At 54.3% G+C, this 96,892-nt stretch carries 74 protein-coding genes (1 of these 74 running past the window's edge); 34 read left to right on the forward strand and 40 right to left on the reverse strand.

All coding sequences use genetic code 11. The features are described 5' to 3' along the window. The 5 genes from JT718_RS17305 to JT718_RS17325 all read left to right on the forward strand — a co-directional run. Window positions 1-2,040: the 3' portion of a PAS domain-containing sensor histidine kinase gene (locus JT718_RS17305; RefSeq protein WP_205504047.1), read on the forward strand. Its footprint begins 603 nt before the window's first position; 2,040 of the gene's 2,643 nt are visible here — the last part of the coding sequence; its start codon lies beyond the left edge, outside the window; it ends in the stop codon at window positions 2,038-2,040. Between the two features lie 294 nt (window positions 2,041-2,334). Beyond that, window positions 2,335-3,756: a sensor histidine kinase gene (locus tag JT718_RS17310; protein WP_205504048.1), complete on the forward strand. Its 1,422-nt coding sequence runs from the start codon at window positions 2,335-2,337 to the stop codon at window positions 3,754-3,756. Between the two features lie 284 nt (window positions 3,757-4,040). Further along, window positions 4,041-8,021: an AAA domain-containing protein gene (locus JT718_RS17315; protein ID WP_205504049.1), complete on the forward strand. Its 3,981-nt coding sequence runs from the start codon at window positions 4,041-4,043 to the stop codon at window positions 8,019-8,021. A 4-nt stretch (window positions 8,022-8,025) separates the two neighbouring features. Next, a complete protein-coding gene (locus JT718_RS17320) occupies window positions 8,026-8,952 on the forward strand; it encodes a YjiK family protein (protein WP_205504050.1) in 927 nt (308 codons plus the stop codon). 488 nt (window positions 8,953-9,440) lie between these two features. After that, window positions 9,441-10,310, forward strand: a complete 870-nt coding sequence (locus JT718_RS17325; protein ID WP_205504051.1) for an SDR family oxidoreductase — start codon at window positions 9,441-9,443, stop codon at window positions 10,308-10,310. Between the two features lie 363 nt (window positions 10,311-10,673). On the opposite strand, the gene JT718_RS17330 is transcribed toward JT718_RS17325, so the two are convergent. The 4 genes from JT718_RS17330 to JT718_RS17345 form a co-directional block, all read right to left on the reverse strand. Then, window positions 10,674-12,944 (reverse strand): hypothetical protein, encoded by a 2,271-nt coding sequence (locus tag JT718_RS17330; protein ID WP_205504052.1) that lies wholly within the window; start codon window positions 12,942-12,944, stop codon window positions 10,674-10,676. 445 nt (window positions 12,945-13,389) lie between these two features. Then, a complete protein-coding gene (locus JT718_RS17335) occupies window positions 13,390-14,499 on the reverse strand; it encodes an endonuclease/exonuclease/phosphatase family protein (RefSeq protein WP_205504053.1) in 1,110 nt (369 codons plus the stop codon). Window positions 14,500-14,666: 167 nt separating this feature from the next. Further along, a complete protein-coding gene (locus JT718_RS17340; RefSeq protein ID WP_240337149.1) occupies window positions 14,667-15,149 on the reverse strand; it encodes a gliding motility lipoprotein GldH in 483 nt (160 codons plus the stop codon). Beyond that, the gene (locus JT718_RS17345; RefSeq protein ID WP_317195521.1) at window positions 15,149-16,741 is read right to left on the reverse strand and encodes a PSP1 domain-containing protein; all 1,593 of its coding nucleotides are present in this window, start codon (window positions 16,739-16,741) and stop codon (window positions 15,149-15,151) included. Before JT718_RS17345 ends, JT718_RS17340 begins: the two co-directional genes overlap by 1 nt. A gap of 535 nt (window positions 16,742-17,276) precedes the next feature. On the opposite strand from JT718_RS17345, the gene JT718_RS17350 reads away from it, so the two are divergent. Beyond that, window positions 17,277-18,131 carry a GNAT family N-acetyltransferase gene (locus JT718_RS17350; RefSeq protein ID WP_205504054.1) on the forward strand — a complete coding sequence of 285 codons (855 nt, stop codon included), beginning with the start codon at window positions 17,277-17,279 and terminating at the stop codon, window positions 18,129-18,131. A 102-nt stretch (window positions 18,132-18,233) separates the two neighbouring features. On the opposite strand, the gene JT718_RS17355 is transcribed toward JT718_RS17350, so the two are convergent. The 3 genes from JT718_RS17355 to JT718_RS17365 all read right to left on the reverse strand — a co-directional run bounded on the left by JT718_RS17355 (window position 18,234) and on the right by JT718_RS17365 (window position 20,849). Next, on the reverse strand, window positions 18,234-19,028 hold the full coding sequence (locus JT718_RS17355; protein ID WP_205504055.1) for a polysaccharide deacetylase family protein: 795 nt from the start codon (window positions 19,026-19,028) through the stop codon (window positions 18,234-18,236). 156 nt (window positions 19,029-19,184) lie between these two features. Beyond that, a complete protein-coding gene (locus tag JT718_RS17360) occupies window positions 19,185-19,682 on the reverse strand; it encodes a hypothetical protein (protein WP_205504056.1) in 498 nt (165 codons plus the stop codon). A gap of 12 nt (window positions 19,683-19,694) precedes the next feature. Next, the gene (locus JT718_RS17365) at window positions 19,695-20,849 is read right to left on the reverse strand and encodes a zinc-dependent alcohol dehydrogenase (RefSeq protein ID WP_205504057.1); all 1,155 of its coding nucleotides are present in this window, start codon (window positions 20,847-20,849) and stop codon (window positions 19,695-19,697) included. Between the two features lie 320 nt (window positions 20,850-21,169). Here JT718_RS17365 and JT718_RS17370 point away from each other — a divergent pair, with 320 nt between their 5' ends. Together JT718_RS17370 and JT718_RS17375 are read left to right on the forward strand one after the other, a co-directional pair. Further along, window positions 21,170-21,865 (forward strand): DsbA family oxidoreductase, encoded by a 696-nt coding sequence (locus JT718_RS17370; protein ID WP_205504058.1) that lies wholly within the window; start codon window positions 21,170-21,172, stop codon window positions 21,863-21,865. A 24-nt stretch (window positions 21,866-21,889) separates the two neighbouring features. Beyond that, on the forward strand, window positions 21,890-22,579 hold the full coding sequence (locus JT718_RS17375; RefSeq protein ID WP_205504059.1) for a type 1 glutamine amidotransferase domain-containing protein: 690 nt from the start codon (window positions 21,890-21,892) through the stop codon (window positions 22,577-22,579). Between the two features lie 73 nt (window positions 22,580-22,652). Here the strand turns inward: JT718_RS17375 and JT718_RS17380 are convergent, their stop codons facing one another. After that, the gene (locus tag JT718_RS17380; RefSeq protein WP_205504060.1) at window positions 22,653-23,435 is read right to left on the reverse strand and encodes a LytR/AlgR family response regulator transcription factor; all 783 of its coding nucleotides are present in this window, start codon (window positions 23,433-23,435) and stop codon (window positions 22,653-22,655) included. After that, on the reverse strand, window positions 23,435-24,547 hold the full coding sequence (locus tag JT718_RS17385) for a sensor histidine kinase (RefSeq protein ID WP_205504061.1): 1,113 nt from the start codon (window positions 24,545-24,547) through the stop codon (window positions 23,435-23,437). The genes JT718_RS17380 and JT718_RS17385 overlap by 1 nt, the downstream gene beginning before the upstream one ends. 452 nt (window positions 24,548-24,999) lie before the next feature. Here JT718_RS17385 and sugE point away from each other — a divergent pair, with 452 nt between their 5' ends. Further along, window positions 25,000-25,326: a quaternary ammonium compound efflux SMR transporter SugE gene (sugE, locus tag JT718_RS17390; protein WP_205504062.1), complete on the forward strand. Its 327-nt coding sequence runs from the start codon at window positions 25,000-25,002 to the stop codon at window positions 25,324-25,326. Between the two features lie 575 nt (window positions 25,327-25,901). Here the strand turns inward: sugE and JT718_RS17395 are convergent. Genes JT718_RS17395 through rsfS form a run of 5 tightly spaced genes read right to left on the reverse strand, consistent with a single transcriptional unit; the run spans window position 25,902 to window position 30,720 of the window. Then, window positions 25,902-26,666, reverse strand: a complete 765-nt coding sequence (locus JT718_RS17395; RefSeq protein ID WP_205504063.1) for a hypothetical protein — start codon at window positions 26,664-26,666, stop codon at window positions 25,902-25,904. 43 nt (window positions 26,667-26,709) lie between these two features. Then, on the reverse strand, window positions 26,710-27,489 hold the full coding sequence (locus JT718_RS17400; protein ID WP_205504064.1) for a UDP-2,3-diacylglucosamine diphosphatase: 780 nt from the start codon (window positions 27,487-27,489) through the stop codon (window positions 26,710-26,712). Beyond that, entirely contained in the window at window positions 27,473-28,123 is a 651-nt protein-coding gene (locus JT718_RS17405; protein ID WP_205504065.1) for a LutC/YkgG family protein, read from the reverse strand. The genes JT718_RS17400 and JT718_RS17405 overlap by 17 nt, the downstream gene beginning before the upstream one ends. A gap of 39 nt (window positions 28,124-28,162) precedes the next feature. Then, window positions 28,163-30,274 (reverse strand): ATP-dependent zinc metalloprotease FtsH, encoded by a 2,112-nt coding sequence (ftsH, locus tag JT718_RS17410; protein ID WP_205504066.1) that lies wholly within the window; start codon window positions 30,272-30,274, stop codon window positions 28,163-28,165. Between the two features lie 47 nt (window positions 30,275-30,321). After that, window positions 30,322-30,720 carry a ribosome silencing factor gene (gene rsfS / locus JT718_RS17415; protein ID WP_205504067.1) on the reverse strand — a complete coding sequence of 133 codons (399 nt, stop codon included), beginning with the start codon at window positions 30,718-30,720 and terminating at the stop codon, window positions 30,322-30,324. A gap of 91 nt (window positions 30,721-30,811) precedes the next feature. Between rsfS and JT718_RS17420 the strand changes: the two genes are divergently transcribed. The 4 genes from JT718_RS17420 to rlmB all read left to right on the forward strand — a co-directional run bounded on the left by JT718_RS17420 (window position 30,812) and on the right by rlmB (window position 36,802). After that, window positions 30,812-31,525 carry a biotin--[acetyl-CoA-carboxylase] ligase gene (locus JT718_RS17420; protein WP_205504068.1) on the forward strand — a complete coding sequence of 238 codons (714 nt, stop codon included), beginning with the start codon at window positions 30,812-30,814 and terminating at the stop codon, window positions 31,523-31,525. Window positions 31,526-31,708: 183 nt separating this feature from the next. Next, a complete protein-coding gene (locus tag JT718_RS17425; RefSeq protein WP_205504069.1) occupies window positions 31,709-32,356 on the forward strand; it encodes a T9SS type A sorting domain-containing protein in 648 nt (215 codons plus the stop codon). Window positions 32,357-32,478: 122 nt separating this feature from the next. Further along, window positions 32,479-35,490 carry a glycosyltransferase family 117 protein gene (locus JT718_RS17430; RefSeq protein ID WP_205504070.1) on the forward strand — a complete coding sequence of 1,004 codons (3,012 nt, stop codon included), beginning with the start codon at window positions 32,479-32,481 and terminating at the stop codon, window positions 35,488-35,490. A 499-nt stretch (window positions 35,491-35,989) separates the two neighbouring features. Further along, entirely contained in the window at window positions 35,990-36,802 is an 813-nt protein-coding gene (rlmB, locus tag JT718_RS17435) for a 23S rRNA (guanosine(2251)-2'-O)-methyltransferase RlmB (RefSeq protein WP_205504071.1), read from the forward strand. 799 nt (window positions 36,803-37,601) lie between these two features. On the opposite strand, the gene JT718_RS17440 is transcribed toward rlmB, so the two are convergent. Both JT718_RS17440 and JT718_RS17445 read right to left on the reverse strand, forming a co-directional pair. Further along, on the reverse strand, window positions 37,602-38,678 hold the full coding sequence (locus JT718_RS17440) for a mannose-1-phosphate guanylyltransferase (RefSeq protein ID WP_205504072.1): 1,077 nt from the start codon (window positions 38,676-38,678) through the stop codon (window positions 37,602-37,604). Between the two features lies 1 nt (window position 38,679). Continuing rightward, window positions 38,680-39,648 (reverse strand): KpsF/GutQ family sugar-phosphate isomerase, encoded by a 969-nt coding sequence (locus tag JT718_RS17445; RefSeq protein WP_205504073.1) that lies wholly within the window; start codon window positions 39,646-39,648, stop codon window positions 38,680-38,682. Window positions 39,649-39,717: 69 nt separating this feature from the next. Between JT718_RS17445 and recQ the strand changes: the two genes are divergently transcribed. The 3 genes from recQ (at window position 39,718) to JT718_RS17460 (ending at window position 44,834) form a co-directional block, all read left to right on the forward strand. Continuing rightward, window positions 39,718-41,895, forward strand: coding sequence for a DNA helicase RecQ (gene recQ, locus JT718_RS17450; protein WP_205504074.1), 2,178 nt, complete (start codon window positions 39,718-39,720; stop codon window positions 41,893-41,895). Window positions 41,896-42,065: 170 nt separating this feature from the next. Then, window positions 42,066-43,370 carry a phosphoribosylamine--glycine ligase gene (purD, locus tag JT718_RS17455; RefSeq protein ID WP_205504075.1) on the forward strand — a complete coding sequence of 435 codons (1,305 nt, stop codon included), beginning with the start codon at window positions 42,066-42,068 and terminating at the stop codon, window positions 43,368-43,370. Between the two features lie 180 nt (window positions 43,371-43,550). Continuing rightward, window positions 43,551-44,834, forward strand: coding sequence for an acetyl-CoA hydrolase/transferase family protein (locus tag JT718_RS17460; RefSeq protein ID WP_205504076.1), 1,284 nt, complete (start codon window positions 43,551-43,553; stop codon window positions 44,832-44,834). A gap of 191 nt (window positions 44,835-45,025) precedes the next feature. On the opposite strand, the gene JT718_RS17465 is transcribed toward JT718_RS17460, so the two are convergent. From JT718_RS17465 to JT718_RS17480, 4 genes are all read right to left on the reverse strand, one after another. Continuing rightward, complete coding sequence (locus JT718_RS17465; protein ID WP_278251857.1) at window positions 45,026-45,442, reverse strand: BrxA/BrxB family bacilliredoxin; 417 nt, start codon at window positions 45,440-45,442, stop codon at window positions 45,026-45,028. Between the two features lie 219 nt (window positions 45,443-45,661). Further along, window positions 45,662-46,627, reverse strand: coding sequence for a cytochrome-c peroxidase (locus tag JT718_RS17470; RefSeq protein ID WP_205504078.1), 966 nt, complete (start codon window positions 46,625-46,627; stop codon window positions 45,662-45,664). Window positions 46,628-46,772: 145 nt separating this feature from the next. Beyond that, complete coding sequence (locus JT718_RS17475; protein WP_205504079.1) at window positions 46,773-47,531, reverse strand: MbnP family protein; 759 nt, start codon at window positions 47,529-47,531, stop codon at window positions 46,773-46,775. A gap of 103 nt (window positions 47,532-47,634) precedes the next feature. Continuing rightward, on the reverse strand, window positions 47,635-48,747 hold the full coding sequence (locus tag JT718_RS17480; RefSeq protein ID WP_205504080.1) for a cytochrome-c peroxidase: 1,113 nt from the start codon (window positions 48,745-48,747) through the stop codon (window positions 47,635-47,637). Between JT718_RS17480 and JT718_RS17485 the strand changes: the two genes are divergently transcribed. Together JT718_RS17485 and rpsT are read left to right on the forward strand one after the other, a co-directional pair. Continuing rightward, window positions 48,733-49,140, forward strand: a complete 408-nt coding sequence (locus JT718_RS17485; RefSeq protein WP_205504081.1) for a hypothetical protein — start codon at window positions 48,733-48,735, stop codon at window positions 49,138-49,140. The genes JT718_RS17480 and JT718_RS17485 overlap by 15 nt on opposite strands. Beyond that, the gene (gene rpsT / locus JT718_RS17490; protein WP_205504082.1) at window positions 49,133-49,390 is read left to right on the forward strand and encodes a 30S ribosomal protein S20; all 258 of its coding nucleotides are present in this window, start codon (window positions 49,133-49,135) and stop codon (window positions 49,388-49,390) included. Before JT718_RS17485 ends, rpsT begins: the two co-directional genes overlap by 8 nt. A 356-nt stretch (window positions 49,391-49,746) precedes the next feature. Here rpsT and pyk read toward each other — a convergent pair whose 3' ends face one another. Together pyk and JT718_RS17500 are read right to left on the reverse strand one after the other, a co-directional pair. Then, the gene (gene pyk, locus JT718_RS17495) at window positions 49,747-51,177 is read right to left on the reverse strand and encodes a pyruvate kinase (protein ID WP_205504083.1); all 1,431 of its coding nucleotides are present in this window, start codon (window positions 51,175-51,177) and stop codon (window positions 49,747-49,749) included. Window positions 51,178-51,180: 3 nt separating this feature from the next. Further along, window positions 51,181-51,606 (reverse strand): IPExxxVDY family protein, encoded by a 426-nt coding sequence (locus JT718_RS17500; RefSeq protein WP_205504084.1) that lies wholly within the window; start codon window positions 51,604-51,606, stop codon window positions 51,181-51,183. Between the two features lie 177 nt (window positions 51,607-51,783). Between JT718_RS17500 and JT718_RS17505 the strand changes: the two genes are divergently transcribed. The 5 genes from JT718_RS17505 to JT718_RS17525 all read left to right on the forward strand — a co-directional run bounded on the left by JT718_RS17505 (window position 51,784) and on the right by JT718_RS17525 (window position 57,197). After that, window positions 51,784-52,020, forward strand: a complete 237-nt coding sequence (locus JT718_RS17505) for an acyl carrier protein (RefSeq protein WP_048919546.1) — start codon at window positions 51,784-51,786, stop codon at window positions 52,018-52,020. 77 nt (window positions 52,021-52,097) lie between these two features. Further along, a complete protein-coding gene (gene fabF, locus JT718_RS17510) occupies window positions 52,098-53,351 on the forward strand; it encodes a beta-ketoacyl-ACP synthase II (protein WP_205504085.1) in 1,254 nt (417 codons plus the stop codon). Between the two features lie 92 nt (window positions 53,352-53,443). Further along, entirely contained in the window at window positions 53,444-54,106 is a 663-nt protein-coding gene (rnc, locus tag JT718_RS17515; RefSeq protein WP_205504086.1) for a ribonuclease III, read from the forward strand. A 208-nt stretch (window positions 54,107-54,314) separates the two neighbouring features. Next, window positions 54,315-56,174: an NAD(+) synthase gene (gene nadE / locus JT718_RS17520; protein WP_205504087.1), complete on the forward strand. Its 1,860-nt coding sequence runs from the start codon at window positions 54,315-54,317 to the stop codon at window positions 56,172-56,174. A gap of 357 nt (window positions 56,175-56,531) precedes the next feature. Continuing rightward, window positions 56,532-57,197: an HD domain-containing protein gene (locus JT718_RS17525; protein WP_205504088.1), complete on the forward strand. Its 666-nt coding sequence runs from the start codon at window positions 56,532-56,534 to the stop codon at window positions 57,195-57,197. Between the two features lie 98 nt (window positions 57,198-57,295). On the opposite strand, the gene JT718_RS17530 is transcribed toward JT718_RS17525, so the two are convergent. The 6 genes from JT718_RS17530 to JT718_RS17555 all read right to left on the reverse strand — a co-directional run bounded on the left by JT718_RS17530 (window position 57,296) and on the right by JT718_RS17555 (window position 68,627). After that, complete coding sequence (locus JT718_RS17530) at window positions 57,296-59,713, reverse strand: TonB-dependent receptor domain-containing protein (protein WP_205504089.1); 2,418 nt, start codon at window positions 59,711-59,713, stop codon at window positions 57,296-57,298. Window positions 59,714-60,270: 557 nt separating this feature from the next. After that, entirely contained in the window at window positions 60,271-62,718 is a 2,448-nt protein-coding gene (locus JT718_RS17535) for a TonB-dependent receptor domain-containing protein (RefSeq protein WP_205504090.1), read from the reverse strand. A 406-nt stretch (window positions 62,719-63,124) separates the two neighbouring features. Then, window positions 63,125-64,042, reverse strand: coding sequence for a carboxypeptidase-like regulatory domain-containing protein (locus tag JT718_RS17540; protein ID WP_205504091.1), 918 nt, complete (start codon window positions 64,040-64,042; stop codon window positions 63,125-63,127). A 305-nt stretch (window positions 64,043-64,347) separates the two neighbouring features. Continuing rightward, window positions 64,348-66,879, reverse strand: a complete 2,532-nt coding sequence (locus JT718_RS17545; RefSeq protein ID WP_205504092.1) for a TonB-dependent receptor — start codon at window positions 66,877-66,879, stop codon at window positions 64,348-64,350. A gap of 404 nt (window positions 66,880-67,283) precedes the next feature. Continuing rightward, entirely contained in the window at window positions 67,284-67,610 is a 327-nt protein-coding gene (locus JT718_RS17550) for a 2Fe-2S iron-sulfur cluster-binding protein (protein ID WP_205504093.1), read from the reverse strand. Window positions 67,611-67,613: 3 nt separating this feature from the next. Next, window positions 67,614-68,627, reverse strand: coding sequence for an NAD(P)/FAD-dependent oxidoreductase (locus tag JT718_RS17555; protein ID WP_205504094.1), 1,014 nt, complete (start codon window positions 68,625-68,627; stop codon window positions 67,614-67,616). A 196-nt stretch (window positions 68,628-68,823) separates the two neighbouring features. On the opposite strand from JT718_RS17555, the gene lgt reads away from it, so the two are divergent. Next, a complete protein-coding gene (gene lgt, locus JT718_RS17560; RefSeq protein WP_205504095.1) occupies window positions 68,824-69,654 on the forward strand; it encodes a prolipoprotein diacylglyceryl transferase in 831 nt (276 codons plus the stop codon). A gap of 108 nt (window positions 69,655-69,762) precedes the next feature. Here lgt and JT718_RS17565 read toward each other — a convergent pair whose 3' ends face one another. Together JT718_RS17565 and msrB are read right to left on the reverse strand one after the other, a co-directional pair. Beyond that, on the reverse strand, window positions 69,763-70,599 hold the full coding sequence (locus JT718_RS17565) for a hypothetical protein (protein ID WP_205504096.1): 837 nt from the start codon (window positions 70,597-70,599) through the stop codon (window positions 69,763-69,765). A gap of 211 nt (window positions 70,600-70,810) precedes the next feature. Beyond that, window positions 70,811-71,398, reverse strand: coding sequence for a peptide-methionine (R)-S-oxide reductase MsrB (gene msrB, locus JT718_RS17570; protein WP_205504097.1), 588 nt, complete (start codon window positions 71,396-71,398; stop codon window positions 70,811-70,813). A gap of 430 nt (window positions 71,399-71,828) precedes the next feature. Between msrB and JT718_RS17575 the strand changes: the two genes are divergently transcribed. After that, window positions 71,829-73,895 (forward strand): tetratricopeptide repeat protein, encoded by a 2,067-nt coding sequence (locus JT718_RS17575; protein WP_205504098.1) that lies wholly within the window; start codon window positions 71,829-71,831, stop codon window positions 73,893-73,895. Between the two features lie 370 nt (window positions 73,896-74,265). Here JT718_RS17575 and JT718_RS17580 read toward each other — a convergent pair whose 3' ends face one another. From JT718_RS17580 to yidD, 3 genes are all read right to left on the reverse strand, one after another. Next, window positions 74,266-74,703 (reverse strand): nucleoside deaminase, encoded by a 438-nt coding sequence (locus JT718_RS17580; RefSeq protein ID WP_205504099.1) that lies wholly within the window; start codon window positions 74,701-74,703, stop codon window positions 74,266-74,268. Beyond that, the gene (locus JT718_RS17585; RefSeq protein WP_205504100.1) at window positions 74,700-75,443 is read right to left on the reverse strand and encodes a DUF4184 family protein; all 744 of its coding nucleotides are present in this window, start codon (window positions 75,441-75,443) and stop codon (window positions 74,700-74,702) included. Before JT718_RS17585 ends, JT718_RS17580 begins: the two co-directional genes overlap by 4 nt. A 198-nt stretch (window positions 75,444-75,641) precedes the next feature. After that, window positions 75,642-75,872 carry a membrane protein insertion efficiency factor YidD gene (gene yidD, locus JT718_RS17590; RefSeq protein WP_205504101.1) on the reverse strand — a complete coding sequence of 77 codons (231 nt, stop codon included), beginning with the start codon at window positions 75,870-75,872 and terminating at the stop codon, window positions 75,642-75,644. Between the two features lie 66 nt (window positions 75,873-75,938). Here yidD and JT718_RS17595 point away from each other — a divergent pair, with 66 nt between their 5' ends. From JT718_RS17595 to JT718_RS17605, 3 genes are all read left to right on the forward strand, one after another. Next, entirely contained in the window at window positions 75,939-78,245 is a 2,307-nt protein-coding gene (locus tag JT718_RS17595; protein ID WP_205504102.1) for a S46 family peptidase, read from the forward strand. A 784-nt stretch (window positions 78,246-79,029) separates the two neighbouring features. Continuing rightward, window positions 79,030-79,866 (forward strand): PorV/PorQ family protein, encoded by an 837-nt coding sequence (locus JT718_RS17600; RefSeq protein ID WP_205504103.1) that lies wholly within the window; start codon window positions 79,030-79,032, stop codon window positions 79,864-79,866. Next, window positions 79,863-81,944 (forward strand): ComEA family DNA-binding protein, encoded by a 2,082-nt coding sequence (locus JT718_RS17605; protein WP_205504104.1) that lies wholly within the window; start codon window positions 79,863-79,865, stop codon window positions 81,942-81,944. Before JT718_RS17600 ends, JT718_RS17605 begins: the two co-directional genes overlap by 4 nt. Window positions 81,945-81,988: 44 nt before the next feature. Here the strand turns inward: JT718_RS17605 and JT718_RS17610 are convergent, their stop codons facing one another. The 6 genes from JT718_RS17610 to JT718_RS17635 all read right to left on the reverse strand — a co-directional run bounded on the left by JT718_RS17610 (window position 81,989) and on the right by JT718_RS17635 (window position 89,373). Next, window positions 81,989-83,548 (reverse strand): hypothetical protein, encoded by a 1,560-nt coding sequence (locus tag JT718_RS17610; protein ID WP_205504105.1) that lies wholly within the window; start codon window positions 83,546-83,548, stop codon window positions 81,989-81,991. A gap of 29 nt (window positions 83,549-83,577) precedes the next feature. Continuing rightward, complete coding sequence (locus JT718_RS17615) at window positions 83,578-85,107, reverse strand: hypothetical protein (protein ID WP_205504106.1); 1,530 nt, start codon at window positions 85,105-85,107, stop codon at window positions 83,578-83,580. Window positions 85,108-85,111: 4 nt separating this feature from the next. After that, window positions 85,112-86,695 (reverse strand): NAD(P)/FAD-dependent oxidoreductase, encoded by a 1,584-nt coding sequence (locus JT718_RS17620; protein ID WP_205504107.1) that lies wholly within the window; start codon window positions 86,693-86,695, stop codon window positions 85,112-85,114. An 86-nt stretch (window positions 86,696-86,781) separates the two neighbouring features. Then, window positions 86,782-87,432: a flavin reductase family protein gene (locus JT718_RS17625; RefSeq protein ID WP_205504108.1), complete on the reverse strand. Its 651-nt coding sequence runs from the start codon at window positions 87,430-87,432 to the stop codon at window positions 86,782-86,784. Window positions 87,433-87,690: 258 nt separating this feature from the next. Then, window positions 87,691-88,233 (reverse strand): RNA polymerase sigma factor SigZ, encoded by a 543-nt coding sequence (gene sigZ, locus JT718_RS17630; protein ID WP_317195522.1) that lies wholly within the window; start codon window positions 88,231-88,233, stop codon window positions 87,691-87,693. 651 nt (window positions 88,234-88,884) lie between these two features. Continuing rightward, window positions 88,885-89,373, reverse strand: a complete 489-nt coding sequence (locus JT718_RS17635; protein ID WP_205504110.1) for an ArsI/CadI family heavy metal resistance metalloenzyme — start codon at window positions 89,371-89,373, stop codon at window positions 88,885-88,887. 245 nt (window positions 89,374-89,618) lie between these two features. Here JT718_RS17635 and JT718_RS17640 point away from each other — a divergent pair, with 245 nt between their 5' ends. The 5 genes from JT718_RS17640 (at window position 89,619) to JT718_RS17660 (ending at window position 95,149) form a co-directional block, all read left to right on the forward strand. Beyond that, entirely contained in the window at window positions 89,619-90,026 is a 408-nt protein-coding gene (locus JT718_RS17640; RefSeq protein ID WP_205504111.1) for a sugar 3,4-ketoisomerase, read from the forward strand. After that, complete coding sequence (locus tag JT718_RS17645; protein ID WP_205504112.1) at window positions 90,011-90,952, forward strand: hypothetical protein; 942 nt, start codon at window positions 90,011-90,013, stop codon at window positions 90,950-90,952. The genes JT718_RS17640 and JT718_RS17645 overlap by 16 nt, the downstream gene beginning before the upstream one ends. A gap of 83 nt (window positions 90,953-91,035) precedes the next feature. Beyond that, window positions 91,036-91,962 carry a glycosyltransferase family 2 protein gene (locus tag JT718_RS17650; RefSeq protein ID WP_205504113.1) on the forward strand — a complete coding sequence of 309 codons (927 nt, stop codon included), beginning with the start codon at window positions 91,036-91,038 and terminating at the stop codon, window positions 91,960-91,962. A gap of 247 nt (window positions 91,963-92,209) precedes the next feature. Beyond that, window positions 92,210-93,019 (forward strand): hypothetical protein, encoded by an 810-nt coding sequence (locus JT718_RS17655; RefSeq protein ID WP_205504114.1) that lies wholly within the window; start codon window positions 92,210-92,212, stop codon window positions 93,017-93,019. A 432-nt stretch (window positions 93,020-93,451) separates the two neighbouring features. Further along, window positions 93,452-95,149: a hypothetical protein gene (locus JT718_RS17660; RefSeq protein WP_205504115.1), complete on the forward strand. Its 1,698-nt coding sequence runs from the start codon at window positions 93,452-93,454 to the stop codon at window positions 95,147-95,149. A 43-nt stretch (window positions 95,150-95,192) separates the two neighbouring features. Here JT718_RS17660 and JT718_RS17665 read toward each other — a convergent pair whose 3' ends face one another. Then, window positions 95,193-96,278, reverse strand: coding sequence for a mannose-1-phosphate guanylyltransferase (locus JT718_RS17665; RefSeq protein WP_240337152.1), 1,086 nt, complete (start codon window positions 96,276-96,278; stop codon window positions 95,193-95,195). Between the two features lie 337 nt (window positions 96,279-96,615). Here JT718_RS17665 and JT718_RS17670 point away from each other — a divergent pair. Further along, window positions 96,616-96,892, forward strand: a 277-nt coding sequence (locus JT718_RS17670) for a 3-hydroxyacyl-CoA dehydrogenase NAD-binding domain-containing protein (protein ID WP_205504116.1), incomplete at its 3' end; no start/stop codon positions are given.

Raw genomic sequence — 96,892 nt, forward strand, 5'->3', positions numbered from 1 at the left:
TTCTCAGATGAGATGTTCCGCATTCTGGGCTACGAGCCTCACTCCTTTACGCCTACCCTGGAGTTTGTAGACTCCATCTCGCACCCCGACGACGGACCCAAGATCAGGCAGCAACTGGCGCAGGCTCTCGCCGAAAGGCAGCCGTACCACTACCTACGACGCATTTACTGGCCCACCGGCGAGATGCGCTACCTGGAGGGCAAGGGCCGCATTGTGGTAGATGAGGAAGGCCAGCCCGTGAAGTTCCTGGGCACCGTGCAGGACATCACCCAACAGGTGCGCACCGACCTGATCCTGGACACCATCAATGAGGTGTGCTTTGAGCTGGATGACCAGCTCAGGCTCAAATACGCCAACCGTAAGGCCTATGACACCTGGAAGAAGGCCGCCGAGGAAGTGTTGGGCAAGCCTTACTTTGAGATATTCCCAGACCACCAGGACTCGGGCTTCGCCCAGGCCATCCGGCAGGCGGCCCAAACCCGCCAGCAGGTCCTGCAGAAGGTGTACCACAAGGCCCAGGACCAATGGTTTCTCTGCAATGCCATGCCTGGCCCCACGGGGCTCATTGTCCTGTACTTTGACGTCACTGATAGGGTAAAGTCGCGCGAGCAGCTGCGCAGGCAACAGCTGCAGTTCCAGGCCCTGGTAGAAAACATGCCAGATTTAATCTCCCGCTGGAAAGCCGGGGCCCGGCTGGTCTACTGCAACTCCAGGTTTGAAGCCAAGTTGGGCCTGGAGCCGGGGGCGGGGCTGGGGAAAACCAACCTGGAGATGGGCATTCCGCCCGAGGTGGCCCTGCCGTTCACCGCCAGCCTGGAGGAAGTCTTCGCCACCGGACAGCCCAAAGACCACACCTGTGACCTGCAAACCCCTGGGGGCAGTCTGCACCTGCTGGCCCGGCTGGTGCCGGAGCTGTCGCAGGAAGGTACCGTGGAAACCGTGCTCGCCATTGCCCAGGACGTTACCAAGATCAAGCAGACGGAGGAGGAGAATCGCAAGCACCACAACATCCTGCGGGAGGCGGAGACCCTGGCGGGCATGGGCAGTTGGGAGTACGACATCGCCTCAGACACCCTCACGTGGTCTGAGGGGCTGTACCGCCTGTTCCAGAAGGAGCCGGGCCTCCCCGTTGCCCTGGGCATGCACCTGGAGTACGTGCTGGAAGAAGACCTGCCCGTGGTCCAGCGCATAGTAGACCGCCTCAGGGTAAACCCGCAGCCGTTTGAGGAAACGTTCAGGATCAAGCTGGGCGAAAACGTGCGGGTGCTGAAGGTGAAAAGTACCGTGGTGCCCAACGCAGCGGGAAGCCCCGCCAAGGTCCTGGGCGTGGACTGGGACATCACCGAAATTCACCGGCTGGAGAAAGAGAACCTCGCCATCAGGCTGAACCAGCAGAAGGAACTGGTGCTTACCATCCTCAACACGCAGGAAGAAGAGAGGCGGCGCATTGCCGAAGCCCTGCACAACGGTATTGCGCAGCTGCTGTACGCCGCCAAACTGAACCTGAGCCAGGTAGCCCTGGAGGAGCAGATTGACGAGAACCCGCAGCTGAGGGAAAGCATCACCCGCGTTGACCTGATCCTGGCCGAGGCCATTCAGCAGACCCGCTCGGTTTCGCACGAGCTCATTCCCACGCCCTTGTCAGACCTGGGGCTGGAGGCGGCCCTCAAAGACATCTGCGCCACCCTCACCAACCCGCACCTGAAGCTTGACTGCTGGGTGTTCAACCTGCATACGCCTCTGGAGAAACACCTGGAGCTGGCCGTGTACCGCATTGCCCAGGAGCTGGCCAACAACATTGTGAAGCACGCCAAGGCCACCAAAGCCGGGCTGCTGCTGCGCGAGCAAAGGGGCGCCCTGGTGCTGGAGGCGGAAGACAACGGCCAGGGCTTTGTGCCAGAGCAGAACTTCGGGAAGGGCATGGGCCTGAAATCTATCCATGACCGGGTGAAGCTGCTCAACGGCACCATAGAAATTGACTCGGCCCCGGGGCAGGGCACTACCGTCAGTATCCATTTGCCTTTGCCCAAGGACAAGTAGGCGAGGGGCCTGTTTTAGGCCTGTTTTCTTAGAAAGAGCCTAAAAGCAGCTTCTCTGGCGGGCCAATCCGCGCAAAAGGCCTTCGTACGCTCCAGGTGCTATCCCTGTTCAGGTACTTCAGGCGTAAGGGCGCTGGCTGCTAGCGGCAACGCCGATTGAAGCCTTTGCCGGCCAGGAAAGTTGCGGGTGCTACCTACTTCTAGGTATATTGGACAGTTTTGCGGGGTTGAGTATGAAATAATGCAATTATGTACGTAGATTTAAGGGTGAATGGAGTAGAATAGGATGAAACCCTTGGCATACGTACGTGGAAGCTGGAAGTCTTCTAAGGCAGACTGGCCCATGATGCAGGAAGAAATAAGGGCCCGCAACCAGGCGGCTATTTTTTTGCTGGCGGTGGTGGCCCTTCCTATTATGCTGGTGGTCATAGGATTTTTCTACCAGGATCTGCTCACCTCCACCGGCGTGGAGTACGCCTGGCGAAAAGCAGTCCTGTCTATGCTGTACTGCCTGCTGGCGATCTTTGCCACCAGCGGCATGGTTGCTTTTTATTGCCGGGCCCGCCAAAACAGCCGCCAATGGGCCATTGACCTGCTTTCTTACGGCATCCCGCTGTGTTTGCCAATCATAGGCGCCGTCATCGCTTGCTTTGACCAGCGCGTTACGCCCTCCATCAACGCCTACTTCATTTTCTGCGTCATTCCATCGCTGGTGATTCTTTCGCCGCCCAAACGTACTTTCCTGTGCTTTGTGGTGGGCTATGCGGTGTTCTACTGGCTGCTGCCCAGCTACCAGCCCAGCGCTGAGATTCTCCTGTCTAACCGGGCCAACGGCCTGGCCGCCACCACGGCGGGGTACACCCTTTCTTTGCTGCTGTGGCGCGCCAACCTCATCAAGTTTCGGCAACACCGGCAGATCATTCTGCAGAAGCAGGAGATTGAGGCCCACCGGGAAGAGCTTGAGGCTAGTTACGAGAAGCTGCAGGAGGCCTACGCCGCCAACCAGAAGTTCTTCTCCATCATCTCCCATGACCTGAGAGGGCCTCTCAACTCCACGGTGCAGCTGTCAGAACTGCTGGCCAACGGCAGGGACTATCTTCCGCAGGAGAAGAAAGACCACATGCTGCAGTTGCTGTACGCCAGCCTGGGCAAGACCTCTAAGCTGCTGGACAACCTGCTGACCTGGGCCAGGGCCCAGACCGATTCCATGCCTTTCAAGCCGGTTCAGCTGAATGTGCGGCAGGTAGTGCTGGAGACTACTGAGCTGCTGCAGGCCATGGCCACCGAGAAAAGCATTTCCCTGCACTACGCCATCCCCGCCCACCTGACCATCAAAGCTGACAAGGAAATGGTCTGTACGGTCATCCGCAACCTGGTCTCCAACGCCCTGAAGTTCACCCATGACAAAGGCCGGGTCTGCATTGCGGCCGAGCAGGTAGGAGCCCCAGATGGGAACGCCCAGGCCATCAGGCTCACCGTGCAAGACACCGGCATTGGCATGAGCCAGGAGAAAGTCAGTCAGTTGTTCAAGGTGGGCAACCGGGTAACCACCCCAGGCACCCGCCGCGAAGCCGGCACAGGCCTGGGCCTGATCCTGAGCAAGGAGTTTGTGGAAAAGCACGGCGGCACCATCACGGCCACTAGCGCGCCAGCGGAAGGAAGCACCTTTAGCGTGACCTTTCCGTGTGCGGCTGCCGTACGCGCCCCTAGGGCCTAACCGGTTTTGGGGCCGTTTTCCTGAAAACGCCTCAAATTCCCCCTCCGCATAGCCGCCGCAGCGCCAGCGGCCCAAGCTCCGCACCTCAGGGGCAACTTTCGCCTTCAGGCTGGGCTCAGCGAAAAGGGGAGGGGAGTGGCCCACTTGCTTCACAGTCTAAGGCCACGGCACACACGGCACACACCAACGGCAGAAAGTAACCGTTTCTACCGCAAAGCAGTTTACCGCATACGGGCTAACTTGCACCTGCTTTGTTTGCTGCCTTCAATTTCTGACCTTGTACGATGCCTACTGCCACTGCTTCGCTCCCAGAACTGCTCAAGCAATACCAGCGCCGCCTGCTCAACCTCAGCGGCTCTAACCGCTCGTTGGTGCTGCTAAAGCCATCCTCCAGCCTGCACCTGGACCTGCACGCCCTGGACCACGCCCACAAAGGCCCTTCGTTTGACTACCTCAAAGACCTGCTGGTCGGGAGGCCGAACATCACGCTCTGCCCCGTGGCCGATGCCCGCGATGCCGCCTTGGCCCCGCTCACCAAGCAATTCAAAACCATTCAGCGGCGGGCGCACATGATTTGGGAGGAGCGCGGCGCCAAGGAGTTGTTTGTGGGCTGGCCCTTCGTGGAAGGCGCTTTCCCGGAAGGCACCCTGGTGCGCTGCCCCCTGTTGTTCTTCCCCGTGGAGCTGAGGGTGAACGAAAAACGCCAATGGCAACTCACCCGGCCCCAGAACGCCCCGGCCTTCTTCAACAAAAGCTTTCTGCTGGCCTACGCGCACTACCTCAACCTCAAGCCCGATGAGGCCCTCCTGGAAGAGGATTTTGACGAATTCCCCCCAGATGACCTGCCGTTCCGCACCAAGCTCTACGAACTCCTGCGCGACAGTACCCTGGATGTCCATTTCAACCAGGAACTGCTCAAAGACGCGCTGCAACCCTTCAAGACCTACAAACGCGGCGATCTGGAAAAAACCTGGAAGCCCGGTCAACTGAAACTGCAGCCCGAGGCGGTACTGGGCGTCTTCCCGCAGGCCGGCTCCTACCAGCTCACCGACTACGACGATCTGCTGGAGAACCCGCCCGCCGAGTCACTGGAAGAATTGCTCCTGCCACAAACCGAGGTGAACTCCACCCAAGCCCAACTGGAGCAGCAGCTGTTCACCGCCTTTGACGCCGATTCCTCGCAGGAGGCGGCCCTGCGGCAGGTGAAGGCGGGCCAAAGCGTGGTGGTGCAGGGGCCGCCGGGCACCGGCAAATCGCAGCTCATCTGCAACCTGGTGTCTGACTACCTGGCGCGGGGCAAGAGCGTGCTGGTGGTCTGCCAGAAGCGGGCCGCGCTGGACGTGGTGTACCAACGCCTTTCCACCACCGGCCTGGACCAGTTCAGCGCCCTGGTGCACGACCTTAACCTGGACCGCCCCGCGGTGTTCAGCAAAATCAGGCAGCAGATTGAGCAGGTAGAGGAGTACAAGCGGCAGAACGTGGCCCTGGGCAACATCCAGGCCGAGCGGCAGTTCCTGGAAACCAGCCGGCGCATCAACCAGATCTCGGAGCGGCTGAATGGTCTGAAGGAGGCCCTGTTTGATGCTTCCCTTTGCGGCTGGTCGCCCAAGGAGCTGTATCTGCGCAGCAACCCGCGCGCGCCGCACCTGCCCGCCGAGGGCATTTACCAGCAGTTCACCGCCCAGACCTGGCCCGAGTGGCGGCCGCGCCTGTTGCATTACCTGCAAGACGCGGGCCTGCTGCTGCACCCAGATTTCCCGTGGAACGAGCGCCGCTCCTTCCATCTCCACACCTGGGCCGAGCGCCAGAAACTAGCCCAGCTGCTGGCCTTTGTTCCGGGCTCGGTGACCGCCATGGCCGAACAGGTGAAGGAACTGATGCCCCCGCAGGCCGAGCCGTGGGATGCCCTGCAAGCCCTGCTGCAGGAGCTGCCCACTTTACAAGTAATCCAGACCACCTTGCAGGACAAGGCGGTTTCAAGGCTGTTTTTCGGGAATCTGGCCCAAAACAAAGACCAGCAGCCCCGCGAGGCCCTGCTCGCCCAACTGCAGGAAGAAACAGCGGCGGCGCCCATCAAACTCACGCCCGAGGAGGCAGCTGAGGTAACTCAGTTACTAGCGGCGCACGACCAGGCGCAAAGCGGCTTCTTCAGCAAGATAGGCTGGGGCTTTTCCTCGGCTAAAAAGCGGTTGTCGGCGTTCGCCCAGGGCAAGGGAATCGCCCAACCAGACGCGGCCGTGGAGCCTTTACGCGCGGCCCTGAAGCAGCTTGAGCCGCTGCAGGCCCAGTGGAAAAGCCTGCGCGAACTGGAGCCCACCCTGGAAATTCCGCACAACATTTTCAGCCAGGAGGCCGCGCGGGAGCTGGGCTACCTGCGGCAGGCCTGGGAGCTGCGCCAGACGGTGCAGAGGCTGCTGGCCTATGACGTGCTGCCCGATGGGCTGCTGCAGGTGGCCCCGGCGCGTTTCTCGGCTGTTTTCCAGGAAACGCTGCCAAAACTCCAGGCTCTGCAGGAGCAGCGGCAGGTTTGGCTCCAGTGGTTTACGCCTTCGCAGCTGGAAGCAATGATCACCAGCCCTGGGGCTGCCCAGCAAATGACCCAGAGCCTCCACGAGCACTTTGACCGCATGGTGGCCTTTGATGCGCTGGTGCAGACCTTGTCGCCGGAGTTGCGGGCCTGGCTGGAAGAGGTGCGCTTGGCGGTGCCCCAGAGCGTAGAGGCGCAGCTAGGGGCCATGGAGAACAGCGTTCTTTTAGCGTGGCTGCAACAGCTGGAAGGCCGAAGCCCCGTGCTCACCATCGTGAGTACCGGCGAACTGGAGCGCTTGGAGACCGAGCTGCAGGAAAAAATCAGGCAGAAAGCCGATTTGAGCCGCCAGATCATCCTGCTCAACCTGCGCGAGCAGACCTACCAGAACATGGAGTACAACCGGCTGGGCAACCCCGTCACGTACCGCCGCCTGCTCACGCAGGTGAGCAAAAAACGCATGCTGTATCCGCTGCGCAAACTCAACGCCGAGTTCGGCGACGAGATCCGGCAATTGTTGCCCTGCTGGCTGGCTTCGCCCGAGACCGTGTCGGCCTTGTTTCCGTTGGAGCGGATCTTTGATTTGGTCATCTTTGACGAGGCCTCGCAGTGCTTCGCCGAGGTGGGCGTGCCGGCCATGGTGCGCGCCAAGCAAGCCGTGATTGCCGGTGATGAGCAGCAGCTGGGCCCTTCAGACCTGTACCGCGTGCGGTTCGGGACGGACGAGGAGGAAACCGAGGAACTGCTGGTGGAGTCTTTGCTGCAGCTGAGTGCGCTGCACCTGCCGCAGACCCTGCTCTCTGAGCATTACCGCAGCCAGTACCCCGAGCTGATTCAGTTCTCCAACCAGAACTTCTACCGCGAGAAACTACAGCTCATTCCCCGGTTGGAGGCCATGAACGCGGCCGAACCGGCCCTGCAGTACCTCAAGGTAGACGGCGTGTGGGACAACCAGACCAACCGGGTAGAGGCCGAGCGCGTGCGCGACCTGGTGTTTGAGCTCCTGGGGCAGGGCCAGACCAACATTGGCGTGATCACCTTCAACTTTCCGCAGCAGCAACTGGTGCAGGACCTGCTGGAAGAACAGGCCCAGGTGCAGAACGTGCCCCTGCCCCAGGAACTCATCGTGAAGAACATTGAGAACATCCAGGGCGATGAGCGGCAGTACATCATCTTCTCCATCGGGTACGCGCCAGACGCCAGCGGCGTGGTGCGCGCCATGTTCGGCAGCCTGAACGCGGCCAAGGGCGAAAACCGCCTGAACGTGGCCATCACGCGGGCCATTAAGCGGGTGTACGTGGTCACCAGCCTGTGGCCCGAGCAGTTCCCCGTGGAGCAGGTGAAGCACCCCGGCCCCCGGCTGCTGCGCGACTACCTGGCGTTTGCGCGGGAAGTGAGCGAGCGCGGGTTCACGCCCAAGCCCCAGGCGCCCGCGCAGGTGCCGTCTGCCTTGCTGCTGTACCCACGGCTGCTGGAGACGTTCGCGCAGAATAGTACAAATCTGAAAATTGCGTTGGAACTTCCCTTCGCCGACCTCACTTTGCGCAACGGCAACCGCTACCAGGCCGTAGTGTTAACCGACGACGATCTGTACTTCCGTCGCCCGTCTGCCAAGGCATCGCACGCCGATGTGCCCCTGCGCCTGCAGGCCCGGGGCTGGAAATTTGGGGCGGTGTACAGTCGGCAGTTCTGGAGCCAGCCCCAGCAAGTCTGGCAGAGACTAACCGAACTGACCTAACACTATGAAAAGCAAATTACTGGAGCTCTCCGTGGGCTTTTGCCTGCTGTTGGCGGTGGCCTGTGACACCGGCTCGGCCAAAGCCGAGGAGGGCACCGCCGAAACCAAATCTGAGAAAGAGGGCAAGAAGAAGAAAGACAAGAACCCGGCCACCGAGGGCTTTACCGTGAACAACAACTATGACCTGCAGGAGGTGAGCAAAATGGGCAAGAAAACGGTGCCCGAGAGCTCGGGCCTGGAAACCTCCAGTGATGGTAACTTCTGGACCCACCCCGACGCGGGCAACGACGCGGTTTTGTACAAGATTAACCAGTCTGGCGAGCTGCTGGAAACCATGCAGGTGCAGGGCGCCAAAAACAACGACTGGGAAGATGTGGCCCGCGGCGAGGACGGCTTCCTCTACATTGGGGACATGGGCAACAACGAGAACACCCGCCAGGACCTGCAGATTCTGAAGGTAGACGAGAAAGCCAAAAAGGTGGTGGCCACCATTCCGTTCAAGTACGCAGACCAGACCCAGTTTCCGCCATCAAAGCAAGACCAAAACTATGACGTGGAAGGCTTCCTGATGCAGGGCAACAACTTTTACCTGTTCACCAAGAACCGCGGCAAAGGCGATTGGGTAAAACTCTACAAGGTGGCCAACCAGCCGGGCCAGCCGCAAACCGTGCAGCCCCTGGACAGCGTGCAGATTTCCACCAAAATCACCGCCGCCGATATCTCGCCCAACGGCCGCCACATCGCCCTGTTGGGCGAAGGCTGGGTTTACCTGCTGGAAGCCGACAGCCCAGACGCGGCTTTCAAAGGCAAGAAAGAACAGATTCCGCTGGGCAAAGCCGGTCAGGCCGAAGGACTGGTCTTCGTGAACGACACCGACATGATGATCTCCAACGAGAAAGGCACCCTGTTCATGCTGAGCTTGAAGAAGTAAGAAGTTTGAAGAGATAACCGTAATTGACGTTCACCTGTTTTTCCACAAACGGGCATCTCCATCTCACATTAAAGTCAAAGCAAAAAAATGCTGGCGCGAGTCTTAGACTCGTGCCTACGGATGGCGGGTAGTCTCCAGACTACCCTCGCTGCCCCGCAGCGAAAGGACGTTTCCGGGGGCATAACCTTTTGTTTTGAGAAGGATAGCAGAAAGCCTGCACCGCCACAAAAACTGTTCGCATCACCTTTAGGCACAAGTCACGAAACGCGGTCATGCGGGTTACACAGATGCCTGTTTCAGGGCTGTTTATCCAGATTCAGGCATAAAACGCAGGCAAGCCTCTTGGCCTTGGTAAACTGAAAATAGACCTTCCTCGCTTTGGGCTTCTTTTCCTGAAACCATCCTGAAAACGCGCCCGCGGTTTTTTCGTTTTAGGGATACAGGCAGGCGGCGGGGAACACACAAACCATCCATTACAACGAAAGCGCATGAGTGATACAATCTTAGTAACGGGCGCCACCGGCACGGTAGGTTCGGCCACGGTGAAAGCCCTGTCGGCGGTGGGGGCCAGGGTGAGGGCCGGAGTGCGGTCTACCATCAAAGGAGAAAACCTGAAACGCCTGCCCGGGGTAGAGGTGGTGGAGCTGGACTTTGCCCGCCCCGAAACCCTGGCCGTGGCGTTTACCGGGGTGAGCACCGCCCTGCTCATCACGCCGTTTGCCGCCGACCAGGTGGAAATGGCCCGGAAACTGGTAGATGCTGCCCAGGCGGCCGGTTTGCGCCACGTGGTGCGCCTGTCGGCGAGCGGGGCCGAGGTGGAGCCCGGCATCCAGCTGGGCCAATGGCACCGCATGGCCGAAGAGTACCTGAAAGCCACCGAGCTCAACTACACCATTCTGCGGCCGGGTACTTTCATGCAGAACTTCGTGCACCAGCACGCCCCCAGCATTGTGCAGGAAAACAGCTTCTACCTGCCTATGGGCAACGGCCGCGTCGCCTACATTGACGTCCGCGACATTGGCGATGTGGCTGCCGAGATCCTGCAGCGCCCCGAGGGGCACGACGCCAAAGCCTATACGCTCACCGGGCCGCAGGCGCTGTCGGGTTACGAGGTGGCGCAGGTGCTGTCTACTGCCACCGGCCGCACTATTTCCTACATTGACGTGCCTGAGGAAGCCGCCCGCGCCTCTATGCAGCAAGGCGGCCTGCCCGACTGGATGACCGAAAGCCTCCTGGAGCTCAACGCCATCTCGCGCACGGGCTATGCCTCTGGGGTCACCAGTGACGTGCAGCAGATCATCGGGCGGGCGCCGTACTCGTTCCAGGATTTCGCGCTGGCCTACAAAGAGTGTTTCTGAGTTAGATTCCGGAAAAAAGCCCCTAAACAGAAGTTCCGTGGGCAGAATCCTTCAGGAATCCGTGCTGTTTTCCCAGAAAAAGGCCAAAACCGGCCCCCGCATTGGCAGAACTTTGGCGCAGGCGAAAGCAGTAGCGGGTTTGCCGTTCTATGGGTGTTTTAAGCCCGATTTCACGAAAGTAGCCCCAAAATAGCGGCATAAATCGGCCCTACGCTCACCATTTTGCACCGGGCACAGCTTCAAGCGTCGACCAAAGCGCCGGAGACCCGCAACTATTCTGTTCTTAATTGGCTTGTGGAGAAACAAAAAGCCCCGTTGGTTACAACGGGGCTTTTGCGTTAGAAAGGAAAGCTATCTGATGGGTTAGTCACGGTCATCTCTGGAAGAGGAACCGCCGCGCGATGAACGCCCGCCCCGGTTGCTGCCGCCAGAGAAGTCATCTTCGCTGTAGTCGCCGGAGCGGCCATACTGCGAACGGTTCTCGTAGCCAGATCCGCCTCCGCCGTAGCTGGACTGTCCGCCCTGGCTGCCGTAGCCGCCGCGCGAGCCCATGTCGTTGGATGAGGAGCCATAGCCGCTGGAAGAACCGTGGCTGCTTCCGCCCTGACCGTAGCCACCCATGCCGTAATCACGGCTCTGGTCGCCGTAGCCGCCGCCGGTAGAAGCGCCGCCTTGTCCGCGGTTACTGCCGCCAGTGCCGGAAGACTGGTAGCCGCCACGGGAGCCCATGTCATTGCCCATGTTGCCGTAATTAGAGCCACCAAAGTTGCCTCCGCCGTAACCACCGTAGTTACCGCCCTGTGAGCCTGAGCCCGAGCCGTAGGAAGATCCGCCGTAGTTACCACCCTGCGAGCCTGAGCCGCCTTGCGAAGAGCGGGAGCCAAAGTCGCCGCCTTGGGCGTTGTGGGTGCTGTAGCCGCCGTGGCCACCGCCCGATTGTCTGCCACCACCGCTCATAGAGCCGTAGCCGCTGCTGTCACCGCCCTGGTACCCGCCGCGCGAGCTGCCTTGCCACTCCTGGTTGCCCCCTTGTGAGGAACCATAGCCGCCGCGGGAGCCCATGCCCGATGAACCCATGGAGCCGGAGCCTCCGCCGTATCCACCGCGGGAGCCCATGTCAGAGCCGTAGCCGCCACGGGAACCCATGTCATGGGAACCGTAGTTGCTGCCACCCCGGCCAGAGTCACTGCCATACGGACCGCTGTAGCTGTTTCCGCCCTGGCTGTAGCCGCCGTCAAAATCTGAGTTGCCGTCATAGCCACCCCGTGACCCGCCGCGTGAACCATATTCTTCGCCGTAAGAGCCGCCTCTGGAACCCATGGCGCCGTAAGAGCTGCTGTTTTGGTTGCTGTAACCCTGGCTGTACCCGCCGTGGCTGCGGCCGTGGTCATTGCCGTGCATGCCGTACCCGCTCTCAGTGCCGTAGCCCATCTGGTTGCCGTAGTAGCCAGAGCCACCGTAGTTAGAGTAGCCGCCGCGGTCAGACTCTGAGCGGCTGGAGTTTCCGGCGTAACCCCCTTGGGAACTCATGCCGTACGGGTTGCTGCCCATAGAACCAGAGCCGTAGCCGCCGCGCGAGCCCATGTCACCGGAACCGCCGTAGCCGCCCTGCGAGCCGCTGCCCATTGAGCCGTAGCCACCCTGGCCATAGTTAGAACCGCCCTGGTTGCCCATTGAGCCGTATCCGCCTTGGCCGTAGCTGGAGCCTCCCTGGTTGCCCATAGAACCGGAACCGTAGCCGCCCTGTCCGTAGCCTGAGCCACCTTGTGAGCCGTAGCCGCCTCTGGAGCCCATGTCATTGGAGCTGCCGTACATGCCGCTGCCGCGGTTGCTTTGGTCATCCTGGTTGCTGTAGTTGCCGCCCCCAAAGCTGCCGCTGTTGCCCATAGAGCCGCCATAGCCGCCCTGCGAACCACCGTAGCCCCCTTGAGAGCCGCCGTAGCCACCCTGTGAGCCGCCATAGTTGCCGCCACCGCCACCGCCGTAGTTGCCTCCGCTGTAGCTTTCGCCATGCTGGGTGCCGTAGCCGCCGCGCTCGCCATTGAAGTTGCCGCCGCCGCTCACGCCGCTCATGGAAGAGCTGCTTTGGTTGCCGGCGTCGCCGCCCTGTGAGCCGCCGTAGCCCATGCCGCTGCCCACAGAGGCGGAAGAGCCAGCGGTCATGTTGTTATCTGAGTCAGACCCCGAAGAGCTGCCTGATTTGCCCGAGCCCGACTTGCCACTACTTGCTTTTGACGTGGTGGACGAGCCGGATTTAGAGCTGGCCTTAGGCGTGCTGGACGTTGTGGAGGCCGAGGTTTTGCTGCTGCCGTTCTTTTTATCAGAAGTAGAGGAGGAGCTTTTCTTAGAAGAAGTAGACCCGCCGGAGCTTGTGCCTGAACTGGCGCCCGAGCCGGTTAACCCAGAGATGCCGGTGCTGCCTACCCCTGAGCTAAGAACAGAACCAGAGCCGCCCGATCCACCGGAAGAGGAGCCGCTGCTGCCTTGTGCCCCGGTAGACCCGGTGGTTGACCCTCCGGTAGAGCTTTGGCCCATGTTGTCAGAGGAAGAGGAAGAAGCAGTTGCCCCTGTGCTGCCAGCACCAGTAGAGGAGCCTTGGTTTTTGTCTTGCTGCTCTTTTTGATTGTCTTTCATGGTTAAATCTCCTTTGTTAATGGTTTTGGAATGGTTAGTTGGATACGCTGATGCACTTGCCCGGAAGCCGGAATTAGTTTTCCCGCTTCCGGGCAAGTATTAATACTATACGAACGGGTGTTCGCATGGTTAGCGCCTTCTATTACCATTTTGTAAATAATAGAAGATAAACTTGGAGATTTGTTGAAAGAAGCCGGGCCTGAAGCCAAACCTTTTTGCCAAAATGATTTTTCAAGAATCTGGAGTGGGTGTACTCTCACCCAGGCCAGCAGCCAGCGGGAGGGCACCCAGACAATCCCAGACCCGTTGGGGTGCTTACGCCCGGTCAGCGGCTGGCATGGGTTTTCTGGGCCTTTTCCAGGAAAAAGGCCTAAAACGGTTTGTGATGGTAGACCTGATTAAAACCCTTCATCGGTCCGGTCTGTGCCACGGCGCAAGGGAGGGGTTAGGAAAGTTTTTCTCCGTTGGTGGGTTGAGGAGTGCTGCCGGGGGAAGGAGAGGGGGTGGCGTCAACGTCCAGGTTGTTGATGAGTTCCTCGGCGTCTTCCTGCTCCTGTTCATCGGGTTCGGGCACGTGGTGCTCATCGGCCTCCAGCGGTTCATAGTTGAGGCGCACAAAAATAGGGAAGTGGTCTGACCCAAAGAACGGCAACCGCCTGATCCTGATCAGCCGGAAGGCGGGGTCATAGAAGATATGGTCCAGGGAGTAGCGGAAGAACGGCACAAAGGCGTTGTAGGTATTGTAAAAGCCCCGCCCGATGCGCGGGTCCAGCAGGCCGCTGATTTTCCGGAACAGGTTGGTGGTGTACGACCAGGCCACATCGTTCAAATCGCCAATCACAATGCTGGCGTACGGTGAGTCTTTGGCCATTTTGGCCACCGTGAGCAATTCGGCCTCGCGGGTGTCAGTGTCCTTGTGCAGGTGAGGCGGTTGCGGGTGCACGGTAAACAGGTCAAACCGCTTGCCGGTGGGCAGTTCCACCACCATGTAAAAGGAAGGAATGCCCTCTTCTACCAGGTACCTTACCTCTGTGTGGGAAAGCTTGAACTTGCTGAAGAACATCATGCCGTAGGTGTTCTCCAGGGGCTCTTTAATGCAGTAGGGGTAGCGTTCATCCAGCTCAGAAAGGGCCTGGGCCCAGCGGTGGTTAGGTTCGTTGATGAGCAGCAGGTCGGGGTCATTTTCCCGCACTACCTTCAGGAACCGGTCATAGCGGGTGTTAGACATGCGCACGTTGGAGATCATGATCCCGAAGGAGTTCTTGGGGGCCTTTATTTTTGACCTGAGCGCCTGCGGCCGTACCAGGGGCGTGAACTTGTACACGTGCACCGCCTCGTTGAGGATGGCCAGCACCAACAACCCCGCAAAAATCTTCTGCGTGAGCAGCTCAAAGCCAATGAACCAGCCATACAGCCCCAGCACCAGGAGCCCCAGCAGGGCTACCTGCACCCTGGGAAAATCAAGGACACGAATCCACCAGTAAGTGCTCTTTACCAGGGTTAACAAAGAAGCTAATATGACAAAGCAGCCAAGTAGCTCAAGGGCGATTCTCATAGGTTGATGGTTCTAGTCCGTTCACATACTCAATTTAAGCCGCAGGGTTGCCTAAGTTTTCACCGGGGCCAGCTGAATAGATACCAACCAAAAAAGATGCCGTTTCTGGTCCGGTTTCAGAAAACCAGGCCAGAGACGGCATCCAAGAAGTTATAAGCAGACGGGCGTTACGGCGCCACCTTTTCTACGCGTACCCCCACGGCCATAATGCCGGGCAGGGGGTCTTGGCGCATGTACTGGTTAAGCTTGAGGGTGTACTTGCCGGGTTGCCCAAACCGCACGTTTTTCAACGCCCTGAACTGGTGGTCAAAGATGTCGCCGGCGCCGTTGCCCTTGGGCTCGCCGGTCTTGGGGTCCATGAGGAACATCTCGTGCAGCATGGAGTTGATCTGCCTGCCGTCTGGGCCCACCAGGTAGTGCCGCAGATACAGGTTGTAGAACGGGTAGTGCAGCGCGTTGCGCACGTTGAAGAACACGTTGTACTGCTGCGTGGTATCTGTCACCTCAAACGTAAAAACGGGGGCCAGCTTTACCGGCCACTCGTTGTTGGGAATATCCTGGTTTTCCTCAAAGACGCGGTTGGCATCACAGCTGCCCAGCAAGAAACCCAGGCACAGCAAAGCCATAAAAAAAGACAGGTGCTTACTCATTAACCTTCTGGGTTAGGCGTGGGGGTTGCGTTTTCTGGGGCACCCGGCCGGCGGTTGCGGTGGTTGCGGTTGCGGCTCCTTCTGGACCGCTGCTCCCCTTCGGCGCGGGGTGGCCGGTCGGCGGTAACGGCTCCTTCAGTAGGGACCATCTCCACAGCGGGTTGCGGCCGGTTCTGCTGCGGCTGTCTAGGGCCCTGGGGCCGTTCTGCCCGGGGCGGGCGGTTTTCCTTGGGGGCCCGGTTAGGGTCGCGTTCGGGCTTTGGTTTGCCCTGGCCCTGTTGCTGCGGCTGTCCTTTGCCCTGCGGGCGCTCTGGCCGGGGCCTGGGCTCACCGCCCTGGTTCTGCCGCTGGCTGCCACGCTCCTGCTGGTTTCTGGCTTCGCCGTTTTCTGCCCTGGGCGCGCGTTCTGGCCTTGGGGCCCCGTTCTCTTCTGCCTCGGCTTTTCTGCCATTGCGCTCTGACCGGCCTTTGGGCGAGTCAGAAGACTTGGCGATGCCATCGGGGCGGTCTCTCCGGACCTCCGGGGTAGGCGTGGACTGGGCCAGTTTCTCGGCCGCGTTGCCGCCGCTTTTCTTTTTCTTGCGCTTTTTCTTGCCCTTGCTGAACTGCTCGTCCAGGCGGTCCAGGTTGCCTTCCAGCGACTCCACAAAGTCCACTACCTCGGCCTGCTGCTGCTTTTTCACCTCTTCGGCCAGGTTCTCGGGCATCTCGCCGGCGGCGTTCATCTTGAGCACCTCCTGCACGCGCTCCACGGGTACCGGAAACCAGTTGCTGTCGCCGCGGTAACCGAACCACATGATGCGCCGGAAAATATCGGTCTTCTGCAGGAAAGCCTCGCCGGCCTTGGTCTGCAGCGGACGGTTCACGTTGGGGATGTCCTTGAGGGCATCCATGTAGGTTTCCAGCTCATAGTTGAGGCAGCACTTCAAACGCCCGCACTGGCCCGAGAGCTTGCTGGGGTTGAGCGACAGGTTCTGGTACCGCGCCGCAGTGGTAGACACGCTTTTAAAGTCGGTAAGCCAGGTAGAGCAGCACAGTTCGCGGCCGCAGGAGCCAATGCCGCCCAAACGGCCGGCCTCGTGCCGAAGGCTGATCTGGCGCATCTCAATGCGTACCTTGAACTCCTCGGCCAGTTTCTTGATCAGTTCCCTGAAATCCACGCGGTCATCGGCGGAGTAGAAGAAGGTGGCCTTGGTTCTGTCGGCCTGGTACTCCACGTCTGAGAGCTTCATCTTGAGCTTGAGGTCCTGCACAATGGCGCGGGCGCGGTACATGGTGGTAGACTCCTGCTCGCGCGCGGCGTTGAACTTCTCCATGTCCTTCTCCGTGGCGATGCGGTAGATGCTCCGGATCTCGTCATTGTTCTGAACTTTCTTCTTGTTCATCTGCAGACGCACCAGTTCGCCTTTGAGAGACACGTGGCCAATGTGGTGCCCGTTGGGCACGTCCACCACCACGGCGTCGCCGGTGGTGAGCTGAAGCCGGTTTACGTTCCGGAAAAATTCTTTGCGGCCGCCCTTAAAGCGGATCTCCACTATATCAAACTCCTTAAAAGACACGGGTATCTCCATGTCTGAGAGCCAATCAAACACATTTAAACGGTTACAGCCTCCCGTGCTGCAACCGCCGTTGCTTTTGCAGCCAGCCACTGCCACCTCGCCATCGACCGAGATAGCCTTGGAGCCGCAGCCGCCACTAGAACATGAACTACATCCCACAGGTAAATTCCTTTTATATAGATAATTCTTGTTTTCAAAAAAGTAAGGTCCAAACTACTCTACAAGCAAGGCACCGCCCCTAAAGGTAAGAAAGTCTATTTGCCTGATTTTGAAAGAAATACAGGGGAAATAGGATAGGAGCAGGGGCCTTTTGGGTGCTTTTTTACCGCTATTTCGCAGACCCTAATTAACAAATATAATAACTTAATCTGAATAGGTGGGCACGTTTGCCCGGGTTATCAACATCCCGTTTAGGGGATATTTGGGGAAAACGGCCCCAAAACGCTTGCCTCCACCAACAAAAAACCGGGTGAGCCGCGTTCCCCTGCTGCCAATCCAAATTATTTTCCTGTTTTGGTTCTGCAGGCCAATTGCGTACTTAGCGGCCCTAAACCCTACTTAATATTCTATGCAGTTTGCCTTTGCCGATGCGCTCTCTGTCACCGAGCTGTGCACCCTGTTCAACACCGCCTTCTCTGACTACGTGCAGCCCATGGTGCTCACGGAGCCCATCCTGGAACTGAAGCTAACCCGCGACGGTACCCAGTTGGGCGTGTCGCCGCTGGCCCTGGACCACCATGCGGCCGTGGGCTTTATTCTGAACGCATTGGGCGACTGGCAGGGCCGGAAAACCGCCTACAACGGCGGCACCGGCGTGGTGCCCGAGGCCCGGGGGCAAGCCCTTGCGGAGCGGATGTACCAGTTCTGCCTTCCGGTGTTGCAGCAGGAGGGAGTGGAGCAGTGTCTGCTGGAGGTGATCAAGGAAAACACCCGCGCTTTTCTGGTCTACCAGCGCCTGGGGTTTGAGGTGGTGCGGCATTTCAGGTGTTTCCGGGACACGAAGACCCACCTGCAGTGGCACGGGCACGCGGCAAAGGAAATAGAGCTGCGGGAAGTCGCCCACCCGGATTGGGCCCTGTACCAGACGTTCTGGGAGGTAGAGCCCAGTTGGCAATACCATACGGCCGCCGTTGACCGCAGCCTCGCGCATGTGAAAATTGTGGAGGCGCACCACTTGGGCCGGTGCGTGGGCTACGGCATGGTGTACCCCCTGACCGGGGCCGTGGCCCAACTGGCGGTGAGCCCGGCCTGGCGCCGGAACGGAGTAGGCCAGGCCCTGCTCCAACGCCTGGCAGAACTGGCTACCGCCCCGGCCATTTCTGTGATCAACGTAGACGAGCAGAGCAACAGCACCCTGCAATTTCTGCAGAACCGGAAGATGACCGAGATCATGGGCCAGTACGAGATGATCAGGCCTGTGTAGCGTTTCGGGGGCTTTTTTCAGAAAACAGGCCAAAAAGGGAACGGGGCAGAAGCAACTTGTAAAAGCGCTTCTGCCCCGTTCCCTTTGTAAGCGGAAAGGTTTTTAGTTGGAGGTTTTTTGGGCCAGGTTGGCGGCTTTCATGTACTTGGTGGCCTCCAGGAACGTGGTGGTCCAGATGTCTTTTTCGTGTTGCTTCAGGAACTGCAGCAGTTGGCGGTGTGCCTCCAGCGATACGTTCAGGGAGTGCTCGCCGCCCACCCCGTGGAACAGGAACACCACCATGCTGTTAGACGCCATGGCCTTTTTCACCAGGGCAATCAGTTCCTCGCCAGTCTGGCCGTTGATCATGAAACTGCCCACGTTGTACAGGTTGGTGGGCTGGTGCGGAATCAGCACGCCCTGTACCCCGCGCGCCGACACGAATTCCCCTTTGATGCCGTCCAGGTACGCTACGCCACCCACGTGGGTATCGCCGCAGGGGTAGGCAAAGGTGCGTTCCTTTTTGCCGTCAAGGGCCTCCAGGGCGGCGTTCGTCATCTTCACCTCGTCCTGAATGCGGCGCACCGAGTACGTGGCCAGGTTATAGTCTGCCGTGACAAAGCTGCGGCCGGGTTTGCTGCCGTCGCAGGGGTGAAAGAGCGTGTGGTTGGCTAGTTCGTGTTTGTTGGCGGCCACCTTTTTCCACTCGGGCAGGCGTTTGGAGAAGGGGGCGGCCGCGGCGGTCAGGTAAAAGGTGCCTTTCAGTTTGAACGAGTCCAGGGCCGGCACCACTTTGTCCAGGTGCACGTTCAGGGCATCGTCATAGGTGAGCACCACGGCGCATTTCTTTTTGTTCCAATCCTGCGCGGCAAGAGAAAAGCTGTACAAGCCGACCAATAAAAGGAGGTACTTTTTCAAGGGTGTATCTGTTAGGGTGTGAAGTAGCGCCCCAAGCTATTTTACCTGACCTGGGCTCTCTAAAGATACATAAAAACAGGAGCAAAACAGAAACCCCGGCAGCGCTAAAACTACCGGGGCTCTGTTTTGTTCCTGAGCAATGGGAAATGCCAGGGTTTACCCGTTGGAGCCGCTTCGTTGGCCCAGCTTCCAGGCGGCTACCGCCGCCACCAGGAACACGCCAATGGCAGCGGTCTGCATAAGACCAGAGCGGTTGTGCTTCCACTCGGCGGGCATGCCTTTCTCGGCCCAGATGTTGGGGAATTTGCCGTTTTTGATGTCGTCAATGATGCCTTCCACCACGTTGATGCGGTCTGCCAAAATCAGCGGAAGCCAGTGGCCGTAGTCGTTCTCGCTTTTCTTGAAGGCCAGGCGCCGGATCTTGCCGCTGAGGCCGCTGGGCGGAACCGAAGTCCCGAACACGGCACTCACGCCGGGGCGCTCAATGGAGTGGAACACCTCTACGGTAACGGGTTGCTGGGTGGGCCGCTGCCAGGTGTAGCCCCGCTGCTCTTCATCGGTGCGGTGCTTCATGGGGTACGTGGGGTCATTCTTGGGGTCTGCGTCAATTCCCCAACCTGGTATATGTGAATAGTCTCTTGCTGTATTTTCCATGGTGTTTCGCGTTTAGATTCTGGCTGATGGTGGAATAAGAACCGGTTTTATGCAGTTGTCTAGCTTCTCAGAGAACATGCGGTAGGCATCAGACACTTCCTCCAGCGGAATGCGGTGCGTAATGAGCGCTTTGGGGTTCAGGATACCGTTCTGCACGTGTTCTATGAGCCTGGGCAGCAATCTGGGCACCGAGGCCTGGTTGGCCCGGATGGTGATGCCTTTGTTCACCACGTTGCCAATGGGTACCAGGTTGTCGGTTGGGCCGTATACCCCCACAATGGAGACAATGCCGCCTTTTTTCACGCAGTTGATGGCCCAGTGCAGGGCCGTGGCAGAACCAGCCTGGATCAGGAGTTTTCTACCGGTAATGGTTTGCAGGGCGTTGCCGGTGGCCTCGGCGCCCACGGCGTCAATGCAGACATCGGCTCCCATCCAGTCGGTGGTTTTCTTCACAAACACCGCCGGGTCTCCAATCTCGTTGTAGTTGTAGGCCTCGCAGTGCGCGTAGTTCTTGGCAAACTCCAGACGGTAGTCTACTTTGTCAATGATGATGACGCGGCCCGCACCGAACAGCCAGCTGCAACGCGCGGCCATGATCCCCACCGGGCCAGCCCCAAACACCACCACGGTATCGCCGGGCTGGATGCCGCCCATCTCAGCGGCCTGGTAGCCGGTGGGCACCACGTCGGTGAGCATCACGGCATCGTCGGGGTCCATCCCCTCAGGAATCACGGTAGGGCCTACGTTGGCGTAGGGTACCCGCACGTACTCGGCCTGGCCGCCATCATACCCGCCAGCCGTATGGGAGTAACCGAAGATACCGCCCACCGCAGAGGCCTGCGGGTTAGATTCGTGGCAGTTGCCAAACAAGCCCTGCTTACAGAAGGCGCACTGCCCGCAGGCAATGTTAAAGGGCACCAGAATATGGTCGCCCACCTTTACCTTGGTCACCTCTGACCCCACCTCTTCCACTATGCCTGTAAATTCATGCCCGAAGGTCATGCCCACCCGCGTATCGGGCACTGATCCGTTGTACAGGTGCAAGTCTGAGCCGCAGATACAGGCGCGGGTTACGCGTACAATGGCATCCTGGGGGTGCTGGATCTGGGGCATGGGTTTCTGATCTATGCGGACCCTCAAAGGGCCCCGGTAATTCATGGCTAGCATACGTATTTTTCCTAGAGGTTAAAGTGGGACATTGGTTTCACCTGCCCGGTTAAGGGGCAGCGTTGCGCCAACCGCAACATTATCTGATTACTTATCTGCCTGATTAAAGTTACAATAGGCGGCCAGCGGCAGGGTGGCGGCAGCGGACCTTTCCCCTTTGAGCCCGGGGAAGTGAGCCTCAGTATTTGCCGCGGGGTAGCATCTAGATGAACCTTCTGGGGCTATCTTAGTATAAATTTTAGAGCGGCGGCGCCAAGCTTCCTGCGGAGCAGTGAAGCATCTTTTGCGCGCAGCCCTGTTACACCCCAAAACAGAATAACATGAAAGTTGAGATATGGTCTGATGTGGTTTGCCCCTTCTGTTACATAGGCAAGCGGCGGTTTGAGAAAGCCCTGGAAGGTTTTGCGGCCAAAGACAAGGTGGAGGTGGTCTGGAAGAGTTTTCAGCTGGACCCCGACCTGAAGTACGTGCCCGGGCAGTCGTTGCACGAGTACCTGGGCAAGAGGAAAGGCGGCACGGCAGCCGAAGGAAAGCAGATGAACGACCACATGGCCGCGGTAGCCAAAGAAGTAGGGCTGGACTACGACCTGGACCATGCCATCATCACCAACACCCTTGATGCCCACCGCCTCATCCACCTGGCGCACCAGCACCACAAGCAAGACGCCATGAAGGAAAGGCTGCTGGCCGCTTATTTCACCCAGGGCAAGAACATAGGCGACCTGGACACCCTGGTGCAACTGGCCGAGGAAGTGGGACTGGACCCCACAGAGGCAAGAGAAGCCCTGCAGAGCGATGCCTTCCGGAAAGACGTGCAGCTGGACCTGTACCACGCCCAGCAGGTGGGAGTACGCGGCGTGCCGTTCTTTGTCTTCAACAACAAATACGCCGTTTCGGGCGCACAGCCCACCGAGCTGTTTCAGGAGGTACTGGCCAAAGTGTGGGAAGAGGAGAAGCCCCAGGTGCTTGGGGGCGAAGGAGCCGGGTTCTGCACCCCAGACGGCGTATGCGACTAAGTACCCCACCCAAAACCTAAGACTATGAAAGTATTGATGGTATTAACCTCGCACAGCGAGTTAGGCGACACCGGCGAGAAGACCGGTTTCTGGATAGAAGAGTTCGCGGCCCCTTACTACGTGTTCAAAGACGCGGGAGCCCAGATAACCCTGGCCTCGCCCAAAGGCGGCCTGCCGCCCATTGACCCCAAGAGCGATGCCCCCGAAAACCAGACCGAGGCCACCAAGCGCTACAAACAAGACCAGGAGCTGCAGCAATTACTAGCCCGCACCACCAGGGTCGCCGAAGTGTCGGCGGAGGCGTTTGACGCGGTGTTCTACCCCGGCGGCCACGGTCCGCTGTGGGACTTGTATGAGTCGCCCGAATCGGCTAAGCTGATTGAGGCCTTCTGGAAAAGTAAGAAACCGGTGGCGGCCGTTTGCCATGCCCCGGCCGTGCTGCTCAACGTCAAAGATGAAAACGGCGAGCCCCTGGTCAAAGGAAAGAAAGTGACCGGCTTTGCCAACTCAGAGGAAGAAGCCGTGGGCCTGACCAAGGTGGTGCCGTACCTTTTGGAGGATGAACTGAAGAAGCAAGGCGGCAACTACTCCAAAACCACCGACTGGGGCGTGCACGTGGTGCAGGACGGCCTGCTGATTACCGGACAGAACCCGGCCTCGTCTGAGGAAGCGGCCCGCCAGTTGCTGCACCTGTTACAGCAACGAGCCGGCTAAGCCCGAAGATGCGCCAGCCCAAAAGCTGAATCGGGCCTGTTTTCTGAAAAACAGGCCCGATTCAGCTTTTCTTTTATTTTCCCAGCCATTCTTTGAACGCCGCAGCGCGCTCGTTGCTGATGATGATCTCCTTGTCCGTGGTGGGCTTCACGTAGACTTTCAGGCGGCCCTTCAGGTAGGGGTGGATCTCGTCAATGGAGTGGATGTGGGCAATGAACTGGCGGTTCAGGCGGCTGAACTGCTCGGGGTCCAGGAGTTCCTGCAGGGTGTCCAGGGTATAGTCGGTGATAAAGCGCTGGCCGTTGGTGGTGATCAGGAAAACGATCTTGTCCTCGGCGTAGAAATAGGCAATCTCATCGGTAGACACCGACCGGATCTTCTGGCCGCTCTTCACTAGGAAACGATTTTTGTAGTGCGGCGTTTCGGCTACCGGGGAGGCATTTCGGTTCAGCAGGGCCATGATCTGGTGCATGTCCAGGGCCGGAGTCTGGGGCTGCGTCTGACGCAGGGCCTTGAACTTGTCCATGGCGGCAGCCAGGTCCTCATTGCTGATGGGCTTGAGCAGGTAGTCAATGCTGTTCACCTTGAAGGCCTTCACGGCATACTCGTCATAAGCCGTGGTGAAGATGATGGGGCATTTTACCTCTACCTTCTGGAAAATCTCAAAGCTGTTGCCGTCAGACAGGTGAATGTCCAGGAAGGCCAGGTCCGGGGCCGGGTTGGTCTCAAACCAGCGCACGGCATTCCGGATAGAGTCAATGGTGCTCACCACCTGGATGCTGGGGTCATAGCGGTGCAGCTGGGCCTCCAGCTTTTCAGAGGCCAGATATTCGTCTTCAATGAGGAGGATGTTCATCAGGCGGCTTTGTTAAGGAGCGGTAATTTAGCAATGAAATTATCAGCGGTCACTTGCACGTCTACTTTTTTATCGGTGATGAATTTGTAGCGGTTGATGATGTTTTTGAGGCCCACGCCGGTAGACTCCTCGCTGCTCTCGCGCAGTTGCAGGTTGTTCTTGATGATGATGTAGTCGCCCTCCACAAACACGTCAATGAAAAGGGGCTCGTCGCGGCTCACAATGTTGTGCTTGATGGCGTTTTCCATGAGCAGCTGCATGGTAAGCGGGGCTACCTGGTGGTTGTGCAGGTGGTCGGGCACGTTCATGTTTACCTGCAGGTTCTCCCTAAACCTGATCTTGAGCAGGAACAGGTAGGAATAGATAAAGTCCAGCTCGGTGTGCAGTGTCACCAGCTCTTTGTCTTTGTTCTCCAGCACGTAGCGGTACACTTTAGACAGCTGCTCCACAAACTTGGCGGCCATGTCCTGGTCTTTGTAGATGAGCGAGGAGAGGGCGTTGAGGCTGTTGAACAGAAAGTGCGGGTTCACCTGCTGCTTCAAAGACTCAAACTGCACTTTGATGGTCTCCTTCTTGAGCTTCTCAGACTGCATGAGGTAACGGTGCCACTGGTTGTAAAAGTAAATGCCCGACCGGATAAAGTGCACGAAGAGCAGGATGATGCTGCCGAACACGAACACCTCCTTCACGTTGCGGCGGGCTTCGGGGTCCTGGAAGTCAAACGCCAGCTGGCCCAAGAACAGGCGCGGCACAATCTCAAACAGCACCATCACCAGCAGGATGTACACCTGCACCGAAATCCACTCATAGATAAAGCGGCGCAGGCCGTACTCGCGCCAGTCATACTTGCGGCTCAGGCGTTTGGCAATCAGGCGGGTGCCCTCCAGCACCACGTTGACCATGAGCGCGTTGTGGAACAGCCGGAACACATCTGCCGCCTCAAAGTCACTCAGCCCGGTACGGTGAATAAAAAAGAAGGTCCAGAAAATAAGGAACGCGATACCCGTGTTGGCCAGGTAGCGCAGCAGGTTTTTATGCTTGAATTGAAACTTTTTCTTCATAAAGGGAGACTGCACAAACAGCCTGTCCAAAAACTCGGTAGAGAGAATCATAGTTCAATATACAATTGACAACCAGTTTCAGCACCAGGTACTGAAAAGAGGCTTCTGCTCACGATGATAGCTTACTTTTTTAAAACAGCCCAAAAACGGCCTGGCCGGGCGCTCAGCGCTTTCCTGTGCATTCCTTTGGAAATGCCAGGGGCACCAAGGCTGCTTTCCAGGGGTTTCAGAACTTTTCTTTTTCCAGAAAAAAGGCCCCGAAACAGGCAAATCTAGCAGTTGGCATCCTGCAGCCCTGGCGTGCAAAACAGAAACGGCTGGCAGCTTTTTCCTAAGTTTGCGTACAGTACAGAGCAGTTGGCACCTTTCCCGGCTAAGTTTGCAAGTAGTTGTTTTGCCGTCAAGGGTACAACCAAATCCTGACCAAGCCGGAAATTAACAGACTGAACCCGGGTTAGTTGCCGCCTAAGTATCTGTGCACCTGTTACTTTATGATGAAAACTATGAATTCAGCGTGGATCTATTTGATTGTGGCCGGCATCTGTGAAATAGGCTGGGCCATTGGGTTAAAGTACACCGAGGGCTTTACCCGGCTCTGGCCTACCGTGATTACCGTGGTGGTGATGATCCTGAGCTTCGTGCTGCTGGCCCAGGCCATGAAAACCTTGCCGGTTGGCACCGCCTACGCCTCCTGGACCGGCATTGGCGCCGTGGGTACCGCTATCCTGGGCATGGTCTTGTTCAATGAGCCCAAAGACGTGATCAGGCTGGTGTGCATCGGGTTGATTATTGCCGGGGTGTTGGGGTTGAAGTTTTTAGCGAAGGAGTAAGAATTTATTCTCTACAGTGTGATTGTGTTTTCTGACGGGGTGGCGTTTGATGATATTCCAAACTGCAGTATACAAGTTGGCTTTTTGCTGGCGTAGTGCCGCTTGCCTATGGGTTTATGGGCTACTTTTTCCATAGCTGATGAAAAGCGCTCACGGCCGCGGGGCCCCGTCTTTGCCCTTCGCACTGCCCTTGCGGCCCACGCTTGCAGTCTGCTCTTTGCTTCTGCTCTTCAGGGGCCACAAGCGAGGCGCTCGAGCCAAAGACTGGAATCGGGATCTTCCGGCTGTGGACTTGCATAGCAGCGATATCGCTAATCATTGTGCAAGAACTTTTCTAACTATGGCGCGGATTTACTTCCGTGACTTACGTTCAAAAGTCACGGAAGTAAATCCGCGCCATAGTTAGAGGCCCTCGCCAAAGACCTCGCAGTGTCTTCCAGACCTGTGAGGGTCTACCTATCGTGACTTTTACTTCTTCCATGGTTCAAGTTTGTGAGGTAGACCTATCATGAAGGCAGTTTGCAACTGCCGTGTGGCGAAAACCTCAGAAATGGCTTGCCGGCAAGAAGGAGAACCTACTTTCTGCGGTAGGCAAAAAGAGAATCAGAGGTGAGCAGGTAAATAAACTTATCACCTACCAAAACCTGGCGGTAAGGCTGGGTTTGCTCTGGCAGTGGCAGGGTGCGGGTCTGGAACGTGTAGAGGTGCTGAAACTGGAGTTGGTTGTTGGACAGGTAATACAGTTCATCGCCCACGAAGCCCACGTACGTGAGATTAGGGTAGGGCAATTTCTTCTGGTAGTTGCCCATGTTGTCAAACACGTAAATGCCTGAGAGCCGGTCTACCATGTACAGCTTGCTTTGGTACTCGCGCAGGAACGTGATGTCGTGCTGGCGGCGGTCCAGCAGCAGCTCCAAAGGGTTCTCAAACACGGCCCGGTTCACGCGGGTGTCAATCTTGAGCAGTCTAAAAGTAGTTTCGTCAAAGAGCCACAGCCGGTCATCGGCGGCCAAGGTGGCGGCCCGGATGGTGCCATCGGTAAACTCGCGCAGATCGGCCATGCCCAGTGGGGTCAGGAAGCGGTCCAGCAGTTGAACGCGCTGGCGGTCATCGTAGAAGACCAAGATTTTGGCCGGGCTCCAGGCTTCCAGCATGGCCACCCTGCCCTGCACCGGCGGCGAAAACGTGTTTACCACCTTGCCCAGCGTATCTAGCTGAATAATGTTCTGGCGCGTATCTGACAGGTACACGCGGTCGAACCGGTCAATGGACAGCAAGGCATTTCCTTTGGCCGGCAGCTGAAACGCCAGCGACCAGGCTGGCGCGGGTGCCTGGCCCATTCCCGTTTTCGGCGCGAAAATGCTAAAACACAGCAAAAACAGGCTAAGCAGGCTGGTTTTCAAAGTAGGTGAGGGTAAGTTCCTGGCCATCATAGACTGCGTAAGAGCAAAAATTGACCCATTCTCCCAGGTTCAGGTAGCGGCTGCGGTCGCCAATGGGCAGGTCCAGGGGCAAATGCCGGTGCCCGAACACGTAGAAATCATGGTGCTGCCGGCTTTCCACGCGGTGGCAGTAGTGCACCAGCCACTCGTCGTCGCCCTTGAACACCTCGTCTACCTTGGTGTTCTGGATGCGGCTCCGGCGCGACCAGAAGCTGGCCAGGCCAATGCCCACGTTGGGGTGGATGCGGGCGAAGAACCACTGGCTCACCGGGTTGGCGAACACCTTCTTCAGAACTTTATAGGTGTAATCCTTCGGACCCAGGCCATCGCCGTGGCCAATGTAGAACGTATGGTTGCCGATCTGGGTGGAAACAGGTTTCCGGATAACGGGGATGTTGAGTTCCTTGGGGAAGTAGTCGAACATCCACATGTCATGGTTTCCCGTGAAAAGGTAGATGGGAATGCCGCTGTCGGCGATTTCGGCCAGTTTTCCCTGTAACCGGATAAAACCACGCGGAATGGCGTGCCGGTACTCAAACCAAAAGTCAAAGATATCGCCCAGCAGGAAAATGGCGTGGGCGTCTTGCTTCACCTGATCTAACCACCGTACAATCTTTTTCTCCCGTGCCAGGCTTGCTTGGGGGGTAGGTACCCCTAAATGGAAATCTGAGGCAAAGTACACTTTCTTGCCGGGGGGCAAGTGGTCAATCGGTGTGATCATCAATGACGAAAAGAATGAGTTCTTTGGGGCCGTGGGCGCCCATCACTAAGGTTTTCTCAATGTCGGCGGTGCGGCTGGGGCCACTTACCAACGACAGCATAGACGGCAGCCGCTTGCCGTATTTTTCCTGCACAAACTGCAGCGCCTGCTTTATATCAGGCACCAGCTGTGACAATTTGGCCACCACCAAGTGCATGGCCGGGTACACCGAGAGCCTTCGGCCGCTGGCGTTGGCCGAGGAAACCAGAATACTGCCGGTGCGCGCCACCAGGGCTTCACAGGTAGTAAGGGCCGCCTGGGCATTCTCTATGAAGTCGTCCTCGGTACCGTTGAAATGAATGCCGCCCGCGTGCAGAATCTTCTTGAGGGTGGGCTCCCACACGTACAGGTTGTCCAGGCCGCGCTCTTTCTTGAAGGCAAACAGCTGGTCAAAGAAGTCTTCCTCGTTCTCGCAGTACACAAAGGTGCCGCTGTTGCGGATGAACGTCTCGGCGAAGAGCACGGAGAGGTCTTCCAGCAGCGGGCCGTAGACCGAGGTGGAGAAGTCTGGGGTAGGAGGCAGAAAAGGCGCTGACTTAGCCAGCGCCTCTCTTACCTTGCGGAGCACAATCTCTTTGGATTTGGCTTCGTACATGTTGTGTTTCGGTTTTAAGCCTACTTTTCAGAAAATAGCCTAGGAACTGAAGGTGGTGCCTTCGCCCACGCCTGAGCTTTGGTGGCCGCTTGGTTCGGCGGCGGTAGGCGTGTCTTCCTGGTTTTGCTGCGATCCCGTAGGCGTAGTAATATGGCTTTCGCCGGCCAGCTCGCTCTGGGTCTTGCTGCGGTCTGTACCGGCCGTGTGGGCCTGGTACGTGGTAAGGCCGTCAAACGGACGCTTGCCCACCAAGCGCTCCAGGTCGTTCTGGAAGATGATCTCCTTCTGCAGCAATTCCTGGGCTACCAGTTCCAGCTCATGGCGCTTCTCGGTCAATAACTGCAGGGTGCGCTCGTAGGCTTGCCCTACCAATAGCCGCACCTCATTATCAATGGTCTCAGCGGTAGTTTCTGAGTACGGCTTGGTGAACGTATTGTCTGGCTGCTTAGAGTCGTAGAAAGACAGGTTCCCGATGCGGGGGTTCATGCCGTACATGGTCACAATGCTGTAGGCCATTTTGGTGATGCGCTCCAGGTCGCTCAGGGCACCGGTAGAGATCTTGCCAAACACCAGTTGCTCGGCGGCGCGGCCCCCCAGGGCCATGCACATCTCATCAATCAGCTGCTCGGTGGTATACAGGAACTGCTCTTTTGGCAGGTACTGCGCATAGCCCAACGCGGCCACCCCACGCGGCACGATGCTCACTTTCACCAACGGATCACAGTGCTCCAGGAACCAGCCGGCAATGGCGTGACCCGCCTCGTGGTAGGCCACAATTTTCTTCTCTTCCGGCGAGATGATCTTGTTTTTCTTCTCCAGACCACCAATTACGCGGTCAATAGCGTCGTTGAAGTCCTGCATGTCAATGGCCTTCTTGTTGCGGCGGGCCGCAATCAGGGCCGCTTCGTTACACACGTTGGCAATCTCAGCTCCGGCAAAACCAGGCGTCTGAGCGGCCAGTTTACGGGCGTCAATGCCTTCTGCCAGTGACAATGGGCCTAAGTGTACGCCAAAGATCTGGGTACGGCCGTTGATGTCTGGTTTGTCAATGCTGATCTGGCGGTCGAAACGGCCGGGGCGCAGCAAGGCAGAGTCCAGGATGTCTGGACGGTTGGTAGCAGCCAGGATGATAACGCCGGAGTCAGTGGCGAAACCGTCCATCTCTACCAGCAGGGAGTTCAGGGTGTTCTCACGCTCATCGTTACCGCCGGGCATCTGCCCACGGCTCCGCGAACGACCAATGGCGTCAATCTCGTCAATGAAGATGATACACGGCGCTTTGGCTTTGGCCTGCTTGAACAAGTCACGCACACGGGCAGCACCCACCCCTACGAACATCTCCACGAAGTCAGAACCTGACAGCGAGAAGAACGGTACATCGGCCTCGCCGGCAACGGCTTTGGCTAACAACGTCTTACCAGTACCCGGAGGGCCTACCAGCAACGCACCTTTCGGGATTTTACCTCCCAGAATGGTGAATTTGGTGGGGTTCTTCAGGAACTCTACAATCTCCTGGATCTCTTCCTTGGCTTCTTCCAGCCCGGCTACGTCTTTGAACGTGATTTTCACCTTGTTCTCGGCGTCAAACAGGGCGGCGCGTGATTTGCCAATGTTAAAGATCTGTCCGCCAGCTCCTCCGGTGGCCATGCGGCGCATCAGGAACCAGAAGCCTACCATGAGTAGGATGAAGAACGGCCAGCCCATGAGAATCTCCAGCAAGCCGGTGCGTTTCTCAATCTCCAGCGGTACGCGCTGCTCGCGCGGCATTTCGGCCTGCAGTTTGTCCAGGTCCTGCTTGAAGCTCTCGGCCGTAATGATGGGGAAGTGGTAGTGCGCGCCTTGCGTGCTCATTGAAAGGCCGCCCCGGTTCTCCAGTTCAGCCCGGTATTTGTCGTTGCGCAGGGCTTCCTCTTTCAAGGTCACCTCTACCATGTTGTTGTTCACCACGGCCACTTTCTTCACATCCTGGGCCAGCAGCATCTCCTCAAACCGGGGTTGGCGGATCTCTACGGTGGCGTTCAGGTTGTTATAGTACGTCAAGCCGAAAATGAAAATCACGAGCGCCGCCAGCACCCAGATTTGCATAGTGGGCCGGGGCGGAGTGGTGGGGATTATTTTCCTTTTTCGCTTATTCTCTGGTTTGTCTGTCATGGATTGTTTCTCTTCAATTAAAGTAAACCTCCGGACCGGAGCTTTATTTAGGCTACGGCCGGCGTAGAATCCTGGGTAGATTCTACGTGCGTAATCTCAGCATCGCCCCAGAGTTCTTCCAGAGCGTAGAAACCACGCTTTTCCTTGAGAAAGATATGGGCTACCACGTCAACGTAGTCCAATACCACCCACTCACGGTTGGTACGGCCCTCGCTTTGCCAAGGATGCTCTTTTGTCAATTTAAAAACTTCTTCTTCAATAGAGGAGGCAATGGCGTCTAGCTGGGTGTCTGAGCTGGCTGAGCTAATGATGAAGTAGTCAGAGACGGCATTTTTCAGTGATTTCAGGTTAAGAACGACAATATCGGCCGCTTTCTTTTCCTGCATGCCTTTTACCACCAGTTCTGCCAATATGTCGGAATTGTCCTGAATCGTGTTTTGTTTCATCTGGGAAATATAAATTTGATCTTCAAAAATACTAAAGTCTTTGCAAAAATTTTCTCCTGAGACCCTCTTTATAGGGCAACAGTTGGTTTTTATGCCAGAATGCGCTTCTACCAACACAGAGGCACATGAGCTTCTTCACAAAAATGGGGCCACGGACGGTTGTGTCATAGTGGCGGGCGCCCAAACCGGCGGACGCGGCCAACGTGGCAATACCTGGGACGTGGAACCTGACAAAAACATTACGTTATCTGTCATTTTAAAGCCAACTTTTCTGGAGGCCCAGCACCAGTTTTCACTCAATATTGCCGTGTCGCTGGCGGTGCTGAACCTGCTGCGCGCCTATCTGCCCGTCGGCGCCTCCCTCAAATGGCCCAACGACCTGTATTGCCACAACCAGAAAATGGGCGGCATCTTGATTGAGAACTCCGTGAGCGGGCGGTTTCTGCAGCACAGCGTCATTGGCATTGGCCTGAACGTAAACCAGGTCACGTTTGCCCACCCCCGGGCCACCTCGCTGGCGCTGCGCACCGGCGAGCAGTTCCCCTTGCCTAAGCTGGTAAACGCGCTGCTGGAGAACCTGGAGCGCCGGTACCTTGCCCTGCGCAGCGGGGCCGCCGCCGCGCAGAAAGCCGAATACCTGCGGCACCTGTACCGGTACCAGGAATGGCATCTTTTTGAAGTAGACGGGCGAGTGGTGAGCGGGCAAATAACCGGGATAGACCCTGCCGGACGTTTGGCAGTACTGATAGAACAGAAATTGGAGTTCTTCCAGTTCCAGCAAATTAAGTTTGTGATAGAGGATTGAGCGTTTCTGGCTTAATTTTTGAAAGGGAGGCTTAAAACAACTTGTACATACCTGAGGCGGTATTGTTTTTTTTAGGGTTGAATATGGTAGAAAAACTATAAATTAGTTTGACCTTTGGCCGTTGGTGCTTATATTTGACCGCATCTGAAAAAATAGACTTAAACGCTTTTTGTACTATATGGCATGAAAATCTTTACACGCGTTTTCCTGGGGGTTCTGGCCCTGGGCTTAGTTTTTGGCAGCAAGGCTTCTACGTTGGGAGGGATTCCTGCGGGCCTGCCGGCCAATACCCGTTTGGTAAACACCTCCAATTCTGATACCTTGTTCCTGAACTGGCGTAAGCCCGTTGGTGAAACGGTATCAGTCTTTGGGATATTGCCTGGGTTGAATTTTCCCCTCCACAACCCCAACGTGAGCAGCCTGAGCACCAAGAAAAACAGCCCCTTCCTTTTCCTGACAAGAAACGCGGGGGGTACCGGCACTAAACCTAGCGTCAGAAACGCCTCGGCCTCTTACGCCAGCAACAGCCGCACCATTGCCGTGAACCAAGGAGCCAAGGAGACAAAGCTTATCCCATCGCTCAATGCGTATCCCAATCCCTCCAGAGGGGTGACCAGGATTTCTCTGAGTGCGCTGGGCGATGACAAATACAAGATCAGGATCTCCAACGTGATTGGGAAGGTATACAAAGAGATTCCCCTGATGCAGCCCTCGGCCACTGAAACCATTGTGGTAGACCTCTCGCCGCTGCCGGCTGGGGTGTACTTCTACAGCCTGCTGGTGAATGAAAAGATGGTGGAGACCAAGCGGCTTATCTTGCAGCAGCAATAAGAAAGACTTGTTTTGAGTTAGAAAAGAGTCGGTGAAAGCCGGCTCTTTTTTTATTTATTGCCCTTGGCAGAGGCGACACGTCTAGAAAATTGCTAATTTCGAGGGTTCAATCTTAACACATCATGTTGCAATACAATCGGATCAACAATCTGGTGGGTTGGCTGGTATTTGCGGTGGCTACTGTGGCCTACGTGCTTACCCTGGAACCAACGGCCAGTTTCTGGGACAGCGGAGAATTCATTGCCTGCTCTTACAAACTGCTGGTACCCCATCCCCCGGGAGCCCCCTTCTATTTGCTGTTAGGCCGTATGTTCTCCCTGTTTGCGAGTGATCCCTCGCAGGTGGCCTGGTGGGTGAACCTGTTGTCTGCCCTCTCCAGCTCGTTTACGGTACTGTTCCTGTTCTGGACCATCACCATCCTGGCCCGCAAGTTGCTGGTGCCGGCGCGCAAGGCTAACACCATTGGAGCCATGGCCACCGCTGCCGCTCCGGTAGCCGAGGAAACCATCATCCCCACCCTGGGCCAAACCATTGCCATCATGGGAGCCGGTGCCGTGGGTGCCCTGGCGTTCACGTTCTCAGACTCGTTCTGGTTCTCGGCGGTAGAGGCCGAGGTGTACGCGCTGTCTTCGTTCTTCACCGCCTTTGTGGTGTGGGCCATGCTCAGATGGGAAAGCCGGGCGCATGACGCCATGTCTGACAAATGGCTCATTCTCATCGCCTACATGGTGGGCTTGTCCATTGGTGTGCACTTGCTCAACCTGGTGGCCATTCCGGCCCTGGCCTTTATCTTCTTCTTCAAGCTTAGAAAGTACTCCAACAAAGGCGCCATCATTACCCTGGTGGTAAGCGCCCTGATTCTGGGCGTGGTGCTGGTAGGCATTATCCCCGGGTTGCCGTCCATTGCGGGTAACTTTGAGGTGCTGTTTGTGAACAGCTTCGGGCTGCCGTTTGGTGCCGGCGTGATCTTCTTCGTGGCCTTGTTCATTGGCGTGATCGTGTGGGCCGTACGGTACGCCATCCGTACCGGGAACCGGGCGCTGCACACGGCTCTGGTGAGCCTTATCTTCGTGCTCATCGGGTATTCTTCTTACCTGATCATTCCCATCCGGTCGGGCTACGACCCTACCATTGACGAGAACGACCCTGAGAACATTGTGAGCTTTGTGTCTTACCTGAAGCGGGAGCAGTACGGCGACCGTCCGTTGCTGTTCGGGCCGCAGTTCAACGCTGAGCCCATTGACCAGGAAGAAGGCGCTGCCCAATACATCAAAGGCCAGGACAAATACATTGAGGTGGGCCGCAAGGTGGAGCCGGTGTACGATTCCAAAGACAAGACCCTGTTGCCGCGCCTGTACAGCAACCAACCGGCGCATATTGCCCAGTATAAAAAATGGGTAGACATTCAGGAGGGGCAAAAACCATCATTCGGGCAGAACATGAGCTTCCTGTTCAGCTACCAGATGGGCCACATGTTCTGGCGGTACTTCGGGTGGAACTTTGTGGGTCGTGAGGGCGACATCCAGCAGTCGGGTGTGCTCTGGCCGTGGGAAAGCTCTGAAGGGCTGCCCGAGCGCGTGGCCGAAAGCAAAGCCCGCAACAACTTCTACATGCTGCCCCTGGCGCTGGGGATTATTGGCCTTATTTTCCAGTTCAGGAGAAAACAGCGCGATGCCTTTGTGGTGGCCCTGCTCTTCTTCTTCACCGGTCTGGCCATTGTAATTTACCTGAACCAGCCACCCATTGAGCCGCGCGAGCGCGATTACACCTTTGCCGGTGCCTTCTACGCGTACTCCATCTGGATTGGCCTGGGCGTGCTGGCCCTCGCCGATTTCCTGCGCAGAACCCTTAAGTCTGACGTGTTGGCCGGAGTAGTGGCCACTGTGGTAGGCTTGCTGATTCCGGGCGTAATGGCGGCCCAGGGCTGGGACGACCACGACCGCTCAGACCGTTACCATTCCGTTGACTCGGCCAAAAACCTGCTGAGCTCCGTGGCCCCTAACGCCATCCTGTTCACCAACGGCGACAATGACACGTTCCCGCTCTGGTACGCCCAGGAGGTGGAAGGCTTTAGAACCGACGTGCGCGTGGCCGTACTCAGTTACATGAACACCGACTGGTATATTGACCAGATGAAGCGCCAGGCCTACGAGTCTGAGCCGTTCCCGATGATTCTGGAGAACGAGAACTACCGCCAGGGCATCAACGACTACCTGCCCTACGTGGAGCGCCCAGAGGTGGCCAGCGGCATTGACCTGAAGCAGTACATCCAACTGGTGAAGCAGAACCACCAGGCCCTGCAGATCGGGGACCGGGCTGGTCGGACGTACCTGTCTTTCCCCACCAAGAACTTCTTCCTGAACGTGGACAAGCAGGCCGTGGTAGACGCCAACGCGGTGCCTGCCGAGTACCAGGATTCTATTGTGAGCCAGATGCGCTGGACCATTGACAAAGGTGGTCTGGAGAAGAAGCACCTGGCCATTCTGGACCTGATTGCCAACAACAACTGGAAGCGCCCCGTCTATTTCTCTACCACCGCCGATAACTCTGACTTCTTAGGGCTGGAGAATTACCTGCAGCTAGAGGGCCTGGCGTACCGCGTGGTGCCAGTGCAGAGCAAAGACCAGGACCAGGTGGGCTACATCGCCAAAAACATCATGTATGACAACATGATGAACAAGCTTACCTGGCGCAACCTTGACCGCACCGACATCTTCTACGACGAGAACTACCTGCGTTTCCCGGCTAACGCCCGTGACAAGTACTACCAGCTGGCCATTGAGTACCTGAAAGCCGGCGACAAAGCCACGGCCCGTAAGGTCATGAACCACTGCTTCACACAGCTGCCGGATAAGTCTATCCCGTACGACTATTACGTGCCGCCATTCATTGTGCCACTGTACGAGGTGGGCGAGCAGAAACTGGCCCAGGAGATTGTGAACGTGATGTCGGCCCGCGCAGACAAGGCCCTGCAATACTACTTCACCCAGAACTCCATGTTTGAGACCGAAATCCGCATAAACCTGTACATCATGCAGCAGTTGATTCAGGCCGCCCGCCAGGTGGGCCTGACCCAGAAAGCCGCCGAGATTGAGCAGCGCTTCATGCAGTACTACGGGCAAATGGGAGGGTAGCAAACTTCCTTAGAATTGAGTAGGAGAAAGGCTGGCCACATGACCAGCCTTTCTTTTTTGGCTCCTGTTTTGAGCCCGTTTCACAGGAAACAGGCCCAAAACAGGTCAGGCGCTACCTGGCTCTATAAGGAAAGTTGCCGCTGTCGGGCGCTTGTATTTCCTAAGAGAGGAACGCCTTCTCCCAGCAATGGGACGTCGGTTTTGAGCAAGGAATTGGCCATTGGTTGTGTCGCCCGCCAACCAGACCGCCAGATTGCACACTGAAAGACCGCCCCCGCGAGAGGCTAAGCGGTTCAGAAGTGAAGATATACGCAAAATGCGTTTGGGTCAGTTTCCCCAAAAAAGGCTTAGAGATGGGTGGATTCTACTTTCTGGGGTTTGGTCTCGTTTAAGGAGAAAGGGGCAGGAAACGCAACTGGTAATTTTCTGCAGAAATACGGCTACCTTTGCAGCCAATTCAGAAGGGCAGGGGCAAACTGCCCAGCAATTTTTAACATCCATGGAGAACAGAAATAATAGAGATAGAGCCGGAGGCGGCAAGCCCAGGTACTTTAGCCAACCCAAGGCCGATAAAATGGAGATGATCTTCGGGCTGCGCCCCATCCTGGAGGCCTTGCACGCGGGCAAAACCATGGAGAAGATCTACCTGCTCAAAGGCACCAAGCACAGCATTAGCCAGGAGATCACCGAGATGGCCCGCGAAGCCCAGATCCCCATCTCCCTGGTGCCCAACGAGAAGCTGGACCAGCTTACCCGCAAGAACCACCAAGGCGCCGTGGCCTACTTATCGGCTATTTCCTATTCTCCGCTGGATGAGATTGTGGCTTCCCTGTTTGAGAAAGGCAAAGATCCTCTGCTGCTGGTGCTGGACCGCATCACTGACGTGCGGAACTTTGGGGCCATCGCACGGAACGCCGAGTGCATGGGCGTAGACGCCATTGTGATTCCCAGCCGCGGAGCCGCCCAGATCAACGCCGATGCCCTGAAAACCTCGGCCGGTGCCCTGAACCTGATTCCGGTGTGCCGCGAGGCCAACCTCAAAGACACGCTGCACTTCCTGAAGCAGTCGGGCATACGGGTGGTGGCCTGTACCGAGAAAGCCGAGGACAACCTCACCGATGCCGCCGTTGACCTGACCGGCCCCATTGCGGTGCTCATGGGCAGCGAGGAAGACGGCATCTCGCCCGAGTACCTGAAAAGAGCCGACGTGCGCGTGAAAATCCCGATGCTGGGGCAAGTACAATCGCTAAACGTATCGGTGGCCAGCGGTATCATCCTGTACGAGGCCCTCAGACAACGCCAGCAAGCCTAACGCTTTTTAGAAGACAGTAATCTGGCAGGAAGCCGAAGCAAGTACACCTGCTTCGGCTTTCTGTTTTTAGGCCTGTTTTCTGAAAAAGGGATGAAAATAGGAAAACTGGGGAAGTGGCTTGTGATTGAACAGGCGCATAATGTGGCACCGGCTACAGAAGATGTAGCGCGTTGGCTATGATAGATGAACTTAAGTTTAGGAAGCCGTTTTCGCTGCGGTGCAGCAAGGGAGTCTGGAGACTCCCCACTATCCATAGGCACGAGTTAGAAACTCGCGCCAGCCGGGTTTGCCAGCCCGGTTGGCAGGTAGCGGACTAGCAAGAAGTTAGCCGTAATACCTTTTCTTCAACTAAAAAGTACGGTTAACAAGCTTGAAGAAGGTTCAAACTTGAAGAAGGTTCAAAAAGGTGGCAGTGTAAAAGTGCAGACTGCACTTACTAAGCAGACCGATTCCAGTCTTTGGCTCGAGCGCCTCGCTTGTGGCCCTTGGATAACATGAACTAAGCACAGACTGCAAAGTTGGGCCGCAAGGGCAGTGCGAGGGGCAAAGACGGGGCCCCGCGGCCGTGAGCGCTTATCAGAAACTATGAAACAACCCAGCCCATAAATCCATAGACAAACTGCCGCTACGCCAGCAACAGCCAAATGCGCGCAGAGAGTCTCGGAAGAACAAAGAGACTTCAGGCCGCTTTCCAGATTAAAATAATCTGCAAACATCCCCAACCCCAATCCATGTAAACAAAAAAAGGCGTGAGCCACAAAACCGTGACCCACGCCTTCCAAGAAGAGAAAAATCAAAATTATATAAAGTTCTGCCCTTTCATGGCCTTGGCATCCGCCACAAAGTCTTTCACTTTCTGCTCATCTTCCCGGCGGCACACCATGAACACGTTGTCATGCGAGGCCACAATGTAGTCTTGCAGACCCTGTACCACTACCAGTTGGTTTTCGGGGGTTTTGATGATGCAGTTGTTCACGTCATACAACAGCACGTTGCCGTCTACCACGTTGCCTTCGGGGGTTTTCTCCGAGAGGCTGTACAGAGAACTCCAGGTGCCCACGTCTGACCAGCCAAAGTCGCCGAGGATCACGTACACGTTGTTGGCTTTCTCCATGAGGCCGTAGTCAATGGAGATGTTGCGGCAGTGCGAGTAGGCCCGGTTGATGAAGGCGTCTTCCTGATCGGTGTACAGCACCGGAATGCCTTCCTCGAAGGTCTCGGCCATGTCGCTGAGGTACTCCCTGAAAGCCTTCAGAATGGTTTGGGCGTTCCAGATGAAGATACCCGCGTTCCAGACAAACTCGCCGCTGTCAATGAACATTTGGGCAATCTCCAGCGAGGGCTTCTCGGTGAAGGTTTTTACCTTTTTGAGCGTGCTCTGGTCATCGTCAATGAACTGGATGTAGCCGTAACCGGTGTCGGGGCGGGTGGGTTTGATGCCCAAGGTGACCAGAATGTCGCTTTTGGCGGTGGCCTCCAGGCCCTCTTTCACGCAGTTGATGAACGACTCCTCGCGCAGGATCACGTGGTCGGCCGGGGCCACCACAATGTTGGCGTTGGGGTTCTTCTTGGCTATTTTATAGCAGGCGTACGCAATGCAGGGCGCGGTATTACGGCCAATGGGCTCCTGCAAGATCTGGTTCTTGTGCAGATCGGGCAGGTGCTCCTGCACCAGGTTGGCGTAGTCACGGTGGGTGACCACGTAGATATTCTCAGGTGGGCACACGCCCCTGAAACGCTTCACGGTGGTCTGGATCATGCTTTCGCCGGTTCCTAACACGTCATGAAACTGCTTGGGATGGTTCACACGGCTGATTGGCCAGAAGCGGCTTCCAATGCCCCCCGCCATGATCACTACAAAGGTGTTTTGATTCATGTTAAACAAGTCCTTCTTTCAAAAGATCATGCAGGTGTACAAAGCCTGCAAAGGCACCTGCCTTGGTAACGATTAACTGGGTAATGTTCTTCTTCTGCATCATGGCCAGGGCCTCTACCGCGTACTCATTGCAATCAATGGTGAGCGGGGCAGGGGTCATGATGTCAGACGCGGTAATGCCAGAAAGGTTATCAAAGTTGGAGAGCATGCGGCGCAGGTCCCCGTCGGTGATGATGCCGGTTAAGTTACCAGAATTATCCAGAACCGCAGTAGCGCCTAGTCTTTTGGAAGAGATTTCAATGATTATTTCTTTCAGGTTGGCCTGGGTGGTTACCTGCGGCGCGGCGTTGAGCGCGTAAATGTCGGCCACTTTCAGGTACAGGCGTTTGCCCAGGGAGCCCCCGGGGTGCAGCGCCCCAAAGTCTTCGCTGCTGAAGTTGCGTGACTCCAAGAGGCAGACGGCCAGCGCATCGCCTAAGGCGAGGTGCGCGGTGGTACTGGTGGTGGGCGCCAGGTTGTTGGGGCAGGCCTCGCGCTCGATGGTGGCGTTCAGCACAAAATCGGCCTGCTGGGCCAGGTAAGAGTCTACGTTGGAAACCAGCGCGGCCAGTTGCGTGCCTTTGCGCTTGAGCAGCGGCACCAGCACCTTTATTTCGGGGGTGTTGCCGCTTTTAGAGAGGCAAATCACGAAATCCTCGGCCTGGATCATGCCCAGGTCGCCGTGAATGGCATCGGCGGCGTGCATGAAGAGCGCCGGCGTTCCGGTAGAGTTGAGGGTGGCCACCATCTTAGACGCGATGTTGGCGCTCTTGCCAATGCCGGTGACCACTACCCGCCCTTTGATGGCCAGAATAGCCTCCACGCAGGCCTCAAAATCGGCGTTAATATAATCGGCCAGTTTCAGGACCGCGGTTGCTTCTTCCTGCAACACTTTTTTTGCGATGCTTTTGATATTTTTCGTGATATTCAAGTTAGATTTGTATTAGACAAGACAACAACAGAAAGTACAAACCCTTGTTTCTCACAACAAGCATATTACATGTTAGTAAAACAAGAATCTTTAAAGAACAAATTAAAGGAAGTTTTCGGCTATAGTCAATTTAGGGGCAACCAGGAAGCGATTATAGAGAACATCATGGCGGGCAAGAACACCTTTGTGATCATGCCCACCGGTGCCGGAAAATCCCTATGTTACCAGTTGCCGGCCCTGGTAATGGAGGGGACGGCCATTGTTATTTCACCCCTGATCGCCCTGATGAAGAACCAGGTAGATCAACTGAACGCGTTTGGGGTGAACGCCCAGTTCCTGAACTCCACTTTGTCCAAAGCCGAAATGAACAAAGTGAAGAAGGAAACCGTGAGCGGCGAGGTAAAACTCCTGTACGTAGCCCCGGAATCACTGACCAAGGAAGATACCCTTGATTTTCTCAAGCAAGCCAAGATCTCCTTTGTGGCCATTGACGAGGCGCACTGTATCTCTGAGTGGGGCCATGACTTCAGGCCGGAGTACCGCAAGATCAGGGGCATTATTGACAACATAGGCAACCTGCCCATCATTGCCCTTACCGCCACCGCCACGCCCAAGGTGCAACTGGACATCCAGAAGAACCTGCAGATGGACGATGCCTCAGTGTTCAAGTCCTCGTTTAACCGCACCAACCTGTACTATGAGGTTCGGCCCAAGCACAAGACCAAGAAGCAGCTCATCCAGTACGTGAAGAAACACAAGGGGAAAAGCGGGATTGTGTACTGCCTGAGCCGCAAGAAGGTAGAGGAGATTGCCGAGCTGCTGCAGGTGAACGACATCAAGGCCCTGCCGTACCACGCCGGCCTGGACGCCAACGTGCGCATGGCCAACCAGGACGCGTTCCTGAACGAGGACGTGGACGTGATTGTGGCCACCATTGCGTTTGGGATGGGAATTGACAAGCCCGATGTGCGCTTTGTGGTACACTATGACACGCCAAAATCCATTGAAGGCTACTACCAGGAAACCGGCCGCGGCGGCCGCGACGGACTGGAAGGCAACTGCCTCATGTTCTACAGCTATGATGACATCATCAAGCTGGAGAAATTCAGCAAAGACAAGCCCGTGACGGAGCGCGACAACTCCAAGCTGCTGTTGCAGGAAATGTCGGCGTACGCCGATTCAGCGGTGTGCCGCCGCCGGCAGCTGCTGCACTACTTTGGCGAGCACTTTGACAAAGACTGCGGCTTCTGCGACAACTGCGTGCACCCCAAAGAGAAATTTGAGGCCGAGCAGGAGCTCACATACGCCCTGAAGGCGGTGGTGCAGACCAACCAGCGCTTCGGCATTGACCACCTGGTCAACGTGCTCATAGGGCACAAAGAGCAGCACGTGGAAAGCTACGGCCACCACCAGTTGGAGGTGTTTGGCGTGGGCAAGGAGCAGGAGCCCCAGTTCTGGAGCTCGGTGATCCGCCAGGCGCTGCTGTTTGATTACCTGGAGAAAGACATCGAGAACTTCGGGACGCTGAAGATCACCCAGAAGGGCGAGAAGTTCATCCAGAGCCCGCACGCCATCAAGTTCGCCAAGGACCACAACTTTGACGAGGAAGTACAGCAGGAGGAAGAAAAAGAGGAAACCCAGGCCGCGGCCGGGCATGATGCCGTGCTGTTTGACCTGCTCAAGGCCCTGCGCAAGAAACTGGCCAAGGAGATGAACCTGCCGCCGTACGTGCTGTTCCAGGATCCCTCCATCAAGGAAATGGCTACTACCTACCCTACCACCAAAGAAGACCTGGCGCACATTGCCGGGGTGGGCATGGGCAAGGTGCAGAAGTTCGGGAAACCGTTCCTGGAGCTTATCTCCAAGTATGTGGAGGAGAACGACATTGTCACCGCCGCCGATGTGGTGGTGAAAACCACGGTGAACAAGTCTAAACTCAAAATCTACATCATTCAGCAGATTGACAAAAAGATGGACCTGGAGGAGATTGCCTCTTCCAAAGGCCTTACCATGCCCGAGCTGATTGAGGAGATAGAGCACATCTGCTACTCCGGTACCAAGCTCAACCTGGACTACTACATCAACGGAGTGCTGGACCAGGAGCGCCAGGAAGAGGTGATGGACTACTTCATGAACGCCACCACCGACAACATGGCCGTGGCCATCAAGGAGTTGGGCACCGAGGATTATACCGAAGAAGACCTGCGTTTGATGCGTATCAAGTTCCTTTCTAAGTACGCCAACTAGAAATGCGTACCCATGATTAAAAAATTAAAAGCAGGTGGTCATGCACCTGCTTTTTTTGTTTCCTTTGTATACGCTTTGTTTTTGGCCTGATTTCTGAAATCAAGCCCCAAAACACCCAAAGAGCCTTTAATGACCCGCCTGAGCCCCGCTCAGGCACAACTCACGCCTGTATGAACGTACTGATAATAGGAGCGGGCGGCCGCGAGCACGCCCTGGCCTGGAAGATTAGCCAAAGCCCTTACTGCGACAAAATCTATGTGGCGCCCGGCAATGCCGGTACGGCCCAGATTGCCACCAATGTAGACATCTCCATCACCAATTTTGAGGAGCTTGCCAAGTTTGCCACTGATTTCAACATCATGATGCTGGTGGTAGGCCAGGAGGCCGCCCTGGTAGAAGGTATTGCCGACTACTTCGCGGAGAAAGAGTACCTGCAACACATTCTGGTGGTGGGACCGCGCAAGGCGGGCGCTCAGTTAGAGGGCAGCAAAGACTTTTCCAAGCAGTTCCTGTTGAAGTACGGCATTCCTACGGCCCGTTACCAGACGTTCACCGCCGATACCTATGACCAGGCTCTGGCGTATCTGCAGAACCACCCGTACCCGGTAGTGCTGAAAGCCGATGGTTTGGCCGCCGGCAAAGGCGTGGTGATTGCCCAGAATTACGAGGAGGCCAGCTTCACCCTGGCCGGGATGCTCAAGCACAATAAATTCGGCACCGCCGGAGACAAAGTAGTGGTTGAGGAGTTCCTGCAGGGCATTGAGCTCTCGGCGTTCATCCTGACCGATGGCAAGGAATACGTGCTGCTCCCCGAAGCCAAGGACTACAAGCGCATTGGCGTGGGCGATGTGGGCTTGAATACCGGTGGGATGGGTGCCGTTTCCCCGGTTCCGTTCGCCGATGAGGCCTTTATGACCAAAGTGCGGCAGCGGGTAATTGAACCGACCCTGGTTGGATTGCAGCAGGAAGGCATTCCGTACACCGGTTTCCTGTTCATCGGGCTGATGAACTGCAGCGGCGACCCGTACGTGATTGAATACAACGTGCGCCTGGGAGACCCCGAGACCGAGGCTATTCTGCCGCGCATCAAATCAGATTTGTTTGAGCTGTTCAAGGCGCTGCATGACCATGAATTGGGCAAGTTCCAACTGGAGATTGATTCCCGCTCGGCCACTACCATCTTCCTGGTTTCGGGCGGATACCCCGAGGACTACGAGAAAGGCAAGGAAATCCAGGGCTTAGACAAGGCCTTGCCTGAGAACGTACTTTGTTTCCATGCCGGTACCAAGAAAACCCACGAGGGAACCATTGTGACAGACGGCGGACGCGTCATTGCCATCACCGGACTGGGCCAGGACATGGAAGAGGCTCTGAGCAAGGCAAACGCCGGAGCGGCGCAGATCAAATGGCAGGGAAGATATTTCCGCCAGGACATCGGCTTTGACCTGAAGCAATATCTGGCAGAGCGTTTTTAAGGTGATTTCTAGAAAATAAGCCAAAATCTTGAAAAGGTGTTTTCCCGCCGTTTTCAGAAAAATAGGGCAAAAATGACAAAGGCCGGCAGAGATGCTGGCCTTTGTCATTTTCAGCCGGGAGGCAGAAGGTAATCTTTGCGCCGATTTTTCGTAGAACCAACATCATCAAGTCATAAATCAATGTCTCAACAACCTGACTATACCACCGCCGAAGAAGCCGTAAAACTCATTAAGTCCGGAGACCGCGTGTTTGTGCACGGGGCAGCCATGACGCCATTGCGCCTGATCAATGCCGTAGCTGCCCGTGGCCCGGAGTTGCAAGACGTGGAGTTCATCCACATGCACACCGAGGGGCCTGCGCCCTACACCTACCCAGAACACGCCGGCAGTTTCAAGACCAACGCCTGCTTTGTGGGCGGCAACATCCGGCAGGCGCTCAACGAAGGCACCGCCGATTACATTCCAATCTTCCTGAGCGAGATTTCCCTGCTTTTCCGCCGGAACATTCTTCCGTTGGATGTGGCCATGGTACAGGTGTCGCCGCCCGATGCCCACGGGTACTGTACGTTGGGCGCCTCGGTGGATGTGGCCTTGTCGGCGGTGGAGACTGCCAAGATCTTGATTGCCGAGGTAAACCCACGGGTGCCGCGCACGCACGGTGACGGCATTGTGCACGTAAGTAAGTTCCACGCCAAGGTTTGGGTAGACGAGCCGTTGCCGGCTCACGCCGCGAAAGCCTGCGGTCTGGTGGAAAGCAAGATTGGGGAACTGGTGGCTTCTTTGGTGGAAGACGGCGCCACCCTGCAGATGGGCATTGGCGGTATTCCCGATGCGGTGCTGCAGCAACTGGGCAACCACAAAGACCTGGGCATCCATACCGAGATGTTCTCAGACGGTATCATTCCGCTGGTGGAGAAAGGCGTGATTACCGGAGCCCGCAAGAAGGTGTTGAAAAACAAGATTGTCTCCTGCTTTGTGAACGGCTCGCAGAAAGTGTTCGATTTCCTGCACGATAATCCGGGCGTGGTGATGAAGGAGACTGTTTTCACCAATGACACCTCCATCATCCGGCAGAACCCCAAAACCACGGCCATCAACAGCGCTATTGAGGTAGACCTCACTGGCCAGGTCTGTGCCGATAGCATCGGGACGTACCAGTTCTCGGGTGTAGGCGGCCAGATGGACTTTATGCGCGGCGCGGCCTTGTCAGAAGGAGGGAAGCCCATCATCGCGCTGCCGTCTATCACCAACAAAGGCGAATCCAAGATTGTGAACATCCTGAAACCCGGGGCCAGTGTGACTACTACTCGCGCCCACGTTCGCTACATTGTGACAGAATACGGCATCGCTGATTTGTACGGCAAAAACCTGCGGCAGCGCGCCAAGGAACTGATCAGGATTGCGCACCCCTCGCACCAGGAGGAACTGGAGCGTTTGGCGTTTGAGCGGTTCAAGGTACTTTAATTGCTGGTTGTTAATTGCTGATTGTTTTCAATGCCACGGTGCGTGCTGTAATGCAAGCGATCAAACCTGTGAGGTTTTGAAAACCTCACAGGTTTTTACCGTTTATAGCCTGTTCCCTGAAAAACACCCTAAAAACAGAACGGCCTGACTTAGAGAAGCCAGGCCGTTCTGTTTTATGAAAACGAGGCTGATTAGCAGTAATCTTCAAATGCGCCTTGCAGGTTGTCTACAATGCGGGTTAAGTCATTGCCCTCGATGTGGTGGCGCTCAATCATGTGCACCAGCTCACCGTCTTTGAACAAGGCGATAGAGGGAGAAGACGGAGGGTAAGGCAGCATGTATTCACGCGCTTTGGCTACGGCTTCGGTTTCCATTCCGGCAAACACGGTTACCAGTTTAGAAGGTCTTTGCTCGCTGCTGGCAACGGCCATTTTCAGGGCCGGACGGGCTTTGGCAGCGGCGCAACCACATACAGAGTTAACGGCTACCAATACGGTGCCTTCTTTCTGATTTAATACTGCCTCAACTTCTTCAGGCGTCATTAGTTGCTCAAAACCGGCAGAAGTAAGGTCTTCGCGGATAGGGGCAACCATATATTCAGGGTACATTGCCATGGGTATGGATGAATTTAGGTGAATTCTGTTTCTGAGGTAAAATTACGAAATCAACCTTAAAACACAGCGGGCCCTTTTCTGGTTTCCGAAAGGATAGCAATTCTCTTCCCGGAAACTGTAAAAGACTCCTCAAGAGCTGTTTTCTTCTGATTATGAAGGTTTGGGGCCAAGACTTTAACCAGAGAAGGCTTCTAGCCGAACTTCTTTCTGATATTACTTACCGGGTGAATAGGCCCAGTTCCGGAGAAAGTCTCTGTCAGTCAACGTATGGAGAAAGGAAATGATGTCCGTCTTTTCTGCGGCGGAGAGGGGGAGGCCTAAGGAGCCGTCTGGGCGCTTAAAGATAAGGTCTAACGTGGCCGAGGAAACCATGCCGTGGGTGTAATGGTCCAACACCTGTGCTAGCGTTTGGAAACGACCATCGTGCATGTAAGGAGCGGTGACGGCCACGTTCCGTAGCGTGGGTACCTTGTATTTGCCTACATCCTCCGGGTGTTTCGTGATGCGGCCTTTTCCCCAGGCCATTTGCTCGTGGTCCTCTGGGAAAACAGCGTCTAATCCGTTGTTGCGGTAACTTTGGTCAGTGAAGAAATCGGTGGCGTGGCAGGGGGCGCAGTGTTGCCGAACCAAGGCTAATCCTCTCAGTTCCGCCGAGGTCAGCATGGCGTTGGGTTCCTGGCGTGCGTAGTGGTCATACAAAGAATTGCCGCTGATGAGCGTCCGCTGGAATTGCGCCAGGGCCCGCATGATTGAAGATGATGTTATAGAATCGGTCCCGAAGGCGGCTTTGAACTGAGGGGCGTAGGAGGAATGGTTTTGCAGTTCCCGGGTCAGTTCTCTGAGGTCCTGCGCCATTTCGTCGGCGTGGGTGAGTGGCCCTGCCGCCAGGGATTCCAGGTCTTTGGCACCGCCGTCCCAGAACCAGCCCTGGCTCCAGGCCAGGTTCTGCAAGGCCGGTACGTGCCTCCGCAAAGGTTGCCCGGAAGCTCCCACTGTGGTGAGTGCCAGCCCGTCTGAGAAAGCCTTTTCGGGTTGGTGGCAAGTGGCGCAACTGATCTGGTTATTGCCGGAGAGAATCGGGTCAAAGAACAATTTCTTTCCCAGCAGCACACCCTCTTTGGTAAACGGATTCCGCTCCGGAAACGGGACAGAGATTCCCAGGTTCGCGGGTGCAGCCACTGCGTAGCGATTGGGCTCTGGATGATCGGTTTCAACCCCTGATGAGCAGCCCATGATCCAGCAGCCCAGCAACCCTACAAGGCAGCCAAGTAAAGCAGGCCATCGGCGGAACGCCCAGGAGGAAAACAAGCCCAGCAGCATGGGTTTATTTCAGTTGGAACATTTGCCGGATGTTGTCAGCCACCAGGGCCGCATTGGCTCCGCCCATCACGCTGGAGAACCCCGTAGCGCTCAGGTCAATCACGTTAGGACCACCGAACAAGGTCCTGGTATTGGTGAGCAGGTCCAAGGTGCGGTTCTCCCCGGTAAGGCCCCAGTTAGAAGGCAGCGCAAGGGTTATGGTGCGGTAATTCGCATCGTGGCCAATGTGGTACAGGAAGTTCTTGAAAGCACCCTCAGAAGTGTTGAAATACTGCCCTTCGGCTACCAGGAATTTGTAGCCGGTATCCCAGTCCCAGGCCATGTTCTGGTTGGGGTCCAGATCGCCTACCTGGTCGGTGGAGTGGTTGCGGGCAGGGTCTACGCCTACGCTGAAGGTAAGCGTGGTATACGTTCCCGCAGGCACATCTGGTAATGTGAAACTCTCCTGGGTGTGATCAGCGGTGCGTTCAATGAGATGGTAGCTGTTGGGTTCCTCGTAGGTGGTGCCGTCTGGGCGGGTAAGCTTCACATTGCTGATGTAGTACCGGAAGGCGTTGAACTTTACCCGGTGCCCGTGTGCATTGGTGTACTCCTGTTCCAGCGCGAAAGGCTGCGTGTTAAAGGTGTGCTGAAAAGCCAGCGTGACCTGGCTAGGCCCGGCGACAGTAGAATCGTCATCATCTGAGCAGCTCCAGGAAAAGAGGGCAAGCACCAGGAGGAAAGCAGCGGAAAGGTTTTTACCAAAAGTAAAACGTGGCTTCATAGTTGTAAGATAGAAAGTGGGGGATTCTGTCTGGTGCGAACGTAGGCTGTTTGCCGTTTCAGGTGTAGTTTAGAGAAAACAGGGCGAAAACGTGTTTCTTGGCTTACTTATTAGGGTCAGAGAAGCGAGGGTCTTTGATGAAGGTTTCATCTGTGAGGGTGTGCAGAAAGGCAATGATTTGCCGCTTCTCCTCGCCCGTTAGTCCCAGCGTGGCGCCCCCGAAATCATTACGGGCTTCCTCAATGAGTGGGTCCAGGTTAGGGTCCTGCATGTTTACGTGCTCATTGTAGTGGTTTAACACGTCTTCCAGGGTCTTAAACCGACCATCGTGCATGTAGGGTGCTGTAAGCGCAATGTTGCGGAGCGAAGGTGCCCTGAACTTACCTCGGTCACTTTCCTTGCCCGTAATCAGCCAGCGGCCCGCGTCTTTGGGTTCCGCATCCAGCCCGTTGTTATGGAATGTGTTAAAGGTTTGCAGGGTGCCGCCGTGGCAATCGCCGCAGTTGCCGCCGCGCAGGCTGATGTTGGGGTCTGGATGGGTGAGGAAGAGGCGCATGCCCAATAGCTCATCAACGGTCAGGTTTTCCTTGCCCTCCTGGTAGCGGTCAAACCTGGAGTTGGAGGAGATGAGCGTGCGGGTAAACTGGGCCAGGGCTTTGAGCAGGTTCTCTTTGGTGATGGGGCCTCTGCCAAAAGCCTTTTCAAATAGCGCTGGGTATTTCTCTGTGGCCTGCAATTTGGCTACGGCAACATCCAGGTTCTGGTGCAGCTCAATAGGGCTCTCCAGCGGAATCTTCGCCTGTTCTTCCAGTGACTTGGGTCCGCCGTCCCAGTTTAACTGGGAAACCCACAGCAGATTGGCCAATGACATGGCGCTGCGGGTGCCGGCAATACCGTCAACTCCTTTGCTTACGGCCTGCCCGTCGGTAAAGGCGAATTGCTGTTGGTGACAGCTCCCGCAAGACATGGTGTTGTTGGCAGAAAGAGCTTTTTCATAGAATAGGGTTCGGCCCAAAGCCACGCCCTCCTGGGTAAGCGGATTATCGGCGGGAATCGCCTGAATGCCCCCGAAGCGCTGAGGAAGATCCAGTTGGTAGGGAGTAGGGGCGGGAAGGGGAGCAGGTACCTCTTCCCCGGGAGAAGCCTCGCTGCAGCTTCCCAGGAAGGAGGTAATGGCCACGCAGCCCCAGAGAAATAGCTTATGGTCAATACGCATGAGGTCGTATTTGATTTTAAGGATAACGGCGAAGAGATTGTTTTCCGTATTCGCCTGTTTCAGGGCTGTTTTCAGGAAAGAGGGCCCAAAACAGAGGCTAAGAACGGGAATTATGCCCAAAAGCCTGGTCTCTCTGCCTTGCTTGATGAGAAACCCCGCGGAAATCTTCGGGAAAGGTGTCATAAGATGGCGGTAAATGTTACCTTTGCAGAGCAAAACAGAAACGCAGGGAACTCTTCTGGCTTGTATTTGTCTGTAAGAGAGGCAGAAAAGCAGCGGGGTGAATTATTTTTGAGGAAGAATTCTTGGAAATTAATCTGCTACCTTGTAGTTTTGCAAACTCATTTAGAATCAGAGTCAAAAGCATTTATCTATAATCACAACCATGGCTAACCATAAGTCAGCATTAAAGAGAATCAGATCCAACAACGCGAAACGCTTGCTGAACCGCTACCAGGCGAAAACTACCCGTACCTTTGTAAAGCGTTTGAGATTGACAACCGACAAAGCCGAGGCGCAAGAACTGTTCAAGACGGTATCTGGTATGCTTGACAAATTGGCGAAGAAGAACGTGATTCACAAAAACAAAGCGGCCAACAACAAATCTAAATTGGCTCGTTTCGTGAATACCTTAGCTGCCTAGTTTTACAGCAGTATTTACATTTCTTGGGTTATTATAAAAGCCTTGCTCTCAGCAAGGCTTTTTGTGTTTGTGCCTGTTTTACCATCTAAGCGGCATTTCTTGCTGGAAAATATAGGGCTTGTTTCAGTATTCTTTATGCCTTGATTGTAACACGTTTAAACGGGTTTATTCCTGTGTTATTAAAGATTGAAATACCGTGGTAATTTACCTGTAAAGCCGCGGGTTATTTCAGGGAGTGAGGCCGAAATTCTCAAGTGGGTTTTAAGGGATTAAGGTCTGCAAAAGGCTAAAACAAAGGGCGGCTTTCTTTTCAGAAAGCCGCCCTTTGTTTTGGTAAAATGTTGGGTTAGAGAAGATTAATGCACAATGCTCAATTTGATCATATTGGCGCGTTTCTTCTCCATGACCGGCATAGAGCCAATGTTGATAAAGACATCGCCGGTTTGCAGGTGCCCCTCTTTCACCAGGATCTCTTTCAGGTCAGAGATGGTCTCGTCGGTAGACACAAAGCGGTCATAGTAGTAGCCTCTGATGCCCCACACCAGGTTCAGGGTGTGCAGGAGCACGCGATTGTCGGTGAAGACGAAGATGTCTGCCTTAGGGCGGTGCTTGGCCAGTTGCAGGGCCGTGTAACCAGACTTGGTAAGGCAGATGAGCGCGCGGGCATCGGTGTCGCGGGCCAGGGTCACGGCGCTGGCTACCACGGTGTCGTTGTAGAAGGTTGGGGACTGGGTGTTAAAGGAAAAATTGCGGTGGAACACCGGTGCCTGTGACTCCACCGATTGGATGGTGCGGGTCATGCTGCCGATGGTCTCAATAGGATAAGCCCCGGCCGCAGTCTCAGCGCTTAGCATGAGGGTGTCGGCGCCGTCCATGACCGCGTTGGCCACGTCGTTGGTCTCTGCGCGGGTTGGGCGGGGATTGGTGATCATGCTTTCCATCATCTGGGTGGCAATAATCACGGGTTTGCCCACTGCCTGGCATTTCTCCACAATCATTTTCTGGAGCATAGGCACTTCTTCCATGCCTACTTCCACCCCAAGGTCGCCCCGGGCCACCATCACGGCGTCAGTGGCCTCAATGATGGAGTCAATGTTGCGGATAGCCTCTGGCTTCTCAATCTTAGCCACCACCTTGGTGTCTTTGCCCCGCTCAGCGATGATGCGCTTGATCTCGTGGATATCCTCTACCTTCCGCACGAACGAAAGGGCTACCCACTCCACGTCATTGTCTAACCCAAAGTGCAGGTCCTGAATATCCTTTTCCGTGAGGGAAGGGGCGGTTACCACCGTGTCGGGCAGGTTAATGCCTTTGCGGGGTTTCACCACGCCGCCGTACACCACCTCGGTTTCCACCTCCTTGTCGCCGTCGGTGCTGATCACGGTTACCTCCAGCTTGCCGTCGTCAATCAGGATGGCGTCGCCGGGGCGCACGTCGTGGGCCAGGCGGGTATAGCTGGTAGACAGGCGCTGCGCGGTACCCACCGATTTGTCGCAGACAATGGTGAGGCGCTGGCCGCGCACAATCTCCACGGCCCCGTTCTCAATCTCGTTCAGGCGGATCTTGGGGCCCTGCAAGTCCTGGAGCAAGCAAATATTAAAGCCTTCCTCGGCGTTAATGGCCCGTACGGCCTGGATAACCTTTAAATGTTCCTGGTGGGCGCCGTGCGAGAAGTTCAGACGAAAAACATCTACTCCTTCCTGAATGAGGGCACGCAGGCGCTCCGGAGTGTTGCTGGCGGGGCCAACGGTTGCAATAATCTTGGTTTTGTTGAAATGTATAGCCATGCGCTAGAAAAGCAGGTTTTCTTTGTAACGTAAACAATGTGGATCAAAGGAACGCACGTACTGCACCAGCGGCACGGCGTTAAGGGTCTGCAAAAGCTCTTGCTGCAGGTGGGTGAGCCCGCCAGACACTTGTATGACATAGTCATACTCTTTGATGTCAGGTACTAGAAACGGAGAGGCCAGGGTGCTGGTTCCCACAGACCGGTTGCGGAACAAACGCAAAGAGCCGTGTTCTGCCCGGTGCAGGTAATTAGAGATAACTAACCGCCCTTTGTTCAGGAAATCTATGCACAGGTCTGCCTGTTTCACCAGCCTAATGCGGAAGTATTTATTCAGCGCCCACGCCAGCGTATGCTCCTTACTGGAAGAGACAACTCCAAATAAGTCGAAATCAAAATCATGTTCTACCTCTAGACGAAAAGATTTCATGAGTTGTGCGGCACTAGTGGGTAATTTAGGCTTGGGGAGGCAATTTAAAGAAGGTAATTGGAAACACCGCAACCCTTGGCGCAAAAGTGCACGAATAAAACTATTGCGCGCAATTTGTTTGACATTGTGTTGCCAAATCTATTTCTTTGCACTGTGTTTTAAAAAACTTCTAAAAAAATGTCAGAAATCGCAGAAAAAGTAAGAGCTATTATCATTGATAAATTAGGCGTTGAGGAATCTGAGGTAACGCCTGAGGCTAGCTTTACAAACGACCTGGGTGCCGACTCTCTTGATACCGTAGAATTGATCATGGAATTTGAGAAAGAATTCAATGTGTCTATTCCAGACGATCAGGCAGAGAACATTGCAACGGTAGGCCAAGCGATCAGCTACCTGGAAGAGCACGCTAAGTAATCCCTTCCTTCTTTTTTCCCTCTATCGATCCAATTTTTTACCTTATCATACAGGTTCTTTCCCTCTACTAGCAGCGTATGGAGCTTAAGAGAGTTGTAGTAACTGGCCTTGGTGCGCTTACCCCTCTGGGGAATACCGTCTCTGAATACTGGAACGGCCTCGTGAACGGGGTGAGTGGGGCAGCGCCCATCACTCGCTTTGATGCCTCAAAGTTTAAGACCCAATTTGCCTGTGAAGTAAAAGGGTATGATCCTGAGCAATACTTTGACCGTAAAGAGGCCCGTAAAATGGACCTCTTTACGCAATTTGCGGTAATTGTGGCCGATGAAGCCGTGAAAGACGCCCGCCTGGATGATGAGTCTCTCAACAAAGAGCGCATTGGGGTTATCTGGGGCTCTGGCATTGGCGGTCTGCGTACCTTCCAGGAAGAGTGCGTGAACTTTGCCAACGGTGACGGAACACCGCGGTTCAATCCTTTCTTTATTCCTAAAATGATCGCCGACATCAGCGCCGGTCATATCTCCATCAAATACGGGTTCAGAGGTCCAAACTTTGTGACCGTTTCAGCCTGTGCCTCGGCTACCAACGCTTTAATTGACTCGTTCAACTACATCCGTTTGGGAATGGTGGACGTGGTGGTGAGCGGTGGCTCTGAAGCCGCCGTGACAGAGGCCGGTATTGGTGGGTTCAATGCTCTGAAAGCCCTTTCTGAGCGCAATGACTCTCCGGCAACCGCTTCCCGTCCGTTTGACAAAGAGCGCGACGGGTTTGTGCTGGGCGAAGGCGCGGCTGCCATTGTGCTGGAGGAATACGAGCACGCCAAAGCCCGCGGGGCCAAAATTTACGCCGAGTTGATTGGCGGCGGTATGTCTGCCGATGCGTACCACATCACCGCCCCGCACCCAGAGGGATTGGGCGCCCGCAACGTGATGGCCAACGCCCTCAAAGACTCCGGCATCAGACCAGAAGAGGTAGACTACATCAACGTGCACGGCACTTCCACGCCGCTGGGCGATGTGAGCGAAGCCAAAGCCATTGAGTATGTGTTTGGCGACCACGCCTACAACCTCAACATCAGCTCTACCAAATCCATGACCGGGCACCTGTTGGGCGCCGCCGGAGCCATAGAGGCGGTTGCGTCTATTCTGTCTATCCAGCACGGAGTGGTGCCGCCTACTATCAACCACACCACAGATGATGACCAGTTCAATCCTAAGCTGAACTTCACGTTTAACCAAGCGCAGCAGCGGGATGTAAAGGTAGCCATGAGCAACACCTTTGGGTTTGGCGGACACAATACCTCCGTAATTTTCAAAAAGGTTACTGAGTAGTGTTCAGCCCGATCAGACCGGTCTTTCGCGCGATCAACAAATTCTTTTACAAAGACAAGGCTTTTGTAAATGCCATTACCCACATCACGGGCATGGCACCAGACAACCTGCACCTGTACCAACTGGCGTTCACGCACACCTCGTACGTGCGCCAGAACCTGAAAGGCAACCAGGAAACCAATGAGCGTCTGGAGTTTTTGGGGGACGCCATCCTGGGCGCGGTCATTGCAGAGTACCTGTTCAAAAAGTATCCCTACAAAGACGAAGGTTTCCTCACCGAGATCCGGTCGCGCATGGTGAACCGCGAGTCTCTGAATAGCCTGGCCGTGAAGGTAGGGCTCCATTCCCTTATCAAGGTAGACAATATCTCGGGGGCTACCCGCCACAAGTTCATCAACGGAAACGCCCTGGAGGCTTTGGTAGGCGCCGTGTACCTGGACAAAGGCTACATTGACACCAAGAGCTTTATCCTGCGCAAGTTGGTAAAACCCCATTTTGACTTGCACCAGCTCACCACCACCACCAGCAACTTCAAGAGCAAGCTGATTGAGTGGGCCCAGGGGCAGAACCGCAGCATTAGGTTTGAGATTGTGGGCCAGAAGCAAAGTGGCAGCACCACGGAGTTCACTGCGGCGGTAGTGGTAGACAACGAGATTATTGCCAGCGGCAGCGGCCTCTCCAAGAAAAAAGCCGAGCAAGCCGCCGCTGAGAAAAGCATGGAGGCCCTCAAGGCCAAGGGTGCCATCCTGCCATAGTTCTATTTCCCGCACTTTTTCTGAAAACAGCCCTAAAATGCACTATTCACAGGTGCGTTCAGTAGACCTTTCCTAAGGTATTCTTGCTTCTGCGGCGTATAGTCTTAGTTTTGTAGTGTTCAGGCCGGCGCATTTACGCGGGCCAAACTCCAGTTTCTAACATGCAGGCGGGTTCTTGCGTTAGAAAAGCCTTAAACACGACCAAACTATGAAACTTGCAGGCGCGGCCCTCAACCAGACTCCCCTGGATTGGGACAACAACCTCCGTAACATCAAATCGGCCATTGAGCAGGCCAAAGAACAGAACGTAGACCTTCTCTGCCTCCCCGAGATGAGCATTCCCGGCTACGGCTGCGAAGACCTTTTCCTGAGCGAATGGGTAGCGTTGGAGTGCTTTGAGCGGCTGCTGGAGATAAAGGAGTGGTGCGACGGCGTGATTGTGTGCGTGGGGCTTCCCATTCGGTTGAACAACACCACGTACAACACCGCCTGCGTCATCAAAGACAGGCAGATCTTAGGCTTTACCGCCAAGCAGTTCCTGGCCAATGACGGCGTTCATTACGAGCCGCGCTGGTTCAGTTCCTGGGTGCCCAATACGGTGGAGCAGTTTGAGATGCTGGGCCAGACCTACCAGATCGGCGACCTTATCTATGAACACCAGGGCGTGAAGTTCGCGTTTGAGATCTGCGAGGATGCCTGGCGCAACGCCAACCGGCCGGCCTACCGACACAAGCCCAAAGGCGTGCAGCTCATCATCAACCCCAGCGCCAGCCACTTTGCCATGAGCAAGACCGATGTGCGTTACCACCTGGTGGTAGATGCCTCCCGGGAGTTTGAATGCACCTACCTGTACGTGAACCTTCTGGGCAATGAGGCCGGTAAAATGATCTACGATGGCGAAATTATCATCGCCCAGAACGGCAACGTGGTGCTACGCAATCAACTGCTTTCGTTTAAGAGCGTGGACTTTGAATGCGCCGAGGTCTCCTTTGAGAATCCTTTGCCTCTCACGGCGGTGCAGCCGTTGCCGCCCGTAGACGAGAACATTGAATTTATCTCGGCCATTTCGCTGGCTTTGTTTGACTACCTGCGCAAAAGCCGCAGCCGGGGCTTTGTGCTGTCGCTCAGCGGCGGGGCCGATTCTTCTTTATGCGCCGTGGCCGTAGCCGAAATGGTGCGCCGGGCCGTGGCCGAGATTGGATTGGAAGAATTCGTGCAGAAAACCAACTGCCTCACGCCCGAGGAGCTTCCTATTTTTGGGCAGTTTTCGGGAGATGCGCTTAGAAACGCCTTGGTGGGCAAACTGCTGGTAACCGCGTACCAGGGCACCGTCAACTCCTCAGATGATACTTACCGCTCCGCAGAAGAACTGGCCAAATCCATCGGGGCCGTCTTCTACAACTGGACCATTGACGAGGAAGTGAGAAGTTACCGGGACAAGATAGAGCACGCCATTGGGCGTGAACTCACCTGGGAGCAAGATGATTTGACCCTACAGAACATTCAGGCCCGGGTGCGCGCGCCCGGCATCTGGATGCTGGCCAACCTCAGAAACTCGCTGCTCTTGGCTACCTCTAACCGCTCAGAAGCCTCGGTAGGGTACGCCACCATGGACGGAGACACCGCCGGTAGTATCTCACCCATTGCCGGGGTAGACAAAGCGTTCATCCGGCAGTGGCTGGTGTGGGCGCAGTTGCAGTTGGGGTACGAGGGCCTGCAGTACGTGAACAACCTGCAACCTTCGGCGGAGTTGCGGCCCCTGGAGAAAACCCAGACCGATGAAGAGGACCTCATGCCGTATCCGCTCCTGAACCAGTTTGAGCGGCTGGCTTTCTACAACCGCCTTTCGCCGCAGCAGGTGTTTCAGGAACTGAAGGGCACCTACCCAGACGACCAACTGCGCCAATTCATCCAGCGGTTCTATTCGCTCTGGAGCCGCAACCAATGGAAGCGCGAACGCTACGCCCCGGCCTTCCACCTGGACGATTACAACGTGGACCCGCGCAGCTGGCTCCGCTTCCCCATCCTGAGCGGCGGTTTCCGGCAGGAGTTGAGGGAGCTGGGGTAATGTGCTGATGTGCTAATTTTAGAATGATGTAAATTTCCCGTTTTCAGGCTCATTTCTGGAATAGAGCCCGAAAACGGATTCCAGCGCCGTAGCGTCGTTCCGCGGAACGACGTGTCTCCCTGAAACTGAAACGCCTCAGATAAAAAAAGGCCTGAAGCCAGGGCAAAGCTGCGACACAAGGGTCTTAAAATTTGCGGCGGTTTTGCTGCGTAGAACAACGTCGTTCCGCGGAACGACGCTACGGCGGTGATAAGAAAGAATCCCGACCTTGTTGCTGTTGGCTGGGTTTGGGCTCAATTCCGTAAATGAAGTCGAAAACAGATGGCTGCGCAGCGGCGCAAAAGACAAATCAACCTTATGGATGACCTGGAATGCCCCTCGGGCTTTAATGAACCGGAACGCAAGGCGTGGCAGTTTGCGGTGCAGGCCCACGGGGAGCAGCGCCGCAAGTACAACCAGGAGCCGTACGTGCGGCACCTGGAGCGGGTGGCCCACACGGTGATGGCCTACGGCGGCACCACGGGCATGGTCATGGCGGCCCTCTTGCACGATGTGCTGGAAGATACCCCCGTGACCGAGGCCGAGCTGCGCACGTTTCTGGAGGAAGCCTGCCAGAACACCATTGTAAAGCCTGCCGAGGTGCTGCAGCTGGTGCTGGACCTCACCGATCAGTTCACCAAAGAACAGGCGCCCGGCTACAACCGCAAACGCCGCAAAGAGATGGAGCGCCAGCGCATTGCCCAGACCTCGCCCCGCGCGCAGACCATCAAACTGGCCGACATCATTGACAATACCCGCGACATCATTCAGCACGACATCAGCTTTGCAAAGGTGTACATTCCTGAGATAGTGGCTACCCTGGAGGTGCTGAGGCAGGCCGAGCCCTTCAAATTGTACCTGCTGGCCTGTTATGAGGTGCAAACGGCGGTGTTCAAGCTGGAGGAAGACAGGAGGGCCAGAACTAGTCCGCAAGAACAGGATGTACCCGGCCCGGAGGAACTCTCTAACCGTCCGGCTGGCTAAGGTATGCGCCATTGGCGGGTGCCAGACAGTAAACCCGTTTCGGGGCTGGTTTCAGAAAACCAGCCCCGAAACGGGTTTTTTAAGTACTTCCCTAGCGCTTATTTGCCGCCGCTGGCCGCGTCATCGTTCTGGATGGTTTTCTTCTGGCGGTTGCTGGTCTGCATCTTCCCGAAGTTCCAGTCAAAGCTAAGGCGCAGGGTCCGGTTGTGGGTATAATTATGGACTTCTTGGGTGTAGGCGGGCGTGTTCACCCTGTGGTTGTAATCAATGGTCTTGGCAAATGGATTGTTCACCCCGAAGCTGATGCTGCCTTTGTCACTCAGGATCTTCTTGCGCACCGAGAAGCTGGTGTAGTAGCTGGAGCCCCACTCGCCCTGCAGAATTTTGCCCCCCGAGTAATAGGCACCAGACACCTGGGCGGTGAGGGTCTTGGTGATCTCATAACTGGAGTTCAGGCTGAACGTGTATTGCAGGCCTTTATTGGTGAGATCGTTGCTTCTGATGTCCAGGTAATTCAGGGTGAAGCTGGGGCTGATGCTCAAGGCAGGCATGGGTTTGGTAGAGCCAGACAAGCTTAAACCATAGGCCCGGTTTTTAGCCAGATTATCAAACGTGATCATTAAAACGTCTCGGGTGGTGCCGTCAAGGATCATGGGCTCAGATTTTACCACGTGCTGGATGGCGTTATCGGTTTGGCGCATGAACACAGAGGCGTTGATGGAAGTGGTTTTGAAGAACGTGTTATAGCTGATCTCATACGAGTGGGTGAGTTCGGCGTCCAGCGTAGGGTTTCCTCTGAACCCGTTGTTGAAGTCCTCTAGCTGCAGGAACGGGTTCAGTGACCAGATCTGCGGACGCTGGATGCGCTGGGTATAGCTCACGCGCACGGTGTGGATGGAGTCCAGAGTGCGGGAGACTGACAAGCTGGGAATCACGTTGTCATAGTCGTTGGCGAAGGTGCTGCGTTCCAAAGTGCCTTTGTTGGTGTTATGGAAAACGCCTTTGGTGGCGGTGTGCTCATAGCGGGTACCCAGGTGGAAGCTGTATTTCTTCTTGAGCTGGAAAGCGTAGGTGAAATAGGCGGCCACCACATCCTGGTCATAATCAAAGTTGTTGATCACCACAGAATCTGCCTTGGCCGGGAAAGAGAAGTTATAGGAGGTGTTGCTGGTGGCATCGCGCAGGATGGTTTTGGCGCCCAGTTCCAGTTTGCCCTCGTTCTTGAACCCTCGGCTGTAATCTACCTGAAACGTCTTCTCATCGCTGGGGGCATCGTTGTTGTTCACCTGGCTTTGGAGCAGGGCATTCTCTGAGTTGAACAGCTTGTTGTCATACACGTCATCAGACTCGTTGTGGTTCCACTGGGCCAATACAGAAAGCTCGTGCTGCGGTTTGAAGGTGTGGGTGTACCCAAAGTTCATGTCAACGCCTGCGCCTTTCCAGACGTTCTCCAGGTCTGAGTACTGGAGGCCGTTGGCATCACGGGTAAACTGGTCGCCGCGGCCGGTGAAGTTGTTTTGCCGACCGGCGATGCTTAGGTTGAAGGCATTTAGAGTATCAGGGTCAAAGGTTACTTCGGCCTGGCCGTAGAAGCCGTGGTTCAGCCCCAGGTGGGACATTTCCTGGGAGAAGATACTTTGCCCCTCTACGGTGCGGGTCACCGAAGAAATCCGGCGGTTGTTGTTGTCATAGCCGCTCACCCGGGAGTTGAACCCGAATTTCCCTTTGCGGGCATTCAGGCTGGCGTTCAGGTTGCGATTGCGGTTACCCAACGTAGCCCCTAGTTTGCCGCTCACGCCTTGCATGCTGTTCTTTTTGGTGATGATGTTGATGATCCCGGCGGTACCCTCGGCATCGTACTTCGCCGAGGGGCTGGTGATCACTTCCACGCTCTTGATCACATCGGCAGGTATCTGTTTGAGGGCATCGGCCAGGTTGTTGGCCATGATACCAGAGGCTTTGCCGTCCATGAGTACCTTAAAGTTGCCGCTGCCGCGCAGTTGTACATTGCCGTCGGCGTCTACGGTGATGGAAGGCACTTTCCGGAGCACGTCTGAGGCGGTGGTTCCTATGTTGCTGATATCCTGCTCGGCGTTGTACACCAACCGGTCACCTTTGTCTTCAATCAAGGGTTTCTGCCCCACCACGGTTACTTCCTGCAGTTTGGTGGCGCTGCTCCGCAGGCCGATCTTAGGGAATGAGATTTCCTGCTTGGCGGCAGACAGGGTAAAGGCGGGCAGCGTGCTGGTTACGTAGCCTAAGTAGCTCACGCTAACGGCGTAGGAGCCGTACGGCACTTTGGAGAAGGTGAACTGGCCTTTGTCATCGGTGATGGTGCCGTCTACGGGTTTGCCGGTGGCGGTATTGGTAAGAGTTACCGTGGCAAATTCCACAGGTTTGGTGGTGGCGGAGTCAGCCACGGCACCGGTGATCTTTCCGGTTTGCGCCTGAGCCTCTAAGGCAGTGAAAGAGAAAAGACAAAAGGAAAGTAGCGCGAATAAGGTAGAGAGCCGCATAGGATTTCTAATGAGGATTACGGTGGTTTAGTAAGTTCATAGGGTTAGGCATGCCGCTGAAAAAACCGGCACCATGGTCTAATGGCACAGGAAGGGGCAAGGGCATTGGTAAGCGGTGAGAACGGTTTGTCGCGCAACTATCTAGTAGATGTGAGACAGGGCAGACAGGTTGCCTCCCCCATGCAAACTTTTTTTGTTTTTGTGCTACTTTCCTGAAAAAAGGCTTGAAACGGCTAATTGGGGCTTGTTTTTACCGGTATGCCAGGGGGCGGCTGCGGCTGGCTTGTTGGTGAGAACACCAACAAGGGTGAAAGGGTGAAGGTTGGATCAAGAACTGTCTTGGAGGAGGAAAAGTCGTTTCCAAATTGTGAGAACTTCAACAAGGGCGAAGGCTGGATGTGGTTTTCGGCAGGTTCTTCCAGAACGCCTCTTAAAGTGGGAGCGGCAACAAGGGGAGAGGTTTTACGGCCACATGGTTTTAGGAAGATTTCCAGAAAGTAGGGCAAAAAAAGAAGCACCCGGTTGGGGGTGCTTCAGTTGATGTAGTGGTGGGGAGCCTAGTTGCTTTCTCCGGCTTTGGCGTCATCGTTCCGGATGGTTTTTTTGCGCCGCGGCTGTTGGTTCATCTCCATTTTCCCGAAACGGTACGAGAAACTCACCCGCACGCCCCGGTTGTAATTCTGGCTTAAACTGTTCTGCACAAAGGTCTCGTTGGAAAGCTCAGACTTGAACCGGATGGCCTTGGCAAACGGATTGTCTACCCCAAGGCTCAGGCTGCCTTTTTTCTGCCACAGCTCCTTGCGCACACTGAAACTGGAGTAGTAGAAACCCGAGAATTTCCCCTGGATGGTAGGCCGGGGCGAGCTGTAGGAGCCAAAGAACTGGGCCGCCAGCCCTTTCCCGAAATCATAGCCCGAGTTCACGTTCACGTTGTACTGCCAGGCGGCGTTGTTCTGCAAGACGCTTCTCAGGTTAATGTAGTTCAGGTTCAGGCTACCGCCGATGTTCCACTTGGGCATGGGTTTGGTGTTGCCCGAGAGGCTCAGCCCGTAGGTCGCGTTCTTCCCGATGTTATAATACGTGGTGTAGGCCACGTTTTCTTTCTGCCAGGTGGTCTCGTCAATGGGCAAACCGTCTCCCTGGCCCACAATCCGCCGCACCGATTCAATGGCATTATTCGTCTGCCGCCAGTACACCGAGAGGTTGATGGAGCTGGTCTTGAAATAATTGCTGTAGCCCAGTTCGTAGGAGTGCGTCAACTCCGGCTCTAACTCCGGATTCCCGAAGGATACGTTTTTAGGGTCCTGCTCATTCACATACGGGTTCAGGTACCAGATCTGCGGCCGCTGAATGCGCTGGGTATAACCGGCCCGCACGGTCTGGCTTTTGAAATTGCGCGAGACCAGGATATTGGGGATGAAATTGCTGTAGTTGTCGGTGAAAGCGGGCCGGGCCGGGGCAATGTAATTTCCCTGCAGATCTGTGTACTCAAAGCGGGCGCCGCTTTTCACGTTGTAGTTCTTGAGCAGTTTGAAGCCGTAAGACGCGTAGGCAGAGTACACATCCTGGTCATAGGTGAAGGCGTTGGGCGTTTCGGTCTGGACACCGGTAGAAAGAAACTCCCGGCGGTACATCGCATCACTCTCCGCGTGGCGCAGAATGGCCTTGCTGCCCACTTCCAGCGAAGTTTTGTTTTTAAACGGATGCGTGTAGTCTACCTGAAACGTCATCTCGCGGTTAAACCCCTCGTTGGTGTTGCGCAGCAGGTTGTCAATAAATTCATTCTGGTCCAAGTAATTATCCTGGTTAGAGAGGCTGTTCATCTTGCCGTTGGTCCATTGCCCCAACACCGATAACTCCTGCTGCGGCTTGAAGATGTGCGTGTAGCCCAGGTTCAGATCCAGCGAATTGTTCTTGTTCTGGCTGCTCAGGTCTGTATCAATGATCTGGGTGCCGTCCTTAGTTACGGTGCGGGAAAACTGATTTCCCCGGTTCCGGAAGGTGCCCCGGTACAGGTTCATCCCCACTGAAATGGTGTTGCTGGAATCCAAGTCGGCATCAAAGCCCAACTGCCCGAAAACCCCGCCTCCCCGGCGACTGAAATCGCCGTTCTGGTTCAGCGTACTGGAATAGGCCTCGGCCCCCGGAATCTCTGTGATGAATCGTTCCAGTTCGTTCTCGCTCTTGTTGTTGTACTGCTGGTGCGTACCCAGACTGGCGTTGAAGCCTACTTTGCCCCGGCGGATGTTCACGTTCCCGTTTCCGTTGGCGCTGCGGCTGCCCAGGGAGCCGCCCACGCTTCCGTTCACGCCGTACAGCGTGTTTTTCTTGGTGATGATGTTGATGATCCCGGCGGTACCTTCGGCATCGTACTTGGCCGAGGGGCTGGTAATTACTTCCACACTTTTGATCATGTCTGAGGGAATCTGGCGCAGGGCCTCGGCCACGCTGTTGGCCATGATGCTGGAGGGCTTGTTGTTGATGAGCACCCGCACGTTGGCGGAACCCCGCAACTGCACGTTCCCGTCCAGGTCCACCGAGAGTGAGGGTACTTTCTTGAGCACATCGGAGGCGTTGCCTCCAATGTTGGTGATGTCTTGCTCGGCGTTGTACACCATGCGGTCCACCTTGTCTTCAATGAGGGGCTTTTCGCCCACCACGGTCACTTCTTTGAGCTTGTTCTGGATGGGTTTGAGCACAATTCGGCCCAGTTCCACTTCCGGGTCTTTCTCAGAAACCGTAAAAGCCGGCCGGGTGTACGGTTCGTACCCAATGAAACTCACGGTAACCGAGTAGCTGCCGTAGGCCACGCGGGAAAGGGTGAAGCGACCCCGGGCATCGGTCACGGTGCCGTCTACGGGTTTGCCGGTGGCAATGCTCACCAAAGAGACGGTGGCAAATTCCACGGGTTTGGAAGTAGTTGAATCTGTGACCACACCGCTTATTTTACCCGTGGCGAATTTGAGACCTCCGCCCGAAGCAGTGGTTTGGGACGGAGTAGGCACAGGTGCGGGCGTCTGCGCCCAAGCGGGGGGGACAGTTGCCAGCCCTAAAAGGGCAAGCCATAAAAGATGACGCATGAAGAGAGTTTAGAAGGTTGTTTTAGGAATAGTTATAAGGTATAAATAGGTAAGTTCTTGATTTTGCTATAAGTAATATTGGTAAGCTGTAAGTGGTTTGTTGGTAGATAGTTATAGTTGAACTAGCTGGCTGATCAAAATGGCCGCAAGCCTGTTTCCTTTTTGTTTTTATAAAATCTGAAGGAATACAAAATCTGGCTGTGCTATGCTTTACAGGACAAGAAGCGACACTATGATTAGTATTAGTATATGATGATTCCTGTTTTAGGCTTATTTCTATAAAAGTAAGCACAAATCAGCACACCGCTATTTGGATGGTCTGGTACTTTGTTCAATTTTCTTGTTGCAGAACCACGTTCATGCCCATGCCGGCCGCAGACATTTTATCCCACTTGGCTTGGCTGGCGTCTTTATGATAAATGGTGTGAAAACCTGGCAAAGCCGCTGCTAAAGTCAAGGACTTTGATGAGTCCAAAGGGCTACCTGCAATCCATTCCAAGGAGAGGACGAAATCCTGTTTCATGTAGAGGTTATAAGGCTCCAAATCTGCCTGAATCCAACCTCTTTTCTTGTCTTTCACAGAGATAATAATGTCTTGGGAGGCTATGTTCTGGGAAGGCTTGCCATCGTGCAAAGTATATATGTTCACCCTGAATTTCACTTCCTCAAACTGATTGGAGGAGAGGCAGAAATTCAGTTTACTTAGAAAAGACTGCTTCGGACCATTTGGGATGAGGATGCCGTGTTCACGGCCTAGATTTTCCTGAATGGGTTTAGGCATAATGGTGAAGGTATTATGCAAGAGGGTAAAGGGCCCAGCGTTGCCTCCTAATTCCTTCTTTTTCCAGTGTTTGCCATCCACTTTCACCTCGGCCAGTTGCACTGGCTTGGAAACAAGGGAAATCTCCAGCTTTTTCCTTTCGGCAACTGTGACCAATAGTTGCTCTATCTCCAGGTTCTGGGGTTCATACCCAATGGCCGAAATCCTGATTTTCTTGCTTCTATGAGCAGCGGGTATACTCAGGGAGAAAGCACCTTCTTCGTTGGAGATGGTTCCGGTAGATTCATCCAGCACGCCCACGCTGGCGTAGGCAATGGGCTTCTGGGTGCTGCTTTCCAGGACAATTCCGGTGATAGCAGCGGTTTGGACTTGTTGTTGGCTCCGGTGGATGATAGTCCCGGAATACGCCGGAAGAGACGGACCTGCCAGGGCGCTCGCCAGTAGGAGCGAGGGAATAAGCTGTTTCATGAAATGGGGGAAGTGCTCAACCAGCGCAGAGAGTGAGCAACCGGATGAGGAGTGAGCGATAAACCATACCTGAAAGCGCTGAACAAGAGAAAACTCACCCCTTCACCCAAACGGCACCGCCTGATAGCAGCTTTTGTAGTATGAACGGACTAGATATAGGATTATTATATATAGCTAAATAATATTATTTGACTGAGACAAGGAGCAGCAACCCCATTTTGCCCTATTTCTAGAAAAGAAGGCCCGAAATGGAAAAAAAGAGCGATGGCACAGGTGCCATCGCTCTTCAGGCTCAATGAAATGGGTTATTGAACCCCGTTGCTTTCGCCTTGCTTGGCGTCATCGTTGCGGATGGATTTCTTGCGGCGGGGCGGGCCCTGCTGCTGCATCTTCCCGAAGCGGTATTCAAACGTTAACCTAAAGCCGCGGTTATACTGCGTCACCAGCGTTCTGGTGCTGAACGGCAGGTACGGGGCGGCCTGGTTTTTGCCTTCCAGGCGGTTGTCAAACTTAAGCGCCTGCCTGAACGGGTTGTCCATGCCCAGGCTCAGGGCGCCTTTTTTCTCAAACAGCTCTTTTCTGATGGCCAGGTTGTGGTAAGAGAAGGAAGAGAACTTGCCTTGCAGCGTTACCCTGGGCGAATTGAACCCGCCGGAGAACTGGGCGCTGTAGCCTTTCCCGAAGGTGTAGCCTGAGCTCAGGTTGATGTTGTACATCCAGCCGGAGTTGGAGGCGGTGGGCGAGTTCAAGTCCACGAAGTACACGTTCACGTTCCCGTTCACGTTCCAGGCCGGAATGGGCTTGGTAGAGCCCGAGAAGCTCATGCCGTAGGTTTTGTTCTTGGCAATGTTGTTGAAAGTCACAAAGGTGGTGTCATTGATCACGTCAGAAACAGACTCAATGGCGTTATCCGTGATGCGCATGTACGCCGACACGTTGAGCGAGGTAGTCTTGAAGAAGGTGCTGTAGTTCAGCTCATAGGCATCGGTCAGCTCGGCATCCAGGCGTGGGTTACCATAAACTACTAAGTTAGGCCCTTGCTGCTGCCGGTATGGGTTCAGGAAGAACAACTGCGGCCGCTGAATGCGCTGCGTGAAGGTGGTTCTCAGTTTTACGTTGGGTTTCAGGTCGTACGCCAGCGTGATGTTGGGGATGAAGTTGTCATAGTTGGTGGTGAAATCCTGGGCAGGGTTGGCGAAGTCACCGGCCACATCGGTGTACTCGTAGCGCCCGCCAAACTTCAGGGCCGTTTTCTTGTTCAGGTTAAAGCCGTATGACAGGTAAGAGGCCAGCACGTTCTGGTCATAGGAGAAATCGCCGTTCAGGTCAAGGCCGTTGTACAAAGAGGCACTGGACACGTCGCGCAGGATGCCTTTGGCGCCTACCTCCAGCAAGGTGTTCTTGGGCATGGGGTGAGCGTAATCGGCCTGGAAGGTGAGTTCTTTGTTAAGCCCTTCGTTCTCGTTGAGGGTGAGGGATCTCAGCGGCCCCTCCAACTCAAAGCGGCTTTGGTTCACGGTATTGTCCTGCTCGGTCTGGCTGTACAGGGCCAATAAGGTAAGCTCCTGCTGGGGCTTCTTGAACTGGTGCGTGTAGTCCAGGTTCAGGTCCATGCTCAGGCGCTGGTTATCGTTCTTCATAGACAGTTTGTACTCGTCCAGGAGCGAAGGCTCCACAAAACCGGTCTGCGCCTCGTTCTGCGCCGCCTCATAAAACGTGGCATTCTGGTGGGACCGCATCTTGAAGCTGCCGCTGTTCACCCTAATACCCGCCGACACGGTGTTTTTCTCATTGATATCGTAGTCCAAACTCAGTTGCCCAAACCCGAACATACCATCCACCGCGCTGGTACCCAACTGGTACAGCGTGTTCTGGAAGATCTCCTTGGTCTCGTCATCCTGGTTTTGGTTGACCTGCGTGAGGTTCATGGCACCTTTGCTGTAGAACCGGTTTACGCCCGCGTTCAGGCTAACTCCAAACTTGCCTTGCTTCATGCTCAGGTTGGCGTTCCCGTTGCTGGCACGGGTACCGGCCGTTAAGGTAGTGGAGCCGGTCACGCCCTGCAGGGCATTTTTCTTGGTCACGATGTTCACGATACCCGCCGTGCCTTCGGCGTCATACTTGGCCGAGGGACTGGTGATCACCTCCACGTTTTTGATCACATCGGCGGGGATTTGCTTCAGGGCATCGGCCACGCTGCCGGCCATCACGGTGGATGGTTTTCCGTTGATGAGCACGCGCACGTTAGAAGAACCGCGCAGCTGAATGTTGCCGTCCTGGTCCAGGGCCACCGATGGTACTTTCTGCATTACATCGGCGGCGGTACCGCCGGTGTTGGTGATGTCTTTTTCGGCGTTGTACACCAGGCGGTCTACTTTGTCCTCGATGAGGGGCTTTTCACCTACCACGGTTACCTCCTGCAGTTTGGTGTGGGCCGGGGTGAGCGTGACACGGTTCAGGTTCGCAGTCTGGTCGGCCGCCGAGATGGTGATCTGCTTTAGCTCCCTGGTTTCGTAACCGATAAAGCTGATGTGGAGGGTGTAGGTGCCGTTGGCCACCCGGGCCAGGGTGAAACGGCCTTTGTCATCGGTCACGGTGCCGTCAACGGTTTTGCCGTTGGCCGCGTTGATGAGGGCAATGGTAGCGTACTCTACCGGCTTAGAGCTTTCAGCGTCTACCACCGTGCCGGTAATTCTGCCGGCGCCCTGTGGCGCCTGTACGGCAGGGGCAGCCCCGGCGGGAGCGGCCTGTGGACGAGGGGCATTTACTGGGTTCTGCGCCCACAGGGGGGCAGAAGTGGCGCAGCTTAACATGGTTAAGAGCAGAAGTTTTTTCATAAAGGTGTTATAGGTAGAAAAAGTGCTTGTTAAAACCGGTAAGCAGAAGAGGCTGCGGAACAATGCCGGCTGAACCCCGCGCGCCCTTTCTGGTGCTTCACAGTTGTGGCATTAGTATGCGGGGGAGGGGGAATATTACAGGCCGCCGCAGAAAAAGGCCGCTTTTAACATAACCTTAACTAAAGCGCCGGCCATTGGCCTCTATGCGCGAGAGAATTGATTATGCTGGCGGGCTAAACCAAAGAGGCACCGTTACCAGCAAGCAAGGATAGGTGGGAAGAAAAGCTAATACCGAAGCAGGAGGTTTTAGGCTTGTTTTCCTGAAAACAGACCTAAAACAAAAATCCCGGCAGCTACTAGAAGAAGTAACTACCGGGATTTAGTGCTATGCTAGAGCAAGAAGCTTACTCAAAGTCGGCCATCACGCGTAGAACGGTGCCGTCTAGTTCTGGGGTGACCTTGATCTGGCAAGAAAGACGGCTGGTGCTGGTGGGGTTGGGTAAGTTCTCCAGGGTGTAGAGCTCGTCATCAGAGGGCTCGGGCAGCTCCGGGGCTTCCACCAGTTGAATGTGGCAAGTGGCACAAAGCGCCATGCCGCCGCAGGTGGCCTGTACGTTAAACTCACTGGCCTTCAAAACCTCCATCAGGCTCAGGCCCATGTCTGTAGGGGCCGGAACCGAGATGCGCTCGCCAGCGGGGGTTTCCACGTAAACGGTGATGTCTTCTTGCATGGGTTACAGGGTTGGCACTCCGTTTACGGTAGTGTATTTCAGAACGAATTTCTTGTCTGGGTTGATGACGGAGTACGCGCTCTGCGCCATCAGGGCCGCCTCATGGTAGCCGCACAAGATCAGCTTCAGTTTACCCGGGTAAGTGTTAATGTCGCCAATGGCGTACACGCCCGGTATGTTGGTGCTGTAATCTACAGTGTTCACCACAATGGCCGATTTCTCCAACTCCAGTCCCCAGTTCTCCAGCGGGCCCAGCTTAGGCACCAACCCGAAAAGCGGAATGAAGTAATCTGTCTCTATCTGGTACGCGTCAGCGCCGTCTGGCATGACGGTCACCGCATCCAGTTTGCCGTTGCCGTGTACCTCGGTCACGTTAGACTTCAGGAGCAGGCGCATGTGACCCTCTTCAGCCAGGCTAGACACCTTGGCCGCCGATTCCGGCGCGCCTCTAAAGGTGGTGCCGCGGTGCACCAGGGTCAGTTCCTTTGCCACATCGGCCAGGTAAATGGCCCAGTCCAGGGCAGAGTCTCCGCCGCCGGCCAGGACCACGCGCTTGTCGCGGAAGTGCTCTGGGTCCAGGATCATGTAGTTCACGCCTTTGCCGCCTTCAAAGTTGGCCAGGTTGTCAATGGCGGGTTTGCGGGGCTCAAACGAACCCAAGCCGCCGGCAATCACCACCACCCTGCAGTAGATCTCGGTGCCCTCTGAGGTCACCAGGCGGAAAGAACCGTCTTCCAGCTTCTCCAGGTCCTCCACGCGCTCACCCAGGGTGAAAGTTGGGTGGAAGGGGGCAATCTGCTCCATCTGGTTTTTGATCAGGTCGCCCGCCAGGATGGAAGGAAACCCGGGGATGTCGTAGATGGGTTTTTTGGGGTAAATCTCAGAAAGCTGGCCGCCCACCTGGGGCAGGGCGTCTACCACGTGGCACTTCATCTTCAGAAGGCCCGCCTCAAACACCGCGAATAGCCCCACCGGACCGGCGCCGATGATACAGATATCAGTAGTTACAGTTGACATATAAGGTATAGTAGTTCAAACAGGCAGGTGCGGGCGTCTCCCTTGGCTGCCGTAAAGTCTAGCACAAACGGTTTACTTTCAGGTTTGCGCCCACAAAGTAACATCATTTTCGGCTAAAGTGTTTCCTCAGAAGCAGAACTGATTCTTGCCGCTCATAGATTAAATTGTAATTTTAGCCCCACTAACCATTGATTGCATGCTGAACTTCATTACCTGGGATGTTTCGCCCGATATTTTTTCGCTGGGGCCGGTGACCGTGCGCTGGTACGGTCTACTGTTTGCCCTGGCCTTTGTGCTTACCCAACCCATTGAGAAATACATCTACCGCAAAGACGGCCGCAAAGACGAAGACGTGGACGTGCTCACCATGTATATGATCATTGGCACCGTGATTGGCGCACGCCTGGGCCACTGCCTGTTCTATGACCCGGTGTATTACCTATCTAATCCGCTGGAGATTTTCAAGATCTGGGAAGGTGGCTTGGCCAGCCACGGTGGTACCATTGGTATTCTGGTGGCCCTCTACCTGTTCTGCCGCAAACACAAGTTTGATTACCTCTGGGTGCTGGACCGCATTGTGATTGTGACCGCCCTGGGGGGAGCATGTATCCGGCTAGGGAACCTGATGAACTCTGAAATTATTGGCCGGCCCACCGATGTGCCCTGGGCGTTTAAGTTCGTGCGCAACGGCGAGCTGTTCAACGGAGTGCCGGCTTACGCAGACCCACGCCACCCCACGCAGCTCTACGAAAGCCTTTTCTGCATCTTCCTGTTTGTGCTGCTGTACTTCCTCTGGAAGCGCGGGGCCGGGCAAGTCCGCGGGCTGCTGTTCGGGCTGTTTGTGACCTTGCTGTTCTCGTTCCGTTTCCTGGTGGAGTTCCTGAAGGAAAACCAGGAGGAGTTTGAGAATGCCCTTCCGCTGAACATGGGCCAATGGCTGAGCATTCCGCTGGTGCTGGTGGGCATTGCCGTACTGTTCTACGCCATGAAACAACCCAAACAACCCAGCCGGCCGGTGAGCGGGTAGCGGTTTTACGCCCCTTTTCCAGAAAATAGCCTTAAAACGGAGAGGGCCAGCAGACATACCTGCTGGCCCTCTCCGCTTTTTGCGCAACTGAATTCCGGCAGGAAGTTCTTACAACGTGTATTTGAACAGGGTACCTTCCTCATTGGTGATGAGCAGGTGGCGGTTGTCTTTGAAAAGCACGGCCTCTACCTGTCCGCTTTGGGGTAAATCCAGCACCTGGGGCTGCTGCGCCAGGAATTGGGTAGAACCCTTGGATACGGGAAACAGGTAAAGCTTTCCGTAGGTAAGTACCGCCAGCCGGCGCCCATCCGGGCTGAGGTCGGCTGAGGTGACCATGCCGGGCAGCTCTTTTTTGGTCACCAGCCGGGCGGTGTGGGTGCCGGCATCATCGGGGAGCGCGTAGAGCTTGGCGTAGCGCGAGGCACCCCGGTCTTTGGAGATCAGGTACAGTTTGCCGCCGTGCCAAAAGAACGCTTCGCAGTCAAAGTTGCGGTCTTCCTTGGCTATTTTGCCAGCGGGCAGGTCTTCATAGGTGAATTTGATCTCCTGGGTCTTTACGCCGCCCTTCAGGGCTACCTTGTAGATCTTGAGGTCTTTGCGCTTGTTGCTGTTGTTGCCCATGTCGCCAATGTACAGGTAACCTGCGTTGTCTTTGGTGAGGTCTTCCCAATCGGTGTTGGAGGCGTTGGGCACGGTCACCTCTTTCAATAATTTGCCCTGTTCATTGATCTGGTACAGGACCGGGGCATTGCCCGCGTCATTGTGCGTCCAGTAAGTGTGGGGGGCATCGGCCAGTTCCAGACCCGAACTCTCCACCACCGCCCTGGGCAGTTTGGCCAGGCGCGATAGGTTGCCCGCCGGCGCGTACACCGGCTGAAAGCTGCTGAACAGAATAAGGATTGGTAAAAGGAGATAACAGGTTTTGAAAACGCTTGACTGCTTCATTCTAAAATGGGGGATAATAACGTGAAACAAAGCCACCCGGGCCTTACAAGCTTAAGTATAACGGAGCCGCCTTGCCCAGGTTTACCCGTTTGGCTAGGAAAAACGGGGTGTCTGTTTTAGAACGCTTTTTGCCAAAACGGGTGAAAAACAAGAAAGGCCTTGCCCGGTACAGCGGGCAAGGCCTTTTGTTGATGGTGCAGAGCAGCGTGGCTTAGTTCACCTGTAAGCCGGCGTTGGGCACAAAGTCCAGCGAGACGGAGTTCATGCAGTAGCGCTGGTAAGTGGGGGCGGGGCCATCATCGAACAAGTGGCCCAGGTGCGCGTCACAGCGGCCGCAGAGCACTTCTATGCGGTCCATGCCGTGCGAGTGGTCTTCTTCATATTTCACTGCCGTTTTGCGCATGGTTTCAAAGAAACTGGGCCAGCCGCAGTCGGTCTCAAACTTGGCGTCTGATTTAAACAGGGCATTGCCGCAGGCGGCGCAATAGTAGGTGCCCAGGCCTGTGTAGTTCCAGAGTTTGCCGGTGAAAGCGCGCTCGGTGCCTTTCTCGCGCGCCACGTGGTACAGGGCAGGAGACAAAACCTTTTTCCATTCCGCGTCTGAGACGTTGAGTTTGGTGGTATCAGCGCGGGAGTAGTAGGGGTGCCTGGTGTTCTGCGCGGAGGCCTGCTGCGGCAGGGCGGCTACTTGGGTAAAAGCCTCCGCCGGAGGGCTGGCCGGATTTCCGGAGGTATCGGTTGCGCGTTGGCAGCTGAAGAAGGGGAGCGCCAGAATGAGCAGGTATAGAAAAACTCGCATGTCTTTGAACGGGCAATTTGCCCTTAGGTGGTATTCTCTCAACAAACCAGGCCTTTGAAAGGTTTTCCGCGCTTTGGGCAACCGGGTGTAAGCTGCCTTGCCCAAAACCAGGCGACAGCGGCCATACCTGCCGGCAAGTGTTGTGCCGGGCGAATAATCTCCTTAACTTTCTGAATTTTTGAGCGCTGTGGCTTTCTGCTAAACGGGATAATTAACAGGCAGATGCTACCCAAGAAACGAATGTTCAATCTTTTTTAATATAAACCTTTCATTACTTTTTACAAGCAGTATGTGTGCAGATGGAATGCCTACGGACCAACGCAGGCAAGAACTAAGAGGCAGGGAGCTGAGTTTCTTATTCATTTTATTACTGAGCCTGGCTTTTCAGCCGGTGCTGGGCCAGAAAGTATTCAACGGCCAAAAACTCTTATTGACCAAAGCTTCCCGGGAGGTGAACGCCGCCCAGGAGCTCATGGAAAAGAACCAGTACGAGGAGGCGCTGAAACACCTCAACACCGCCCTTGACGTGAGCAAAGGCAAAGATGACCTTGAGATTTTCTCGCTGAAGGGAATCTGCGAGTACCAGCTGGGCCGTATGCCCCAGGCGGTGGAACAGCTAAGCTACGCCGTGTCAAAGGTGAACAGCAAAGAGGCGCTTCCGCCCAAAACGCCCGAGGCCGTGCTCACGGCCCTCTTGTACCGCGCCAAAGCCCGTGAAGCCCAGAAAGATTTACCTACCGCCATCAAAGACCTGCAACTGCTGGCCACCGCCGCCCATGTGCCGCTCAAGAGCAAAGCCTATGAGCAGTGGTCCCGCCATCTGTCTGAGTTAGACCGCGGCGGCAACCAGGACAAAGCCGAACTGTTGGTGGCCAAAGCCGTGGAAGTAGACCCCAAGAATGCCGAGGCGCTGGTGTTTCAGGCGCAATTGGCCATCTATGAGCGCGGGTATGAAGAGGCCGTGGGATCTTTGGAGAAAGCCATCGGGCTGGAAGCTGACCCGGTAGCCAAGGCCAAGTACCAGTCTATGCTGGCCGTGTGCAAGTACCGCCTGGGCAAGGAAGAAGAGGCCCTGGCCATTTTCAAAGACGCCGTGGAGAATGCGCCCGAGTCTACCAAATGGCAGGTGTACCAGCAGCAAGCCAACCTGGTCATCCTGAACAAACTGTATGATCCGGCCATTCTGGAACAGGCCAAACTCTGGGCCAACCGTGCCGCCATTCTGTCTGAAGACTGCAGCAACCAGATCACCTTTGCCTACATGCAGGCCCTCAACAATGAACTGGGCAAGGCCAAAGAAACCCTGAAGCCCGTGGCCGACTGTGAGAATGCCACCCTTAAAATGTCAAAGGCTCAGCTCTCTTCCTGGATCAGCAACCTGGAAAAAGCCGCCCAGCAAAAGGTGAAAGTGAAAGCGTATGGCGCAGGCAGCTGGTATTACTGGGGCGGCATAAAGGCCGGCCTGGCCGAAGGCAAAGGGAAGGCCCTGAGCAAGGACTACCTCTACGAGGTGTCTAATGGTACATTTGTAAACGGTACCCTGGTATCTGGTACGCTCACCAACGTGTCTGACGGCTGGACTTACTCCGGCGCCTTCAGCAACGGCACCATCAGCGGAACCGGGAAAATGACCTACGCCGGCGGCGATGTGTTTAGCGGCAAGTTTGTGGGCAACAAGCCCCAGGGCAAAGGCAAATGGGTGTACACAGACGGCAGCACCTATGAGGGAGAAGTGGTGAACGGAACCCCCAAAGGCTTGGGCAAATACCTGAGCAAGGAAGGCAATGGCTACGAAGGCTCCTTCAAAGACGGCAAACCCCACGGCAAAGGCTTCTTACTCCAGGCTGGGAAAAAGGAAGCCGCGGAGTTTACAGACGGTGAGCGCAACGATGCCGCGTACCTGGCCAAAGTAAAAGCCGAGCAGGAAAAACTGGCCCAGGAAAAACAGCAGGCCCAGGCCCTGGCCGCCCAACGCCTGAAGGAAGAGGAACTGGCCAAAGCCGAAAAACGTCAGAACTCGGGCAAAATCCTGGGCAAAACTCTGGCGCTGGCCGGTGGGGCTTTGGCCCTCACCAAAGCCGTAGACCTGGGCATGAGCGCCGAGGATGCCACCGGCCTGGGCGCCGCCCTGGTAGCCGACGTGCTCACCGATGGCGAAGCCGGTGCCCTGCACTCTACCCTCACCACCATGAACGCGGCCAACGGCAACCTGTCTAATCCGTTGGGAGGAAATTCAGCCGCTGCAAAAAGCAGCAGCCCCGGTGCCGCCGGCGAGGCCAATGACTGCGGTTGTTCCAATGACCCCGTGGCCAATAAATACAAGACAATGACCGTCAACGGCGAAGATGCGCAGGTAAATTCTGTCTGCGCCATGATTGCCTACTATGACTGTATGGCCCGTAACTGTAGCCCGGCCAACAGAGCAGAATGGCAGAAAAGGGCAGATGCCAACCGCCAGGTTTTAAAGCAAATGACAGGCAGAACCACCTGCAACTAACCTGCTTCTGCAACCAGTGATTGCATCCAGAAAGCCCTGCCAAGTAGTATTGGCAGGGCTTTTTGCTTTAAAATCCCTTTCCTCAAGAAGGTTGGGCTGTCATAACAATCTCCTACCCATACCAACCATCCTAGCCCGGATTCTCACCACCCAGCCTGAGTTCTTTCGGTGCAAGGCCCCGCAGAGACTTGGTGCTATTTCTGGCGCCGGGGGAATTTTTTGCAAAGGGCATAAGCCACGAAGGCATAAGGGCGGGCAGAGGTCATTGATAGAGGACCTAGACCAGGCCCAAAAAGCAAGTGGCAGCCTGCACACGTACAGACTGCCACTTGCTTTTTTTGGGCCGAATTTTGAAAAACAGGCTTAAAACCTATACCCCAATATCTTCATTCCAGACGGTGGGTTGCTCGGCCATGAACTTCTGCATGAGCGCGTAGCACTCGGGGTTATCTTCCACGGTCACGTCCACGCCACGAGAGCGCAGCAGCTCTTCCTCGCCCATGAACGATTTGTTCTCGCCTATCACCACCCGGGGGATGCCGTACAGCAAAATGGTGCCCGAGCACATGGAACAAGGCGACAGGGTGGTGTACATGGTGCACTCGCGGTACACCTGGGCGGGTTGCCGGCCGGCGTTCTCCAGCGCATCCATCTCGCCGTGCAGAATGGCGCTGCCTTCCTGCACCCGTTTGTTGTGGCCCCGGCCTATGATCTTGCCGTTGTGTACCAGCACAGACCCAATGGGAATGCCTCCTTCTTCATAGCCCCTGCGGGCTTCTTCCAGCGCAGCTTGCAAAAATTCATTCATGCTCTCAGTCTAAGGGTGTTTTTGATCCTGAACAAATACGGAAGAATAATCAAGCTAAGCAACCCCGCCGAGATGGCCGCCACAAAAATGTAGTAGCGGTTCTGTTTGCCGCCGGCCACAAACCACAGCGCCACCACTATCACTACCAGCACCGTCCAAAGCACCCAATATCCCAAAATGCTCCTAGGGGGGGCCTCCTGCTTTTCCTTGGGCAACATGAAGATAAAGAGCACCATGATGTACCCACCCAGGGCAGACAAGACCTGTTGCAGCAGGGAGTACAAAGGTCTGGTAAACGGCTCGGGCAGCACCTCGTTCAGCAGGAACGGGAACAGCCGCACGCCAAGGCCATCACTGTGCGTGAACGAATCCCAGGCCAGGTGCGAGACAATGCCCACCAGCAAAGACAGCAGCACCACCCCGTACTGCCGCTTGAAGTGGAGCTTCCAGTTGAACCGCTTGTACCGGTTAAACCGCTGCCGCAGAAAGCGCGGCAAGTGGTCAATGAGCGTGTCGCGCACCACCAGGTGGAAAACAAAACAGAGCAGCAGGCCCATGGGCAGGTTAAAATAGAAAATGCCCGGCCAGGTGTGGCTGTACGGGTCATGCAGGCTCATGCGGAGGAACTTCTCAAAATCGGGGGCCATGCTGCCCACAATGAGGCCGGTGGCCGAACGCCAGCGGTGGGGCAGGGGAATGAAGGGCAGCACAATGGCCGGATGGGAGAACGTGAACGGCATGGAGGCGAAGGCTTAAGTCCTCTTAACGGCGGGGCAGCGCAAATTGATACGGGGCCGGTAAAACAGGGGCAGCCAGGCAAACACTCGGCAGGCCGGCGCTGGTTTGTCCTGGTCCGTCCGTTTAGGGGCTAGTTTACAGAAATTAGCCTTAAAACGCCAGAAGTTTCCTCCGTGCTCCAGCAAGAGGAGGGGTGAGGATTACGGTACCGGGTCGTATCCGTGCCCGCCCCAGGGGTGGCAGCGGCCAATGCGTTTCAGGGCCAGCCAACCGCCTTTGAACGGACCGTACTTCACAATAGCCTGGTGCGCGTAGGCCGAGCAGGTGGGCGTGTAGCGGCAGTTGCCGGGCGTGAGCGGCGAGATCATGTAGCGGTACACCCACACCATGCCCAGAAAAAGAAACCTGAAAAGCCAGTTGATTGCCTGCATTTTAGCGCTAGTTCGGGAAAAAAGGCTACAAATCCTTACCTTTGCGGTTTCTAACTAACACAAGTTATGCTTAAAAAAGTTTATAGTTTACTCCTTCTGGGGTGTTTGGGCGTGTCTCTGAACGTCCGCGCCGATGAGGGCATGTGGCTTCCGCTGCTCATCAAGCGGCTGAACCACGTGGACATGCAGAAACAAGGCCTGCAATTAACCGCCGAGGAAATTTACAACGTGAACAACGCCAGCCTCAAAGACGCCATCGTGCAGTTTGGCGGCTTCTGTACCGGTGAGTTCATCTCCAAAGAAGGCTTGCTGCTCACCAACCACCACTGTGGTTATGACGCCATCGCCAACAACTCCACCCCGCAGGACGACATCCTGAAGAACGGCTGGTGGGCCATGACCCGCGAGCAGGAAAAGAAAAACGAAGGCCTGTTCGTAGACATCCTGGTGCGCATGGAAGACGTGACCGGCCAGGTGTTGCAGGGCATTACGCCGCAGACCCCCGAGCAGGAGCGCAGCAAACTGGTGGCCGAGCGCACCAAAACCCTGGCCGATGCGGCCAAGAACAACGGCCAGTACGTGAGCTACGTGCGCGATTTTTTCAACGGCAACGAGTATTACCTGTTTGTGTACGAGCGTTTCTCTGATGTGCGCCTGGTGGGCACCCCGCCCGAGAGCGTTGGTAAATTCGGGGGCGATACTGACAACTGGATGTGGCCGCGCCAGACCGGCGACTTCTCCATGTTCCGGGTGTACATGAGCCCAGACGGCAAACCGGCCGCTTACTCTGAGAAGAACGTACCCTACCGTCCTAAGCACCACCTGCCCATTTCCATGAGCCCCGTGAAAGAGGGCGATTTCTCCATGGTGTTCGGGTTCCCGGGCCGTACCACGCGTTTTATGGCCGGTTCTGGCCTGAGCATGGCTGTGGAGCAGTCTAACCCCGTGCGTATCAAGCTGCGCGAGCGCCGCCTGGCCCTCATGAAAGAAGCCATGGATGCCTCCGCCGCCGACCGCCTGAAACTGGCCTCTAACTACGCCAGCATCAGCAACTACTACAAATACTTCATCGGGCAGAATGCGGGCATTAAGCGCATGAAAACCCTGGACAAGAAAGCCGCCGAGGAGAAAGCCTTCCAGGCCTGGGCCGATGCCAACGCCGACCGCAAAGCCCTTTACGGCTCTGCCTTAGCGGACATCAACGCCTCTTACGCCGGGCAGCGCACCTACAACCTGTCGGCCATTTACCGCACCGAGGCCGCCCTGGCGCCCCAGCTCATCGCGCACGCGTACCAGTACTCGCCGCTGTACAGCCTGCTCAAAGCCGGCAACGCCGACAAAGCCAGGCTGCAGGAAATGGTAACGGCTTACAAAGACATGAACAAAGAGTTCTACGCCAGCTACGTGCCGTCGGCCGACCAGAAGATCTTCGCCGAGCTGATGCAGATGTACTACCAAGATGTACCCAAGGCGCAGCACGCCGACATCTTCAAAGACCTGACGACTACCTACAAAGGTGACTTTAAGAAGTGGGCCGCCGATGTGTACAGCAAATCACTGCTGGCTTCTGAAGTTAAGGCCAACGCGTTTTTGGCCAATCCTACGCTTAAGGCCCTGGAAACAGACCCGGCGTTCAAGTTCATGCGCGCCGTACAAACCAACTACCAGGACAACATCCTGCCCAAGCTGAACGAGTACAACGCCGCCTTGGGTAGGGCCAACCGCCTGTACGTGGCCGGTCTGCGCGAAATGCAGCCTAACAAGGTGTTCTACCCAGATGCCAACTCCACCCTGCGCCTCACCTACGGTACCGTGAAGGGCTACGAGCCCCGCGACGGCGTAGAGTACAAATACTACACGACCATGGATGGCCTGGCCGAGAAGGAAGACCCTACCAACCCAGAGTTCATTGTGCCCGCTAAACTCATGGAACTGTACCGCCAGAAAGACTACGGCCGCTACGGCCAGAACGGCGAACTGCGCGTGGGCTTCATCACCAACAATGACATCACGGGCGGTAACTCCGGCTCGCCGGTGATCAACGGCCGCGGCGAGTTGATTGGCCTTGCCTTTGACGGCAACTGGGAAGCCATGACCGGCGACCTGGTGTTTGACCCCGAGTACAAGCGCTGCATCAACGTAGACATCAAGTACGTGCTCTTCATCATGGACAAATTTGCCGGTGCCGGCCACCTGGTCAACGAGATGACCCTGGTAGACAACGGCAACCCCAACACCACCTTCAACCCGTCTCTGAACGATGTGAAGATGGACGGCAAGATGGAGATTGAGACCGCCGACTCCGAGATCAAAATCAAGAAGAAGCGCAACGAGACCAAGATCAAGAAAGAGACTAAGAAACAGAAGCGCTAACCTGTTTCAGGCCCCTTTTCTAAGAAACAAACCCAAAACGCCCGGAGGTTCTCTGGGCGTTTTTTTCATTGAGCAGGATTTTCTGGATTAGGTCAATTTTCAGGATTGAGTTAGGAGCAGGAACATGCATGATGGACAAAAGCCCTGATGTACAGTTGGCGCAAGTTTCAGACTCGTTTCTGCAGTTGAGGGTAGCCTTCTTCAGCCAAACGCCCTCACTTCCTTGTCGCGGCATCCCGCATTGCTGAAAATCAATGGCAATTTATGGCGCGGAAGTTAATCTATGGCGCGGAAGTTACTTCCGTGCCTTCAAGAATGCACTATATCTGTGCGCATAGCAATAAACAGCTTCTTAAGCCCTTGCCGGATAAGCGATGCACCTAGTAGCGTTTCCATGGTTGAACGGCTATTGGCACAGACACTCGCAGGTCTGGAAGACACTCCGAGGTCTTTTGAGCAAGTGAGATGCGGAGCTTTAGAAGTTATTTTTAGCACTTCTATGTCCAAGGACTTTAGGCTGTGTCTGAAAAATGCTCCCGGAGCTTTTTCATCCGGTTTCCCTCGGCTGATCTCTGCCGCCATTGCCTATGGTAGGCCGGCGTTTTGGGGCTACTTTCCCAAAAGCAGCCCCAAAACGGTACTGCCCCGCCATTTTTCAGACACAGCCAGCATTAAACCCGCGAGTATCTGAACCAACCCTTGAGAGTAATGAAATTATTCCAAGTATAACTATGACTTTGTACTAGGCGTACTGTAGAAAACCCATTGGCCAACCCTCCAGCCTATGCAGCATGTTCTACGGTTTTGCCTGTTTCTGATTTTATTGTTCACCACCTTTCCTGCCAGGGCGCAGATGAACAATGCTGCCGTGGGGGCCAGGGCAGTGAGTTTGGGCGGTGCGGAGGTGACGTTGACGGACACCTGGGCCTTGAGCAACAACCCCGCTGGTATTGCTGGTTTAGAAAGCCTGCAGTTAGGTGCCTATGCCCACAACCGTTTTTCCCTGAAAGAGCTCACTACCGTTGGCTTGCTGGCGGTGTACCCGTCCGCTAAGTTTGGCAGTGTGGGCGTAGACCTGCAGCGGTTTGGCGGGGAACTGTACAATGAGCAGCGCCTGGGAATTGGGTTTGCGCGTCAGTTGGGCGTGGTCAGGCTAGGCCTCAAGGCCGATGTGCTGCAGGTGCGCGTGCAGGAGTGGGGCAGCCGCAAAGCCGTGGCCCTGAGCGTGGGCCTGCAATCAGACCTGTTGCCCAAGCTTTCCTTCGGGGCACACATCTACAACCTGAACCAAGCCAAATTAGCCGAGTTTGAGGATGAACGCGTGCCTACCGTCATGAAAATGGGGCTGAGTTTTCAGGCGGCCACCAAGGTGTTGCTGGTTCTAGAAGCCGAGAAGGAACTGGAGTATCCGGTGGCGGTAAAAGGCGGCATTGAGTACCGGTTGTTACCTGCCTTGGGCCTGCGGACGGGGTTTAACACCGGCACCCAGGCGGGTACGGCGGGCGTGGACGTGAAATTCAAACAGTTTCAGGTGGCGTATGCCCTGGGGGCGCAGCACCAACTGGGCCTGAGCAACTATCTGTCCGTTGGGTACCAGTTAAAGAAGGAGCCGCAGCCATGAAAATCTGTTTCGGGCTCCTTTTTCTGATTTTAGCCCTGAAATACGGGGCGGCTGCGCAGGAAGTGCCCCGCCCCGCCGTGGATGTGGAGCTGCTGGTGCAGGAGCTTTTTTCGCAGCAAGATGACGAGAACCCCATTGCTTACGAAGACCTCTATGAAACGCTGCTCCAATACTACCGGCAGCCGTTAGACCTCAACCGCGCCACCCGGAACGAGCTCCGGAGCCTGTGGCTGCTGTCAGAAAGCCAGATTTCGGCCCTGCTCCAGCACATCCAGGACAACGGGCGGCTGTTCAGTTTATATGAGTTGCAGGCCATTCCGGGCTTTGACCTGATCAGCATCCGGCGGCTGTTGCCTTTTGTGCGGGTACAGGCCCTGGGCCAGGCCGAGCAGCGTACCTGGAAAGAACGCCTCAAAAACGCTGATACGCATACCCTGCTGCTCAGGTATGACCGTACCCTGCAGGAGCGCCGCGGCTACACCCCGCCCGAAGGTCGTTCCACCACCCGCTACTTGGGTTCGCCAGACAAATACCTGCTCCGGTATCGCTTCAGCCATCCGCGTGATTTCAGCTTTGGCATCACCGCCGAAAAAGACGCCGGGGAGTCCTTCACGTGGAACCCCAGTCAGCGGCGCTACGGCTTCGACTTCCTCTCTGCCCACGCCCAACTCTATGACCGCGGGGCCTTCAAGACCCTCGCCCTGGGCGATTACCAGCTGCAGTTTGGGCAAGGGTTGCTGCTTTCCAGCGGCCTGAGCGTGGGCAAAGGCGGCGAGACCATTTCCACCGTGCGCCGCAGCCAGTTGGGCATCAGGCCGCATACGTCGGCCTTGGAGACTAACTTTTTCAGGGGCCTGGCGGCTACTCACCGCTGGCAGAGGCTGGAAACCACGCTCTTCTACTCTAACCGCAGGGTAGACGCATCGGGCGGCGACGCTTTGCCCGAGGACACCACTTTGCTGACCCTGGGCGCACTGCAAACCTCGGGCCTGCACCGCACTCCCACCGAGCTAGCCAACCGGCAGCGGGCCCGGGAACAGGTTCTGGGCGGCAACATCACCTTCCGAAACCCGGCACAAACTTTCGGGCTGGGGCTCACAGCCCTGCATACAAGCTACAACCTGGCGCTTCAGCCCCGGCTGGAGCCGTACAACCTTTTCAGTTTCAGGGGGCGGCAGAATTTGGCCGTGGGGCTCCACTACAGTTACCTGTGGCAGAACCTGAACTTCTTCGGGGAAGCGGCCCGCTCGGGCAACGGAGGCCTTGGGACCGTGAACGGGGTGCTGGCGAGTTTGTCAGAGAAGGTAGAAGTAGCCTTGCTGTACCGGTACTACACCCGCGATTTTCAGACCTTGTACGGCGCGGCTTTCGGGGAGGGCAGCCGCAACCAAAACGAAAGCGGGCTGTACACGGGCCTCAAACTGAAGCTGAGCAACCGCTGGCAACTGACCGGGTACTATGACCGTTTTTCGTTTCCCTGGCTCCGGTACCGGGTAGACGCTCCCTCTACCGGCGAGGAGTACCTGCTGCGGCTGCAGTTTGTGCCTTCCAAGACCCGGCTGCTGTACGGCCAGTACCAGTATGAGCGCAAAGCGCGCAACCAGACCGTGGAGGAGAGCGCCCTGCGGCACGTCACAGACACGCACAGCCACCGTTTTCTGGTCTTGCTGGATGTAAGCCCACTGGCCGGATTGAGGCTCCGGTCGAGGGTGCAGGCTAGCCGGTTCCGGCAGACTGGCCCAAGCCGTACGGGGTATTTCACGGCCCAGGACCTTATCTGGGAGCGCCACCAGACCCGGTTAAGTGGCCGCTATGCCCTTTTTGATACCGACGACTACGATACCCGCCTGTACGTGCCTGAGCAGGATGTCTTGTACGCCTTCTCGCTGCCGGTCTTTGCGGGCCGGGGCACGCACGTGTACCTGCTGGTGCAGCAGGCTCTCACGCGCTACCTTGATTTTTGGTTCAAGCTAAGCCACACGCACTACCGCGGGCAAAGCACCGTTGGTTCAGGGCTGGAGCAGATCCAGGGGCCGGCGCGTTCCGAGGTTCGGGCGCAGGTGCGATACCATTTCTAGCTTGTTTTCTGGAAAACAGGCTAGAAACGAAAACAGGCCTAAAACTACTCAGGTTTGGTACTGTAGACCGCTTCCTGCGGGGTGCCCGCCACAAATTCCAACTTCGGGAGGGGGGTGGGGTCAACCTGGTACAAGTAAAAAGTATGCGCCGTGATGCTGGGCTGGTCGAACCGGGCGTACAGTTTCACGGGGTACGGGTACCAACCAAGGTCTGCCTCCTGCGAGGAAACCAGAATGACGCGCCTGTTTTCTTTTTGGGCCAGGGCCCTTGTCCAGTCCAGAATTTGGTAGAGCGTCAACTCATTCTCCTCCGGGCTGCCGGGCTGGAAGAAGGAGCTGGGCTTTAATTCGGGCACGTAGAGCAGGGGCTGGCCATAATACGCCACTATCGCCGACAGCAGGATATCGTCTTCCAACGCAATCAGGTTGGAGGCCGGTACCCGTTCCTTCAGAAATGCCGCCGTTTCCTTCGCCTGATGGAATGGATACTTCAGGTCCATGCCTATGGCATACACACCCACCCCAAACTGAACCACCGTAGCCGCCAGCAGCAACGCCTGAAGCCGCTGAAATGCCCTGACATTCTCCCCAGATGAGTCTCTGTAGTAGGACAGGAGCCAAGTAAACGCAACGGTAAAGAGGAAGTAATGCCCAAAGTGCCGGAGACTGCCCATGTACTTAAAGGCAAAAAACAGCGAAAGCAGCATGAGTAAAGCCAGAAACGGCAGAAACAAACGCCGCTCTACCCTAAAGCAAGCAAGAACAAACAGGATAATGGCGCCAGACAGAAGGGCTTCCATGGCGTAGCCCAGCAGGGTAGGCGTTAAGATGTACGAATTCCAGAAATTAATAAAAAAGTGTGGGATTGGGAAAAAAGCCTGCCATGGTCGGGTGGCGGCCCTTAGGTTCAGCATCAGTTGCCCCGCTTCTGCCGGGCGGGCAATGCTCCACAGTGCAAGCAGGCAGCCCAAAGCCCAAATCGCAGTTCCCAGGTACAGTTTTGTTCGGCCAACTTGTGATTGCGGGGGCGTGTCTTTCCACCCGCCCCGCGCTTCTGCAAAGAGCAAGAGCCCCATCAGTCCGGAGAAGAAAAGGCCAAAGAGATGCGTGTGGGCATTGAGCAGCAGCACGAAGATATACAAGTACCAACGGGAAAACCGCTTTGGGTACATCGCGCAGACCAGGAAGGTGGTCAACAGCTCCATGGCGTACAGCCTGCTAATGAGGCCGTACTCAAACAAACCATAGTAGCCAAAGCAGAACAGGAGTTTTAGTAACCAGTTGAACGGTGCCCACCGCAGGAAGACAAAGACAAAGCCAACCGCAAATGCAAACTGCCCCACCTGCAAGGCTTTTAAATCTTGGGTGAACCGGGTGATAACAAAGAGCAAACTGTACCACAGGTTGGGATGGCCTTCATATACCTTGTTTTGCAACAGCTCTGCGTAAGAATTGCTATAGAGCGCCAACAGCCACGGCTCCGTTTCGTCAAACCACAGTTCATGGTAGGGCATCAGCCTGGCTAAGAGCAGCGCGTAGATGAGGGTGAAGAAACTCGCAAGGAAGGGGGTAGAGCAGAGTACCCTTGGTTCACCTAGCTTCATTTGATTGGTAGAGGAGAGATCAGCTAGTTTCATTGGGCCGAAAACTCTGCCATCATATACTTCTTTGGAAAGGGAAGCGGGTTGACTTTGTAGATGTAGAAGGCGAATCTGTTGATTGAATTACCCCTAAAGGTAGCCAGAAACTCAATGGGGAAAGACGACCATTGATAAGGCAACTCACTGCGGCAGACGAGTATTACCGGCGTGTTCTTTTGCTGTGCTAATGCCTGCGCCCAGTCCAGCAGAACAATGGGGCGCAAATCGTTTGCTTCCTGGGGATCAAGCGTGTAAAAGCTTGCCAGGTTTCCGGTGGGAAGGTTATAAACCGGGTGCCCCAGGTAAGCCGTGATGTTAGAGGTGGCAACGCGCTCATCCGTCGCGAGGATGTACCCAGTGGGTAGGGCTTTCAGGTACTGGGCAACCTCCTTCCCCATAAAGAAAGGATGCTTCCAATCCGTAGCCAAAGCGTACGCACCGGCAATCACCTGTAAAAAGCCGAATAGGTATAAACAGGGAAGAAGGATTTTATCGGCCCATTTGAAAGGATGGTGCGGTATAAGGCTCTGGACATAGTAGGTCCTTAGCCAGAGCAAGGCAATGGTATAAACAAAATAATGGCCATGGTGCCTCATGCTTCCTTCAAACTTGAGAAAGAAGAGAAAAAATAACGCACCGAATAAAAGAAGCAAGGGAAGTAGCAGTCGCTTGGTCCGGTAAAATGCCGCGCAGAGAAGTGCGAGCAGTAGTGCCGAAAGCACAATTTCAACGCTGGTTTTGAGAAAGGAAGTATTCCAGAACGAGGTGGTAAGGTCTGGTACAGGAGCAAACGACTGCCAGATGCGGGCTATAGTCTGGTAGAAGTAGTAAGGGTGGAGGAAAGTGAGCAACGAAGCCTCTATTTCATTTGGGCGCATCATGCTCCAGAATGAAAAGAGGCAGCCTGTAGCCCATATGGCAATTCCTATAAATTTACGAGCAGGTGATACGGGTAGTTTGGGAGTTTCTTTCCAGACGTTAAAGGTCTCAGAAAAGAGCAACAACCCAAGTACCCCAGTCATGAAAAAACCAAAAAGATTGGTCTGGGCCAGTATGGCTAACAACGCGATGTACAGGTACCAGTGAGAGAAACGCTTGGAATAGAATGTACAAACCAGAAATAGGAAGAACATTTCCAGGGCATACAGCCGGCTAATGATGCCGTACTCAAAAAGGCCATAGTATCCAAAGCAGATCATGCCCTTTAGAAGCTTAGGGAAAGGAGCGTACCGTAAAAACAAGTACACGAACCCAATGGCAAAAACCGTCTGGGTGATTTGGAGTGCCCTAAGATCATGGGTGAAGGAAGTGACAGCAAACAAGATGCTGTACCACAGGTTAGGATGTCCCTCAAAGCGTTTGTTGTATAGTAGCTCGGAATAGGAATCACTGTAAAGAGCCAGCAGCCATGGCTCGGTCTCGTCAAACCAGAGTTCATGAAACCCCATTGCCCAGGCAAGAATCAAGGCATAAAAGAAGGTGAAGGTTAAGGCGAATGAACTATCCCGGGTAAAAAGTGCCATGAACTTACTCTTGGGTTTTTGACTGCTCATGGTATTCCTGCTCGGTATTCACTTCCCAGATGTTGGCTTTATCTATGCGGCCCTGGGCAATGTTCTCTACTGCCAGCATGGCCGTCAGCATAGAATGGTCCTGGTTGTTGTACTTGTGCATGCCGTTGCGGCCTACCAGGAAAAGGTTCTCAATGCTGTCCAGGAAAGCCTGCACTTTTGGAAACTCATTGTAAGAACCAAAATATGCGGGGTAGGCTTTGGGCATTTTCACCACTGTGCCGTCTATCACCTGATCGGCGGAGATGATGCCCAGTTTCTGCAGTTCAGTGATGGCCAATTGTTGCAGGTCCGCTTCAGACATGCGCCAGAGTTCGTCTTCTTCCTGACAGAAGTACTCCACGCCCAGCCAAACCTTGCTGGGCTGGGTAACCAGGTACGGGCTCCAGTTGTTGAACAGCTGAATGCGACCGGCCAGCACGTCCGGCTCCTGGATGTAAATCCAGTTGTCTTGGATTAGTTGTTCCGTATCAGATTTGATGGCCAATTGGTGCAGCAGCAACCCCACCGAGATAAAATTACGGTAGGGCAGCTCTTCGGCAATCTTGCGTATGTCTGGGGGGACAACGCTGCCCAAAGTCCTTACCAGGCTTCGGATGGGCATAGTGGAAATGACGTATTCAGGCTGAACCTGGTAAGTGGTGCCATTGGCCAGATCCTGCACGGTGGCCGAGGTGATGCGATTGTTTTTCAGCTCCAGGCCCACTACTTTTTGTAGCATATGCACCTCGCCGCCCTTGGCTTTTACCTGATCGGTGACCACTTCCCACAAATGCCCGGGCCCCAGCTTCGGATACAGAAACTGCTCAATAAGGGAGGTTTGGGTCTTTTTTTGGGTAAAATCGGAAGAAGGAGCCGAAAACTGCTGCCGCACAAAATGCTTCACCGCCTGGGTAATGGATAGGGCCTTGATCCGCTGGGCACCCCACTCGGCACTAATCTGCTGGCAGGGCACGCCCCACACTTTCTCGGTGTACGACTTAAAAAAGGTATGATACAGGTGCTTGCCGAACCGATTGATAAAGAACTCCTCCAGGTTCTTCTCCTCCCTGATAGGATGGGCCACCTGTTTCAGGTAACTGAACACGGCCTTGGTAGACCAGCCCACGCCCAGTTGTTTCAAGGTGGTGGGGGAGAAGGACAACGGGTAGTCAAAGAATTTCCGGCGGAAGAAGATGCGCGATTTACGCTGCCGTAACAGCATGACATTGTCGCCCGCCGACGGGTCTGCCGCCGAGATGGTGGGGATGGAGCGGCTTTTCCCCTGGTAGGTTAACTCGCCAATGGTTTGTCCGGGTTCCAGCTGGAGCGGAAGAATGGACAGCCACCAATCCATCACCCGGTCAGACTTGGAGAAGAACCGGTGTCCGCCAATGTCCATCCGGTTGCCCTTGTAGTTGATGGTGGCCGAGATGCCGCCTATCCGGTCCGTGGCTTCCACCACGTAGGGATGAATCTGCGTCTGTTGCAGCAATTCATAAGCGGCCGTGAGCCCAGCCGGACCAGCCCCAACAATGAGGGCGGTAGAAGGAGAAGACATACCTAAACGAGTAAACTCTTCAAAGATAACAGGAGAAAACGGTTCTCCGAAGGCTATCTGAGATTCAAGTACAAATGCCGGAGGGCTTAAGAAAGCATTGCCTCAGACGAAGTGATGTAAGGAGTATCTGGTTGGGGACTGGGTAAACGCGTGAGCCTCTGGGTGAGGTGGTAGCTGTCTAACCCAGACAACGCCATGCTTTGGGCTTTCTCAAGGTCTACGTACCCGTCCTGCTTCAAGCAATCCTCGGGCACCAGCGCCTCCACCACCTCGCCAATCACCAGAATGGTCCCGTTCAGTTTGATGTACGTGCGTTGCACCAGCCGCAGTCCCAGCTTGATGGACGCCTCCTGCACATACGGGGCCGGGTGTAGTTCTGAGAACTGAGGGGTGAATCCGCAGATCTCAAACTCTGACTGGGTGTGGTGCGCACTGGCGTGGTGCGCCGCCGGGTAGAACTCGGGCCGGACGTGATTGAGCGTGAAATGCCCGGTTTTGATGATGTTGTTGAGGGTGTCGCGCACCACATTGTCTGGCCGCACCAAGATGCCAATCAGCGGCGGATTGGCCCCTACGTGAAACACCTGCGAGTACAAGCCTAGGTTGGTGCGGCCTTTGGGGTCTATGGTGCCTACCAGGCAAATGCTCTTAAAGCCAGAGAGCGACGTGATGAAGTTTGCCCGGTACGACTGCTCCATCTGGAGGATGTCTGTGGTTGAAAACTGGGTGTCTGTCATGGGAAAAGGGGGTAAGCATGTAGACAACAGGTTCCCTCAGTAACAAGGGAAAGGTAAGGTAGGAATAAAATTGAAAAGAGCCTAATGCTAACGGGCCCTTGCCCAGGATGACTTTCCCGACAGATTGAGGGAAGAATGGCAGTGTTTTGGGGCACCTCTGGCTGTACCTATGTCATAATTGCTAAACAAGCCGAAGGCCTTTGGGTGCAGAAAAGCCGTTTAGGGGCTGATTTTGGGAAAACAGCTCCTAAACGGCACTTAGCGTTGGCACTGCTGCAAAGCCTGGCAGCCGGACCTGATCTCAGCGCTGATGAGGCGGCCCTGCCGGTCAAGTTCCAGGTGGCAGCATTCCAGAAAAGCAGCTTTCAGCTTTTCCCGGCCGCGTTGGATGCGCGATTTTGCCCCGGAAAGCGACAGACCCAACCGCTTGGCTATCTCCTGTTGGGGAATGCCTTCCAGGTCGCTTAACCGAAGCGGTTCTGCGTACGCCTCAGGCAATAGGTTCAGCAGCGGCCCCACACAATGGGCCAGTTCATGGATTGGGTCTTCACCCAAGCTTGGGGCGACTAGCTCAATTTCTTCAGGCAAAGAGGTTTCGCGCTGGCGTGCCCGGTAAAAATCATGCACCACATGCCGGGTGATTTCATACAGCCAGGCCCGCACATTCCTGACTTGCGGTAACGTTTCGCAGTGCCGATGTACTTTCAGGAGCACCTGTTGAGAAAGATCCTCCGCATCGGCCTGGTTGGATACCCGTTTCCTGATGAAGCCCTGCAAAGCCTCCTGGTAGGTAAGGAACACCGGGCCAACGGCTGCACAGGGATCGTCCGCTTGGAGAGTGGTGCAGACTCCGGAAGGATGCGCGCACGGAGAGGTCTTGGATTGCATAACACAAAAAGCAATGGCTTCCCGTTTAAGGGCTGTTTTCTGCAAAGGAGCCCTAAAACAGGAGGTCAGATGTTTACTAAATTCCTGCCAGCAGGCTTCGGCGCTACATCAGGTAAATGTCTCGCCAACGCCCGTTTAATTTACCCAGTTTTCCCGGAGGCCCACCCTCCTGAAACCGCACTTTTGATGCAAGGCCACACTCGTCCCGTTTTCCTTCAGGATACTGGCCTGGAGGGTCCAGATGCCATTTTCTTCTGAGGAGTCAATGAACTGCTGCAGCAACACCTGCCCATCCCTTTCCCCCGGAAGGTTTCGTTCAGAAAGATGCTTCCCTCTGCCACCCCGCCGTACACGCACTGGCAGGAAACGGAACTTAGGGCCGCCCATCCTTCCACCTGCCCCGCTAGGGTACGGACAACCAGTCTGTTGTGTACAAGATGTTCCGTGTCCCACTTTCCTCAAGAGGGCCATGGTTTCCAGGGTGGCGATTTTACTCGCAATCTCCCGTTCATAGATGTCTTTTCCCCTGGGGTATAGGCTGGCTTGCAGCGCCTCCAGAATGATTTACCTACGTGTTTCCCTGGAGGTTGCTGGCTGAAAGGGGATTTCGACCGAAGCAGAGGCCACAGGGGCCGGGCTGCAGCAAGCAGGGCTGCCGCAGGTTGGTTGCTCTGCCTCCCCGCCGTACGTGGTAGATGCGCCAAAGGTATAAAACGTTTCCCACTCTATGCCCTGCGGGTCCTTGATCCAGGACTTTTCAGACTGGGCGTAGCAACAGGTGGTGTTGCCTTCCTGGCGAATGGTGCCTTTTGCTTTCACCAGCCGGGCATAGACTTCCTGCAGTTCCTCAGGTGTTTCGGCTTGTATCCCCAGGTGTTCAAGGCCAGTAACTGGTCCGTGCGTGGAAATGGCAAAGTTCACTCGAGGGTCTTCCAGCATCCATTTGGCATAATCAGATTTCAGCACTGTTGGTTCTGCCGCGAAGAGGGCAGTGTAAAAGTCCACCGATTCCTGTAGGTTGCGTACGCTGAGGTTAACATGTAGTCTTTTCATGGCTCTTTGTTTGTTTATGTCCCGATGACGGAGCGCCAGGCAAAAAGACGCAGGTTCAAGAAAGATAAATTCTAAAATTCATGAGCCCGCAAGATCAAAGTGGGGCATTCAGCGGTGAGGCAAATTTGGCAATAACAGGCAGCGGGCTTTTTGTTATCTTGCGGGGAAACTAGTTCGTTTTAGGTAAGGGGCGTAAACAAGGTATTGATGTCCTAAAGCCCAGTACATTTTTAAGGTAGAACAGGTTGAACAGACCATACTTAATTGAGTTCCCGGTGATTGGAGATGCAAAGATCGGGTTTATCTCTGTTGCTGATTACAAGCAGTCTATACCCTTTGAGGTCAAGAGAGTGTTTTGGACGTATGAAACGCCTGAACACATTGTAAGGGGCCGGCATGCCCATTACCAAACCCAACAGGTTCTGCTTGCTGTATCCGGCCGCATCTTAGTCACCACCGAACTGCCAACTGGCGAGATTGAAGTTTTTAGTCTTGAAAAGCCCCATATAGGGGTATATCTGCCTCCAAACGTTTGGCACACCATACAGTATTCCAAGGGCGCAGTACAGATGGTGATGGCTTCCACTTCCTTTAACGAAAAGGATTATATAAGAGATTACTCAGATTTTAAGGCTATATGGAGGAAAGATTAGCAGAGCTTATCAGAATCAGGGAAAGTGTCTTGCCTTTTTATAGCCCTTACTCTTTTATCAGAGAAATAAAGCCAAGAGATCAGTACCAGGTCTTCATCAAAGAAAGGATACAGAAGCATGGGGTTGATGATCATTATCATACTTTCTCCATTATAGTGGATGGGGTAGAATTTGCTTTTTTATATGAGTTTCTGCCTTGGGACAGCAACTTCATGGGAAGAGATTGCTATAGACTATTTACTGTCTTATTCTCCCACCATAATGCAAACGCATTGGTCAAGGCGGCTAAGTCTTTCAAAGACAAGCTTCTTGCTACTAGTAACACTTACTGTTTCTCAGAAATCCCTTCTGAAGACATTTTCCTACTGCAGTGTTTAAATATAGCAGGTTTCAAAATGGTTGAAACACGGTTCCATTATTTCAGAAGGAAAGCGGAAGACTTTGAGGCAGAACGATACAAAGTAAGAAAAGCAACTACCGCAGATATACCAATTCTTAAAGAAGTTGCTGCCAAAAGTAGAAACGAGTACGATAGGTTGCACGCAGATTATTCATTTTCTGAAGAGATAGCAGATCATTACCTTGCCACCTATGCAGCAGCAGCTGTGAATGGTTTTTGTGATTATGTCCTTGTTCCTGATGTACCAGGGTATCCAATAGCCTCTTTCCTGGCTTTTGATTCATATGAAAAGATATCTCCAAAACATAACTTGAGTTTGATGTATGCTAGGTTGGCTGCAGTAGCCCCTGAGAATACGGGTTGGTATGTTAAGCTGCTTACAGAATTCATGCATTACGCTAAAGAGCAAAAGGCTTCTTATGTCAAGATAACTACCCAGTCTACAAATAGAACGGTAATTAGAACATTTGATAAGTTAGGATGCAGCTTTGGAGCATGCTTTCATTTACTTTCCCTCAGTTCTTAAGTTTGTACTAATCGTGAATTCAAGTATTATTAGGGTAAGCGCTTTTTGTTTTTTATATTCTTAAAATAGGTAACTTGATATTTATGCCTCTTATCTCCGTAATCGTTCCTTGCTATTTTAACGAGAAGAATATACCGATTACTGTAAAGGAGTTAATTAATAATGAGGTACACTTTCCCTCTAATGTCTCCTTTGAATACGTTTTTGTGGATGATGGCTCTAAGGATGATACATTTAGAGAATTGGTTAACGTAAAGGAAGTCTTTCCTGATAAAATTAAAGTAGTAAAATTAGCAGGCAATGTAGGGTCTCATAATGCAGTAGTGGCCGGGATGGAGTTTGCAGTTGGGGAATGTATCACCATAATTTCAGCAGATTTGCAAGATCCACCTGAACTGATGGCTAAAATGTACGCCCATTGGCAGCAGGGATTTAAGCTAGTTGTCGGAAGTAGGAATGAAAACCAAGACCCAATTTTAAAAAGGTATTTTTCAGGTGTTTTTCATGCTTTGATGCGAAAACTGGCTTTCAAGCACTTGCCTAAAGGAGGATTTGATTATGTGCTTTTTGACAAATGCATTAAAGACGAAGTACTGAAGATGAAAGAGAAAAACAGCAATGTGATGTACTTATTGGTTTGGATGGGCTTTGAATATGTTAATATCCCATATGTTAGGAAGAAAAGAACCGTAGGTGCTTCCCGCTGGACATTCTTGAAAAATGTAAAACTGCTGCTAGATTCAGTTTTATCCTTTTCTTATTTTCCTATAAGAGTTATTTCAGTAATCGGGCTAGTTTTAGGGTTCTTAGCACTTTTGTATACTGCTTTTGTGATTTACGCTGGAATTAAAGGAGGAGGTAAAGATGAGGAATGGTCACCTTTAATGGTTGTGCTATTATTTGCCTCTTCGTTTCAAATGATTGGTTTAGGAATTGTTGGAGAATATGTATGGCGCACGTTCGATGCTTCAAGAGAAAGGCCATTGTATATTATAGAGAGGGCATTGTAGTATCGTCTTGTTGAGGGATGTAGCTTTATTGAAAAAATATGCAGGAAGGGGGCGGTGTTTTCTTTATCTTATTTGTTGATCATCACTCTTCTATTATCCATAACTTCCTTTCCGATCAAGTTGTCTGTCTTATAACTATGATGTTTTAGATATACTATCAATTAAAGGGTGATTCTCTGATCTTAAACAAAAGTGGATCGTTAATAATATTTGTTCGTTTTGTATTAATAAGCTAATCTGGTATCAGATGGATTCTTTGAATAGGATTAACTCATTGCCTAAAATATCTGGTGAGCGGGCTTATGGTGAGCATGTTGTTTTGTTGCATCAACACGACAATCTAATCAGTAATACTTCCTGGGGGGCTTCGGGCTATACTGTAGCACCTCTGTTCTCAGATCATGCGGAATTTGACTCACTTCGGAAAGGTTTGACCAACATTTTTATAGAGGGCATAAAATCCGTGGGTATTATTATACCTTCAGGGTTTCAGGTTGAAAAATATCATTCACTAATCAATGATAACCAAGCGCTGCATTTGGAGGTGATTAATCAGACAAAACTTATCCAAATTGAGCGGTTTCCAACTAATGTTCAGAACTTAGTGAACAGAGTATCAGAGATTGTTGGAGTGAACGTAACGCCCCACAACCCTCAAACTAACGAACAAGTGTTTCACCTGCGCATTGTACGACCAGGGCGTACTGATTTTAATCCACTACATCGAGATGTTTGGTTAGATATATATCGTGGTTGTGTAAACATATATGTTCCTGTGGCAGGGAGTACTATCTCTTCCTCTTTGCCTTTAGTTCCAGGAAGTCACTTTTGGCCCGAATCACAGGTTGAACGAACGCTTAAAGGAGCAATTATGGATGGTGCTAAATACCATGTGCCAGGTCTGACAAATGCCATAAATGAGTTGGATTTGGTTAGACCTAATCCCTTGTATAATGAAGCGCTTGTATTTTCTCCCTATCTTATTCATGGGGAAGCAGTAAACTTAAATAATGATGACACAAGGGTTTCTTTAGAAATGCGGTTTTGGAGAAAGTGATAGTTAAGTGTGCATTCACTTTTATGATTGGTGTATTAAGGATTTAGAACGTTCTAAAGGACTTCTTTTGCTTTCCTTGATTATTAATTCTTTTTGTGAAGGATTATTAAGCCTTCTTAATTTACAAGTCTCTCTTTTTAGGAGCCTGATTAAGGTGGAGTTGTGTAGTTATTGATAATCTTGCTTGTGTATCTAGCAATTAATATTCTGCCTTACATTTTAACTTGTAAGTTATGAATACTATAGGTGATGTTCATTCTGTAAGTAGCAAGGTAATGTTCTGTCTACTTAAGGCCGTAAGAATGATATTGATAATATATGATGTGTTTTGTTCTACTTCTTAGTGTTTTTTTTATTGTCTTATTTTATGTTATTGGTTCTTTACTTTTGCTTTACGCAGTAAAGAGTAAGTGTAGTTTCGCTCAGCATGTCATGAATTTCTTCATTGGCTTTATGATGGTTGTTTCTGTTTACGCCATAATAAAATCAGGGGGTAAGACAATCCTTTCTTTAGTGCCTTTGGTATATTTATTTTTTAGAGCAAATCTGCGTGTATTCGAGGGTAGAAAGGGGTATTCTACTTGGAAGTTCATTGCGGGTGTGGTGGGGTTGTTTATGGCTCTTTTCTTCTTGCAAATTGATTTTCAATTTGATGCGTTAGGTGATCCATTTTCTTATCTGTCTTTTATTCACCCCTATCCTGGTGAGCGATATATTTATAGTACCATCATGAGTATCGCCCACTATGAAGGAGTAGAGACTGTTAGTATTGAATCTTTTATTACAGGGTTTACCGGAGTTTCAGTTTACCACTTTGTAGAGTTTTGGTTGGGGAGCTTATTTAAAAGCTTTTATAATGTAAAAAGTGATATTGTTCTATTTTATTTCGTTTTCCCGTTATTTAAAACTTTCACAATGCTGACTATCATCTCTGTTTTTTCAGAAGAGGTTAGTAGTAAGAAGGTATTTGTACTGGTGCTATGTATTTTGTTGTGCTTTAGTGTTTTAGGATTTCTATGGATTACTAACCCAATAAGCAAATACCATTTGCGAGATATGATAATGTTGCCAATGTTGGTCTTTGCTTTTTATTCACTATATCATGGAAAGTATAGCACAGCCTTGGTGCTTTTAATTTTTGCTTCTATTGAATATATTTTATTTATACCAGTTGTCTTTTTGACGTTAGTGCTTTTCTATAACAGATTCAAGAGAGATGATTATATAAAATTCATGATGTTTATTGTTTTATATGTCTTATTTTATTTTTGCTTCAGAGAGGATATTGCTAATAAGTACTTTGATGTAGGCGAAGAGAAGGTGTGGTTTTCAATTGTATCTGGCAGTAAGTTGCATGAAGTGTACCGCGTTATACTGTTAGCGTTGCTTACCTATCCTATCAGGCTTATCATTGCCCTGTGTGCTTTAGTTTCTTTTCAAGTTCTTAAGAAAAAAATGATTATAGCTGACATAGGGCTTTGGATTTTAAGTTTCTTTTTAGGGTATCATCTGCTTTATGCAATTGCATCTGATTATTCTCTGGATGCATGGCAGTTCAAGCAGATTGCGGTGAACCTGTCTGTTGTTGCATTTATATTCGTTCTTTTTGAATTGGTAAGGAGGAGAATGTACGCTATATGTGTTGTTGTTCTTTTGCTGCAAAGCGATTACAAATATCCATTCGGCGGTGCGAAAAAGAATGACAACTATGATTTTGCTTTAGAGCAAAAGCTTGGGGTAGTAAGTAAAGGAAAGCCAATCAAAGGCTTTTTTGTAGATGAGAATGAAGGGCTGCCTGAGAAATGGGCTCTATTTTACTATCCTACCCGCGCTACTGATTATGCTAGAAGTAATGATTATAGAATGTATTTGTTTAATTACGATATATCAAGATTTAAGAGATCAATTTCTATGTTTGAGCCCTCTGCTCAACCTATTCTTAACAGAATCATTAAGCCATTGTTTCCTATGAATGTTGACCTACAAACAAACATAAGGAACTATGGTGTTTCGATAGTATGGGTTAACAAGAAGTCTAAGTATTTAAGTGTATTCAAAGACAAAAAACCACTTCATGAACTAGAAAGTTACTATATATTCTACTTGGGTGATGGTACTACCAAAGGATAGAAGCAGTGTTGAGTAATACGTGCTTATAAACTCCTAGAGCAGACTAAACATACTCCAACCCCTTGCTTGCTTTCACATCTGATACAAAGTCTTTCACCTTTTGTTCATTGTTGCGCGGACAGATCATCAAAATATTGTGGTGCTCGGCTACTATATAGTCTTGCAGGCCTTGGATCACCACCAGTTTGTCCTGTGGTGTTTTGATGATGCAGTTCTGGGTGTCGTACAGCAGGGTATCTCCATCCACCACATTTCCTTCAGGTGTTTTATTGGCAATGCTATAGAGAGAATTCCAAGTGCCCACATCAGACCAGCCCAGGTCACCTAAAATAACATGCACGTTGTCTGCTTTTTCCATAATGCCGTAATCAATGGAAACGTTGCGGCAAGAGGAGTACACGCCGTCTATAAAAGTACGCTCCTCTGCGGTATAAAAGGTGGCTAATCCTGCTTCAAAAAGGTCGGCAACGTCTTTCAGATGCTCCCGAAAAGCAGCCAGGATGGATTGAACGTTCCAAACGAAGATGCCGGCGTTCCAGACATAGTTACCGCTCTCCAGAAACTTTTGGGCCACTTCCAACGACGGCTTCTCAGTAAAGGTGCTAACCTTTTTTATAGATTGGCCTCCGTCTGGAACATACTGTATATACCCGTAGCCAGTATCTGGGCGAGTGGGTTTTATGCCTAAGGTGACCAGCAGGCTCTCTTCGGCGGTAACCGCCAGGGCTTGGTGAATGCACTCCAGAAAAGCTTGTTCCCTCAAAATCACATGATCAGCGGGGGCAACAATAACGTTTGCCTTAGAATTCTTTTGGGCTATCTTGTAACAGGCATAGGCAATACAGGGAGCGGTGTTCCTGCCCACGGGTTCCTGCAGGATCTGGTCCTCTCCAAGTTCGGGGAGATGATCCTGCACCAGGAACTTGTATTCCCTGTTGGTCACCACATAGATGTTCTCTTTAGGGCAAACCGAGGAGAAACGCTTAACAGTGGATTGAATCATGCTTTCTCCAATTCCGAGAACGTCATGAAATTGCTTGGGGTAATTATTCCTGCTAAAAGGCCAGAACCTGCTGCCAACTCCTCCAGCCATAACCACTACATAGGTGTTCTCTGATAAGCTACTCATGGGTGAATAATTAAGTAAACTGGAATAAGGTAGTAAGCGATCTTTAGCAAAGTTATATAAATCTTTATTATATACAAATAAATATTTATTTTATTTAAGTTTGTTAATATATTTGCGTAATCAAGTAACTTTATAACGGATTTTTGATGATTTTAGGGGTGTTTTTGAAGTTTTATCAACCCTCTTTAGGATCATAAGCAGGTTTGATATGCCTATATATGGCACTAATTGTATTAAAGTTTTGTTTTATTGAATTAAGCATATAAATTTAGACGGGCCTTTGCAGAAACCGGGCCTAGATAAGTCTTTAATAGTTAAGAAAGATAAATAGAAGCTTATGAGAATCGCAGTAGTAGGTACTGGTTACGTGGGCCTGGTGACGGGCACCTGTTTCGCCGAGGTGGGCATCGACGTGACGTGCATAGACGTGAACGTCAAGAAGATCGAGGACCTGAGGCAGGGCGTCCTGCCCATCTACGAGCCTGGTCTGGAAGAGATGGTGCTCCGCAACGTGGAGAAGGGCCGGCTGGGCTTCTCCACGGACCTTTCCGCGGCCATCAAGGGCTGCGACGCGGCCTTCATCGCGGTGGGCACGCCCCCCGGGGAGGACGGCT

Source organism: Rufibacter psychrotolerans (assembly GCF_016924645.1).
Taxonomy (GTDB): domain Bacteria; phylum Bacteroidota; class Bacteroidia; order Cytophagales; family Hymenobacteraceae; genus Nibribacter; species Nibribacter psychrotolerans.

Excerpts from the sequence above, each read along its gene's own strand:
- fabF (WP_205504085.1), top strand. The coding sequence starts at position 52,098 with ATGGAGCTTAAGAGAGTTGTAGTAACTGGCCTTGGTGCGCTTACCCCT.
- JT718_RS17665 (WP_240337152.1), bottom strand. The coding sequence starts at position 96,278 with ATGAGTAGCTTATCAGAGAACACCTATGTAGTGGTTATGGCTGGAGGA.
- JT718_RS17580 (WP_205504099.1), bottom strand. The coding sequence starts at position 74,703 with ATGAATGAATTTTTGCAAGCTGCGCTGGAAGAAGCCCGCAGGGGCTAT.
- JT718_RS17600 (WP_205504103.1), top strand. The coding sequence starts at position 79,030 with ATGCAGCATGTTCTACGGTTTTGCCTGTTTCTGATTTTATTGTTCACC.
- JT718_RS17625 (WP_205504108.1), bottom strand. The coding sequence starts at position 87,432 with ATGACAGACACCCAGTTTTCAACCACAGACATCCTCCAGATGGAGCAG.
- JT718_RS17330 (WP_205504052.1), bottom strand. The coding sequence starts at position 12,944 with ATGAAAGACAATCAAAAAGAGCAGCAAGACAAAAACCAAGGCTCCTCT.
- JT718_RS17500 (WP_205504084.1), bottom strand. The coding sequence starts at position 51,606 with ATGAAATCTTTTCGTCTAGAGGTAGAACATGATTTTGATTTCGACTTA.
- JT718_RS17595 (WP_205504102.1), top strand. The coding sequence starts at position 75,939 with ATGCTTAAAAAAGTTTATAGTTTACTCCTTCTGGGGTGTTTGGGCGTG.
- yidD (WP_205504101.1), bottom strand. The coding sequence starts at position 75,872 with ATGCAGGCAATCAACTGGCTTTTCAGGTTTCTTTTTCTGGGCATGGTG.
- JT718_RS17505 (WP_048919546.1), top strand. The coding sequence starts at position 51,784 with ATGTCAGAAATCGCAGAAAAAGTAAGAGCTATTATCATTGATAAATTA.
- rsfS (WP_205504067.1), bottom strand. The coding sequence starts at position 30,720 with ATGAAACAAAACACGATTCAGGACAATTCCGACATATTGGCAGAACTG.
- JT718_RS17585 (WP_205504100.1), bottom strand. The coding sequence starts at position 75,443 with ATGCCGTTCACGTTCTCCCATCCGGCCATTGTGCTGCCCTTCATTCCC.
- JT718_RS17655 (WP_205504114.1), top strand. The coding sequence starts at position 92,210 with ATGGATTCTTTGAATAGGATTAACTCATTGCCTAAAATATCTGGTGAG.
- JT718_RS17325 (WP_205504051.1), top strand. The coding sequence starts at position 9,441 with ATGAGTGATACAATCTTAGTAACGGGCGCCACCGGCACGGTAGGTTCG.
- JT718_RS17370 (WP_205504058.1), top strand. The coding sequence starts at position 21,170 with ATGAAAGTTGAGATATGGTCTGATGTGGTTTGCCCCTTCTGTTACATA.
- JT718_RS17440 (WP_205504072.1), bottom strand. The coding sequence starts at position 38,678 with ATGAATCAAAACACCTTTGTAGTGATCATGGCGGGGGGCATTGGAAGC.
- JT718_RS17620 (WP_205504107.1), bottom strand. The coding sequence starts at position 86,695 with ATGTCTTCTCCTTCTACCGCCCTCATTGTTGGGGCTGGTCCGGCTGGG.
- JT718_RS17610 (WP_205504105.1), bottom strand. The coding sequence starts at position 83,548 with ATGAAGCTAGGTGAACCAAGGGTACTCTGCTCTACCCCCTTCCTTGCG.
- JT718_RS17400 (WP_205504064.1), bottom strand. The coding sequence starts at position 27,489 with ATGATCACACCGATTGACCACTTGCCCCCCGGCAAGAAAGTGTACTTT.
- nadE (WP_205504087.1), top strand. The coding sequence starts at position 54,315 with ATGAAACTTGCAGGCGCGGCCCTCAACCAGACTCCCCTGGATTGGGAC.
- recQ (WP_205504074.1), top strand. The coding sequence starts at position 39,718 with ATGTTAGTAAAACAAGAATCTTTAAAGAACAAATTAAAGGAAGTTTTC.
- rlmB (WP_205504071.1), top strand. The coding sequence starts at position 35,990 with ATGGAGAACAGAAATAATAGAGATAGAGCCGGAGGCGGCAAGCCCAGG.
- JT718_RS17380 (WP_205504060.1), bottom strand. The coding sequence starts at position 23,435 with ATGAACATCCTCCTCATTGAAGACGAATATCTGGCCTCTGAAAAGCTG.
- JT718_RS17430 (WP_205504070.1), top strand. The coding sequence starts at position 32,479 with ATGTTGCAATACAATCGGATCAACAATCTGGTGGGTTGGCTGGTATTT.
- JT718_RS17425 (WP_205504069.1), top strand. The coding sequence starts at position 31,709 with ATGAAAATCTTTACACGCGTTTTCCTGGGGGTTCTGGCCCTGGGCTTA.
- JT718_RS17335 (WP_205504053.1), bottom strand. The coding sequence starts at position 14,499 with ATGAGAATCGCCCTTGAGCTACTTGGCTGCTTTGTCATATTAGCTTCT.
- JT718_RS17525 (WP_205504088.1), top strand. The coding sequence starts at position 56,532 with ATGGATGACCTGGAATGCCCCTCGGGCTTTAATGAACCGGAACGCAAG.
- JT718_RS17315 (WP_205504049.1), top strand. The coding sequence starts at position 4,041 with ATGCCTACTGCCACTGCTTCGCTCCCAGAACTGCTCAAGCAATACCAG.
- JT718_RS17340 (WP_240337149.1), bottom strand. The coding sequence starts at position 15,149 with ATGAGTAAGCACCTGTCTTTTTTTATGGCTTTGCTGTGCCTGGGTTTC.
- JT718_RS17540 (WP_205504091.1), bottom strand. The coding sequence starts at position 64,042 with ATGAAACAGCTTATTCCCTCGCTCCTACTGGCGAGCGCCCTGGCAGGT.
- JT718_RS17320 (WP_205504050.1), top strand. The coding sequence starts at position 8,026 with ATGAAAAGCAAATTACTGGAGCTCTCCGTGGGCTTTTGCCTGCTGTTG.
- JT718_RS17615 (WP_205504106.1), bottom strand. The coding sequence starts at position 85,107 with ATGGCACTTTTTACCCGGGATAGTTCATTCGCCTTAACCTTCACCTTC.
- purD (WP_205504075.1), top strand. The coding sequence starts at position 42,066 with ATGAACGTACTGATAATAGGAGCGGGCGGCCGCGAGCACGCCCTGGCC.
- msrB (WP_205504097.1), bottom strand. The coding sequence starts at position 71,398 with ATGCGAGTTTTTCTATACCTGCTCATTCTGGCGCTCCCCTTCTTCAGC.
- JT718_RS17375 (WP_205504059.1), top strand. The coding sequence starts at position 21,890 with ATGAAAGTATTGATGGTATTAACCTCGCACAGCGAGTTAGGCGACACC.
- JT718_RS17360 (WP_205504056.1), bottom strand. The coding sequence starts at position 19,682 with ATGGAAAATACAGCAAGAGACTATTCACATATACCAGGTTGGGGAATT.
- JT718_RS17645 (WP_205504112.1), top strand. The coding sequence starts at position 90,011 with ATGGAGGAAAGATTAGCAGAGCTTATCAGAATCAGGGAAAGTGTCTTG.
- lgt (WP_205504095.1), top strand. The coding sequence starts at position 68,824 with ATGCTGAACTTCATTACCTGGGATGTTTCGCCCGATATTTTTTCGCTG.
- ftsH (WP_205504066.1), bottom strand. The coding sequence starts at position 30,274 with ATGACAGACAAACCAGAGAATAAGCGAAAAAGGAAAATAATCCCCACC.
- rpsT (WP_205504082.1), top strand. The coding sequence starts at position 49,133 with ATGGCTAACCATAAGTCAGCATTAAAGAGAATCAGATCCAACAACGCG.
- JT718_RS17350 (WP_205504054.1), top strand. The coding sequence starts at position 17,277 with ATGCAGTTTGCCTTTGCCGATGCGCTCTCTGTCACCGAGCTGTGCACC.
- JT718_RS17460 (WP_205504076.1), top strand. The coding sequence starts at position 43,551 with ATGTCTCAACAACCTGACTATACCACCGCCGAAGAAGCCGTAAAACTC.
- JT718_RS17660 (WP_205504115.1), top strand. The coding sequence starts at position 93,452 with ATGAATTTCTTCATTGGCTTTATGATGGTTGTTTCTGTTTACGCCATA.
- JT718_RS17365 (WP_205504057.1), bottom strand. The coding sequence starts at position 20,849 with ATGCTAGCCATGAATTACCGGGGCCCTTTGAGGGTCCGCATAGATCAG.
- JT718_RS17650 (WP_205504113.1), top strand. The coding sequence starts at position 91,036 with ATGCCTCTTATCTCCGTAATCGTTCCTTGCTATTTTAACGAGAAGAAT.
- JT718_RS17605 (WP_205504104.1), top strand. The coding sequence starts at position 79,863 with ATGAAAATCTGTTTCGGGCTCCTTTTTCTGATTTTAGCCCTGAAATAC.
- JT718_RS17550 (WP_205504093.1), bottom strand. The coding sequence starts at position 67,610 with ATGCAAGAAGACATCACCGTTTACGTGGAAACCCCCGCTGGCGAGCGC.
- JT718_RS17555 (WP_205504094.1), bottom strand. The coding sequence starts at position 68,627 with ATGTCAACTGTAACTACTGATATCTGTATCATCGGCGCCGGTCCGGTG.
- pyk (WP_205504083.1), bottom strand. The coding sequence starts at position 51,177 with ATGGCTATACATTTCAACAAAACCAAGATTATTGCAACCGTTGGCCCC.
- JT718_RS17480 (WP_205504080.1), bottom strand. The coding sequence starts at position 48,747 with ATGCGTATTGACCATAAGCTATTTCTCTGGGGCTGCGTGGCCATTACC.
- JT718_RS17475 (WP_205504079.1), bottom strand. The coding sequence starts at position 47,531 with ATGAAGCCACGTTTTACTTTTGGTAAAAACCTTTCCGCTGCTTTCCTC.
- JT718_RS17635 (WP_205504110.1), bottom strand. The coding sequence starts at position 89,373 with ATGAAAAGACTACATGTTAACCTCAGCGTACGCAACCTACAGGAATCG.
- JT718_RS17420 (WP_205504068.1), top strand. The coding sequence starts at position 30,812 with ATGCCAGAATGCGCTTCTACCAACACAGAGGCACATGAGCTTCTTCAC.
- JT718_RS17395 (WP_205504063.1), bottom strand. The coding sequence starts at position 26,666 with ATGGGCCAGGCACCCGCGCCAGCCTGGTCGCTGGCGTTTCAGCTGCCG.
- JT718_RS17545 (WP_205504092.1), bottom strand. The coding sequence starts at position 66,879 with ATGAAAAAACTTCTGCTCTTAACCATGTTAAGCTGCGCCACTTCTGCC.
- JT718_RS17405 (WP_205504065.1), bottom strand. The coding sequence starts at position 28,123 with ATGTACGAAGCCAAATCCAAAGAGATTGTGCTCCGCAAGGTAAGAGAG.
- JT718_RS17565 (WP_205504096.1), bottom strand. The coding sequence starts at position 70,599 with ATGAAGCAGTCAAGCGTTTTCAAAACCTGTTATCTCCTTTTACCAATC.
- JT718_RS17530 (WP_205504089.1), bottom strand. The coding sequence starts at position 59,713 with ATGCGGCTCTCTACCTTATTCGCGCTACTTTCCTTTTGTCTTTTCTCT.
- rnc (WP_205504086.1), top strand. The coding sequence starts at position 53,444 with ATGGCACCAGACAACCTGCACCTGTACCAACTGGCGTTCACGCACACC.
- JT718_RS17485 (WP_205504081.1), top strand. The coding sequence starts at position 48,733 with ATGGTCAATACGCATGAGGTCGTATTTGATTTTAAGGATAACGGCGAA.
- JT718_RS17385 (WP_205504061.1), bottom strand. The coding sequence starts at position 24,547 with ATGATTCTCTCTACCGAGTTTTTGGACAGGCTGTTTGTGCAGTCTCCC.
- sugE (WP_205504062.1), top strand. The coding sequence starts at position 25,000 with ATGAATTCAGCGTGGATCTATTTGATTGTGGCCGGCATCTGTGAAATA.
- JT718_RS17465 (WP_278251857.1), bottom strand. The coding sequence starts at position 45,442 with ATGTACCCTGAATATATGGTTGCCCCTATCCGCGAAGACCTTACTTCT.